Here is a 113,193-nt window from a genome sequence, read left to right as displayed (position 1 = left end):
GAGTCCATGTCCCGGCAGGCCGGTGGCCGCGCGGGCAGCAACGGCGGCGTGGGTCTGCGTGGTCCCGGTGAGACGAAGATCGAAACCGATCGTCGCCGCATCCGCGAGCGGATGGCCAAGCTGCGCCGCGAGATCCGTGAGATGAAGACCGCGCGCGACACCATGCGGGCCCGCCGCAGTTCCAGCGGTATTCCGTCGGTGGCGATCGTCGGCTACACCAACGCGGGCAAGTCCAGCCTGATGAACGCGCTCACCGGCGCCGGTCTGCTGGTGCAGGACGCGCTGTTCGCCACCCTGGACCCGACCACCCGCCGCGCCGATCTCGACGACGGCCGCGAGGTCGTGTTCACCGACACCGTCGGTTTCGTCCGGCACCTGCCGACCCAGCTGGTCGAGGCGTTCCGGTCGACGCTGGAGGAAGTGACCGGCGCCGACCTGCTGCTGCACGTGGTCGACGGTTCCGACGCGCTGCCCGCCGAACAGATCAAGGCGGTCCGCGAGGTGATCACCGACGTGATCAAGGAACAGGGCACCTCGGCCCCGCCGGAACTGCTGGTGGTCAACAAGATCGACGCCCTCGACCCGATGGCGCTCACCCGCCTGCGTGGCCAGCTCCCCGACGCCGCATACGTCTCGGTGCGCGCCGACCTCGGCATCGACGCCCTGCGCGACCGCCTCGCCGAGGTGCTCGGCGGCCTCGACGCCGAAATCAGCATCCTGCTCCCGTACAGCCGCGGCGACCTCCTCGCCCGCATCCACGCCGACGGCCGCATCATCGACTCGACCCACGAGGAAGGTGGCACCCGCGTCCACGCCCGCGTCCCCCACTCCCTCGCCGCGGCCCTGTCCGAATACGCCCACGCCGGCGGCGCGGATTCCCCGGAAACCAACGGCCAAGCCGAGAGCTAGTCGCCGTACGGGACATGACGGCGCGCTAACTCGCACGTCGCCGCCACCATGTCCCGCTCGGCGAACCAGCCGCCGAAGTGTGGCCCGGACGAGGTGCAGCCCGCTCGGACCGCCGCGCAGTTCGGAGCGGCCCTCTACGAATGGCCGCAGTTCCGTGCGAGGCGCTGAGCTGTGCGCGGCGCCATCGCTGGCTGCGTACAGCAGCCACGTCCACTGGGTCAGGTGCAGCCTCGTCTGAGGCTGTGCTCGTTCCTGCGCACGATTTGTGCCGGTGCGCATGGGATTGCTGGCAATTCCATGCGCGGCACGAGAAATGGTGCGCGGTGGCATCAGTATGTCGGCAGCAGGGATGTCGTGGCCGGGCGTTGCCAGCGTCTTTGTGGGCTTGGATCTGTGAACGTTTGGTAGCTGGCTCGCGCATGGTTGTGGTGGCGCACATGCGCCTAGGCCCGCGCAAGTGTTGTGCTGATGCGGATGTAATTGCCAGCAAATCTGTGCGCGGGGCGAGGAGTGGTGCGCGGCAGGCAGGTAGTGGTTTTAGCGGCGGGGGAGAGATCGCTGGCCTCATAGCAGACCAATCGGACTGTGTTGACGCTCACATCCGATGCGGCACAGTGGATTTCGTTACGGTATCGTTCGGGGCGACATCAGGAGGGATGTATGTCGCACGACCGTTCGGGTTCGGCCGATTCCGCAGATAAGGCGTCTGGTGCGCTGGTGCTCGATAAACCGGCGCTCAGTGACGGTGCGCCGTTGGCGGTTTCGCTGACCGACAGCGATCTTCGGGTAATCGAGGCGCTGCTGTCGCCGTTGCGTGCGTGGACGAGTCCGCGGTTCTACGGACTGGAAAACATCCCGACCGAAGGTCCCGTCCTGCTCGTCGGCAACCACAATCTGATGGGCGGCATCGACGCCCCGCTGCTGCTGCCCGAGGTGCTGCGCCGCCGCGGTCGCCTGATTCGCGGGCTCGCCGAACACGTGCTGATCGGCGTCCCCGGCCTGCGCCACTTCCTGCATCGCTACGGTGCGGTCCGCGGCACCCGCGGCAACTGCCTCGCCCTGCTGAAACGCGGCGACGCCGTCATCGTGTTCCCCGGCGGCGGCCGGGAAGCGGTGCGCCGCAAGAACGAGAAGTACGTCCTCAAATGGGAGGGCCGCACCGGTTTCGCCCGCATGGCGATCGAAGCGGGCGCGCCGATCGTGCCGGTCGCGATGATCGGCGTCGACGACGCCTACGACATCGTGATCGACGGCGACCACCCGCTGCTGCGCCCCCTGCGCTGGACCGTCCAGGCGCTCGGCATGAACCCCGAGCTCACACCCCCGCTCCTGCGCGGCCTCGGCCCGACCGTCCTCCCACGCCCGGAACGCTTCTACTTCTCCGCGGGCACCCCGATCGACCCGGCCCCCTGGCGCGACGCCGACGACATCACCACGGCCGCAAAGGAATTGCGCGACGTAGTCCGCAAAGCCCTGGAGGAAGAACTGAAGTTCCTCTTCACCGAACGCGAACACGACTCCGGCCGCACCCTCCTCGGCCGCATGCGCGGCTGGCTCCAGCGTTGACCCGCGAGCATCGAGCGGCTCAACGGGCGAACGGCTAGTTCGGGTGCGGCGTCAGGTCGTACACCGCGATGTTGCCGATGTGCGTCGCGGTGTAGTGGTGGCTCACCCAGTCCGCGATCTCCGGCTTTCCGGTCACCTGCCACGGCTTTTCGGGTGTGGACGGGGTGGTGGCGCCGGGTTGGCCGCCGACTTTCCACGACGCGGGCAGCTGCATCTCCTGCACCAGGTAATAGGTCAACTCATGGTCGGCCACGATCTTCTGGAACTCCTCTAGCGTTGGTACCGGGTCTTCCGCCGCGAAACCACCGATGGCGATCACCGGGGTGCGGCTGGCCAATTCGAGCGCGGCGGCGATCGAGCCTCGATCCACCGCGGCCGACCATTTCGTGGTGCTGCTCATCAGCATCGTGACGAGCTGCGGATTGGTGAACGCGCCACCATCGGCGAAGTTCTGCGTCTGCCGGTGAATCAGGGCCGCGATCCCGGTCTCGACGGGCTTGGCCGGACCGACGACGGGACTGCGACCGACATGAGCCTGCGGCAGCGTGGCCGCCGCATAGGCCGTCGATCCGCCGAGCCCGGCGAGCACTCCGACGACCACCAAGACCGCGGTCACCCTGGTCCGCGCGGTCCGCCACCCGTCCGTAACCGGGATCGCGGTCACCAGCAGCCCGACCGCCGCCACCGCCGCGGGCACCACGATGGCCCACCGCAGCCACGGCATCCAGTCCGAATTGCGTTGCAGCACAACAAAAGCCCACAGCCCCATGAGCAGTATCAGCGCAGCGGCCCCGAGCTTGCCGAACAACTCATCACGCCGCCCCCACAGCTCGTGCACACCAACCGCGACCATCCCAGCCGCGGCGGGTGCGAGGGTCAGCGTGTAGTAGGAGTGCTCGATCGCCTTCATCGCACTGAACGCTCCGCCCATGGTAATCAGCCACAGCCCGAAAATCAGTGCAGCACCGCGTATTTGATCGGTACGCGGCGCACGCCACCTTGATGCCAACACCACCACGAACGCCAACAGCGCGGCCGGAACCAACCATGAGATCTCGAACCCACTCTCGCCGACGAACAATCGGCTGATCCCAGGCGAACCGAAATCGTTGAAGCTCTGCAGAAGTCCGGGCGGCGTCTGATAACCGTCCGGCAGTGCGATCTGCCCAGACGCCGGAGTATGACCGAGGAAGCGCCCGAATCCGTTGTAGCCGAGCATCGAATCCATAAAGCTGTTGTCCGTCGACCCAGCGAGATACGGTCGCGACGAGTCGGGCCACAGAACCGTCAGCAGCACATACCAACCGGACGAAACAACCAACGCCGCAGCAGCACCGACCAAGTGCCACAACCGATTACGAAGCGAGGTGGGCGCCACGATGAGGTAGGTGATCCCCAGCGCGGGCAGCACCATCAACCCTTCGAGCAACTTGGCCAGGAACGCGAACCCGAGCGCGACACCGGCCAGCATCAGCCACCGCCCATTCGCCCGCTCCAACGCCCGGATCGTGCAGTAACCACCCGCGGTCATCAGCAACACCAGCACCGCATCCGGGTTGTTGAACCGAAACATCAACGCCACCACCGGAGTAGCCGCCAACACCACCCCGGCGAGCAGCCCAGCACCCCGACTGCCGGTCGCCCGCGCCACCGCGGCGTAGGTCAGCCCCACCGCGGCGACCGCCATCAACGCCTGCGGAACCAACATGCTCGCACTACTGAACCCGAACAACTGCCCGGACAGCCCCATCACCCACTGCGAGACCGGCGGCTTGTCGACCGTGATGAAGTTGCTCGGATCGAGCGACCCGAACAGCAGCGCCTTCCAGTTCCGCGACCCTGCCCAGGTCGCGCCCGCGTAGAAGTTGTTGCCCATGCCGTTGACGGTGATGTGCCACAGATACGCGATCGCGGTACCGAGCAGCAGCACGGTCAAGCCGAGACGTTCCACCGGCCGCGCCGGTGGTAGCGCTGTCGGATTGGAGGATGAGGCGACGGAACCGGTCGGAGCCGTCGCGATGAGGGTCGCCGCCATCGCCCAACCGTCGCATGCTGATGTTCACCAAGAGTTGTACAGCGGGTTAACACCGCGTCGGAATTCTGTGGTCGAGGACACGGGCCGCTGCGTCGCGGTTTGCGGAGAATCTCGGTCTTCTTCCGCGCCGCCCGACGGCACGCCTGGTTAACCAACGATTCCGCCCCAGAAGTGAACTGAGATTCTCGTTCCGGGTACCGTATGAGGCAACGACGGGTCGGTGTGGACCGGCCGGTGTGGTCACTAGGAGGTTGGTGTGGAGCGCACACTGTTCGAACCCGAGCATGATCTGTTCCGGGAGTCGTTCCGCAAGTTTCTCGATCAGCACGTCGCGCCGAACCACGCCAAGTGGGAAGATCAGGGGATTGTCGACCGCGCGGTCTGGCTCGAGGCGGGCAAGCAGGGCTTCCTCGGCATGGCCATGCCGGAGGAGTACGGCGGCGGCGGGGTCAAGGATTTCCGCTACAACTCGATCGTGGCCGAGGAATCGGTCCGCGGCCAGTACTCCGGCCTCGGTTTCGCCCTGCACAACGACGTGATCGCGCCGTACCTGTCCGAGCTGGCCAACGAGGAGCAGAAGCAGCGCTGGCTGCCCGGTTTCTGTTCCGGCGAGATCATCACCGCGATCGCCATGACCGAGCCCGGCACCGGTTCCGACCTGCAGGGCATCAAGACTCGCGCGGTCCGCGACGGTGACGACTGGGTGCTCAACGGCGCCAAGACCTTCATCACCAACGGCATCAACGCCGACATCGTCATCGTGGTCGCGCAGACCGACCCCGAGAAGGGCGCGATGGGCTTCAGCCTGCTCGTCGTCGAGCGCGGCATGCCCGGCTTCGAGCGCGGCCGCAACCTGGACAAGCTCGGCCTCAAGGCGCAGGACACCGCCGAACTGAGCTTCACCGACGTCCGGGTGCCCGCCGCCAACCTGCTCGGCCAGGAGGGCTCCGGCTTCATCCACCTGATGCAGAACCTGCCGCAGGAGCGTCTGTCCATCGCCGTGATGGCCGCCGCCGCCATGGAGGCGTGCCTGGACATGACCATCCAGTACGTCCGCGACCGCAAGGCGTTCGGCAAGCCGATCGGCACCTTCCAGAACACCCGCTTCGTCCTCGCCGAACTGGCCACCAAGACCACCGCGGTCCGCGTCCTGGTCGACCGCTTCATCGAAGACCTGAACCGCGGCAAGCTCTCCGTCGAAGATGCCGCCATGGCCAAGTGGTGGAGCACCGAGGAACAGGTAGACCTCATCGACCGCTGCCTCCAGTTGCACGGCGGCTACGGCTACATGAAGGAATACCCGATCGCCAAGGCCTACATGGACGCCCGCGTCCAAACCATCTACGGCGGCACCACCGAGATCATGAAGGAAATCATCGGGCGTTCACTGAAACTGTCCTGATACGCACGAGACTTGCGTGCAGCGAGTCCGCTATGCCCGTGTCAGGGGCGCAAGGCGTTGGGTGAGGCGGCGGACGGCTGCCGCGGTGCGCGGGTCGGTCGCCGGGCGGAAGGGCGCGATCTGGCGGGCTTCGGGGCCGATGACAGCGCCGTTCTGGTCCGCGAGAGACGGATCGGTCGCGGCGAAGATCGAGGGTTTGGCGGCCACCGATGCGGGGCCCGAGGTCGAGCGCGCGAACTTCCGTCGGACGAGCGGCCACAGCAGGCGGAGTCCGGGCGAGACGATTTTGGGGTCGCGCATGGTGCCGTTGGTCATATCGGTCGCGGCACCGCCGGGGTCGGCGGCGAAGGCTGAGATGCCGGTGCCGTCGAGTCGCCTGGCCAGCTCCGGCGTGTAGATGAGGTTGGCGAGCTTGGCCCGGCCGTACCAATGGAAACCGTAGTAACCCCCCGGCGGCTCGGCGGTATCGAACGAGCGCTTGGCGGCGCGGACCGCGCCCGAGGTCACGTTCACGATTCGGCTCGGCGCACCGGATTGCATTGTGGGCAGCAGCAATTCGGTCAGCAGGTACGGCGAGAGGTGATTGACCGCGAGGCTGGCCTCGATGCCGTCAACCGAGTTCTGCCGATCCGCGAACATTGCTCCGACATTGTTGACCAGGACGGTCAGCGGACCATCCGCGGCGACCCGGTCGGCGAGTCTGCGGACCGCGTCGAGGGAGGCGAGGTCCGCGCCGATGAAACGGGCGGGATGCGTTGGTGCCGTGGCATTTATCCGCTCGACCGCACGGGCACCCCGGTCGATATTGCGCCCGACCACCGTGACCTCGAACCCGGCCAGATGTGGACGCCGACGACTTCCGACGACTGGTGTGCGGTGTCATCCACGCCGTCCGACTCGGCGATGACAACCCCGGCCCACGCCGACAACTACCTGTCGATCATCCTCGCCGGTCTGCTCGTGCAGCCCGACTCCCGCACCTCTGCCTCGCACGTGGTGTAAGGCCCGCCGACTAGCGTTTGCCGGTATGACGCGTACTCGTCTCTATCGCAACGGTGTTCTGGAATCGGAGAACTTTCCGCTGGCGGAGATCTCGGACTTTCTCGTCGATACGAGCGCGACGGTGTGGCTGGATATGTGTTCGCCGAGTGCTGAGGACCTGGCCAGGATCGGTGAGGAGTTGAGCCTGCATCGGCTTGCGGTGGAGGACGCGGTGAACGAGCACCAACGGCCCAAGCTCGATCGTTATGACACCCACGCGTTCCTGACCGCATATACGGTGCGGCTCGACGCCGCCAGCGGCGTGCTGGAGAAGTCGGAGCTCGCCGCGTTTATCACCGAGCGGGCCTTGGTCACGGTCCGCAAAAGCGAGAACTTCGACATCGACGAGGTGGTGCGGCGATGGGACGCCGCCTCCGAGCTGGCCAAGAGCGGGGTGGGGTTTCTGGTGCACGGGTTGCTCGACTATGTCGTCGACAGCCACTTCGAGGCGGTGCAGTCGTTGGACGAGCAGATCGAAGCGCTCGAGGATCTCGTCTTCGCTGACCGTGCCGACTATCGCGAATTGCAGCGGCGTTCACTGCGGTTGCGTAAGAGTTTGGTCACCTTGCGCCGGGTCGTGCTGCCGATGCGAGAACTGGCGAATGCGCTGATGCGCCCCGACCTCCATGTCGTCGACGACACGATGATGCCCTACTACCAAGATGTCTACGACCACATCCTCCGGGCTGCCGAGTGGACCGAATCCCTACGTGACCTGGTCACGACCATCCGAGAAACGCAGCTGACGTTGCAGGGCAATCGGCTCAACTCGATCATGAAGAAGGTCACCAGCTGGGCCGCGATCATCGCAGTGCCCACCGCGATCACCGGCTTCTACGGCCAGAACGTGCCGTATCCCGGATTCGAACACGCCTGGGGCTTCTGGGCATCCACGATCGCCATCATCGTCATCTCCGGCACCCTGTATGTCTTGTTCAAGAAGCGCGACTGGCTCTGATCACAACGCTGTTCCTACACTCCGGAAAGGGTTTGGCGGTAGGTGACGGAGTCACGGGGGCTGAAGCCTGCTCGTTGGTAGAGGCGGTTGGCGGATTCGCGCGAGGGCCGCGAGGTCAGGTCGACGGTGCGGGCGCCGGCTTTGCGTGCGAGTTCGACTGCGGTGTTGGTGAGTTCGAACGCAACGCCTTTGCCACGGGCGGACTCGTCGACGACGACATCTTCGATTCGGGCTCGGATGCCGGTCGGGATCGCGTAGGTGATGAGGGTGAGCATGCCGACGACGCCGGTCTCGGACGAAGCGAGGAGCAGCGTCGCGGAGTCGGATGCGATGAGCGCGGCGAGCGTGTCGACGGTCAGCGGCACGGCCGTCGAGGAAAGCTGCCGGACTAGTGCATTCACCTCTTGTACGAGGTCTGCCGTGGCGCGGAGCGCCGTTGTGATCTGGATATCACCCATCCGCACAACGTAATCGACGAGTAGCCGGGGTATCAACGCGCGCCGATACGGGTCGTCGATCTGTGGTCGTTCGGGCTGGTCAACTCAGCCGGTGTTTGGCGAGAAGGGCTGTGTCGTCGAGGATTTCGGCGGTGGGGCCGTCGGCGACTATGCGGCCGTCGTCGAGGATTACTACGCGGTCGCAGATGCGTTGGGCGTAGGGGAGGTCGTGGGTGACCATCAGGATCGTGGTGGGGAGGGCGGTCAGGACGTCGGCCAGTTCGCGGCGGGCGACGGGGTCGAGGTTGGCGGCGGGTTCGTCCAGGACGAGGACGTCTGGACGGCAAGCCAATACGGTGGCCAAGGCGGCGCGGCGGCGTTCGCCGACGGAGAGTTGGGTGGGGGAGCGGTCGGCTCGGTCGGACATGCCGACGGCGGCGAGGGCGTCGCGGACGTTCTCGGTGAGTTGGGCGCCGCGGATGCCGAAGTTGGCGGGGCCGAAGGCGACGTCCTGTTCGACCGTTGGCATGAACAGCTGATCGTCGGGGTCTTGGAAGACGAGGCCGACGCGTTGGCGGATGGTGCGAACGGTATTGCGGTTCAACAGGGTTCCGCCGATGTGCACCTCGCCTGATTCCGCGATGAGCACGCCGTTCAGGTGCAGCATCAGAGTGGATTTTCCGGCACCGTTGGGGCCGAGGACGGCGACGCGTTCGCCGGGTCCGATGTCGAGATTCACGCCGTGCAGCGCGCCGGTCCCGTCAGGGTAGGCGAAGGTCAGGTCGACCAAACGTACTGCGGGCGTGGCCAGTTCGGTCATCGGAGCACCCACGCGACCAGGCAGACGCAGATCGCGGCCGCAGCGGGCACGCAACCGAGTAGCCATTGCGTTCGGGTCGCGGGCTTGGTGCCGAAATCAGGTACGGCCCCATCGAACCCGCGCGACAGCATCGCCAGGTGCACGCGCTCGCCGCGTTCGTAGGAACGCAGAAACAAGGTGCCCGCACCGCGCGCGGTCGCACCTGCCTGACGCAGAGTTCTAGGGTCGTCACCACGGGAGATCCGCGCCAGCCGCATCCGCCCCGCCTCCTCCAGCAGCACATCGACGTAACGGAGCATCAGCACGACAATGGTGACGATCATGCCGGGAACCCACAGCCTGGTCAGGCCACCCGGCAACTCGCGCACATTCGTCGTGGCGGCCAACGTCAACGAAACACCCACGCCGATAGTCCCTTTCGCGACGATTCCCCACGCGGCATACAACCCGGTCGTCGACAACGACAACCCGAGAAACGTCGTTCGCGGTTCACCTGAGGCGAACGGCAGCAGCACCGCCAGCACAACGAACGGCAGTTCGATCAGCAGGCGCGGCCCGATCCAGCGCAGCGGAATACCTGCCCACTGCCACAGCGCAAGCAGGCCGAGCGCGTAACAACCGAAGGGCCAGAACAATTCTCGCGGCGTAGCCACGACCGCGAACACCGTGAGCACCGCACAAACGATCTTCACCTCGGCCGGAACCCGATGCGCCGGTGAACTTCCCGGCAGATACAGGCGGTGGCTGGCAACGGTCACTTACGTCGACTCCGACGCGTTGTGGGCGGGATTCTTCCGCCGCCCCGTCCGAATCAGGTTCACCACCGCGAACAACACCGCGAACGCAGCGGCCACCCCGAGAATCCCGGCGAGGCCAGTCAGTTTGTCGTTGCCATCGATCGTGTACCCGGCCAGCGGCGACTTCGCGAGGTGGTGCTCCTGTGCGTTCTTCGCGATGCACTCACCCTGTAGCTGCTCGGCCCCGTCGACCTGAACCGTGGTGCAGCCACGCTGAGTGGTCGCGTCGAGCCCGTCCGGCTGCGAACTCGCCACGTAGGACAGCAGTCCCGCGACCAGCACGGCCATCGCGGCGAACGCGAACAGGAACCCGGTCATCGACAACCTGGGCCGCAGCGGTGTCGCGGTCGTGCGGCGCTGACCCGTCACCCGCAGCAGATACACGAGATCGGGACGCGCGTTGACGACGGCAATGAGCGTGATCGCGGTGATGATCCCTTCCCCGACCCCGATCAACGCATGCGTGACCAGCATGTACCCCGCGACAGCTCCAACGGTCGAGCCCGCCGCCCCACCGATCGCATACTCGACGACGAAACCCGATGAGGCGCCGACAGTTCCGACGAACGCCGCAACGAACCCGACGATCCCGATCCCCGCATCGGCCCGACGACGAGACAGCACCGGCAGCACCAGACGGGCCACCGTATAACCAACGGTGACCCCGATCAACGCCATGTTCGTGATGTTCGTCCCGAGCGCGGTCAACCCACCGTCGGCGAACAAAAGCGCCTGCACGACAAGCACAATCGCCACGCACAGCGCGCCCACATACGGTCCGACCAGAATCGCGGCCAGCGCACCGCCCAGCAGATGCCCGCTCACCCCCGGCAGGATCGGAAAGTTCACCATCTGCACCGCGAAGATGAACGCGGCCACCAGCCCGGCCATCGGCGCGGCCCGTTCATCGAGCTCGGCGCGGGCTCGCCAGGCCGCGAATCCCAGGCCCGCGACCGCGATTACCGCGAAGATCAACGAGGTCGGCGCGTTCACAATGCCGTCGCTCATGTGCATGGCCTGGGTGGTGCTGGAGCTCACCTCTCGAAACGATACTCGCGATACCTGTTCAGGTGAACAGATGTTCCTATATCGGCAAGGACTGGTCGGATCCGCCCAGGACCGGCAGAGTAGGTATGTGGCAGTGAGCATTCCGCTGGACCCCGATCACGCAGGCCGTGCCGCATCGGGTTTGGATATCGCCGGCATCGAGCACTGGGCTGGTCGTTTCGACCTGCTCTCCGACGCCAACCGGCTCCGGCTCCTGGTGTGCCTGCACCACGCTCCCGACATCAGCGTCAGCGATCTCGCCGCCGCGGTCGGCATGTCCGGAACCGCCGTCTCACACGCCTTACGCCTGCTCCGCCATCAAGGCTGGGTCGCCAGTGCCAAGCATGGACGTATCGTCCGATACCGCCTCGCCGACGACACCATCCACGACCTGCTGCATTGGATCGGCGCCACGCACGCGGAGGAAACGATCGAGCAGAAGGCCGTGAGTAGCACCTGATCGCGGGCGGTCCCTGCTCGAACGGTGGCCCGTCACGCCGTTGCCGATCGGTCGCCATGACGATTGAGCAGGTTGTCGAGCGGTTACTCGTCCAGAGACAGGTGTTATCCGGTCGAGTGAAAGTGAAGGAGTCATGGCCGCCAAATTCGAGCTGTACACCGACAAGGCCGCGAAGACCCGTTGGCGCCTCAAAGCACCGAACGGCGAGGTCATCGCCGCTAGCCAGGCGTATGAGAGCAAGGCAGCGGCTAAGAACGGCATCGAGTCGGTGCAGAAGAACGCGTCCGTCGCGACGGTCGACGATCAGACCGGGTAGTCAGTCGGCGGCGCGGATCACCTCGTTGCCGGAGATTATCCAGCTGCCACCCTCGCTGGTCACGCCCCGTAGTCCGTCGAGGACTTCGGGGCCGGCGAGCGTGCCGCATATCGGATCGGCCAGCGACGAAAACGCGAAGGTGCGTCGCGCGGTCCAGTGAGTGGAGTGCACGAGTCGTCGGCTCAGCTGAACGAAACCTTCGACCGCGGCGGCGATTACCCACGCGTCGGGGGCTCCGGCGGTCAGCCGTTGAGCCTGCCGCAGCCAGGAGGCGGCGTCCTCGGGCCAGTCGACTACGGCCGACACGCGATGGCCGCGCTCGCGCCACGCCGAAGCAAATGCCTCCGCCGCGGCGACGGAGTTCGCGTCTCGGCTGTGTCCAATGCTGACGGTCGTGCATGTTTGACGTTGTTGCTGCAAGATCACCAGCAGACGCTCGAGCTCGGCATCGGTGTGCGGTGGGGGAGCCGGACGAGGGGAAAGGTTCGCCAGATTTCGCAGCCGCGGCGAGGGACGGCCGCTATTGCGGCGCACCGGCTCAGCCGTCTGCCAGGAGGGTTCAACCGCGCGTCGGGTCGGTTCAGCCGAACGGGAAGCGTGGTTTCCGGACAACCTCCGTTGCATGCTCACACCGAGAAGACGTCCCCCACACACCATTCGTGAGATACCCATTCCCTCCGCCCCGACAACCAACGCGCGTCGAGCGGGACATGAGGGCGGCGAACGCCGGGTGGACGCGCCCTCATGTCCCGCTCGGCGAGCAGCTCAGGCGGCCGGGCCGAACCAAATGGCCAGCGCTTCGGTCAGGCCGTCGGCGGTGGGCTCGTCGCTGACCCAGGCCGCGTAACCATCGGGGCGGATGAGGATCGCGGCCGGAACCGCGATGTCGCCCACGCCGGGTACGGCCCACCGCTCATCGCGGCTACGTGCGTCGACCACGTCGATCCGGTCGTCCCACCCCGCTACCGATGGAGCCTGGTTTCCATTGAGGCGCAACAGAATCGGTCGACCCGTGCGCAGAAGTTCGTAGACCCGAGTGGCACCGACGGCGGTGCTCAGGTCGCCGTCGGGCACGCGCCGTCCGGCCAACGGATGATTCCCCTTGGTGTGGTAGCGGATATCCAGGGCGGTGATCATCAGCCCGAGTCGTTGCCGCACCACATCCATATCGATGAGATCGCCCATGATGTCGCGCAGCGCGTCCATGTGCGCGCCGGGCCGCTGCAACGCGGTCTGCGCCCGGGTGTTGTTCAGCACGCGGGCACCGACCGGGTGCCGTTCCGACTCATAGGTATCGAGCACCGCGTCGGACCCGTTGCCGCGCAAGGCGATCGCCAGCTTCCAGCCGAGATTGACCGCATCTTGAATACCCAGGTTCTGTCCTTGTCCGCCCGCCGGGTAGTGGATGTGGGCGGCATCTCCGGCGAGGAACACCCGGCCGTCGCGGTAGCGATCGGCCTGGCGGGCCGCGTCGCCGTAGTGCGTCACCCACCGTGGGCTGTGCATGCCGAAATCGGTGCCCGCGATCTCGATGTAGTTCTTCCGGAAGTCCTCGAACGTCAGCGTCGATCCGCGTTCCATGACGAGGTCGTGACGCTGCACAACCAGCCGCCACCAGCCGGGCTCGAACTGCACCGCGGAGTAGTCACCGGCCCCGCGGCGGTGACCGAAGAACTGCCCGGCAGGCGGTTCGGTCAGTTCGACATCGGCCAGCATTCCGGTCGCGGTCGCGTCGGTTCCGGTGAAGCCGATGCCCGCCAGCTTGCGGACCGTGCTGCGCCCGCCGTCGCAGCCGACCAGGTAGGCGGCGCGAATCCGGCGGGTCCCGTCCGGGCCGCCGACCTCGACGTCGATCCCCGTCGCATCCTGCCGGAACCCGACCACGGGCGATCCCCACCGCACCGGCGCGCCCAATTCGGTTGCGCGCCGGTCGAGTTCGCGCTCGACCACCGACTGCAGCACGGCAAGCATGTACGGGTAGCGAGTGTCGAAGTCGCTGAAATCCAAGGGCAACGCACCGAAGTGTCCCGCCTGCATGACCCGACCCTGCGGGAGCAGGTCGTCGAGCAATCCGCGCTGATCGAAGACCTCCAGGGTCCGCGCGTGGATGCCGCCGGCGCGTGATTCGCCCGTGCGCTCGGGCAGCCCGTCGAGCAGGACCACCGCGACTCCGGCGAGCCGCAGTTCGGTCGCCAGCATCAGCCCGGTAGGCCCGCCACCTGCGATAACCACCTCGGTCTTCTCCATGACCATCTCCTTAACAACGTTAAATCCCTTAACGATGTTAAGTAGATAGCGAACGTTGTTAAACTGTCAAGAGGTTCCCGACAGGAGGCGGCAGTGAAGCTCGATACCCAGGTCATCGCCCAGGCGGCGCTGGACCTGCTCGATGACGTCGGCCTCGAGGGGTTGACCATGCGCAAGGTGGCCGCCGCGCTCGACGTGCAGGCGCCCGCGCTCTACTGGCACGTCAAGAACAAGCGCGAGCTACTCGACGCGATGGCGCGCACCGTCTTCGTCGCGGCCGTCGACGGCGTCGAGGCGCCGCGGCAGGGGGAAGACTGGCAGGAGTGGGCGATCGGCCTCGCCATCCGGCTGCGCCGGTCGATGCTGCGCTACCGCGACGGCGCGAACGTGCTTGCGGGCACCTATGTCAACGACGAAGCAATGTGGCGCACAGTGGAATTGACACTGCGCACGCTCGAGGACGCGGGCTTCACCCTCGCCGAGGCCGCCCGCGTCTTCCCGATCTTGTTGCACTACACCGTCGGCTTCGTCATCGAGGAACAGGCGCGCAGTGGTGCGGAATACGACAGCAATCCCTACCATCCCGAGCAAATCGAAACGGTCATCGACACCGTCCGATACCCGCTGACCGCCAAATTGGTAGACATCCTTTTCACTGCCGACTACGACGCCGAGTTCGACCACGGTCTGCGCGTCATTCTCGCCGGAATCGTCGCTACCCGAACAGAAGAGGCGAACTGATTCGGCCACGACGGTGACGGGCGCGGAGGTAGCCTCGAAAGGGGTCCTACTCGATGATCCGAGAACCGCGATGCACGAAATGGCCATTACCCAGAGCGTCATCGACGCCGTGTGTGAGCATGCGGCAGGCCGAACCGTACACAGCGTCACCGTCGAGGTCGGCGCGTTATGTGCGGTGGTGCCCGACGCGATGCAATTCTGTTTCGAACTCGCCGCCGAGGGGACGGTCGCGGAAGGCGCGCGACTCGTCATTCAGCAAATACTCGGCACCGCCGAGTGTCGGTCTTGCGGCGCCGAATTCGGTTTGGTCGATCCGATTGTGCTGTGTCGTTGCGGGAGCGCTGACGTCGAGATCCTTTCCGGGCGCGAACTACGCATCCGGACGATGGAAGTGAGCGAAGCATGTGCGCAACCTGTGGATGTGGCGACGACGCGGCAGCCGTGATCCGCGTCCCGCACGAACACCACCAGCACGGCGATCATGAGCACGACCACGAACACGGCCATGATCATCACCACGAGCACCAGCACGGTCCGGGCGCCGATCATGTGCATCTACCGCGCACCGAGACGGTGAGCCTGGAGATGAAGGTCCTGGCCAAGAACGACCAACTGGCGCAACGCAATCGGGAGTGGCTGGCCGAGCGCGACATCCTCGCGCTCAACATGATGAGCTCGCCAGGCGCCGGCAAGACCACGCTGCTGGAGCGGACCATCCGCGAGCTCGGCGAGCTGCCGGTCGCGGTGATCGAGGGCGACCAGGCCACCCTGCTCGACGCCGAGCGCATCCAGGCGACCGGATGCAAGGTGGTGCAGATCAACACCGGCGCCGGTTGCCACCTGGATGCGGAGATGCTGCATCGCGCGCTGGAGACGCTGGACCCCGCGCCGGGAACTCTGTTGTTCATCGAAAACGTCGGAAATCTGGTCTGTCCGGCGCTGTTCGATCTCGGCGAGCGCAGCAAGGTCGTGGTTATCTCGGTGACCGAGGGCACCGACAAACCGCTGAAGTATCCGCACATGTTCGCCGCGGCCGAGTTGGTGCTGATCAACAAGATCGACTTGTTGCCCTATGTCGACTTCGATCTGGACAAGTGCGGCGAGTTTGCCAGAGCGGTGAATCCCGGTGTCCAGCTCCTCCCGCTGTCGGTAACCACAGGTCATGGCGTGGATCGCTGGTACAGCTGGCTTTTAGAGCAACGGCATCCTCTCAAATCGGCCGCCCTTGAGGATGCTGTCGAGCCGGGCTTAGAATAACGTGATCAGGATCACATTCGGATGATGTGTCTTCAAGCCCAGAGAGACCGCATACCCGATGATCCGCTGTGGAAGGTGGCAGCTAGATGCCAACTCAGGAAGCAGTGCGAGCCGAAGAGACTCTGATCCACGTGCTGTGGATCAACGCGGGTCTAAGTTGCGATGGTGACTCGGTAGCGCTAACCGCCGCCACCCAGCCAAGTATCGAAGAGATCGCCCTAGGCGCCCTGCCCGGGTTGCCTAAAATTGCGGTGCATTGGCCGCTGATCGATTTCGAGTGCGGTCCGAACGGTGGGGCCGACGACTTCCTGGAGTGGTTTTTCAAAGCCGATAGAGGCGAATTAGAACCCTTTGTGCTGGTCGTAGAGGGTTCGATACCCAATGAAAACCTTCATGATGAAGGCTATTGGTGTGGCTTCGGCAATAACCCCGCGACGGGGCAGCCGATGACCACCAGTGAGTGGCTCGACCGCTTGGCGCCGAAAGCGACCGCGATAGTCGCGGTCGGTACCTGCGCCACTTATGGCGGCATCCACGCAATGGCAGGCAATCCGACCGGCGCCATGGGTGTGCCCGACTACCTCGGCTGGGATTGGAAGAGCAAGGCAGGCATTCCGATCGTCTGCGTGCCCGGCTGCCCGATTCAGCCGGACAACCTGTCGGAGACCCTCACCTACCTGCTCTACATGGCCACCGGTCAGGCGCCGATGATCCCGCTCGACGAGGCGTTGCGGCCCAAGTGGCTGTTCGGCGCGACCGTGCACGAAGGTTGCGACCGCGCAGGCTATTACGAGCAGGGTGATTTCGCGACCGAATACGGTTCGCCGAAATGCATTGTGAAACTGGGCTGTTGGGGCCCGGTCGTCAAATGCAATGTGCCCAAACGCGGTTGGATCAACGGCGTCGGTGGCTGCCCGAATGTGGGCGGCATCTGCATCGGCTGCACCATGCCCGGCTTCCCCGACAAGTTCATGCCGTTCATGGACGAACCACCCGGCGGGAAGCTCTCCTCCGCCGCATCAGGGCTCTACGGATCAATGATCCGCAGCCTCCGACACATCACCGGCCGCACGGTCGACAAAGAGCCGCGCTGGCGGCACAAGGGCGAGAAGCTGACAACTGGCGCGACTCGCACCTGGTAGGAGGATCTTCGATGACTGCCATCGTCCCCGAGCCGTCGCACAAGAAGATCGACCCCAACAGCCTCGTCGAGATGGCCTGGGATCCGATCACGCGCATTGTCGGCAGCCTGGGCATCTATACCAAGATCGACTTCGAGAACCGGGAAGTGGTGGAGTGCCATAGCACTTCGTCCATCTTCCGCGGCTACTCGATCTTCATGAAGGGCAAGGACCCGCGCGACGCGCACTTCATCACCAGCCGCATCTGTGGCATCTGCGGTGACAACCACGCGACGTGTTCCTGCTACTGCCAGAACATGGCGTACGGGGTGAAGCCACCGAACCTGGCCGAATGGATCGTCAATCTCGGCGAGGCCGCCGAGTACATGTTCGACCACAACATCTTCCAGGAGAACCTGGTCGGCGTCGATTTCTGCGAGAAGATGGTCTCCGAGACCAATCCCGCGGTGCTGGCCATGGCGGAGAAGACCCTCTCGCCGCACTCCAACGAGCACGGCTACCGCACCATCGCCGACATCATGCGGGCGCTCAACCCGTTCACCGGCGAGTTCTATCGGGAAGCCCTGCAGGTCAGCCGGTACACGCGCGAGATGTTCTGTCTGATGGAAGGCAGGCACGTGCATCCGTCGACGCTGTATCCCGGTGGCGTCGGCACCGTCGCGACCATCCAGCTGATGACCGACTACATGTCCCGGCTGATGCGCTACGTCGAGTTCATGAAGAAGGTCGTGCCGATGCACGACGATCTGTTCGACTTCTTCTATGAGGCGCTGCCCGGTTACGAACAGGTAGGCCTGCGTCGCACCCTGCTCGGCTGCTGGGGATCGTTCCAAGATCCCGAGGTGTGCAACTTCAACTACCAGGATATGGCCGAGTGGGGCCGCAAGATGTTCGTGACCCCCGGCGTCGTCGTCGACGGCAAGCTGGTCACCACGTCCCTGGTGGATATCAACCTTGGCATCCGAATCCTTTTGGGCAGTTCGTATTACGACGACTGGACCGATCAGGAGATGTTCGTCAAGTCCGATCCGCTCGGCAACCCGGTGGACCGGCGCCACCCGTGGAACCAGCACACGAATCCCCGGCCGCAGAAGCGCGACATGGACGACAAGTACAGCTGGGTCATGTCACCGCGCTGGTACGACGGCAAGGACCATCTCGCGTTGGACACCGGCGGCGGCCCGCTCGCCCGCCTGTGGTCGACGGCGTTGGCCCGGCTGGTCGACATCGGTTACGTGAAGTCGACCGGGCACAGTGTGCAGATCAACCTGCCGAAGACCGCGCTGAAGGGCCCGGTCAGTTTCGAATGGCACGTTCCGGTGCACGGCAGCAACACGATCGAACGCAACCGAGCCCGCACCTACTTCCAGGCCTACGCCGCCGCGTGTGCGCTGCACTTCGCGGAGAAGGCCCTCGAAGAGATCCGGGCCGGCCACACCAAGACCTGGGAGAAGTTCGAGGTGCCCGACGAGGGCATCGGCTGTGGCTTCACCGAGGCGGTGCGTGGCGTGCTGTCGCATCACATGGTGATCCGGGACGGCAAGATCGCGAACTACCACCCGTACCCGCCGACGCCGTGGAACGCCAACCCACGCGACAGCTACGGCACGCCGGGCCCATACGAGGACGCGGTGCAGGGTCAGCCGATCTTCGAGGAGAACGACCGCGAGCACTTCAAGGGCATCGACATCATGCGCACCGTGCGCAGCTTCGATCCCTGTCTGCCGTGCGGTGTGCACATGTATCTCGGCAAGGGCAAGACGCTGCAGAAACTGCACTCACCGACACAAACGCTGACCGCGGAGTGAGGCCCGGTCGAGCGGAGGGTCGGAAGAGATGACAGTAGACGATCGCCCGGGAGACCAGCCAGACACCGCACTCGATGAGGAAACCCGTTGGCGCACAGCGGGTGAACGGATCGAGACACTGCTGGACGCGAGTTCGGCAGGCGGGGCCATGGCACGTGAGCGCGCCGAGAATCTGGTGCGTGAGGTCGCGGATCTATACGGCGCGGGGCTGCAGCGGATGCTGCGGCTCCTCGGCAACGACACCGACACGATCGATCGGCTGGTACGCGACGATCTGGTGGCCAGCCTGCTACTGGTGCACGGACTGCATCCGCATGACGTGCACACCAGGGTGCGGACGGCACTCGACACCGTGCGGCCCTACCTCGGGTCGCACGGCGGGGACGTGGCGTTGCTCGGTGTCGCCGATGGTGTTGTCCGGCTGGAACTTTCGGGTAGCTGCAAGACCTGTCCGTCCTCATCGGTGACGTTGGAACTCGCGGTCGAGGACGCGGTGCGAGCCGCCGCGCCCGAGATCGTGTCCATCGAAGTGGCGGAGGCGCAGGCGGCTTCGGCGGGTGTGATCTCCGCCGACTCGCTGTTCTCCCGGGTACACGCCAACGGTCAATCGGGCCAGCCCGCCGGAAACTGGGTGGCGGTACCGGAACTCGACGAGCTGAAGCCGGGCGAGGTGGGCGGATTCTCGATCGCCGGACTCGTCGTGCTGGCCTGCCGGGTGGGCGACAACCTGTTCGCGTATCGGGATCACTGCCCGGCCTGCGACAGCTCACTGGCCGGCGCCGCGCTGCATCGGCGGGTCGGCTATCCGGTCGGTGACGCGGTGCTGCGCTGCCCGAGCTGTCTCGCGCATTTCGACGCCGTGCGGGCCGGCGCGCGGGTGGACGGCGAGGGTCATCTCGAACCGCTGCCCGTGCTGGTGCGTTCCGGTGAGCTGTCGGTGGCCGTGCCGGTGGGGGTGAGTGGGTGACCTCGCCGTTTCGCGCCCTGCAGCGCATCACCGCCGACCGACCGCCCGCGGTGCCGGTCGGCGAGCGGTGCGAGATGTGCGCCGAGCCGATCTCCGACGAACACCAGCATGTGGTGAATGTCGAAGGCAGACAGCTGATGTGCACCTGTCGAGGGTGTTATCTGCTGTTCACCGACCAGGGTGCCCAGTTGCGCTATCGCGCGGTGCCGGACCGGTACCTGCATTTCCCGGACTTCACGATCAGTCAGGGGGAGTGGGACGGGCTGGAAATCCCGGTGGGACTTGCGTTCTTCTTCCGCAACTCCGCCCTCGACCGGACCGTCGCGTTCTATCCGGGACCGGCCGGTGCCACCGAATCCGAACTGCCGCTGGCCGAATGGCAGGTGGTGCTGGATCGGCATCCCGAATTGACCGTGCTGGCACCGGATGTCGAAGCCCTCCTCATCAGGATTCCTGAACGCGGCACCGGCGAGGCTGTGTGTCTGCTGCTGCCCATCGACGCCTGTTACGAGTTCGTCGGTCGAATGCGCACGCTGTGGCGCGGATTCGACGGTGGTCAGGATGTGCACAACTACCTCGACGAGTTCTTCACCACGGTGTCCGCGCGTGCGAAACCGGCGCGATCAGGCGGCGCGTGATGAGCCCGGTCAACTCGATGACCTTCGCGGTACTCGACGTGAAGCCGGAACCCTATGCGGTGGCACCGAATCTGACCGCGCGTATCGGCATCGCCTCGCTGGCCGACGAGCCCGTGCACGCGATGGCATTGCGTGCGCAGGTGCGGATCGAACCGCATCGTCGCCGGTACTCCGAGGAGGAGGGCGAGGGCCTGGCCGATCTGTTCGGCCCGCGGGAACGCTGGCGTGATACTCAGCGGACCTTCCTGTGGATGCACTGCGCCACCATGATTCGCGGATTCTCCGGTGGGTCGGAGGTGGATCTGCCGATGCCGGTCACCTACGACTTCGAGGTCACCGGGTCCAAGTACCTGCACGCGCTGCGTGAGGGCACCGTTCCGTTGCTCTTTCTGTTCAGCGGCACGGTATTCCTCAAAGGGACAACGGGTTTCGGCATTCAGCAGATTCCTTGGGACCGCGAGGACAAGTTCGACATGCCGGTCTCGGTCTGGCATGACGTGATGGCCGCGCACTATCCGAACTCCGGTTGGGTGCGCCTGAGCAGGGAGACGCTCGACGCGCTTGCCGCGTACAAGTCCGACCACGGGATGCTCGGCTTCGATGACGCGGTGACCCAGCTGCTGGCCCGCTGCCCTGAGCAGACTACGGGCGAGGCGCAGTCATGACCGCCGAGACCAGGGCCAGGGCCCGCGCCGTCGCCGACGCGGTGCTGTACGAGGGGTATCTGCTGTATCCCTATCGGGCCAGTTCTCGAAAGAACCAGTCGCGCTGGCAGTTCGGTGTGCTCGGTCCGGTGGGAGCCGCCGCAGCCGGGCTCGGCGAAGAGTCGAGTATGTCGGCGCAATGCTTGATCGATGCGACCGCCGACACGGCGATCACCCTGACGGTCCGATTCCTGCAGTTGCAGCGGCGCTCGGTCGAGGACTTGGACGGGTTGCGGGTCGCGGAGCTGACCGTCGGCGCGCGTTCGTGGATCACTTGGGATGAGGCTGTCGAACGCGAATTCGTCATCGGCCCAATGCCGCTCACTGCGGGAACGTGGCCGGTGCAGGTGGCCGGTGTGACGGACATCGAGGACATCAGCGACGCAGCTGGCGAAGCAGCGGGCCGCTTGGTGCGCACTCGGCTCGCGCTGGACGCGGAACTCGAGCTGTCCGTCGATCAGGACGCGGGCTACGTCCGGCTCTCGGTGCTGGTCCGCAATATCGGCACGGCCGCGCTGGACCAACGTGACGCCATCGCCCGCTCGCTGATCGGTGCCCACGTCATCGCCGAAGTCACTGACGGGCAGTTCATTTCGCTGCTCGAACCACCGGACGAAGCAGCCGACGCCGCCGCCCGCTGCGTACGCGAGCGCTGGTTCCCGGTGCTCGCCGGACCGTCCGGCGACCGGAGCCTGCTGCTGATCTCGCCGATCATCCTCTACGACCACCCGGAGATCGCCGAGCAGAGCGAGGGTCCACTGTTCGACTCGACCGAGATCGACGAGATCCTCACGCTGCGGGTGATGACGATGACGGACGACGAGAAGGCGCAGGCCCGCGCCACCGATTCGCGTGCGGCCCAGATCATCGACCGCTGCGACGCCATGACACCGGAATCGATGCAGCAGCTGCACGGTGTGCTGCGCGACCCGCATCTGCAACAGCCGCAACTGATTCCGGATATCCCCGAGGGAGTCGACTGGTGGGATCCGCTGGCCGACAACGCCGTTCGCCCCGACTCCGACGCGGTGTCGATCGCGGGGGTGCGGGTGCGCAAGGGCAGCAAGGTGCGGCTGCATCCCTCCCGGCGGGCCGATGCGCAGGACCTGTTCTTCGACGGCAAGGTCGCCCGCGTCACCTCGGTCCACGAAGACGTCGACGGCCACGCCCATGTCGGCGTCGTCATCGAGGACGACCCGGCGGCGGACCTGCACGAATGGTACGGCCGTTACCTGTATTTCGCGCCGGACGAGATCGAACCACTCAGCCCCGAAAAGTAAGGAAGGTCCGATATGGAGATCGTCGGAATTGTTGCGACCGCGGTTGTCGCGGTGATCGTCCTCGGCGCCGCGTACCTAGGCGTGCGGTCGGTACCGGACATCCGGAGATACCTGAAGATGCGCCACATGTAGCAGTAAGGAGAGATGTCATGACCGAGCCAGACCAGCGCGAGGAACCTCAGTCGGAACGGGGCGAGCCGGGCGCGCGAGATACCGGTGCCGACACGGCCGCCGCCGGGTCCGCGGATCGTCCGTCGGGCGATATCGGACATCCGGAGATAGCCTCCGCCGACGGCACGGACCCCGATCGGAAGGTCGAGTTCACCAACGCCACCTCAGGTTCCGATGCCGAAGCCCCGGTGCCGCCCTACGAAGGCCGCAAAGAGGAAGCACACGACCCGAACAAGACCGCCACTGGCGAAGTCGGCGGCGCGGAAGTCGGCGGGGCGACCGCGCCGACCGAGGATCAGGGGTGATCTGACGACGACAGTGCTGGTCGCGGGAATCGGCAACATCTTCCTCGGCGACGACGGATTCGGGCCGGAGGTGGTGCGGCGGCTGCCGCGCCACTCCGACCCCGCGGTACGTGTGATCGACTACGGCATCCGCGGCATGCACCTGGCCTACGACCTACTCGACGGGTGGGACGCGCTGGTGTTGATCGACGCGGTGCCGAATCGCGGAGTGCCCGGCCGAGTTCAGGTGTTCCAGGCCGAACCGGACCGCGACGGCGCCGCCAATCTCGATGCGCACGCGATGAACCCGGAAGCGGTGTTCGCCAGCGTCCGCGCGCTCGGCGGCACGCTACCGCCGACCTACGTGATCGGCTGTCAGGTCGAGTCGGTGGACGAGGGGATGGGTCTGTCCGAACCCGTCGCCGCCGCGGTAGATACGGCGGTGGCAGCGGTCGTCCAAGTCCTCGCGGATCTGTCACCGGTCCCGATCGTCGAATCTTCTGGTCCCGCATCGGACGCCAACTCCACGGCTTCGTCGCCCGATCACCTGCCCACGCCCGCTGCAGCTCGACAGGAGGAATGACCTATGTGCCTTGGCATTCCCGGCCGGGTCGTCGAAATCCTCGACGGCTACCACAATCAGATCGCGCTGGTCGATGTCCAGGGCGAGAAGCGGAAGGTGAATATCGGTCTGCTGGAGGATGATCCGGCGCGGCCCGGCGACTGGGTGATCATCCACATGGGCTTCGTGATGGAGAAGACCGATGAGGCGGGCGCGGCGTCGGCGCTGTCCGGACTGCGGATGCTCGGGAGTGGTGAAGAACCATGACCGCGCACCGGTCGCGGCGCAAGGTGGTGGTGCGCGGCGTGGTGCAGGGGGTCGGTTTCCGGCCCTTCGTCTACACCACCGCCGCGGAACTGGCGCTGGCCGGGCGTGTGTCGAACGACAGCTCCGGCGTGATCATCGAAATCGAGGGCGCACCAGCGGATCTGGATGAGTTCGTCCGCCGCCTGCGGGAGAGCCCGCCGCCGCTCGCGGTGGTCGAATCGGTCGAGCAGCAGACCATCGCACTGCGCGGCGGCACCGGCTTCCACATCGCCGACACCACCCGCGACGGCGCGGGACGCACCCTGGCCTCACCCGATGTCGCACTCTGCGCCGACTGCGCCCGCGAACTCGCCGACCCAGCGAACCGCCGCTACCACCACCCCTTCATCAACTGCACCAACTGCGGCCCCCGCTTCACCATCATCGCGACCCTGCCCTACGACCGCAACCGCACCTCCATGGCCGACTTCCCGATGTGCGCCCGATGCGCCCACGAATACGCCGACCCCACCGACCGCCGCTTCCACGCCCAACCCATCGCCTGCCCCGACTGCGGCCCAACCCTCGCCTACACCGGCCCCGGCCCCGGCGACCCACTCACCGCAGCCCGAAACCTGTTGCGCGACGGCGGCATCCTCGCCGTCAAGGGCATCGGCGGCTACCACCTCACCTGCGACGCCACCAACGAAGCCGCCGTCGCCGAACTACGCAAGCGAAAGCGCCGCGGCGACAAGCCTTTCGCGGTCATGGTCCCGGACTTGGACACCGCCCGCTCGATTGCCGAACTCGATGCCGCAGCCGCCGCGCTATTGACAAGCCCCGTGAGACCGATAGTGCTGCTGGCCCGCCGCGATTCCGCCGGAGCCGTGTCCACGGCTGACGACTCGCTGATGGCAGGTCGCTCGTGGGCGGAGGGCGGCTGGCAGACCGCAGGTGGCTCGCAGGCGGCTGGCGGATCCGAGACACCAGAAGGCTTCGGAGGCGGCGAATACACGAGCCCCGTGTTTCTTGCCGGCGTCGCACCGGGCGCGCCCACTGACGATGCGTTGCACACGGAGGGTGCGATGCCCTCCGAGATGATGACTCCTGCCGCCTCGGTAGCGCCACGCAATCCCGACTTGGGTGTGATGATCGCCTACGCGCCGCTGCATATGTTGTTGTTCGGCGTGCCCGGCGACCCGCCTGGCCCGCAGGTGCTCGTCATGACGTCGGGCAATCTCGGCGGCGAGCCGATCTGCTACGACGACAACGATGCCCGCACTCGCCTCGCCGGTCTCGCGGACGGGTGGCTTTCGCACAATCGGCGCATCCTTGTCCCGTGCGATGACTCGGTGGTCCGCCTAGTCGACGGCATCGAGCTCCCCGTGCGCCGTTCTCGCGGCTATGCGCCGCTGCCCCTGGCACTCCCCATACCTATGCCGCCGACGCTGGCAGTCGGCGCTGACCTGAAGAACACCTGCGCGGTGGCCGACGGACGGTACGCGTGGCTCAGCCAGCACATCGGCGACATGGACGACCTCGCTACGTTGCGTGCTTTCGACGACGCCGAACATCATCTCGAGCAACTCACCGGCGTTCAACCGATCCAGATCGTCGCCGACGCACACCCGCGCTATCGGTCTACCGCGTGGGCGCAACGCAATGCGGGCGACCGCCCAGTGCGTCTGGTGCAGCATCATCACGCGCACATCGCCTCGGTGATGGGTGAGCACGGATTGGGCGCTGCGGCAACGGTTCTCGGTGTCGCGTTCGACGGCACCGGATTCGGCCCGGACGGTGCGGTGTGGGGTGGTGAGGTACTTGCGGCCGGTTACAAGGGTTTCCGGCGCCTGGCCCACCTGAAGTACGCACCGCTGGCGGGTGGTGATGTGAGCGTGCACCGGCCGTACCGGATGGCGCTGGCCCACCTGTGGGCGGCGGGCATCGAGTGGTCTGAGTCGATACCGTCGGTCCACGCTTGCCCAGCCGACGAACGTGCCGTGCTGACACACCAATTCGAGACCGGCCTCGGCTGCGTGCCGACCTCCAGCATGGGCAGGTTGTTCGACGCGGTGTCGTCGCTGGCCGGTGTCCGCCACGTGGTGGACTACGAGGCGCAGGCGGCGATCGAACTCGAAGGGCTGGCCCGCGGCGTCTCGGACGACGCGGGATACCGGTTCGCGGTGGATGCCGGGCAATCCGACGAGACCGCCTCCGCACTACTCGACCCGACACCTGTCCTAGCCGCAGTTGTCGCCGATGCGGCACAGGGTGTTCCAGCCGCTGTGATCGGCGCACGCTTCCACGACGCGGTAGCGCACCTGATTCTCGAACTGGCGATGGCTTATTCGACCCCGTCGACCCCGGTCGCCTTGTCCGGCGGCGTCTTCCAGAATGCCCTCCTGCTGACGCGTTCGCGCCGCCTATTGCAGGACAACGGCTTTCACGTCATCTCCCATCGCAGACTGCCACCCAACGACGGTGGACTCGCGTTCGGGCAACTACTCGCCATCAGCGCGGGATGAGGAAAGGAGCGCGACCATGTGCCTGGCAGTACCAGGAAAGGTGCTCAACCTGCAGGAGCGGGACGGCACCCTGATGTCCGTCGTCGACTTCGGCGGCGTGCACAAAGACGTGTGCCTGGAATACATCCCGGACGCCGCGATCGGCGACTACGTCGTCGTCCACGTCGGATTCGCGATCCAGCGACTGGACGAGGAATCCGCGCTCAAGACGTTGGCCGAATTCGAGCGTCTCGGCGTGCTCAACGAGGAATTCGGTGACGGCTTCGCCCTCGCCGCCAAACAAGCCGGCCTCGCCGACCCCACCGCCGCCGAAACAGCCCCGCCACAACCAGATACAGAGGTGACGCCATGAAGTATCTCGACGAGTTCAGTAACCCGGAACTGGCCGCGAAGCTGCTCGACCAGATCCGCGGCGTGACCACGAAACGCTGGGCCATCATGGAAGTCTGTGGCGGACAAACGCATTCGATCATCCGGCACGGCATCGACCAGCTGCTGCCGAACGAGATCGAGATGATCCACGGCCCCGGCTGCCCGGTGTGCGTCACCCCGCTCGAAGTGATCGACAAGGCCTTGGCGATCGCCGCGCGCCCCGGCGTGATCTTCTGTTCGTTCGGCGACATGCTGCGCGTGCCGGGCAGCAAGAAGGACCTCTTCCACGTCAAGAGCGAGGGCGGCGACGTGCGCGTCGTCTACTCCCCGCTGGACGCGCTGAACATCGCCCGCGAGAACCCCGACCGCCAGGTGGTGTTCTTCGGCATCGGCTTCGAAACCACCGCCCCAGCCAACGCGATGACCGTGTATCAGGCGAAACGCCTTGGCATCGAGAACTTCTCGCTACTCGTCTCCCATGTGCTGGTCCCGCCCGCCATCGCGGCGATCATGGAGTCGCCGAGTTGCCGGGTGCAGGCCTTCCTCGCCGCCGGGCACGTTTGCAGCGTGATGGGCACCGAGGAGTACCCGCCGCTGGCCGCGCAGTACAAGGTGCCGATGGTGGTCACCGGCTTCGAGCCGCTCGACATCCTGGAAGGCATCCGCCGCACGGTGATTCAGCTGGAGGCGGGCAAATACGAACTGGAGAACGCGTATCCGCGCGCGGTGCAGGCGGCAGGCAACCCGGCCGCCCGGGCGATGCTGCGTGACGTCTTCGACGTGACCGACCGCGCCTGGCGTGGGATCGGCATGATCCCGCAGAGCGGGTGGAAGCTGTCCGAGCGTTATCAGGACTACGACGCGGAACTGCGCTACTCCGTCAGCGATATGCATACCGACGAGTCGTCGATCTGCCGCAGCGGCGAGGTACTGCAGGGTCTGATCAAACCGCACGAATGCGCCGCGTTCGGCAAGGAGTGCACGCCACGAAACCCGTTGGGCGCCACCATGGTTTCGTCCGAGGGCGCGTGCGCGGCCTACTACCTGTACCGTCGCCTGGACCTGCCTGCGGAGGTGGCTCATGCCTGACGAAACGGTCGTGGCGGGGGCGACCATCGACATGGAGAGCTGGGTCTGCCCGATGCCGCTGCGGGACTCACCCAACATCGTGATGGGCCACGGTGGTGGCGGCGCGATGTCCGGCGAGCTGATCGAGCATCTCTTCCTCCCCGCCTTCGGGGCCGCCGCGGACGCGGGGCTCGGCGATTCCGCGGTGGTCACGCTCGGCGGTGTCCGGCTGGCGTTCTCCACCGACTCGTTCGTGGTGAAGCCGCTGACGTTCCCCGGCGGCTCGATCGGTGATCTCGCGGTGAACGGCACGGTCAACGACCTCGCGATGTCGGGTGCGCGCCCGATGGTGCTGTCCACCGCGTTCATCCTGGAGGAGGGCACCGCGCTGGCCGATATCGCCCAGGTTGCCAAGGCGGTGGGCACGGCGGCGCTCGCGGCCGGTGTCACCCTCGTCACCGGCGACACCAAGGTGGTCGATTCCGGGCACGGCGACGGCATCTTCATCAATACCGCGGGCATCGGCATCGTCGACGACGGTGTCGACATCCGACCGCAGCGAGCGCGAGCCGGTGACGTGGTGATCGTCAGTGGCGATATCGGGGTGCACGGCGTCGCGGTGATGAGCTGCCGTGAGGGCCTCGAATTCGGCACCACCGTGTGCAGCGACACCGCGCCGCTCAACGGCCTGGTCGCCGCGATGCTGGCGACAGGTGCCGATTTGCACGTCTTGCGCGATCCCACACGTGGCGGGGTGTCGGCCACGCTCAACGAGATCGCGCGGGCCGCGAAAGTCGGTGTGTCACTGGATGAACGGAAGCTGCCGGTGCCCGCCGCCGTGCGCGACGCGTGTGGTCTGCTCGGCCTCGACCCGATGTATGTCGCCAACGAAGGCAAGCTCGTCGCCTTCGTCGCGCCGGAGGAGGCGGACATGGTGCTGGCCGCGATGCGTGAGCATCCGCTCGGCTCACGCGCCGCTGCTATCGGCGTCTGCGTCGAGGAACATCCGGGCATGGTGGTCGCGCGGACCGCGCTGGGCGGCACTCGCGTCGTCGATCTCCCGGCGGGGGAGCAGTTGCCCCGGATCTGTTGAGCGTCAACGAGAGTGAGGAGTTCGATATCGAGCAGGTCATCAGCGGGACCGAGTTCTTCGCCAGGTATGCATACGCGCCCAATCGGCTCGGCTTTTGCGGACCGCCGGAAGCCGTCGCGCTGCGCGGCGGCTCCGAGGCCGACGTGCGCGCGGTGGCCCGGCAGTTCTCCGGCGCGTGGCCTTACCTGCAGGTGATGTCCAGGCTGACCGGGATCGCCGACCCGATGGATCACCGCCTGGTCGAGTCGTATTGGCTCGGCGGTGGCATCGGCGCGAAACTCGACCCCGACGCGTTCGCCGCCGAGTTACTCGCCGTCATCGGGCCGTTGGCCGGACACTACTGGACTCATCTGACCGCCGACCTCGCCGCCGAGGCCGCCGCCAACCACTGCTTCCACGTCCTCGGTGTATATCCGTGGACCCGCCTGCTCGGCAAGGGGAAGAGCAACCACCCGGTAGCGGTTCTGGACGGCTGCCGCATCTCCTGGGGAACCGTAATCGACTGCGCGGGAACCGATATCACGCTTAGCCGCAGCGAGCTGGTATGGGACGGCCGTGAGCTGAGCCTGTCGGAACCCGCACCCCAGCACGCGGAGATCTGGACCGACGGCTACTCGGCCGTCCCCGACTTGGCACCCGGCGACCAAGTCGCCGTGCACTGGGGACGGTTGTGCGGCCGCCTGGATTCCCACCAGATGCAGGACCTGGAGGCCAGCACCGCCCGCCAACTGCACGTCACCAACCAGCGACTAGCCGGACCACACTGATCTCAGGTCACAACACCGGAAGGATTGTCGATGACATAGCGCCACCGCCCGTCGGCGCTACGCCGGACAACATCGGTTGCCGTGCCACTCAGGCCGACCTCGCGACCGTCGGGCCCGGTGCCTTCCATAGACCAATCGATCACGAGAAGCGCGATGTCATTCGCGGTATACGCCTGGCGCAGTACGGATTTCATCGGCACGCCCATACCCACGAGGTGGGCAAGGGCAGCGGACTGATCCTCTCCGGTGACCAGATACCCAGGTCGAGTGACCACAACACTGTCTGCTTCATAGAGCTCGGCGAGCCCAGCAAGATCGCGCGCATTGAATAGCTCAACCCAGCGTGCAACGTGCTCAGCCAGGTCGGCGTCTACGGGCACGGAGTCATGGTTAGTCGTCATGATTCAAGTAGCGCATCCCGCCCCGGGATCCGCACCCCTAACCGCCGCCCAATCGATGCGGATCCCCACCGGACACCGACATGTTCCAGGCCCGAGCGGCTCATGATGCGGTCATGGTTGAGGTGGGGGTGCGTCCGCAGAGGGCGACCATCGTGCGGATCATGTGCGCCTGGTCGGCGAAGCCGACTCGAGTGGCGACTTCGGCAGCGGGGAAGAAGGGCAGGAGCAGACCGGCTTCGCGCAGTCGGTGCCATCGGCGCAAGGCGGGGAGTGTTCCACCGAGGACTTCGGCGGACAGCTGCCGCAGCCGCCGCGGTGACAGTCCGACGTGGTCGGCGATTTCGGCGATACCGGTGCTGTGGTCGAGCAGTTCCAGCGCCTGCCGCAAGCGCGGGTCGATGGCGTGTGTTCTGCCGTCGAGCACGTGGTGAACGGTGCGACGCAGACCTTCCGGATCGAGGCCGCCTGCGGTCGCGGCGAGCAGCCGACTTACCTGGCGGCGATCGAGCGGGAGGATGCCTGGCCGCCTGGGGAGCGCAAGACAGTACGGATCGATCCACACCGAGGTGAGGCCGGTCGGCTGGTGCGTCGTATTGCGGGTCCCCGGTGGCACCAGTACCCCCGGCGCGGTGGTGGCTTTGCCGTGCTCGTCGGTGGCGGTGAGCACGCCGTCCCACGACAGCGCGAGTCCCCAAGCGGGGTTGCGGTGGCCGGTCCCAGTTCGCGGTGAATCCTCCGAGTAGCAGGTGAATTCGCCGGAGATGCCGGCGGACACCGTGTAGCCGTTTCGTTCAAGACGCCACCACCGTGGCTCCTCGATCATGACTTCATGATTGCACTCGGTCCGGGCACCGTCGAGGGGTCGGCTGCGCGGCCGCGTGCGTGGCAGAGAGGTCCACACATGAGGATTCCGATTGCTGTCTACACCTGCCGGTCGTGGCGGATTCACGACCTGGCCGACGACTTCGCGGTCGAGGACGTCTGGGCGCTGCCGACACCCGGCGGGCCCGACGACCTCGCGAAGTTCGCGCGGCAGTTCACCTCCGGGGGTGTTTCCGACCCGATCGTCCGCGTGTTGCTCGCGCTCCGGTGGAAGCTCGGGGCATTGTTCGGATTGGACGAGTCCGACGCGGGTGTCGGTGCGCGGGTGGCAACGTTGCGTGACCAGCTGCCGGACGATCTGCGTAACGGGCCGCGCGGGCCGGACTTCCAGTCGGTGCCGTTCCGTTCGGTGTATCAGACCGACACCGAGTGGGTCGCCGAGCTCGCCAACCGGACAGTGCACGCACTGATGCACATCGGCTGGGTATCGGACGGGGCCGACGACTATCACGCCGAGATGACCGTGTTGGTGCAGCCGAACGGCTTGTTCGGTGAGATCTACCTGGCGGCCATCAAGCCGATTCGCTTGTTTCTGGTGTACCCGATGCTGATTCGATCGATCGGGCGAGACTGGGAACGGACGCGGTGATCAGTGCGGGGGAGTGGTCAGGTCGTAGACCGCGACGTTGCCGATGTGGATCGAGTTGTAGTGGGCGGCAACCCAATCGGCGATCTCCTTGTTTCCGGACGGGCGCCAGAGTCCGTTGCTGGTGGGCGGCTGGCCCGGTTCCGAGAGGACGCCGGGCTGGTCCGCGACCTTCCAGGAATCGGGGAGCTGTACCTCCTGGGCCAGGTAATACGTCACCTGGTGGGTGCTGACGAGGTGTTCGAAGTCGGGGAGGGTTGGTACCGGGTCGTCGGAAGTGAAACCGCCGATGGCGATCACGGGGGTACGGCTGGTGAGTTCCAGGCTCGCGGCGGTGGAGGATCGGTCGACCGCTGCCGACCAGGTGGTCGTTGTGTTGCGCAGTAGTTCGGCGACCTGTGGTTCGGTTGAGCCGTCGATGAATGCGGTTACCGCGCGGCGGATTTGGTTTGCGGGGCCGGGCTTTTCGGGTTTGGCGGGGCCTACCGAGGGACCGCCGCCGACGTGTTCCTGCGGCAAGGTTGCCGCCGCGTAGGCGGATGTGCCACCGAGTCCGGCGAGCACGCCCGCGATCACCAACACCGAGGCGGCCCGGGTACGCAGTCGGCTCGATGCGACGGGAAAAGCGGTGGCCAGCAACCCGATTGCAGCGAGCACCGAAACCGCCAGCAAGGTCCAGCGCAGCCACGGCAGCCAGTCGGCATTGCGACTCAGCAGCACGAAGGCCCATCCGCCGGTCGCGAGAATCAATGCGGCAGCACCGATTCGGCCGAACACCTCGTCGCGTCGCAGCCACACTTCGTGCACGCCGAGGGCGAACGTCGCCGCCACCGCCGGTCCGATGGCCAGGGTGTAGTACGCGTGCATGCCGCCCTGCATGGTGGTGAACGCGATGCCGTCGATCACCATCCACAATCCGAAAACCAATGCGGCGCCGAGTACTTGGTCGGTGCGGGGCGCACGCCACCGGGAAATCAGTACCACGGCGAACGCCAGCAGAGCCGCGGGCAGCAGCCAGGAGATCTCGAATCCGATCTCGCCGGTGAACATCTTCCAATGGCCCGATCCGCCGAAACCACCGAATCCGCCGAATCCGCCACCCCCGAGGTTGTGCGGCATCTCGTAACCGGGTGGCAGTTCGAAGCGGTTGCCGCCGCCCCGGTGGTTGTGGCCGAGGAAGCGCGCGAATCCGTTGTAGCCGAGGACGAGATCCATGAAGGTGTTGTTCGTCGACCCGGCCAGGTATGGGCGCGACGAGGCGGGCCACAGGATGGTCAACAGCACGTACCAGCCGGACGAGATGATCAATGCGGCGGCGGCACCGGTCAAGTGCCACAACCGATTCCGCAGTGTGGTGGGCGCGACGATGAGGTAGGCGATGCCCAGGGCGGGCAGCACCATCAACCCCTCGAGCATCTTGGCGAGGAATGCGAATCCGAGGGCGACACCGGCCAGCATCAGCCAGCGCGGGCTCGCGTGGCGCAGCGATCGGATGGTGCAGTAGGCGCCGGCGGTCATCAGGAGCACCATCACGGCGTCGGGGTTGTTGAACCGGAACATCAACGCCACCACCGGGGTTGCCGCCAGCACCGCACCGGCGAGCAGTCCGGCGCCGCGGCTGTCGGTCGCGCGGGTGACCGCGGCGTACGTCAAGCCGACCGCGGCGACGGCCATCAGCGCCTGGGGGATCAGCATGCTCGCGCTGCTGAACCCGAACAGCTGGCCGGACAGTCCCATCACCCACTGGGAGACGGGCGGCTTGTCGACGGTGATGAAGTTGCCGGGGTCGAGGGAGCCGAACAGCAGCGCTTTCCAGTCCCGGGAGCCCGCCCAGGTGGCCGCGGCGTAGAAGTTGTTGCCCATGCCGTTGACCGTGATGTGCCATAGGTACGCGGCGGCCGTGCCGATCAGGAGCGCGGCCAGTCCCGCGCGTTCCCAGCGGCGGGCCGGGGGCAGGCCGTCCGGTTCGGGAGTGTCGGCGGTGTCGGTCGCATCGGGCAGGGCCGGGTCGGCGCTGATCGTGGTCACTGCGGAAGCATGACCGGCGCAGCGGTGAAGGCGCTGGGCGCTCGCTGGCAATGTGCTGTGAACGCCTGCGGCCAGGGCGGATGATCTCCGGGCGTACCGCGAGAACGAAAACGGCCGCACGGATCACCGTGCGGCCGTTCGCGTATCGATCTCGGCGGCTAGATCTTGCGGATCACCGTGACGACCTTGCCGAGTACCTGTGCGTCATTGCCGGGAATCGGTTCGAACACCGGGTTGTGCGGCATCAGCCACACGTCCTTGCCGGTGCGCTTGAACGTCTTCACCGTGGCTTCGCCGTCGATCATCGCGGCGACGATGTCACCGTTGTCGGCGACGTTCTGCTGTCGCACCACCACCCAGTCGCCGTCGCAGATCGCCGCGTCGATCATCGACTGTCCGACGACCTTCAGCAGGAACAGCGATCCCTCGCCGACCAACTCGCGCGGCAACGGGAACACGTCCTCGACCGCTTGCTCGGCCAGGATCGGGCCACCGGCGGCGATCCGGCCGAGTACCGGCACGAACGTCGGCGTCGGCCTGCTCGGATCGACTGTGGCGCTGTCGGATTCGTCGACCGCGGCGGCGTGCAGGCTGGTGACCGCGCGCCCCACCTCGTCGAGGCCGCGAACGTCCACGGCGCGTGGACGATTCGGATCGCGCCGCAGAAAGCCCTTGCGCTCCAGCGCGCGCAGCTGATGCGCCACCGAGGAGGTGGACGTCAGCCCGACGGCGTCGCCGATCTCCCGGATGCTCGGCGGGTAGCCGCGCTCGCTCACCGAAGACCGGATCACGTCCAGCACTTTGCGTTGACGCACGGTGAGATCCGCTTCGGTAACCGCCGTGTCGACGCTGCCTTCGCTCTCTACGCCCGTGTCGTCTGTGTGCCTCACCGCAACCGCCCTTCCTTGCTGTGTCCGGGCTGATCCGCCGCCCGGCATATCTGTGCATGGCCTGTCTTGAATTTCGTCTTTCGAATCTAGTCCGATCGAGCCGATGTTTCAAACATCTGTTCGAGAGTGTCGGGCGTTTCCTGCTGACATTGTCGGTGGCACGTGGTAGAAATCGAACATCAGTTCTTCGAACACCTGAGCGAACAATGCATCGAAAACCGGCACTGAACAGCGGTACCGACCAGCCCGACCGGTCCGCCCAGCTCGAACACCCCAGCTCGAACACAGACGGAGCACCCACCACGGAGGTTTGTCCGATGAGCACTGCGATCAGCGACATCAAGGCGGAGATCGGCGCGACCGGCACGGGTCTCGTACCGCGCGCCGACGCTGTCCTCGACATCGATACTCGCGAGGCCGACCCGCGCGACATCGACGCGGCCGAGATCGATCGCGCCTTCGAAACGGTCCCGCGCGTGCATCGAGGCACCTTGCGTACGCGGTCACTGGATTCGACCCACCGATCCACCATCGATCGCCGCCCACGCGGCGCGCGGCCCGGCGGGGTCGCCGTATACGACCGTGGCACACGAACTTCGACCGTGCGCCGCCCCAGTGGCGCCCACCCGGGCGAGATGGTCGAGCAGGCGCAGGTCGGGTTCGCCGTGCTAGCGGTGGCCGCGCTGCTGAGTGCGTTCGTGGTGGTCGCACTCATCACGCTGGCGCACCTGCGGGCGGGGGACTGGGGTGGCGACACCCCGACCAGCACGGTGCCCGCAGTGGTCGATGGACAGTCGGTACCTGTCGATGCCGTGCCCGGAAGTGTGCTGCCCCAGGGTGTTACCGCAACCCGCTGAGTGAACACAGGCAAGCGCTCCCGATTGTGCCGCGCCTCTACGGATTCGGCTGAGGAGCTGCGAACCGCCCAGCCCTCATCGCGATGACTGGGTGCAACCGTGGCCGCGCCGATTGGGGCGGGTGCGCGAGATTTCGTTTGAAACACGTAGTGATCTCCCGAGTTCGGCGTCGTAATGGAGGGTGCTCTGTGTCGAAGCGTCGTCGTGTCGATTGAGGCGGGTGGTGGGCACTCTCAGCCCACGCGGTCGATCGTTCTGGGGTTTGGTCGAGGAGTGGTGACTGCCCAAGCCGCCAAAGCAGTGACCGGCCGCACCGGTCGCAACCATCCTGGCGCCAGCCGCGTCATACCGATTGAGGTGGATGGCCGGACTGCGCGATATAGGCGGTGCCTCTTGCGGGTTCGGCGTCGCGACGGATGCACCCGTCGTTGAGGGGCAGCGGACCTTCTCGGTCGCCGAAGCAGTGACTGCCGAACCGGTCCCGGCGCGGACCCGCGTCCTTCGGTCATGAAGTGGCCGGATTTGTTGATCGTTGGCTAGAACATGTTGCTAGTGTGCTGAAAACGTGATCTGGCAAAGGTCTTTGCCAGACATGGCCTTGGCCTTCGAACGAGTTCGGGACTAGCAATGACGCACCTCGCCACCGCCGGACGATCGACCCGGCTTCTCGCCCGAATCGTCGGGCTCGCCCTGTGTCTCGTGTTCGGGTTCGGTTCGATACCGGCCGCTCAGGCGGCGCCTGCTTATGCGGCGTATCTGGACCTCCCCTCCGTCAACGGGGACGGTGCCAGTGGGGGCGGGCTGAATCCGGCTCTCCCGCTGGACGAATCGGCGCTGTCGGCGGCGGTCGAGGAGGCGCGGGCGGACGGCGTGTCGCCGCGCCGGTATGCGACGTTGCTGCACCAGTACTGGTTGGTCGTCGCGACCCGGAATGCCGGTATCGACCTCGCGGCGTGGGATCCGCCGCGCGGTGTGCGGGCCAACGAGCGCACCTTCAACCAGGTGTACGTCAACTACCTGCGGCTCACCACGCAGCATCCGGAGTTCTACTGGGCGGGGCTGGCGGGTATCGCGGGCGGTTCGTTCGCCTCTGGATTCTTCGACATGAGCGATGTCGGTGTGGTGCTCGACGTGCCCGGCATCCACCAACTCGGCGACGCGGTGGCCGACCTGTTGCGCAACACGCCGCCGGAACTGGTGCGCGAGTTGCCCGCCGATATCCGACTGCTCGGCCAAGAGGGCTCGCGGCTCAGCGCCGAGGACGTCGCCTGGTACCAGACCCGGCTGATGATCATGCAGCGGCACATCTTCACCGACCTGGTCCCGATGCACGAAGCGTATGTCGCGCTCGGCATGCGGGGCATCGATGAGATGTACGAGGCGGGCGTGCTCGACGCCGACATCCACACCGCGTGGCAGTCCATCGCCTCCGGCAGCAGTGCGGGCAAGATCGACGCGCTGATCCGGATGACCGATCGCGAGCAGAACCGGGTGATCGCCGACCAGTGGGACGCGACCTCGGCGGGCCGTGCCCCGATCGGTCGCGTCCTCACCTACGTGAGCACGATCGCGGGCAAACCCGCCGTGCCCGGCGTCCGCGCCCCGGGCGTGTTCGCCCCGGCCACCGTCCGCGCCGACCTCGGCGGCCGCACCCTGGCCCTGCGCACCCCGCTGCCCGACTTCAACTGGGCCGACCGCGACACCCGCTGGACCTACATCACCGGCGACCTCGTCCCGCGCCATATCGATATGGAACTGAATCCCGCGCTCGCGCCCGTCGTGCTCGGCGAGCCGTTCTGGAACAAACTCGCCCGTGGCCGCCTGATCCCGCGCCTGCCCGAGCTCATCGCCGACCTGACCTCGCAGTGGCAGGTCGTCGAATAGCGCCGCCGCGAACCGCGATCACAGAGGCAACGCCGGTAGGTAAAGGGTGAGTGGGACAACCCGAGTACCCGGACAGGTATCCTCGAAGGGCTATGCAGGTATTCCGCATATCGCCTGAGGTTTACCTGGTGCCGGGGTCTAGGCCCCTGTACACGTGCTCGCCGGGACGGTCACCCAGATCGGTTGCCGGGCCGGCCGCGAGCACGCGCATCGACGAAGGATCTCTCGGATGCATTGCCCGTACTGCCGACACCCCGACTCCCGGGTGGTGGACTCGCGCGAGGCCGACGAAGGCGCGGCCATCCGCCGCCGCCGCGCGTGCCCGCACTGTGGGCGGCGGTTCAGCACGGTAGAAACCGCGATCCTGTCCGTGGTCAAACGCAGCGGTGTCACCGAGCCGTTCAGCCGGGAGAAGGTTATCCGCGGCGTGCGCCGCGCCTGCCAGGGCCGCGAGGTCGACGACGACGCACTGAACCTGCTCGCGCAGAAGGTGGAAGACGCCGTGCGCGCCAAGGGTTCCCCCGAGGTGCCCAGCCACGAGGTCGGGCTGGCCATCCTCGGCCCGCTGCGCGACCTCGACGAGGTCGCCTACCTCCGCTTCGCCTCCGTCTACCGCTCCTTCACCTCCGCAGCCGATTTCGAACGCGAGATCCAGGAGATGCGTACCGCCCGCGAAGCAGCAGCGGTCGCAGCCGAATAGCAACAGCCGCACACACTTTGGTTTGCCGCACACCGAATCGCACGAGATTCCGTGTGCGGCAAGTCAGTAGGTGTGCGGCTGCGTTGTCGTCGCATCCGCGTCGGCACTTTGCGGAGCCCTGGCTAGCGTCTTCGCACACCTGCTTCGCACATTCCGCTGCGGGCTGATGGGTATGCGATGGACGAAGCGGGTGTGCGAGGTCGGTGGCTAGCGGCGGATGGCGGCTGCGGCGCGTTCGATGCGCTTGGCGGAGACGGGGTAGGGGGTGCCGAGCTTCTGGGCGAAGAGGCTGATTCGGAACTCTTCGAGCATCCACCAGATTTCGGTGACGGCGGGGGTGTGGCGGCGGTTTTCCGGGAGGGAGTTGACCAGGCGGTCGTAGGTGGTGAGGGCGCGGTCGAGTTCGATCATGCCCTGACGGTCGCGGACTGCGGAGGCGGGGAGCGACTCCAAGCGGACGACGGCGGCCTTGAGGTAGCGGGGGAGTTCGCGCAGGCGGGTGCTGCCCCATTCGGAGACGAAGCCGGGGAAGACGAGGTTGTCCAGTTGGTCGCGGACGTCGTCGGCGATGTCGCGTTCGGAGGTTTCGGCCAGCGCGGCCGAAACCCGGTGTGCCTCGGCCAGAATCGGCACCACCAGGCGGACCAGTTGGGCTACCGCGGAGACGAAGTCGGGGCGGATCTTGGCGACGAGTGCGGCGAAGTCGTCCGGGTTGTGTACCGGGCCGCCCGCGGCGGCGATGAGCTCGTCGGCGGCTGCGGCGCGGCAGTCTTCGATGAGCGCGTCCAGAGATCCGTACGGATTCTGGGTCAGCGCAAGGCGATCCGTGGGGCGCAGGCTCGACGTGACGGTGCGGACCGAGGTCGGCAGTGCGTTGAGGACGAGCGTGCGGGTGCCCGCGCGCATCGCGGTGGCTTGGGCGGCAGGGGAACTGAGCACGCGGACCGCCACACCGTCGCCCTCGGGGACCAGGGCGGGATAACCGGTGACGGTCTGGCCGGCAACCTCGCGGCGGACCGTCGGTTCCACCGTGCCGAGCGATTCCGACGTCCATGCCGCGGCGGGCGCTCGTTCTGCGCCCGCTGTCGCGCGAGCCACCGAAGCGGCAACCTGTTCGGCCAGTTGAGTTTTCAGCGTCGGCAGACTCTTGCTGCGCGCCAGTACGCGGCCCGCGGTGTCGACTGCCGCGAAGGTCATTCGCAGATGATCCGGTAGCGCGCCGGTGTCGAGGTCTGTCGGGTCGATCGTGATCGAGCCCAAACGTGACAGCTCCCGCGCCAATCCGATGCGCAGCGGCTCCGCGCGCGGGGTGAGTGCGACCAGTGCCGCCGCCGCGAAGTCCGGTGCCGGAACGACGCTGCGCCGCAACGCCTTCGGCAGCGTCTTGATCAGCGCCGCAGCCAACTCGTCGCGCATGCCGGGCACCAGCCAGTCGAAGCCGACGGCACGCACATGGGCCAGCTGCTCGACCGGGATGCGGACGGTGACGCCGTCTTCCTCGTTACCCGGTTCGAACTGATAGGTGAGCGGGAAGCTGAGCTCGCCCTGCCGCCAGGCGTCGGGGAAGGCGGCCGGATCCAGCGCCGCGGTGCCCGCGTTGACGACGGTCGCGGCCGAGAAGTCCAGCAGCGCCGGGTCTTTGCGGCGCGCGGACTTCCACCAGCTGTCGAAATGCCGGACGGACACGATGTCGGCGGGCAGGCGCTTGTCGTAGAACTCGAACAGCACCTCGTCGTCCACCAGGATGTCGCGGCGGCGGGCGCGGTGCTCCAGATCGGCGACGTCGTCGATCAGTTCGCGGTTACGGTGGAAGAAGTCGTGACGGGTCTGCCATTCGCCCTGCACCAGTGCGTGTCTGATGAACAGTTCCCGCGACAGCTCCGGATCGATCCGGCCGTAGTCCACCTGCCTGCCGGTCACCAACGGGATGCCGTACAGCGTGACGCGCTCGTACGCACTGGCCGCGCCGCGCTTGGCCGACCAATGTGGTTCGGAGTAGGTGCGTTTCACCAGATCACCGGCGAGCCGCTCGGCCCACTCCGGCTCCACCTTGGCCGCCATCCGCCCCCACAACCGTGAGGTCTCGACCAGTTCCGCCGCCATCACCCAGCGCGGTGGCTTCTTCGCCAGCGACGAACCGGGGAAGATCATGAACTTCGCGTTCCGCGCGCCGAGGAACTCCCGCGACTCCGCCTCGCGCAGGCCGATATGGGAGAGCATGCCCGCCAGCAGAGCTTGATGGATGCCGGTGGAATCCCAAGGCATGTCATCGGTTTCGAGCGATGAGCTGCCTACAGCCTGTGGTGCGGCGCCGCGAGCGCGCTTCGAGCCCGACTGTCCGCCTGCTCGGCCACCACGAGACGTGTTGGCGTCCTGTCGGTTCGAAGCGGCGGACTCGGTGCGGTCTCCGCTCTGCCGGTTTTGGGCTCCGGTCGCCTTGCCCGACCGCCCCCGGCGTGAACCATTCTCGGTGCCTTCCCGTGAGTCGAGCTGTCCGTCTGGTGAACCGTCGACGCCCTGGCCGCGCGACCGCCCCCGGCGTGAACCACCCTCGGTGCCCCGTTGCGAATCGGGATGCCCGCTTGGCGAACCATCCGCGCCCTGCCCGCCGATACCGTCCGGCTGCCCACGGTGCGAACCAACTTCGGCGCTCAGCGGCGCATTGGGCTTTCCGCCGGGGGTGTGGTCTGCGCCCTCCCCGTCGTTGCCGCCCGGCTGCACAGGGCGCGAATCACTTTCGGCGCGCTGTCGCGTGTCGGGCTGCCCGCCGGGCAAGCTGTCTGCGCCCTGCCCCTTACGGCGGGATCGTCCGCGACGCGAACTACCTCCTGCCTGTGGGAGCTGGTCGCCCCCATCCTCAGCGCGATCCGATGGGCCATCCGCCGACCACCCGAGCCCCCGGGTGATGGTCCGCAACTGCCCGTGCAGGTCCTGCCACTCCCTGATCCGCAGGTAATGCAGGAACTCATCTCGGCACATCCGTCGGAACTGGTTGGACGACAACGACTTCCGCTGCTCGGTCAGGTAGTCCCACAACCGCAGGTAGGCAAGGAAATCCGAGCCTTCGACGACGAACCGCGCATGCTTGAGATCGGCGGCCTGTTGATTGTCGGCGGGTCGCTCGCGTACGTCCTGAATCGACAGTGCCGCAACGATGATCAGCACCTCGGCCAGACATCCGCTACTGTGTGCCTCCACCAACATCCGCGCCATCCGCGGATCGACCGGAAGCTGCGCCATGTCGCGGCCGATCGGGGTCAGGGTGAGTCCGGCATCGGATTCGGTGTCGCTATCCGTCCGTCGCCCCAGCGCGCCGAGCTCCTCCAGCAGCGCGATGCCGTCGCGGATCGCCCGCTTGTCCGGCGCCTCGACGAACGGAAAGTTCTCGATATCGCCGAGCCCGAGCGCGGTCATCTGCAAGATGACAGCGGCCAGGTTGGTGCGCAGGATCTCCGGTTCGGTGAACGCGGGCCGCGAGTCGAAGTCGTCTTCGGAGTACAGCCGGATGCAGATACCGTCGGCGACACGACCACAGCGTCCGGCCCGCTGCCGAGCAGACGCCTGGGACACCGGTTCGATCGGCAGCCGCTGCACCTTGGTGCGCATCGAATAGCGCGAAATGCGCGCTGTCCCAGGGTCGACCACGTACCGGATGCCCGGCACGGTCAGCGAGGTCTCCGCGACATTGGTGGCCAGCACTACGCGACGACCGGTATGCGGCGCGAACACTCGGTGTTGTTCGGCGGTGGACAGTCGCGCGTACAGCGGCACGATCTCGGTGCGCGGCAGCTTCAGATCGCGCAATGAGTCGGCGGTGTCCCGGATTTCGCGTTCGCCGGACAGGAAGACCAGCACGTCCCCGTCGCCCTCGGCGAACAGTTCGGTGACCGCGTCTCCGATGGCGTCCACCGGATCGCGGTCCAGCACCCGGGTGTCCTCGTCGTCTTCGTCGTCGGCGCCGGGCAGTTCCAGCGACAGCGGCCGATAGCGCAGCTCGACCGGATAGGAGCGCCCGGACACCTCGACAATCGGTGCGGGAGCGCCGTTCTCGTCGGCGAAGTGCCGGGCGAACAGTTCCGGGTCGATGGTCGCCGAGGTGATGATCACCTTCAGGTCGGGTCTGCGCGGCAGCAGCTGTTTGAGGTAGCCGAGCAGGAAGTCGATGTTGAGGCTGCGTTCGTGCGCCTCGTCGATGATGATCGTGTCGTAGCGGCGCAGCAGCCGGTCGCGCTGGATTTCGGCGAGCAGGATGCCGTCGGTCATCAGCTTGATCAGCGTGCGATCGGAGGCGTGGTCGGTGAAGCGGACCGTGTAGCCGACGACGTCGCTCAGTTCGGTGCCGAGCTCTTCGGCGATGCGCTCGGCCACGGTGCGCGCGGCCAGCCTGCGCGGTTGGGTGTGGCCGATGGTGCCGCGGATGCCGCGGCCGAGTTCCAGGCAGATCTTCGGGATCTGGGTGGTCTTGCCGGAACCGGTCTCGCCGGCCACGATCACCACCTGATGCGCGGCGATGGCGGCGGCGATGTCTTCGCGGCGTTGAGTGACCGGCAGCTGCTCGGGGTAGCGGATCTCGGGCACGGCGGCTCGGCGCGCGTCGATACGGAGCTCGGCCGCGGCGATCTCGGCCTCGACCTTGTCCAGGTCGTCACCGCGCGCCCGGTCGAGCTGGCGGCGCAGCCGGTATTCGTCGCGGAGGGAGAGATTCGCCAGGCGGGTGCGGAGCTCGCGGGGTCCGGTGTCAGCTGTCCTGGTCATTGCATTCATAAGCGTAGCGAAGGGCGGCAACTGGTATTTCCGTCAGGCGGTGCGCCGCGGTTGCCGACAGTGTGCGGTGTGTCCGGATTTGCCGGGTAAAACGTGGGTTGATATGCGAGGATCGGGCGATGGACGCCGATTCGGGCACGGCTTGGGTGTATCGCGGTCTACGGATCGCCTTCGGTGTGCTCGGCATCGTCGCACTGGCCTGGATACCGCTGCGCAATATGCACGAGACGGCGTTCTCCACGGGAAACTACTTCAGCTACTTCACCATTCAATCGAACGTGCTCGCGGTGCTGGTGTTGCTGATCGGCGGTTTGCGCGACCCGGACAGCCATCGCTGGGAGGTGCTGCGCGGCGCGACCGCGCTGTATCTGCTCATCACCGGCGTGGTCTACGCGGTGCTGCTGGCCAATATCGATGTGATGCTCACCGATCGCTGGATCAACGACATCCTGCATCGGGTGATGCCGATCGTGCTGGTCGCCGACTGGGTGCTGGTCCCGGCTCGCCGACGGGTGGCCCTGTCGCCGCGCCTGGTCTGTCTGTGGTTGATCTATCCGGTGATCTACGGCATCTACACCCTCATTCGCGGGCCGATCGTCGACTGGTACCCCTACCCGTTCCTGGACCCCCGCCGACAGGGTTACGTCTCGCTGACGATCGGTTTGATCATCCTCACCGCCGTCTTCACCCTGCTGGCCGTCGCTATCGCGGCAGTCGGCGGCCGGGCTCGCCTCCGAACACCATGAGCTCCCGTTCGATCCTGGTAGAGACGTGTTGATGGCCATACGCTTACTCGGCCGAAGCGGTGTTTGGCCTGGTGTAGCGGGTACCGAGGTAATTGACGAGCACACGAGCTGTCGCCGCGATTCGGAGGGCGACACCTTCCTCCGGTAAAGGTGGACACATGAACTCGCTATGGCATGGATTTGCCGACATGGGTGCGGTCGAGCGGGACGGCGCTTTCGTCGTCGCCCGTGGCGAGGGTGCCTACATCTACGACGCCGCCGACAACCGCTACCTGGACGCGACGGCCGGGCTCTGGTTCACCAACGTCGGCCACGGCCGCGGCGAGATCGCCGACGCGGTCGCCGCGCAGCTGCGCCAGGTCGCGCACTACTCCAACTTCGGCGACTTCACCGAACCGGCCACCCAGCAGCTCGCCGAGCGGCTGTCCGCGCTGGCGCCGGTGCCCGGCAGCAAGATCTTCTTCACCTCCGGCGGCTCGGACTCGGTGGACACCGCCGCCAAGCTGGCCCGCCGCTACTGGCACGAGCTCGGCAAGCCGGACAAGACGATCGTGGTCGGGCGGCAGAAGGCCTACCACGGCATGCATGTCGCGGGCACCGCGCTGGCGGGCATTCCGGTCAACCGCGAGGGCTACGGCGAGTTCATGGCCGACGCGCGCACCATCGAATGGGATAACGCCAAGTCGCTGCTCGCGTTGATCGAGGAGGTCGGCGCCGACCGTATCGCCGCGTTCTTCTGCGAGCCGATCATCGGCGCGGGCGGCATCTACCTGCCGCCGGACGGCTACCTCGCCGAGGTGCGTCGCATCTGCCGTGAGCACGACATCCTGTTCGTCGTCGACGAGGTCGTCACCGGGTTCGGCCGGATCGGCGGATCGTGGTTCGCCTCGTCCCGGTTCGACCTGCAGCCGGATCTGATGACGACCGCCAAGGGCCTCACCTCCGGCTACATCCCGATGGGTGCCGTTTTCATCGCGCCGCATATCGCGGAACCGTTCTTCGCGGGTGGTGTCTGGTGGCGGCACGGCTACACCTACGGCGGGCATGCGGGTGCCGCCGCGGCGGCGCTGGCCAACCTCGACATCGTCGAGCGGGAGAACCTTCTCGATGAGTCGGCTCGCTTGGAAGTGACGTTGCACGAGAAGCTCGCGCCGCTGGCCGAGCATCCGCGCGTTGCCGAGGTGCGCAGTGGGCTCGGTGCTGTCGCCGCCGTTCAGCTCGTCGATCCCGCCGAGGGGCTGCCGATGGTGAAAACCCTGCGGGCCCATGGTGTTTCGAGCCGGGCAGCGGGTCAGGGTGCGATGCAGATCTCGCCGTCGTTCGTGATGGCCGACGAGCAGGTCGACGAGATGGTCGAAGGTTTCACCCGCGCGCTCGGCTGAGATCAGGAAACGCTCAGAGCGTGCGGGTCATGTAGTGGCTGTACGGGTCGGGTTTGTAGTCGCCGAAGGGTTCGCAGAACTCGAAACCATGTGCGGCGTAGAGCTTTTGAGCCGGGATGAAGAAGTCCGGTGTGCCTGTCTCCAGGCTCACTCGCCGATACCCGCGAGCCGTTGCCTCGGCGAGTAGGTGGCGCAGCAGGATCGAGGCGATGCCGCGGCGTTTGTGTGTCGCGGCGGTGCGCATGGACTTGATCTCGGCGTGCTCGTTGTCGAGTTCCTTGAGCGCGGCGCAGCCGGCCAGGGTGTCGCCGTCCCAACCGCTCCAGAAGGTGATCTCCGGACGGCGCAGCGCGTCGAGGTCGAGGGCGTGCACACTCTCGGCGGGGGAGTGCGTCGCCAATTCGGCCACGTGTTCGGTGAGCAGAGCGGCGATCTCCGGTCCGGAGAGGTCGTCGACGACGATGCGAAGTTCGAGCGTGGTGGACCCGTCGGCGAGAGCGCCCGCTGTAGCAGACTGGTCGGTGTTGCTAGACATTTGTCCATAGTGCATCGATTCGCCGAGTCATGATCACTCGACGGACCCCGATCGAACAGGCTTTACTGAGAGGGCACTTGCCCGCACTTGCTCGGTGGACATCGCTGTCCGGCCAGGGGGTCTAAATCATGAAGCTCGCCAAGGTCGCAACGCTGGCGGCGGGCGCTGCTCGCCGCGCCGCCGACGAAACCTATTACGCCACACTGGCTTTTCGCGCCGGGCTGGTGACTCCCGAACGACCCGATCGGCTCGCCAAGATGGGCGCGGCTGTCTTCCGGTTCGGCATGCTCGGCGCGCTCCCGTCGGTCGCCGCCCTGCGCTACCGGGACCGCACGGCGCTCATCGATGAACTCGGCGCGCTCACGTTCCGGGAGCTCGACGACCGAACGAACGCGCTGGCCAATGCCTGGCGGGCTCGCGGCCTGCGCGACGGTGAGGGTGTCGCGATTCTCGCCCGTAACCACCGTGGCTTCCACTACGCGGTGTTCGCGGCGGCCAAGTGCGGTGCTCGAATCGTCTTGCTCAATACCGATTTCGCGGGCCCGCAGCTGCGCGAGGTGGTGGCCAGGGAGGGCACCGATCTGCTGGTGTTCGACGAGGAGTACGCGGAGGTGCTCGGCGACCTCACCCCGCCGCGCGGCCGCTACCGCGCCTGGGCCGAGCAGCCCGGCGTCGACACCCTGGACAATCTGATCGCGGGCGTGATCCGCTCGACACCGCGGCGCGCCACCACCACCGCGAAGGTCATCCTGCTGACCAGCGGGACGACCGGAACTCCGAAGGGTGCACCGCGGAGCGAACCGACCTCGCTGGCTCCGCTCGGCGCGATCCTGGACAAGGTGCCGTTCCGGGCCCGTGAGATCACCGAATGTCCGGCGCCGCTGTTCCATACGCTCGGTTTCGCGCACCTGTTTATCGCGCTCGGCTTCGGTTCGACGCTGGTGGTCCGCCGCCGCTTCGACCCGCAGGCCGTGCTGGACAGTCTGCACCGGCATCGTGCCACCGCCTTGATCGCGGTGCCGGTGATGCTGCAGCGGTTGGTCGACCTCGGCCCGGAAGCCCGTGCGGGACATGACTTCTCCGCGCTGCGGATCATCTTCGTCGCAGGCTCGCAGCTCGGTGCGGACCTCTGCGTCAGGGTGACGGAGGCCTTCGGGCCGGTGGTGTACAACATGTACGGCTCCACCGAGGTGGCCTACGCGACTGTCGCCACTCCCGCCGATCTGGCGGTCGAGCCGGGGTGTGTGGGCGGGCCGGTGTCGAGTGCGATCGTGAAGATCGTCGACGAGCACGGTGCGGAATTGCCTGCGGGGCAGACTGGTCGGATCTTTGTCGGCAACAGTTTCCAGTTCGAGGGGTACACCGGCGGTGGTGACAAGGTGCGCGTCGGGGACCTGATGTCTACCGGCGATGTCGGCCACTTCGACAGTGCAGGAAGGCTTTTCATCGATGGCCGAGACGACGACATGATCGTCTCCGGTGGCGAGAACGTCTTCCCCAGCGAGGTCGAGGAACTGCTCTCCGCGCATCCGGCAATTGCGGAGGTGAGTGCCTTCGGCGTGGCCGACGACCGGTACGGGCAGCGGCTGCGCGCGGTGATCGTTGTGCGGGAAGGGCATTCGCTCGCCGAGGACGAGGTGCGCGAGCACGTCAAGGTACATCTGGCTCGGTTCAAGGTGCCGCGCGATGTGCTGTTCATCGATGAACTGCCGCGCAACCCGACGGGGAAGGTGCTCAAACGCGTGCTGCGCGAGCTCTGATCGGGCTCACCGGGTCTGCCCGTTCCTCGCGAACACTCGGCGCAGGATTCCGCGCGGCGGTCGCAGCGCGGCGCGCAGGGGGCTGGTGGGCGGCACGCTGATCAGGCCGCCTCGCTGGTGTACGACGCAGTCGACTACGGAGTCGGCTACGGCTTCCGGATCGGCTAGTGATCCGGAAGAGACGGTGCTGACGGTTACGCCCTTGTCCGCGAGTTCCAGGTCGAGTGCCGCGCCGAGGCCGACCACTCCGTGCTTGGTCGCGCAGTACACCGCGACGCCCAGCGCTGCGGTCACCCCGGCCGCCGTGCCTATGTTCACGATCTGGCCGTGTCCTTGGCTGACGAATCGTTCTGCGGCCAGCCGGGTTCCGATGATCACCGCGCGGAGGTTGATATCGATCTGGAGGTCCGACTCGGCCTCGGATTCGGCGAGGAACGGGCCGGATGGCATGACGTCGGCGGCGTTCACCACCACATCCAGCCCGCCGAGTTTGCGTTCGGCACAGGTGAGGAAACTGCCGAATCGAGCGCTGTCGGTGATGTCGAGTGCAAGTCCGATCACCGTGCCGCCGTGGGATCTGGCGAGTTGGTAGGCGACCGCGCGTACCGCGCCTACGTCCATGTCGCCGATGACGACATCGGCTCCCTCCGCGAGGAACGCCAACGCGGTTTCGCGTCCGATGCCGTGCGCACCCCCGGTGATCGCGACCCGTTTGCCAGCGAGTGTCTTCCGAGACATATGTTTTCGCCTGCCTTAGTCTCTTTCAAACGCTAGATGGTCGCTGGACGGTGTTCCATGCGATATCGGGTCAGCACTTTGCGCAATCCGGCCAGGGGTCGGCGCCGCTGCGTGTGGTCGCGGATGTCCATGCGGACTTCGGCCGAGAAGGTTGCGGAGAGCGGCCACGTCGAACCGGTCGGACGGTTTTGTTTATCGATCCGAACGACCTTGGGAGAGCGGAACATACGATCTCCGGCCAAAAACCTTGCGCATATCGGCCATAGCAAGCAACGATGGACGTGTGGCCTCATGGGAGTGGCGGCGGTCGGTGACACACGCGGTGATCCTCGTCGAGCTCGGGGAAGATCACGGTCTCACCCAGTATCAGTGCCTGCGCGGCACGGATCTGGATCCTCGGGTGCTGAAGACACCCGGCGCGGAGATCACGGCCGCGCAAGAACTCGGCATCGTCCGCAACATAGTGACTCTGCTCGATGATAAGCCCGGCCTCGGGCTCGAAGCAGGGACTCGCACTCACATCACCACCCTCGGTGTGTTCGCCTTAGCGGTGCTCAGCAGTCCGACGATGCGCCAGGCGATCGACGTCGCTATGCGCTACTTCAGCCTGATGACCTCGTTCTCCCGCGCCTGGCACGTCTACCGCGGCGAGGAGATCTGGCTCTACGGCGACGACCGCGAGCTGCCCGACGAACTGCGCGGCTTTCTGGCCGAACGCGACGTGTCCGCGCTGCTGACGAACTGGTTCCTGGTCTTCGGCGTGCCGCCCCCGGTGCTACGCGTCGAGGTCGCCGGTGGGCTGCGGCCGCGACTGGCGCCGATCTTCGACCAGTTCGAGATCCCGAGCACCGACTCCGCGGAATTGCAGACCGCGGTCTTCGACGCGACCGGCATCGATGAGCCGATGCCGCAGGCCAGTCCGCTCACCGCGCAGCTGTTCGAGGAGCAGTGCGACGATCTGCTGCAGCGGCGCGGCCTGCGGCAGGGTGTGGCCGGTTCGGTGCGGTCGATGCTGATGCATCAGATGAACGGCAGGCTGAGTCAGGAAGACGTCGCGGCCGGGTTGCACATGAGCCTGCGGACCATGCGCCGTCGGTTGGCCGAAGAGGGCACGTCTTACCGCCAGCTCTGTGCCGAAACCTTCGGCACGCTCGCCGAGGAACTGCTTTCGACCGGACTGACGGTCGAGGACGTTGCCTACCGGATGGGATATTCGGGCGCGCCGAGCTTTTCGAACGCGTTCAAGCAGTGGCGCGGCGTGTCGCCGGGGCGATTTGCCCGTTCCGCCGTCGATCGTTACCGGCAGACGGTGCCGCACTGAGATTGCGAGCCGCGCGAAAAGGGCACCCTTGCCGTTATCGGGTGCGAGCATAGAACGGGCAGGTCCACGGTCGCCGCGACGAGAGGTGGTGGGATGTGGGGCAGTTCGTGCAGGAGCATGCCGCGTTGCGGTGGTCGGTGGTGGCGGCGTTTCTGATCGCGGGGGCGATTGTGCTCGGGAGGTTGGCCGCGCCCGCTCGACTCGTCGCTGGTGAGTCGGCGGGATTCGGTCCTGCTACGGATCATGCTTGGCGGCAAGGGGGTTCAGCTGGCTCGACGGCCGTCGGGTATCACGAATCCGATGCCGCTCACCTGATCATGTGCCTGGTGATGCTCTCGATGCTCGTGTTTCCGACCGGCGCGAGCCCGTCCGCCGTGCGTGGAGTACTCACCGCCATGATCGTGGTGTTCGCGGCGTTGTTGGTGAGTCGAATCTCGGAGTGGCGCAGCGGGGCTCCGGCGGTGCGGCTTGTGCCGCTGGGTTACCACACGGTAACCGCCGCCGCAATGCTGTACGCGATGTCCGGACACTCGATGTCCGGTCACACCGGCGGACCCGCCACGATTCCGGCGCTCGGCCTCGCCGCACTGTTCGCCGCGGACGCGCTGCTGGTCGCGCTCGCGGTCGGCCGTCCATCCGCCAACACGCCGGGCCACCTGGGCATTCTGCTTCGCTCCGGTGGGTGTGTCGCGGCGCTGACCGGGCCGAAACAGCGCTCGGCGATGGTGCCGCATGTGGTCATGGATCTCGGTACCGCCTACATGCTGATCGCAGCCGTTTCGAGTTGACCGGCGCCGCAGACCAATCCGCGCGCCAGGTCATACCGAACCCCTGTCTATGCAGGCAGGGATTCGGCCATGACGGAGCACGGTTTTGCTTCAGCACATCGGTCCGGCGATCCAGCGCTGGACGGGGCAGACGATGACTCGTTACGTCTGTGCGCACCGCCCAGCGAACTCGACCGACACCGATCCGTCCTGGCCGCCCGCCGACTCGCCACGCTGCTCGCGGCGACCGGTACGGGGGACCGCGCCGCATTCACCGAGTTCTACCGGCTCACCAGCCCGCGGGTCTTCGGGCTCGGCGTGCGCATCCTGCGCAGCCACGCCACCGCGGAGGAAGTCACCCAGGAGGTGTACCTCCAGGTGTGGTCGACGGCCGATCGCTACGACGCGAAGCTGGCCAGCCCGGTCGGCTGGCTCATGATGCTCGCACACCGCCGCGCGGTCGACCGGGTGCGCGCGGAAGCCGCCGCCGCGGTCCGGGACCTGACCTACGCGCACTCGCACGCGGGCCGCGATCACGACGTCGTCGCCGAATCGGTGACGCAGCGGATGGAGGAACTGGCGGTCCGCTGTGGCCTGGACGCGCTCACCGCGACGCAGCGTGAGGCGATCGCACTCGCCTACTACACCGGGCGGACGTACCGTGAAGTCGCAGACCATCTATCGGTGCCGTTACCGACCATCAAGACCCGCATCCGTGATGGGCTGAAGAGACTGGAGAAATGCTTGTCCGTAGAAGGCGCCGATGGCTGAGAACCCCCCGCGGTCCGACGCGGAACTGCTCGACCTGGCGTACCCGTGCGCGTTGGACGCCGTCGGCGATATCGAACGCCGGCACATCGAGGAGCGGCTGGCGAAGGCTGATCCGGCTGTGCAGCAAGCGTTCTCGGAAACAGTAGAGCGGATGCACGAGGTGATGGCGCGGGTCGCGGAACTCGACGCACAGGTGCCACCGCCGGAGTTGGAGGCGCGGATTCTGGCGGCCCTGCCCGATGACGAGCGCGCCGAGCTCCCGTCGGCGTGGCAGCGGCGGATGCGGTGGGTGGTGCCGGTGGCCGCGGCAGCCTGCCTGGTGATCGGAGGCAGCGTGATCGCCAACCGAATCGGTGAGCCGCCGCCCGCAGTCCCTGGTGCGGAGCAGGTGCACCGGCAACCGGACGCGCGCACGTTGACCAAGCCGGTCACCGGCGGTGGCGCCGTTGTGGTGGAGGTGTCGCCGCAGCAGCGACTCGCGGTGGTCGCGTTCGACGGCGTGGCTGAACCGCCGTCCGGGCGGGTGTATCAGGTATGGCTGGTGCCCGCTGGCACCGAGCCGACGCCGCGGTCTGCCGGGGTGCTCGATGAATTGCCCTCGGCGTCAAAGCCATTCGTGACGGCCTTCGATTCCGGCGAGACGCTGGCGGTGACCGTCGAGCCGCCGGGCGGATCGCCGGGGCCGACGACTGACCCGATCGCCGGGGTGCCGTTGCCTTGAGTGGTACCGCCTGGCGATCGATGCCCGAGCCTTGTATTCGACTGTGCTGCAACCGGCTTCGGTTGCAGCAGCATCCGCCGCGACCCGGCAGTGCGTGATTCGAGGTGCGCTCAGATCTCCACTGACTGGTCGGCGACTACGCGGCCGCCGAGGCGGACCCAACCGTCGGAGTCCCAGGAGGTGAAGAGTTGGGAGCCTTTGCCCTGGGTGATGACCAGGCCGCGGCGTAGGAGTGCGGTGATGGCGACGGCTGCGGCGCCGGTGGCTTCGTCCTCGGCGATTCCCAAGGTGGGGGCGAACATTCGGGAGCGGAGGGCGCCGCGGTTCTCGTCGGACCAGGCCCAGAAGTAGTGCGGGCCGCCGGTGAAGTCGTCGGGGCGCAGGTTGGTCAGTTCGTCGAGGTCGGCGAGCTGGTGGAAGGTGAAGTCGGGTGCCCATTCGCCGCGGGCGGTGATCCAGGTGAGGCCCTCGGTCAGCTCGACCGCCACGGGTCCAGCTGGGACGGTCAGTCGCCGTATCGGCTTGCCCTGCGCGGCGAACCACCAAGCGATGCCTACCGAGGGGTGTCCGGCGAACGGCAGCTCGACGGCGGGGGTGTAGATCCGCACGCGCGCCACCTCGTCGACCGGCTCTTCGACCACGACGGTTTCGCTGTATCCGGCTTTCGCCGCGAGCGCCTGTCGATCGGCTTCGGCCACGTCCGCGGCCCGCGCGATCCCCAATTCGTTCCCGAACCGCCCGGCGGCATCGGTGAAGACTCGCACCACGTCAAGCTGTGTGCCCATGGTTGCCGAGCCTACTAGCCCGCGCCGACATCGAACTGTCGCGTGGCCCACACCGGGCGTTCATCGAGACGTTGTCGCTGGTCAGCCGGGGCATGAAAGAGGCCGCCGACGGTCCGCTGTGCGGACTGTCGGCGGCCTCGTTTTCGATTGCTCAGACCGAGGTGGCCGCAAGCGTTTCGGTTGACTGCACAGCCTGTCCGACGCCGGCGACGATCGCGGCCGCGCGCAGCGACTCGAAGATCACCTCACGAGACACGCCCGCCTCACGCAGCGTGTGCTCGTGTGCCTCCAGGCAATGCCCGCAGCCGTTGATCGAGGAGACCGCGAACGACCACAGCTCGAAATCGGCCTTGTCGACCCCCGGGGTACCGATGATCTGCATGCGCAGACCGGCCCGCAGGTCGTCGTAGCGCCCGCCGAGAAATGCCTTGCCGCGGTAGAACACATTGTTCATGCCCATGATCGAGGCGGCGCCGAGCGCGGCGTTGTACGCCTCCTCGGACAGCACGTCCGCGGCTTCCTCGGCGATCTCGCGCAGCGTGGTCGCCGACCGGGTCGCGGCTGCCGACGCAAGCAGGGTGCCCCACAGCTGCTGTTCGTTCAGCACGGTGGTGCGCGCGAGCGATGACAGATTGAGCTTGAGGTCCTTGGCGTACTCGGGGAGGGAGTTCTTCAGGTTCTCAATGCTCACGACTGCGCCTCGCTGGCGCTCGGCTCCGTCGTGCCCATGGGCGCTGTGCCCATGATTCGCTCGCTGCGCTCGCTCATGGCTTTGTATCCTCTTCTCGTTCCAAGGTTTTCGTGCTTTGTGGTGCTGGACTCAGACGCTCGCGGCGAGCAGTTCGCCCGCGTTGATGGTCGGGTCGCCCTTCTTCCAGTTGCAGGCGCACAGCTCGTCGGACTGCAGCGCGTCGAGCACCCGCAGCACCTCGTCGACGTTGCGGCCGACCGAACCCGCGGTGACCGAGACGAACTGCACCTCGTTGTTCGGGTCGACGATGAAGGTCGCGCGGTCGGCGACGCCGTCGGCGTTGAGAACGCCACTGGCGGCGGCCAATTCGCGCTTGAGGTCGGACAGGATCGGGAACGGCAGGGTCTTCAGGTCCTCGTGCTGGGCGCGCCACTGGAAGTGCACGAACTCGTTGTCGACCGAGGCGCCGAGCACCTGCGCGTCACGGTCCGCGAATTCCTCGTTGAGCTTGCCGAACGCAGCGATCTCCGTCGGGCACACGAAGGTGAAGTCCTTCGGCCAGAAGAAGACGATCCGCCACTTGCCCGCGTGATCGTCGCTGGTGATCTGGGTGAAGTAATCGTCAGGCTGCTGAGCGTCGACCTTGGACAGATCACCACCGATGACAGCGGTGAGGTTGTATGCCGGGAATTGGTCGCCGATGGTCAGCAAGGCCATGCCTAATCTCCTCGTTCTGGGTGGGTTTGCTAGCACTGTGCAGAAAAGCAGAAAAGCTCCCTTGCGATCTTGCCGAAGGGCTGGTGAAAGGTAAAGGTGATCAGTCGCACTACACTGATAGCCGTGACCGATCAGACTTATCAGCCGACCCTGTCACAGCTGCGTGCGTTCGTGGCGGTCGCGGAATACCGCCACTTCGGCACTGCCGCAGCGCGGCTCAGTGTGAGCCAACCCACGCTATCGCAGGCGCTCGCGGCACTTGAACACGGGCTCGGACTGCAACTGATCGAGCGAAGCACGCGGCGGGTGCTCGTCACCGCCGCGGGGATGCGGTTGCTGCCGAAGGCGATGGCGACGCTCGAGGCGGCTGATCGTTTCGTGGCATCGGCGACCGGTGACGGTCTCGGCGGCACATTGCGGATGGGCATCATTCCGACGGTTGCTCCCTATGTGCTGCCTGCTCTTCTTCCGGAGTTACACAAGAAGTTACCCGCACTCCACCCGCAGGTGATCGAGGATCAGACCGCGCGGCTGCTGGACGGGCTGCGCACCGGCGTGCTCGACGTCGCGTTGCTCGCGTTGCCGACCGAGGTCCCCGGCTTGGTCGAGATCCCGCTCTACACCGAGGAATTCGTGTTGGTGACGCCGCGCGGACACGAGCTGGCGGGGCGCACCGACCTCGTGCCGTCGGTCCTCGATTCTTTGCCGCTGCTGTTGCTCGACGAGGGCCACTGCCTGCGCGACCAAACCCTGGACCTGTGCCGCTCCGCCGAGGTCCACCCGGCCGCGGTCGGTGACACCCGCGCTGCCTCGCTGGCGACCGTAGTGCAGTGTGTCGCAGGCGGTCTCGGCATCACCCTCATCCCGGAAATGGCCGTCGCCTCCGAAACAGCCCGCGGCACACTCGATATCGCCCACTTCGCCGCCCCCGCCCCCGGTCGCACCATCGGCCTCGCCTACCGCACGTCCACCGCTCGGGCGGAGGACTACGAGTACCTCGCCGCGATCATCCGCACTATGCGTCCGGTGTAGAAGATGCTCGGCGCCAGTCTGTTTCGGCGCCGAGGTTGCGATGATGGTCTCGCCGAGGAGGATGATTCGAGCGAACTGGCGGCCGGTGCGCATAGAGCCGGGGCCGAGGTGGGTGAGGCCGTCCCGTGCTCGCGGGCGTCGTGCGAATGCGAGAGGAGCTGCCGAATGGGCTTGCCGCCGTCGAGCGTCAGAAGGTGGGATCGGTGTGCCGCACAGGGGCATTCGTTGTTCGCCTGCGGAACATTGCAATTCCCGGAGGTACTGGAGGTCCTGATCGGCCGCGTACCTTCGCAAGAACCCGCCGCCGCACCCGGCTGCCGGGTCGCAGCCCTACCCGGCCGCATCTACCCCGGCCTCGTCCCGAAATCGAAGGCCTTGACTCGCGGAGTTGTGCTCAAGGGCCTCACCGCAGGGGAGTGGGAGATCCTCGACGCCTTCGAAGACGACGAGTACGACCTCCGCGCAACCCAACTTACCAACCCTCAAGGCCCGGCCTGGACCTACATCTGGACAGCCGCTGTCGCGCAAGATGATTGGTACCCAGACCACTTCGTCACCACTCGCCTCCCACGCTTCGTCACCCACTGCGCCGAATGGCGACGTGGGTTAGAGGTGCGGTCCGATCGACAGGACAGTGATCACTGACACCGATTCGCCGTCGCGTTCGAAGTCCGGTCCGTACATCCAGTAGATACGCCATGCGCCCGGCGTGTGGTTCTCGATGTATGAGTCCCAGATCTTTTCCTTCTCCATGCCAGGAAAGTTCTGGTAGCGATGGGAATTCAAACCGGGGTAGAGCGGGTCTGCCTGCAGTAGGCCCAGTGCTTTGTGGACCTTTCTGAGTTTGGTTGCCGTGTTGGGCCTTTCGGCCAATCTGTGCAAGGCATCGGCGGCGGCCCGGGCGAAGCGCAGTTCGTAGGCCACCGGTCAGGCCTTGTCCTCGGGGTCGGTGGCGAACTGCGTGAAGTCGCCGAGGTCGACCGTGTCGCCGGACTCGGCGTCTTTGACGCCTTGCCGGATCTCCGCGGCCAGGTGCGGGTTTTCCCACACCATCATTTCGCGTTCCAGAATCGAGACCACCGGCACCAAAACCACCACCCCGTCGTTGTCGATGCGTACCTGATATCGGCGGCCCGGCCGCGCGCCCGCGCGCCCCAATGCGACGCGCCCGCGGGAATCGGCCTCGCTTTCGCCGACGATCTCGAAGCGGCTCAGGTCCAAACCAGACATTGTCATCGCATTACCTCCGTATCCATCATGTCACCATGTGTGCATGTGGGCAATACCCACTTGGTGTAGATTCAGCCGAGTTGGCGTTAGTAGACGACCGGTCGTATATTCGGGGGATGGCGCGACCGCGACGGAGTGGGGACACTCGGCAGCTTCTGGTGGAGGAGGGGGCTGCTGGGTTCTTGGCGAGTGGGTATCACGGGACCGGGATCAAGCAGGTGCTGGACAAGGTGGGGGTGCCTAAGGGGTCGTTTTATAACTACTTCGATAGCAAGGAGAGTTTTGGGCGGGCGGTGATCGAGCATCATTCGCTGTGCGTGCAGCGGAATTTGAGTGAGGCGTTCGGGGCGGCACCGGATCCGGTCAGTGGGTTGCGGGCGTTTTTCGGGCGGCTGATGGATGACTTCGTCGAGGCGGAGTTCACCGGAGGGTGCTTGATCGCGAATCTGGGTGGGGAGCTGGAAGGTAGTGAGCTGCTTCGGGAGTCGTTGTCGAGCGCGTGGGGGGCGTGGCGTGATCGGGTGGCCGAGCAACTGCGGGAAGCGCAGGGGCTGGGGATGATTCGGGATGATATCGATGCGATCGATCTGGCTGATCTGTTGCTCGAATCTTGGGAGGGGGCGGTGATCCGGATGAAGATCGATCGGACGTTGGCGCCGCTGAACAAGTGTTTGGATCGTTTGCTGGGGGACTACTTCCTGCCCTGAACTGGGGCTTTCTAGAGGGTCATCTTGCTTGCCTATTCCAAGACGACCGGTCGTATCAATGATAGAAGGAGAGTACATATGACGAAGACGGTGATCGTGACTGGATCTTCCAGTGGGATCGGGCGGGATATCGCGCGGGCTTTTGTGGAGCGCGGGGACAACGTGGTGCTCAACGGTCGCGACTCGGGCAAGCTCGCCGATGTGGCGGCGGAGCTGGGCGCGGCCGAGCGGGTGGCCACGTTCGCGGGTGATATCGGCTCTCCCGCAACGGGTTCCGAGCTGGTTCGGGCTGCGGTCGAGCGGTTCGGTGGCGTTGATGTCCTGGTGAACAACGCCGGTATCTTCGGTGCCAAGCCGTTCGTGGACGTCACCGAGGAGGATCTCGACAGCTATTTGAACGGCAACCTGAAGGGCACGTACTTCACCACGCAGGCGGTGGTGCGGCAGCTGAAGCAACAGGCCGCGGGCGGGAGCATCGTGAACATCGGCACGGTGCTCATCAACCACGCGCTGGCGGGGCTGCCTGCTTCCGCGGCGCTTTGGTCAGCAAGGGCGGCGTGCACGCGCTGACCACCAGCCTCGCCGCGGAACTCGCGGCGGACGGGATCAGGGTCAATGCTGTCGCGCCCGGCATCATCCGCACCCCGCTGTTCGGGGACGGCGACGAAACCGCTTCCGGCCGACTGGCTTTGCTGAATCGAATCGGTGAGGTGTCGGAAACCACCGCCGCGGTGCTGTATCTCGCGGACGCCGAGTTCACCACCGGCCACATCTTCCCCGTCGACGGCGGGTTCATCGCGGGGCGGGCCGCCTGATGCCGTACGCCAACATCAAGGTCACCGACGAAGGCGTGACGCGGGAACAGAAGGCGCGGTTGATCAAAGGCGTCACCGACCTGCTTCAGGACGTCCTCGACAAGGACCCGGCCACCACCTTCGTAGTCATCGACGAGGTCGAACTCACCAACTGGGGCGTCGGCGGCTTGAACGTCGAGGACTACCGCAAGCAATCCTGACCGGCGAAACCAAACAGCACCGGCTCCCAAGTGAAATCACTTGGGAGCCGGTGCGTTGGGTCGTTCTATACGCGCAGTGCGTACGGTTCGATCGCGCCGCGCTCGAGCGCCCGCGCATCGACGGTCTCCGGACGATACGGCAGCGTGACCAGACGATCGGTCATGCTCTGCACCGGGTCGGCGATCCGCTCGTTCAACCCGAACAGGAACGTCCACTCGTGCTCGTCACTGCCGTACTGCACCACGGTGCCGAACTGCTCGTGGAAGCGGCTCCAGGACCGCTTCAACGTCTCGTTGCGCCACATGGTCGCGCACCCTGCCTGCGCGCTCAGCACACCACCGGGGGCGAGCAGAGCCCGACATCGGGACAGGAACTCCGACTCGTAGAGGCGGTTGTGCTGCGCGTCTTCGACCCGCTCGTCGGGCAGGTCGATCACGATGACGTCGTAGCGGGTGCCCGCCTCGGCGGCCTTGGCCAGGAAGTCCCAGCCGTCGGCGTAGTGCACCTTGACCGGGCCCTCGCCGCGAACGGCGGCGGCCAGCTCGTCGCTGGTGTAGCCGTAGGGCAGGTGCTCGGCGCACAGCTCGACCTCGAGTTGATCGATGTCGACGTGATCCACCAGCGACGCGCCGGCGGCGACCGACATCTGACTGGCCACGCCCTCACCGGAACCGATGATGAGCACCTTCTCCAGCTTCTCGGCCAGTGCGAAGGCGGGGACCATCATCGCCTCGTGATAGGTCACCTGGGAGAACTCCGTGGACTGGCGATCGTCGTCGGAGAACAGGCTGATGCCCTGCTCGGTGCGCGCGATCACCATGTGCTGGAACGGGGTATTGGTGTCCACGATGACCTCGTGCAGGTCCCAGATGCGGGTCAGGCCCGCGCCCACCGGTTCCTCGATCCGCTGCGAGCCGTGCCCGCGGCGGATGACCTGCATTCGAACGTCCTTGGGAGACAACTTATCCCGTAGCATCTCGACAGCTTTCGACGCACCGGCGCCGATACTGCCGCAGGTGAAGACGTCGACAAAGATGTCGCCGGACTCCGGATAGGTGTGAATCGAGGCGTGAGACTCCGACAACAGCGCGAGGACAGTCACCCCCTGCGGATCGAACTTCTTGTGTACGACATCGCAGATGGTGACGCCCGCCGCGATCAAAGACTCACGCAACGCCGATTCGAGTCGTTCGAGGTCGTCGCAAAGGGTCGCGTCGACGCCACCGAACTCGGCCAGCACGTGCCAGCCGGTGAAATCCGCCGTCATGGGCAAACTCACTCTCGCTCAGCGCCCGAGACATGAACGGTCAAGGGCGGAAAACCATTGAAGGACACCGACGAATAGCTCGCGGTATAGGCGCCGGTGTCGAGGATCTGGATGCGATCACCGGCTCGCAACGTGGTCGGTAGGAGGACTCGCGTGCGTTGATACAGTACATCGTCTCCGTCGCAGGTCGGACCGGCCACCACCGCCTCATCGACGGGGTCACCGTCCCGGTCCGTGAGGAACCGGTAGGCGATGTACTCGTTCTCTGTCTCGGCCATTCCGTTGTAGCGACCGATGTCGAGATACACCCAGCGCCGGGCGTCCGGCGCAATGCGCACGCCGATGACTTCGGCGTGGATGATGCCCGCGGAACCGACCAGGGCGCGGCCGGGTTCGACCACCAATCCGGCGGTCTCGGGCAGGAATTCGGTCGCGGCGGTGTTGACCACCGCCGCGATCTCGGCGAGGGCGGGCGCGGGATCGGCGTACGCGATCGGCAGTCCGCCACCGATATTCACGGATCTGACGTGAATATCCTTGTCGGCCAACGCTTCCACGATCCGCCCGGCCTGCTCGATGCCGATCCGCCAGGCGTCCGGATCGAGCTGCTGCGACCCGACGTGGAAGTACGGCCCCGTGACGATCAACCCGAGATCACGGGCCCGCACCAGCAGCCGGAACGCCTCGCCCGGCGTGCAGCCGAACTTGGTGCCGAACGGCGTGCGTGACTCGGGAGCCGAAGCGAGGAACCGGCATTCGACCTCCGAGCCCGGCGCGTGCTCCACGATGTGCAGCAGATCGTCCTCGGTGTCGAAGGCGAACCGGCGCACGCCGAGGGCATAAGCGCGGGCGATGTCGGCGGCTTTCTTGATCGGATTGCCGTAGCAGAGTGTGTCGGGTTCGACACCGAGCGCGAGGCACAGCTCGATCTCGCCGATGCTGGCGACATCGAACTCGGCGCCTTCCTCGTCTAGCGCTCGGATGATCTCCGGCACCGGACTTGCCTTGACCGCGAAGCGAATCCTTGCCGCGGGCATGGCGGCATGGAGCGCGTGGAAGTTAGCACGCACTCGCTCGGGATAGATGACAAGAAACGGTGATTCGGGCATAGTTGATCTTTCGCTTGGCAGCAGCGGAGAGAGTAGCAGCGGCCCCCACCCAGAACCGAATCCGTCAAACCTCGTGTCGGTGACACCTCAGCGAAGCACCCGCAAACGGGCGCGAGATAGCCACTGACCTGTATGGATTCTGTAGTGATTCGGGTGGGCCGGGCGGTGCGGTCAGCCCGCGGACACCGTGATTTCGTCGAAGACGACCTCACCCGCGGCGTCGGACTCGGCCAGGTCCACCACGCCGACGATCGACCAGCCGTGGTCGCCCGCCGGGTCGTCGAGGACCTGACGCACCTGCCAGAAACCGGGTCTTCGTTCGATCTGGAACAGTTGCGGACCGCGCGCGTCCTGGCCGATGCCGATGCGCTGGTACTCCTCGAAATACGGGGCCAGCTCGGTCTCCCAATCCGGCCCGGTACCCATGTCAGCCAACAGGTCCCAGCGGCGCAGCGACGCCAGCTCGACCCGGCGGAACATGGTGTTGCGGATCATCACCCGGAACGCGCGCTCGTTGGCGGAGATGGGGCGCACCGTTTCGGCGCCGAAGGCGAGTTGGTCAGCGTCGATCTCCGCGCCGGGGTTGGTGAGTTGCTCCCATTCGTCGAGCAGGCTGGAGTCGACCTGGCGGACCAGTTCGCCGAGCCACTCGGTGATGTCGTCGAGTTCCTCGGTGCGCGCGGCATCCGGCACGGTGCGGCGCAGCGCGCGGTAGGCGTCGGCGAGGTAGCGCAGCACCACGCCCTCGGAGCGGGCCAGCTCGTAGAACGAGATCAGCTCGGCGAAGGTCATCGACCGGTCGATCATGTCGCGCACCACCGACTTGGGTGACGGCGCGAATTCCGACACCCACGGGTGTCCGGCGCGGTAGGTCTCGAAGGCGGGCTCGATCAGCTCGGCCAGGGGTTTGGGCCAGGTGACCTCTTCGAGCAGTTCCATCCGCTCGTCGTACTCGATGCCGTCGGCCTTCATCTCGTTGATCGCCACACCGCGCGCCTTGTGCTGCTGAGCCATCAGCAGCTGGCGCGGATCCTCGAGGGTCGATTCGATGAGGGACACCACATCGAGGGTATAGCCGGGCGCGTCTTTGTCGAGTAGGTCGAACGCGGCCAGCGCGAACGGCGACAGCGGTTGGTCGAGGGCGAAGTCGCGTTGCAGGTCGACGGTGAGGCGGGCGCGGCGGCCCTGCGCGTCGGGTTCGTCGAGCTGCTGGACCACCCCGGCGTCGCGCAGTGCGCGGTAGAGGCGGATGGCGCGCAGGATGTGTTTGCGCTGGGCGGGGCGCGGCTCGTGGTTGTCCTCGAGCAGGTGGCGCATGGCGTCGAAGCAGTTGCCCGGGCGGGCAATCACGTTGAGCAGCATGGAGTTCGTCACGCTGAAGCGCGACACCATCGGCTCCGGCTGGGCAGTGACGAGGCGGTCGAAGGTTTCCTCGCTCCACGAGACGAAACCCTCGGGGGGCTTGCGGCGCACCACCTTTCGCTGCTTCTTCGGGTCGTCGCCCGCCTTGGCGAGCAGGCGGGTGTTCTCCACCTCGTGCTCGGGCGCCTGCACGACGACGGTGCCCATGGTGTCGTAGCCCGCGCGACCTGCCCGGCCCGAGATCTGGTGGAACTCACGGGCTTTCAGTCTGCGGGTGCGCACGCCGTCGTACTTGGTCAGGCCGGTGAGCAGCACGGTGCGGATGGGGACGTTGATGCCGACGCCGAGGGTGTCGGTGCCGCAGACCACCTTCAGCAGACCCTCTTGGGCGAGGCGCTCCACCAGGCGCCGGTACTTCGGCAGCATGCCCGCGTGGTGTACGCCGATGCCGTGGCGGATCAGCCGGGACAGCGTTTTGCCGAAGCCGGAGGCGAACCGGAATTCACCCAATGCCGTGGCGATCGCGTCCTTTTCGGCGCGAGTGGCGAAGTTCACGCTGGTCAGCGCCTGGGCGCGTTCCAGGGCGGCGGCCTGGGTGAAATGCACCACGTAGACCGGGGCCTGGTGGGTGGTGACGAGTTCTTCCAGGGTTTCGGTGATGGGGGTGCGCGCGTAGGAGAACGTCAGCGGCACGGGGCGTTCGGTGCCCGCGACGATCGCGGACGGGCGGCCGGTGCGGCGTTCCATGTCCTCGGCGAAGAAGTCGACCTCGCCGAGGGTGGCGGACATGAGCAGGAACTGGGCGCGGGGGAGTTCCAGCAGCGGGACCTGCCAGGCCCAGCCGCGGTCGGGGTCGGCGTAGAAGTGGAATTCGTCCATCACGACCTGGCCGACGTCGGCGGCCGAGCCCTCGCGCAGGGCGAGGTTCGCGAGGATTTCGGCGGTGGCGCAGATGATCGGCGCGTCTGCGTTCACCGCCGCGTCGCCGGTGACCATGCCGACGCGGTCGGCGCCGAACACCTCGCACAGGGCGAAGAACTTCTCGCTGACCAGCGCCTTGATGGGGGCGGTGTAGTAAGTGCGCTTGCCCTGGGCGAGCGCGATCAGGTGCGCGCCGACCGCGACGAGGGACTTACCGGAACCGGTCGGCGTCGCGAGGATGACGTTGGATCCGGACGCTAGTTCCAGTAGCGCCTCGTCCTGCGCCGGATACAACGGGGTGCCTTGCTCGGCCGCCCACGCCCCGAAGGACTCGTACAGGGCGTCGGCGTCGGTTCCCGGTATCTCCAGCAGCTCGGTCAGATCCACTCCGAACACCCTACGGGCTGGTGCCCGCAGGGTTGTTACCGCTGCTCGCCCGGCTCGGGACCGGCCTCACCCTCGTAGCCGCCCTGCTCGGCAAGGAAGCGTTCGAACTCGGCGCCGAGTTCGTCGCCGCTGGGGAGTTCGCCGTCACCGACGAGCAGGCTCGACTGGCCCTCCTGGGCGCTGACGAAGCTGTCGTACTGGCGTTCCAGCGCGTGCACGACCGTCTCGACCTCGGAGTTTCCGGCGATGTGCTCGTTGACCTGTTCGCGGACCCTGGCCGCCGCCTCGCCGAGCGCGGCGAGTGGGATTTCCAGGCCCGCGTTGTCGGCGACGTTCTCCAGCAGGGTCTGCGCGGCCTCGGGGTACGCGGTCTGTGCCAGGTAGTGCGGCACGTGCACCGAGAAGCCCACCGACTCCTGACCGTGTTGCGCCATCCGGTATTCCAGCAGCGACGACGCGCTGCCGGGCACCTGGAGCTCGCCGGGCCAGCGCTGATGCTCGGAGATCAGGTCGCGATCGGAGGAATGCGCGGTCACGCCCAGCGGGCGGGTGTGCGGGATCGCCATCGGGATGGCGCTGAGGCCGATGCTGCGGCGCACGCCGAGCTGTTCGGCGAGCAGACGCACCGCGGTGGTGAACTTCTCCCAGCGCAGGTCCGGTTCGATGCCCGCGAGCAGCAGGAACGGGGTGCCCGCCGTGTCGCGCAACGCCCAGAGGTTGAGCTCGGGCTCGGCGTACTCGGAGAAGTGATCGGTCTTGAACGTCATCAGCGGGCGGCGCGAGCGGTAGTCGAGCAGCTCGTCCACGTCGAACGAGGCGACCAGTTCGCTTTCCAGGCTCTCGCGCAGGTGCGTCGTGGCCAGCTTCACCGCATGCCCGGCATCGGTGAAGCCTTCCAATCCGTGCACCAGGACCGGACCCGCGCCGTCGTCGGACGACAGCTGTGGAGCGGGAAACTCCAGTTCGTACATTCGCGACTCGTGGTCCATCGCGTGCTCCTTCCTGCGCGGTTCCGCCGGCCCGGTTGATGCTCGGTCTTCGACACCGAAGTCCTTCGAGACGAGCAGCGTCCGAGACGGGGACCATGTCCATTGTCCCCCATGTGGGTGACAGCCACCGCGCTCGGCCGGACACCGACCCATACGACGAGCCAACAGCGTCGGCGGCCCGCGCATTCCCGGTGCGGCGGCGTGGCATCGTGGGCGGGCACGGGGAGTTTGGCACAGTGGGGTGGGTGACTGTGGCGGATTCGGCGCGCAAAGGGGTGGGCTTCGCCATGTCCGCGGCGTGTGTGGTGCTGCTCGCCGGGTGCGGGTCGACCGTGGTCGGGCATCCGGTCGCGGGGGAGCAGACGGTGGTGACGCGGCATGTCGGCGGCGCGTTGTCGGCGTTGCTGGTGGAACCCGCGCAGTTTCCGGCCAGGTATCCGGCGGTGGTGTTGCCGCCCGAGGCGGCGTCGCAGGCGGCGGGGGATTTGACCGGGGTGGGGCGGGGTACGCGGGTGCAGCCGGAGAGTTGTGTGCCGCCGCCGCAGCAGTTCGGGGTGGACAAGACGGCGATCGCGGTGGGTACCGATGATGCGAGTCGGGCGACCATCACCCTGGAATTGACGCGGACCGATCAGGCGCTCGCGGTGTTGCGTAGTCAGCTGAAGCAGTGTGGGTCGGTGCGGGTCAGTCGGGGTGCCGCGATGACGACCGTGACGACTGAGCTCGATCCGGCGCCGCCGATCGATGCGGACGATACGTTGGCGTGGCGGCGGACTGTGACGCCGGATGTCGGCGGGGCGGGGTTGACGCAGAGGATGCGGACGTTGGCGGGACAGGTCGGGGATGTGCGAATCACTGTGACGTATATGTCTTTTTCCGATGGCAAGCCGGATATGGCGGCGGTGGACGAGTTGTTCACTGCGGCGGTGCAGCGGGTCCAGAAGGGGTAGTGGGGGCGGCACGGTAGCAGGTTGTGCTGACAACCGGGTCGTGGTGACGGGTCGATGCGGCCGGTTTGTCCACAGGGGCGGAGAATTCCCCAGGGCGGCTGAATTGCCTGGTCAGCGTGGAGTGCTCGGTGGGGTCGGCGGGCAGTCTCGTCGCCATGACCACTCCCGCGAACCCCAATCCCTCCGGTCGTGCTGAGGCACAGGCCGATTCCGCGTCCGATTCTCAGGACGGACTCTTCTGTGCTCGACCGTCGCTGCTCAGGGGCAAGAGCACGTCCCGCGCTCCGGTGAGCCTTGCCGCCGCTATGCGATCGTGTGAGTTCCTTCGGCGGGGGGATCGCCCGTTGACCGATGGTGTGGGGTCGCATGGTGATGCGGCTCGGGTGGAAGGCGAGGCGTCGTCCGACGACATTGGGCGGTCGGACGACGTGACGCAGCTCGATGAAACGGCGCGGCTGGGCGATACAACGCTGCCGGACAGCGTCGGGCGGTCCGGTGATAGCGAACAGCTGGGTTACTCCGCGTGGCGGTACGGCGCGGGACAGATCGCGGATATCGACGAGTGCGACGCAGCTGAGTTCAGCGACGGCTCAGAGCGAATCGACGAATCGGTGAGCACGGATTTCGACGATGCGGAGGAGCGGGGCGCGTTCAGTGTTGCCGATCACGTGCGCACTCTTGTGTGTGCGGATCAGGCGCCGCCGTTCGATGCGGATGCACCGGATTGTGCTGTGTGCGTGGATGAACCGGGGGAGATCATCGCGGCGGTGCCCGCGATGATCGGGTTTCCGCCGGAGCGGTCGCTGGTTGTGCTGGTGCTGCGGTCCTCGCCGGGGCGCAGTGACGGGGCGATCATCGATGCGGTGGTCCGGTTCGATATGGAGCAGGACGGTGGGCGGCGCAAACTGCGGGCCGGGATGGTGGCGCAGTGTGTGCTGCAGATCTGTGCGCACGACGACGTGGCCGAGGTGCTCGTGGTCGTCGTCGATGATCGGGCCGTGGAACCTGCGCGGCGGCGCTCGGAGATCGGGGAACGGTGCGGCACCGGGAGATTCGAGGCGTTGATCGACGCTTTGGACCGGCGGCTCGCGGCGCAGGACATCACGCTGGCCGGGGCGTGGGCGGTGCGTTCGATCGAGCCCGAGCAGAGCTGGTGGAGTTTGGTGGGCCCGGATCGTCGTGGGGCGCTGCCGGATCCGGCTACCTCGGTGGTGGCGCTGTCGCATGTGCTCGACGGTCGGCAGATTCGCGGTTCGCGTTCGGAGCTGACAGAGCTGGTGGCGGAGGACGTCGAGGTGCGGGATCAGGTGGCGGCGGTACTGGACAGTGCGCTGTCGGTCGCCCGTGATCGTTACGCACGTGCGGTGCGGCGCGGTGATCCGAGCGACTACAGCAGGCAGGCCCTCGACTACGTGCTGTGGCAGATCGCGAACACCGAATCCGGTGTGCAGCTCATGGTCCCCGAACTCGCGGAACTCGCTGCCGCCCTGCGGGACCGAGCCGTCCGCGACGCCATGTTCGCCCTCGCCGTCGGCGACCACGCCGTAGCCGCCGAAGGACTGTGGGCCGCGCTGACCCGAGCCCTGACCGGCCGCGACCGCGCCGAGGCCGCGGCTCTGCTCGGCTACAGCGCCTACGTCCGCGGCGACGGCCCACTCGCAGGCATCGCCCTCGAAGCCGCCTTGGACGCCGACCCGGACCACCCCCTGGCAACGCTGCTCGAAACGTCCTTGATGATCGGCATGCGCCCCGACCAACTGCGCCGCCTGGCCCGCAGCGGCTACGACACCGCCGCCGACCTCGGCATCGACCTGGGCTCACCCACACCGTGAAGCCCAGTCCGAGACCGGGTTACACCCCTCGGCTCCCCACGGTCACTGTGCCCGCAGGCCGGTCCGTATCAGGCAGTGCGGTTCAGCGTGTGGCAGGTTCAGCACGACCGTGTCGCACACCTGCGGGCCGGGCTGGCCGGGCAAGGCGAGCCTGGCAGCCGCGCCAGCCAGGCACCCGGCGAGGCTGCGCCGGACGGCGGCCAATCCTGTTCAGTGCCAACCGAAGTCCGAGGGAGGTGGCTAGGCGGTTTGGGGTGTGGACGCAGCTGTGCTCGTCGGCCAATCCAGGCTAGTGCGAACGGGCCTGCGGAAAGTAGTTGGGGCGGCGCGGCTTGTGGAAAGCCGTGCCGCCCCGGGGAACTACGGGAGGGATTTCAGGGGGCGCTGTGGGCGCGGGGGCCTAGGGATTGGAGGAAATCCCAGGCGTCGGAGACTATTTCGTCGAGGTCGTTGTGTTCTGGGTGCCAGCCGAGGTCGGCGATGGCGCGGGCACTGGAGGCGATGAGGGTGGCCGGGTCGCCGGGGCGGCGGGGGGCGTCCTGGGCGGCGATGGGGAGGCCGGTGACGCGTTCGCAGGCCGAAATCACTTCGCGGACCGAGAATCCGGTGCCACTGCCGAGGTTGTAGACGCGGTGCGTGCCTGCCTCGGAGGTGGCCAGGGCCAGCAGGTGGGCCTGGGCGAGGTCGCGGATGTGGATGTAGTCACGGACCGCGGTGCCGTCCGGGGTGGGCCAGTCAGTGCCGAACACCGAGATCGCCTTGCGGTGCCCGAGCGCGACCTGCAGCACCAGCGGGATGAGATGTGTTTCCACCACCCGGTTTTCGCCGAGCCCACCGTAGGCGCCGGCGACGTTGAAGTAGCGCAGGCTGGTCGCCGCCAGCCCGTGCGCGATCGAGTAGGAGGTGATGGCGTGATCTATGGCGAGTTTCGAGGCACCGTACGGGTTGGTCGGCCGGGTCGGCGCGTCCTCGGTGATCGGCACCTGTTCCGGTTCGCCGTACACGGCCGCGGTGGAGGAGAACACCAGTCGTGGTGTGCCCGCTTTGCGCATCGCCTCGAGCAGCTCGAAGGTCTTCACCACGTTGCCGTGCCAGTACTTCTCCGGCTGCTGCACCGACTCGCCGACCAGCGATTGCGCGGCGAAATGCAGGACGCCGTCGAAGGTTTCGGCGGCCAGCAGCGCGGTCGCGGCCTGCGCGATGTCGCCTTCGACGAAGCGGGCGCCGGACGGGACGCCGTCGGCGTTGCCGGTGGACAGGTCGTCGACGACGACGACCTCATGACCTTCTTCGATGAGCACTTGCGCGCACACACCGCCGACGTATCCGGCGCCACCCGTGACCAGAAGCTTCACGCGTCAGACCAGCTTTACCTGGACGGCGTGGGCCATCTCGTCGGACAGCTCGAAACCGTCGTGACCCGGCACGGTGATGACCACCGTGCCCGGCTTGTTCTCGACCGTCACGCGCGCGTCGGGCACCACGCCCGCTTCCCGCAGCTGCCCGATGACCTCCGGGTCGGTCTGGATGTGCTCGGCCAGCCTGCGCACGACGACGGCGTGCACCTGGCCCTGCGGCAGATCCGAGAGCCGGACCAGGGTTTCCTCGGCGGCGGTCGACGGCACGATGCCCAGCTCGTCCAGGCCGGGGATCGGGTTGCCGTAGGGGGAGGTGGTCGGGTGGTTGAGCACCTCGACCAGGCGCCGCTCGACGTCCTCGCTCATCACGTGTTCCCAGCGGCAGGCCTCGGCGTGCACGTTCTGCCAGTCGAGTCCGATGATGTCGACGAGCAGCCGCTCGGCGAGGCGGTGCTTGCGCATCACCGCGACCGCCATGCCGCGGCCCTTCTCGGTCAGTTCGAGATGCCGGTCTCCGGCGACCAGCAGCAGGCCGTCGCGCTCCATCCGCGCGACGGTTTGGCTCACCGTCGGTCCACTCTGTTCGAGGCGCTCGGCGATGCGAGCGCGCAGGGGCACCACGCCCTCCTCCTCGAGGTCGTAGATGGTACGGAGATACATCTCCGTGGTGTCGACCAGATCTTTCACCTGTTACCCCTTCGTCGGCACGAATTCTACCTACGCACACCGACACGGCCCTGCGCCGGACGGTGTCGCGCCGCGCAACACGCGGCAATGCGGGATTCCTGTCGGCGCACGGCTTGCCGCCGCGATCGCTCTTATCTGTATTTCTACTGCATAGCAACGTTCGACGGGGTCCGTACCTTCCCGCGTAGCGTTGCGACCATGGCCACTGCACCGCGCAGCGAACACCCGGCGCCACCCGGCGTACAGCGCAACCGAGGAACCGTCGTCTGGACCGACCGATTTCTCGACTACGCCTGGACCCCGGAGCATCCGATGAAACCGGCGCGCCTGAAGTTCACCATGGCGCTGGCCGAAAGTCTCGGATTACTCCACGGTGTCGAGCTATTGGCGCCCGCCGCCGCCGATCGGGCCGACCTGCTGCGCATCCACACCCCCGACTACATCGAAGCGGTCGAGCATGCCAGGGCACCGGCCGGATCGCCGCAGGCGCCGCCGTATGGCCTGGGGTCGCCGGACAATCCGGTGTTCCCCGGCATGCATCAGGCGGCCTCGGTGATCGTCGGCGGGACCTTGGCCGCGGCCAAGGAGATCGCGGCGGGCCGGACCCAGCGGGCGGTGAGCATCGGTGGTGGCATGCATCACGCGATGGCGGACTCGGCGTCCGGGTTCTGTGTCTACAACGATGCGGCCGTGGCCATCTCCTGGCTGTTGGACAACGGCTTCGACCGGATCGCTTATCTCGACGTCGACGTGCACCACGGTGACGGCGTGCAGCGGGCGTTCTACGCCGACCCGCGGGTGCTCACCGTCTCGCTGCACCAGCATCCGGCGACGCTCTGGCCGAACACCGGCTGGCCGGAGGAGACCGGCGTGGGCGCCGCCGAGGGCACCGCGATCAATCTGCCCCTGCTGCCCGGCACCCGAGACACGCAGTGGCTGCGTGGTTTTCACGCGGTGGTGCCTGGCGCGTTGGCGGCGTTCCGTCCGCAGATCGTGGTCAGTCAATGCGGGGTGGATACCCATCGCGAGGATCCGCTGGCTGATCTGGAGCTCACGGTGGACGGTCAGCGTGCCGCCTTCCGTGCGATGCGCGACCTCGCCGACGAGTACGCCGAGGGACGCTGGCTCGCCGTCGGGGGCGGCGGTTACGGGCTGGTCCGGGTGGTACCGCGTGCCTGGACGCACCTGCTCGCCACCGCGCTGGATCGCACCATCGCACCGGAGACGGCGATCCCGCAGGACTGGATCGATCGGGTCCGCGCGGAAGCGCCCCGGGTGGATCCGCCGACCACCATGGGTGACGGCGGCGACATCGCCTACCTCCCGTGGGATGGGCCGGGCGGCACGGGGGAGACTGGGGACGCGCGCCTCGACCGCGCCCAACGCGCCATCGACACAGCCGTGCTGGCCACCCGCCGAGCGACTTTCGGATTGCTCGGCCTGGACCCGGAGGACCCTCGTGACTGACCCCGTAGACACTCCGGACACCCCGGCCGTCCCGCCCCCGCCGCCGCAGCACTGGTTCGCCGACGTGCTCGCCTCCGACGGCGGCGTGGTCCGGCTGCGGCCGATCACGCCGGACGACGCGGACGCGCTGCAGGAGTTCCACGCAGCGCTGTCCGACCGCACCCGGTATCTGCGCTATTTCGGTCCGTACCCGCGGATTTCGCCGAAGGACCTGTATCGGACCACACACGTCGACTATCACGACCGGGTCGGGCTGGTACTGGTGCTCGGGACGGCGATCATCGCGGTGGGTCGCTATGAGGGGCTCGACCGGGTCGGCCGGAGGTCTGCGGAGGTCGCGTTCGTGGTGGCCGACGGGCATCAGGGGCGTGGGCTCGGCTCGATCCTGTTGGAGCACTTGGCCGGTGCCGCCGCGGAGAACAAGATCGAGACCTTCGTCGCCGAGGTGCTCGCCGAGAACACCACGATGGTGACGGTTTTCCGGGATGCGGGTTATCAGGTCGAGCGCAGCCGGGACGGGTCGGTGCTGCACCTGGAATTCGCCATCGATCCGTCCGAAGCCTTGCTCTCCGTACGGGATTCGCGGGAACGCGCCTCCGAGGCACGCAGTGTGGGCAATCTGCTCACACCGCGCTCGGTGGCGGTGATCGGTGCGACGCCGAGCGCGGGCCGGGTGGGCGGCGCGGTGCTGAACAACCTGCTGTCCGGGGTGTTCCAGGGCCCGGTGTTCCCGGTGAATCCTAATCGGCGCTCGGTGCGCGGCGTACGTGCCTACGCGACTGTGCGCGAGATCCCGGACGAGGTCGACCTCGCGGTGGTCGCGGTGCCGCCGGAGGCGATCGGCTCAGTGCTCGACGACTGCATGGCCAAGGGCGTCAAGGGACTTGTCGTGCTCACCGCCGGATTCGACACGACCGGCGTCGCGGGCGGGACGGCCGAACGCGAATTGGTCGCCGCCGCACGAGGACACGGGATGCGGGTGGTCGGGCCGAGCGCGCTCGGCATCGCGAACACCGATCCGGCGGTGGCACTGAATGCGACGTTGGCGTCGGTGCTGCCCGGTCGCGGGCGGATCGGGTTCTTCTGTCAGTCCGGGCCGTTGGGTGCGGCGATCCTAGGGGAGGCCGCGGCCAGGAATCTCGGACTGTCGACGTTCGTGTCGGCGGGCGACCGCGCCGACGTGTCCGGCAACGACCTACTCCAGTACTGGGATACCGACCCGGACACCGACGTCGTCCTGCTCTACCTGGAGAGTTTCGGTAACCCGCGCAAGTTCTCCAGGATCGCGCGCCGGGTGGCCAGGACCAAGCCGATCGTCGCGGTGAGTAGCGGCCGCCATGCGGCTCAACCTGCGGGCGATATGGACCGCTCGATCGTGCGAGACCTGTTCGCGCAGGCGGGAATTGTGCAGGTCGACTCGATCTCGGAGTTGTTCGACTGCGCCGCGCTGCTCGGCTATCAACCGCTGCCCGGCGGTTCCCGGTTGGCGGTGGTGGGCAATAGCGCGGCACTGAACTGGCTGGCCATCGATGCGGCGCAGAGTGAGGGACTCGACGTCGGCGACCCAGTGAATCTGGGCCCGCAAGCGACCCCCGGTGCGTACCTCGACGCCACGGTCGCGGCGCTGCGTTCGGACGAAATCGACTCGGTGCTCGTAGTTTTCGCGCCGCCGGTGCCGCTGCCGATGGCGGGCTTTGCCGACGCCATTCGCGCCGCCGCGGCAGAGGTCCCCGACGCGAACAAGCCTATTCTCACTACTTTCGTTGCCGAACAAGGCATTCCGAATCTGCTGTCGGTGCGCGGCGTGGGTGCTTCGGCGGTGCGTGGGTCGATTCCCTCGTATCCCGATCCGGAACGGGCCGCGCGGGCGCTGGCCCGGGTTCGTCGCTACGCGGAATGGCGCACCAGGCCGGTGTCGCAGGTGTTGCGCCCCAACGGGATCGATACCGAACGCGCGAAGCGGTTGGTGGCACAGTGGATAGCAGAGTCGGGTGGGCGCAGGCTTACCGATCTGGAAACCGTCGAACTGCTCGGCTGCTACGGCATCTCGGTGGTGGAGTTCCGTGAGGTGCGCAATGCCGACGAGGCGGTCGCCGCGGCGGAGGAACTCGGCTACCCGGTGGCGGCAAAGGCGACCGGCGAAATGTGGCGCCGCCGACCGGATCTCACCGGAGTCCGCCTGGACCTCTGGCGTCCAGAGGCGGTGCGCCAGGGTTACGCGGACTTGGCCGAGTTGTGTGGCGACCCGGTCCTGCACGTCCAGAAGATGGCAACCAAGGGCGTCGGCTGCGTCCTACGCGTCCAAGACGACCCGTCATTCGGCTCGGTTATCGAATTCGGCCTCTCCGGTCTGATCATCGAACTCCTCGGCGACCGCGCCTACCGAGCCCTACCACTAACCGCAGACGAAGCAACCGCCCTGATCGATGCCCCCCGCGCGGCCCCACTCCTATCCGGCACCCCCGCCAGCCCCCGCGTGGACAAAGCAGCCCTAGCCGAACTGGCCCAACGCATCTCAGCCCTCTTCGACGACCTACCAGAAATGCGCGAACTATCCTTCGACCCAGTACTCGCCTCCACCAACTCAGCGGAAATCCTCTACGCCCGCGGACGAATCGGCCCCGAACCGAGCCGTTTCGATGTCGGTCCGCGCCGACTCGGGTGAGGGTCTCGGCTGCGGCACCGTCTACCGGGCCACGCGACGGTAGTGCGAAATCCACTACGCCCGGTGGACGGATCGGCCCCGAACCGAGCCGCTTCGACGTCGGTCCGCGCCGCCTCGGCTGCGGCACCGTCTGCCGAGCCACGCGACGATAGTGCGGAACCGACTACGCCCGTGGACGAATCGGCCCGCACTGAGCCGCTTCGACGTCGGCCCACGCCGCCTCCGACTCGGCTGAGGTCTCGGCTGCGACACCATCTGCCCGGCCACGCGGGTGGTGCGGAAATCCACTACGCCCGTGGACGGATCGGTCCCGAACCGAGCCGCTTCGACGTCGGCTCACGTCGACTCGGGTGAGGTCTCGGCTTCGGCGCTATCTGCCGGGCCACGTGACGGTGGTGCGGAACCGACTACGCCCGGTGGACGGATCGGCTCCGAACCGAGCCGCTTCGACGTCGGCTCACGTCGACTCGGGTGAGGTCTCGGCTTCGGCGCCATCTGTCGGGCCACGCGATGGTAGTGCGGAATCCGCTATGCCCGTGGACGAATCGGCCCGAACTGAGCCGCTTCGGCCGCCCGGCCGAGTTCGTGGGTTACCAAGCGACAGATAGGGCCTTCTTCGCACGCCTGCTTGCTGGCTCACACTCCGTCAGCTTCTGCGAACACCAAGCGAGTGTGCGAAGCGCTCGAGAAGACCACCACAGCCCGCCGGATCGGAACTCGGCACCGGAGCTGCGCTGAACTGCCTAGCCTTATCGGCGGCAGGTAGTCCTCGTCGACGATCTCGACGAGGACATCGTCAGGGGCGGGGAGAGCCGACCATCGAGGTTGTTGACGCTTCACGGAGCTGTCAGGGCCGTCTAAGGCGTATGCGTGACCCGCTGGGGTCAACGGATCTCGGCAAGATTCACGCCGACCGGCTCGCGAGTCCCGGAGGGGTTGGGAGCGCGGCACCGGCCGGCGTTGGCAGGTGACCCCGAAGGTCACCAGGTCGCACGCCGGACCGTGCTGGGGAGTGGGTCCGGCGTCGTTGGTTGTGCCGGGATCATCCGGCACGGGTTTGAGGGTCAGCTGGCGTAGGCGCGGAGGCGGTCGGCCCGCTCGCCCTTGCGGAGCTTTGCCATGACCTCGCGCTCGATCTGGCGGACGCGCTCGCGGGAGAGCCCGAAGAGCTTGCCGATCTGGTCGAGGGTGCGCGGCTGGCCGTCGTCGAGGCCGAAGCGCAGGCGGATGACCTGCTGTTCGCGCTCGTCGAGGGTGGCGAGGACGCTGCGGACGTCGTGGTGCAGCAGTCCGGCGATCACCGCGGACTCGGCCGAGGTGGCCTCGGAGTCTTCGATGAAGTCGCCGAGCGGCGCCTCTTCGTCGTTGCCGACCGGCATGTCCAGGCTTACCGGGTCGCGGCTGTGATCGAGCAGATCGGAGATCTTCTCGACCGGGATGCCGGACTCGTTGGCCAGTTCCGCGTCGGTGGCTTCGCGGCCGAGCTGCTGGTGCAGTTCACGCTTGATCCTGGCCAGCTTGTTCACCTGTTCGACCAGGTGGACAGGCAGCCGGATGGTGCGGCTCTGATCAGCCATGCCACGGGTGATGGCCTGACGGATCCACCAGGTGGCGTACGTGGAGAACTTGAATCCCTTGGCGTAGTCGAACTTCTCCATAGCGCGGATCAGACCCAGGTTGCCTTCCTGGATCAGGTCCAGCAGCGGCATGCCGCGGCCGGTGTAGCGCTTGGCGAGCGAGACGACGAGGCGGAGGTTGGCTTCCAGCAGGTGCGAACGCGCGGCTTGACCCTCGCGAACGATTTGCGCCAGATCGCGCTTGCGGGTGGCCGACAAGCGTTTGCCGGTCTCCAACAGGTTCTGGGCGTAGAGGCCCGCCTCGATACGCTTGGCCAGCTCGACCTCGTCGGCGGCCGTGAGCAGCGCGGTACGGCCGATTCCGTTCAGGTACACGCGTACCAAATCGGCTGCGGGGCTCTGGGCGTCGAGGTCCTGATCGCTGATGCGCACACGAGTGGTGGCGGGGCTTGTCATGACTTGCCTCCTGTCGGTGGTGTCTCACTCCGAACAACGGACCCGACAGAGAGAAAGTTCCCCGTCTCGGCTCAGATAAACCGCTCTGACGTGCGGTTTTCATCACTCTCGTCTGAGAAGTTCCTGAGAAGGTCTCAGCCGTGGAACGCGCCTGTTGTCCGGTGCCTGCACCGACCTACCCGCGATTGCCGGAATTACACGGGTCGCACCAGTCCGTGGCGGACCAATCCGGCCACCACGGACAACGCGTCGGCCGCAAACTCCGTGGTCACCTCGTCAGATCCTTGGGCAACCGCCAGCAGTTCGATCAACTCGTATAACGGGAGGCCGTCGGCCCGCATTCCCGCGAGCAGCGAGATGGTTGTCTCGTCCACCTCGTGCTGCCAGCGGGGTCCGTCGCCGCGGTGCACGCGTGCTACCTGCTCTGCCCAGCCGTCGGGGCCGGGCAGCGCGACGCGTTCCAGCGCGGTCGCCGGGTCCACCACGAAACGTGAAGTCCAGGCGAGTCTTTCGTTGCCTGCGACGGCGCGCAGCCAGGCCGAACGCTCGAAGTAACGGGTGGCCTCGTCGCCGAGCGGATCGTCGAAACCGTGGGTGAGGTCCTCGGCGAGCAGTTCGGTCGGGCCGTCGATGGCGCGCAGATAAACGAAGCCGAAGCCGATGCCCTCGACGTCGGCCGCGCTGAACGCGTCGAGCCACTGTTCGGCGCGCACTTGCGCGTCCGGGTCGCGCGGGTCGAGGCCGGCGTCACGCAACCAGGTGCCGACGTAGAGGGCAGGGTCGGCGACATCACGCTGCACCACCCAGGCATCGACGCCGTGCGCGGGCAGCCAGGACGACACCCGATGTCGCCAATCCTCGCCGTCGACGTGCACCCAGGCCGCGAGCATCGCGGCGGTGCCGCCGGGGGCGAGCAGATCCGAGGCCTGGCCGATGACCAGTTCGCTGGCGCCGTCGAGGGCGAGCCCGGAATCGCGGTAGGTGTGTTCGATCCTGGCCGGGCCGACCACGAACGGCGGATTGGCCACCACCTGATCGAAGCGGCGGCCCACGACCGGCTTGAACCAGGAGCCCTCGACGAGTTCGATATCCATTCCGTTGAGCGCGGCGGTCGCTTCGGCGAGCCACAACGCGCGGGCGTTGACGTCGGTCGCGGTGACGCGATCGGCGTACGAGGCGGCATGCACGGCCTGTACGCCGCAGCCGGTGCCGAGGTCGAGCACGGAGCCGACCTTGCGAGTCGGGGTGGCGCGCAGCAGCGAAAGGGAGGCGTGGCCGACGCCGAGCACGTGCTCTTCGGTGAGCGTGCGTCGGCGCATCGAATCGTCGAGATCGGACAGGATCCAGCGGGTGCCCGCTCCTGCGTCCAAGGGACGGAGGTCGAGCGTCGCACGGACTGCATCGCCGTCACGGTCGAGCAGGCCAGCCGCCACCGCGCGATCGATATCGACCGGCACGAGCGCGGCCGCCACATCCCGCTCGGGCAATGCGTCCCCGAGCAGCAGCAACCGAATCAGCGTGCCCAGTTCCCCCGCATCGCGCGCGGCCCGCCGCACCGGCACCGGCTCCGATCGCCCCAACGCCGCGTGCACGTCTTCCCCGAGTACCTCCAGCAGCGTGTCGGCGTCGTAGCCGACCCGAGTCAGCGCCGTCCGCAGATCCGGGCACAGCGCGGTGAGCAGAGATCCGGTGGTCGTCGATCGGTTCGTAGGCACATCGGTACTTTGCCACCGCAGGCCCAACCGCCTGGGCAGGTGGTGCTGTCGAGATAACGAGGTGAGCTGAATGTCCCCAAAACGGATCTTCGGCAGCGGCCATATGACCCAAGCGACGGGTGCGGATCCCGAGAGAGTGTGCGGATCTTGGGCAATACGAGCGAGGGTCAGTAGATCCGGGCACAGCGCGGTGAGCAGAGATCCGCGTCGTCGATCGGTTCGTAGGCACATTGGTTCTTTGCCACCGCAGGCTCAGCAGTCACGGCGGGTGGTGCTCTTGGGATACCGAGGCGAGCTGACTGCCCGCAAACAGATCTCCTGCAGCGGCCATATGACCCAAGCGACAGATAGGCCGTCTTCGCACACCTGCTTCTGACTTCGCACACTCCTCGGCACGCCACGAGGTATGTGGAGGGAGAAGCAGGTGTGCGAAGAGGCCTGGCCGCGGCCGTGCCAGCTGATCACGCCGGACCTGCACACCCTTATCAGTTCTGGGAGTGAGCTATCCGGCACACTCCTGGTAGTAGCCGGCCGGTAGGTGAGCACTTTCGCACCCTGGACTTCGAGTCCTGGAGAAAGACCGTGCCCCTGCCGGTAGGCCGGGAGAGTTGATCGCTGCTGGGATGTCGTGCCCGCCCGAATGGGCGTGAGCACTGCTTGATTAGGTCGCTGATGGTTCTCCTGCTGGCTGCTCGACGGTGATCGGCATTAGCAATTGGAGGATTGTTGCGACTGTTCGTAGGAGATGACTGGGCTGAAGACCACCACGACGTGGAGGTGATGGACACCGCCGGGCGCCGCCTGGCCAAAACGCGCGTGCCCGAGGGCGTCGCCGGAATGGCGAGACTGCACGCGATCCTCGGCGGCCTGGTCGACGACGCCGACGAGGTCGAGGTCCTGGTCGGGATCGAGACCGACCGCGGTCCCTGGGTCGGGGCGCTGGTCGCCGCCGGATACACGGTACTGGCGGTGAATCCATTGCAGGCGGCCAGGTTTCGGGACCGGCTGGGAGTCTCGGGTGCCAAAAGCGACGCTGGTGACGCTCACGTGCTGGCGGATATGGTCCGCACCCATTCCCACGAATTGCGACCTGTCGCTGGGGATTCCGCGCGAGCCGAGGCCGTGAAGGTGGTGGCCCGTGCTCACAAGACGATGATCTGGGACCGAACTCGCCACACCCAGCGGTTGCGTCACGCTCTGCGTGACTACTTCCCCGCCGCGCTGGCCGCGTTCGACGACCTCGACGCCGCCGACACCCTGGAACTGCTCGCCAAAGCACCCACCCCAGCTGCGGCGGCCCGGCTCACGATCCCCCAGATCAGTGCCGCGTTGAAGCGGGCGCGCCGCCGCAACGTCGCCGACAAAGCCACCGCTATTGCGGCCGCACTGCGCAGCGAGCAGCTCGGCCAGCCCGAGGTCGTGGCGCAGGCCTACGCAGCCTCGGTCCAGGCGCTGCTGGCGGTCCTGACTGTCCTCAACACCCAGATCAAGACGTTGCAGGGGCAGGTCGAGGCGCATTTTGGGCAGCACCCGGCCGCTGAGATCATCGCGTCCCAGCCCGGTTTGGGACAGGTCCTCGGTGCCCGGGTGCTCGCAGAGTTCGGTGACGACCCCGACCGCTACCGCAGCGCCAAAGCCCGCAAGAACTACGCGGGCACCTCCCCGATCACCCGCGCGTCGGGCAAGAAGAAGGTCGCCCTGGCCCGGTTCGTACACAACGACCGGCTCATCGACGCCCTCACCACCCAGGCGCAATCCGCGCTGATGTGGTCCCGGGGCGCCCGCGACTACTACGACCGTCAGCGAGCCCGCGGTGTCGGTCACTACGCCGCGCTACGCCAGCTCGCCAACCGACTCGTCGGGATCCTGCACGGCTGCCTCAAAACCGGAACCCTCTACAACGAGACCACAGCCTGGCCCGACCCAGCTCAGCAGTCCGCTGCTTGACATTCAAGCTCCTGGGATGTCTTTGTCTGAGCCGCACACCCCGTGTACGCCCGCTGCCAGGATGATCGTGAGACACCTCGTGGTGGTGGGTGTGGGGATCGGAGTGAGAGATGATCGATGTGCCTATCGGGCGGACGGTGTCGGGCGGGCGGACGTTTCCGTTGGCGTTTCGAGTCGAGTTCGTGCGTCAGTACCATGCGGCGATCGAGCGGGGTGAGAAGACGCAGCTGATGCGTGAGCACAACCTGACCCGTGCGACAGTTCGGGAGTGGTTGCGTGCTGATGGGCGCGGTGAGTTCACCGCGGCGATGGTGGCGTCCTCGGAGAGGTCGAAGAACAAGATGAACAATCGTGATCGGGCCGAGATGGCGCGGCTGCGGCGGGAGAACGAGCGGCTGCGTGCAAAGGTCGCGAAATCTGAAGCAGCTCAGGAGATTCTGGGAAAAGGTGTGCCACGAACACGGGAGGCCGCATGAGGTAGGTCAGGCGGAGGATCGTGGTGCTGTGCGAATGATGAAGGGGTTGTGGCCCTTCGGAGTCGCCCGTCGGGTGGGAGGCTTCAAACCACCTCATGCTGCGTTGGCTGAAGACCGTCGTGGTGAGCGATGAGGAAAAGGCGTCGGTAGAGGCGTCAGGTGGGGATCAGGAAGACGAACGCGAGTGAATCGCTGACGACGTGTCGAAATGAATGAGACGACATCGAAACCGGGGCTTCTTTTTGGAACCGGGAAAGAGTCTGGCGGGTGGCCCGATTTCTGGCCAGGCGGTGTCCGGCATGGAGGCGACGTGAGCCTGATCTGCGGCTTTCGCATGGAACGTGGGAAGGCATGTCCCGATACGGATTTCGCTTCGGCGGGTCGAGAGGGAGCACGTCGAGCAGCAGAAACTGTGAGGCGTTGAGTACCGATGCGGGGTGTGCTGGCGGACCGGCTCGTAGTAGTGGTGAAGCACCTGTAATGGGTGTGGAGCGAAGGGGCCGGACCATTCGGGTTGCTGATGTGGTCAACCGGCTGTGGTCGGGAGGAGCTGGATGAGTCAACCAGGGTCGTCGGGCAAGCCGTTCGAAATTTCGAAATGGGCTGTGCGCGAGGCGTATCGCAGAGTCAAGGCGAATAAAGGCGCTGCCGGGGTCGATGGGCAGTCCATCGATGACTTCGACAAGGATTTGAGGAACAACCTCTACAAGATCTGGAACCGGATGTCGTCGGGGACATATTTTCCGCCGCCCGTGCGGGCGGTGGAGATCCCGAAAACCGGTGGTGGGGTTCGTGTTCTGGGTGTGCCGACGGTCGCGGACCGGGTCGCGCAGACGGTGGTGGCCATGGAATTGGAGAAACGGGTGGAGCCGATGTTCCATCCAGACTCCTATGGCTATCGCCCGAAGCGGTCGGCGCTGGATGCGGTTGCGACATGCCGACAACGGTGTCTGAAGAAGGACTGGGTTGTTGATTTGGACATCCGCAAGTTCTTCGACACCGTGAACCACGAATTGATGGTCAGAGCGGTCCGGGCCAACACCGACCAGGAGTGGGTGGTGTTGTATGTGCGGCGGTGGCTTTCGGCTTCGCTGCAACGGCCGGACGGGACGCTGGAGACGCGGGATCGCGGGACCCCGCAGGGGTCTGCGGTGTCGCCGATTCTGGCGAATCTGTTCATGCATTACGCGTTCGACATGTGGATGGTCCGGAAGTTCCCGGATATCGGCTTCGAACGTTACGTGGATGACGCTGTAATCCATTGTGCGAGCGAGCGGCAGGCGCGCATGCTGAAGGCCGCGATTGGGGAACGTTTCACCGAGGTGGGGCTGGAACTGCATCCGGACAAGACGAAGATCGTCTACTGTCGGGACGAGAACAAGAGGACGCTCGACTACGAGCACACCTCGTTCACGTTTCTCGGCTACGAGTTCCGAATGCGTTCGGCGCGTAGCAAGTTCGGGGAGTTGTTCACCTCGTTCCTGCCCGCCATAAGCCGCGACGCGGAGAAACGCATCAACCGGGAGGTCCGCGGTTGGCGTCTGCATCGGCACACGGATTGGACTCTGGGTCAGCTGGCACGGTGGATCAATCCCATCGTGCGGGGCTGGTTGCAGTGAGCCTTTTTCATCCTGCTTGATGCGGGACTGCGGGATCTGTTGCCCTGCAAGGTAGTTCGACTGGACGTATGGCGAAGCCCCTGGTAGATCGGTTGTTTACCGCAACCTCCGAACACCAAGGGCTTCGATGCTTTTCTACCGTGCCGCGCTGCCGTTGTCACGTCAGACCCTCGACTACGTGGCCGGGGTGATCCGGCGACACCGTGGCGCGATCGGGTCGGTGTGGCGGCGGTTGAACCCGGGCCGGCAGGCGTTGCTGGTGCTGGCTTACCTGCGTAAAGGCGAAACTTTCGGTGATCTGGGAGCCGGGTTCGGGGTGTCGACTACGACGGCGTGGCGGTATGTCGAGGAAACCGTGGAACTGCTGGCCGGGCGTGCTGTGGGTCTGCGGAAGGCGTTGCGGCAAGCCAGGACTGACGGACATGCCTACCTGATCCTGGATGGCACGCTGATCGCTATCGACCGAGTGGCCGCGGATCGGCCGTTCTACTCGGGCAAACACCGCCACCACGGCATGAACGTGCAGGTGATCGCGACACCTGACGGTGACATCGCGTGGGTATCGGGCGCGTTGCCCGGCAGCGTGCACGATCTGAAGGCGGCCTGGATCTGGCGGATCTGCCACGAACTCGAGGCCGCTGGCTGGATCACCTTGGCGGACAAGGGATATCAAGGCGCTACCGCGCTGCTGACCCCGTACAAGGGTAAGAACAAGCCGGAATCCCAGAAGGCCGCCAACCGCGCGCACGCACGACTACGCGGCTGCGGCGAACGAGCCAACGCCCAGCTCAAGAGCTGGCGGGTGCTGCGGAAACTCCGCTGCTGCCCCGACAAAGCCGGACAGCTGGTCAAGGCCATCCACGTGCTACAGGATCGCGAAATCCGGACTGCCCGACAAGGATGAAAAAGGCTCAGTATTACGGCCGGTTCTACCGGACGAAATTGTATGCGCTGTGCAAACGCATCAACACCTATCTGGTGCGGTGGGCTCGTAAGAAGTATCGACGGTTGCACGGGTTCAAGAAGGTCAATGCCTGGTGGAAAGCGTTGGGGGAGCGGCATCCCCGAACGTTTTCGCACTGGGAATATACCCGTGGTTTCATGGCGACTGGATGGTAGGAGCCGTGTAACGAGAGATTGTTAAGCACGGTTCTGTGAGGGCCCGGAGGTGCGATTCCTCCGGGCTACTCGACCATTCGAGCTCTTGTCGGGGATCAACGACAGCTCGACCGAGGAAACCGAACAGATCCCGCCGGCGTTGATGAGCGCCGACGAATACAAGCAGTGGCTCGAACGCAACAAACTGTCTTAATCGATACCGTGGCCACGCTGGTCGGGATCGGCATCGCGGTCACGGTGGGGTGCGGGTTGCTCGGGTTGACGCGGTCGACGTTCTATCGGATCAGCCGTGGCTATCGGCACTACCAGCCGGTGGTAGTGCCGGTCCCGCAGGCACAGCGGTATCAGCCAGCGGCGTTGACCACCGACGAGCGCGCGCAGATCCTGTGTGTGCTCACCGATGACGATTACTCGGATCTATCTGTGGTGCAAGCATATTGGCGGGCGTTCGACGCCGGGAGGCTCGCGTGCTCGCAGCGCAGCTTCTACCGTGTCGCCAAGGCGGCAGGTTTGGTCGGTGACCGCCGCCGTGTCCGTGGCCCCGGTCGCCGCGCCAGCCCGTCGCGGCGCACACCGATAGCGGTAGCGGCCGGGGTCGGGGACCTATGGTCCTGGGATGTCACCGAACTGCGGGGGCCCCGGACCCAGGACCGTTACAAGCTTTACTTGGCGATCGATGTGTTCTCCCGCTACCCGGTGGGCTGGCGCATCGAGCACAGCGAAGACCGGCAACTGGCCGTGGAGATGTTCACCGAGGCCATCACCGCCCGCGGGACACCGAAAGTGGTGCACGCAGACAACGGTGGTGTCATGCGGTCGCCGTTGCTGATAGAGGCCCTCACCGCCAGTGGCGTGCTCACCTCCTACTCACGACCGCGAGTCAGCGACGACAACCCGTTCTCCGAATCGCTGTTCAAGACAATCAAATACGACCTGGACTGCCCCGACCGCTTCGAGGGCATTGAGGCCGCCCGCGAATGGACCTGCGGCTTCCTGCACCGCTACGCCACCGAGCACCGCCACAGCGGACTCGGTCGCCACACCCCTGCCGCGGTTCACCACGGCACCGCCGCCACTATCCACCGGCAGCGCCAACAACACTTGGATCGGTACTGGAGCGCACATCCCCAACGGTTCCGGTACCGACCACACCCACCCGCGCTACCAAAACCAACAGGAATCAACACACACCTGTCTCAAGCAGGTTGACAACTTCCGTATACGGGGTGTGCGGGGTGTGGAAAGGGTGTGCACCCCTCAACTGGCCACGCTGACAGCAGAATCCGCACTCTTTCTCGGGATCCGCACCGGCGGGCTGTTGCGAAATGGGTGCTGGTGTTGCGGGCCGCGTAGTGGCCGGCAACACGGGGTTGGTAGATCCTCCCGGTCCTGCTTGTCAGCAGGGCGCCAGGGTGAGGTGGCGGGTTCCGATGGCTTTGAACAGGTTGTGAACGAGGGCGTGGAAGCTGAATTCTGCTGCGGCCCGGCTGGTTCCGCGGCTGGTGAAGCGTCGGAAGCCGAGGTTGTGTTTGGCGTGGCCGAAGGGGTTTCGGCGATGTGGCTGCGTTGTTTGTAGAGGGCGGCGCCTTCTGGTGTGCGCAGCCGGTGATCCATTTGCTCGATCACCGGCGCGTCGGTGGGCGGGGGCCGGTGGTGGGCCGGGTGCGGGCGGCGGTGGCCAGGTCACGGCGTTTGCCGATGGCGATGAGCCGGGCGGGCCCGGCGGCGGTGAGGTTATCGGTGCTCAGGTAGCCGGCGTCGGCGAGCAGCATTCCGATCGGGGCGGGTGAGGTTTCACCAGTGGTGTCGGGACCGGCCGGGGCTGTTACCGCGGCCGTGTAGTCGTTGAGAAGTGTTGCGATAGAAGGGTTTTCGTGTGTGTCTACGGGATGGTGGGCGGTGATGAGGTCGGCGGCGGTAGCGGCCTTGCCCATCATCTCGGCGAAGGCGGGACAGTCGCTGGGATTGTTGGCGACCCCGGTAGCGATGATCAGTCCGTCGCCGCAGGTGACGGCCTGACAGTTGAATCCCTGCAACCATCCCCCGCCGCGCAGCGGCATCGGGCGAGACTCGGGGTCGGTGATATTGCGCTGGGCGTCTTTATCGTTGCCGGCCCGCTCGGCGGCCTTGCGGGCCGCCCCAGCCCGGGTCACCGCCTCGGCCTGCGCGGTTACCGCCTGCGCGGCGACCGCACGATCCAATGCCCGGCGCACGCGTTTGACCGCGTACTCCTCATCCACCGGGGCGGGCCGGCGCCCGCGCCCGCCCGCCGCCAGCCAGCGCTCGATCTTGGCTTGCTGCGCGGCGCGGGCCTGTTCCCAGTTGCGGGTCAGCACCTGCACCCGGATCTCGGCCGGGGGCAACCCGACCCGGGGCCCCCGCTCGTCACGACGGCGCTGATAGTCAGCGACCATCGCATCACGAGCGACCTGCCTGGCCTGCTCACGCTCGCGCCGACGGGCCCCGGCCCCCTCACGCGCCTCGGCGCGAGCGGCGTTTTCAGCCTCCAACTCCGCCAACGCCGCAGCGATCCGCGCCGCCCGAGCCGAGGGCTCGACCAACTCCGTGGACATGCCCCCACCACGCTCATCGGGCCCGAACTGCTCGTCCTCGGCGGCATCGGTGGCCGCATGCTCGGCCGCCGCCGCCCGCGCGGCCGCCCGCGCCGCATCAGCGACGGCTTGCTCGCCAGCAGCCGCCCGCAACCCCTCCTCGGTGCGGTTCGCGCTCAACGACGCGTTCGAGGCGATCTTCACCGAATCCATCGCCACCACCCCCAACCGGCCCATACCCAGACGCGCGCACAACACCAGGACCTGGGTGAACAACTCCTCCACCACATCAGCCAGCTCGCCACGGAACCGGGCAATGGTCACATGATCAGGCACATCCCCGCCACAGATCACCCGGAAGGTGACATCACGCGAGCACAACCACTCGATCTTGCGCGAGGACCGCTGGCCTTGGGCCCACGCCCAAATCAACAACGTCAGCAACATATCCGGGTCATACCCCGCACGCCCCACACCACCAGTGCGGCGTTTGGCATGCAACCGCGAAGTGTCCAACCCCGCCACCGCCTCGATCACCAGCCACACCGGATCGGAATCACTCAACCACTCACGCATATCCGGCGGCATCAAAAACTGCTGATCACGATCCACCCAGCGATAACCCTTGGCCACCAACACATCATCGATCACCAACCCTCGACACACCCAACAACCCACAAATCCTGTTGTCCGGCCGCTACGCGGCCGGACAACACCCACCCACCATTTCGCAACAGCCCGCCGGCTTTAGGGCCCTATTTCCAGTGCGGATCCCGAGAGAGAGTGGAGATGTGGGCAATCCGAGCCGGGTTCGCTCGGCGGGTCTGATCGGCCACCCAACCGCCGCTCGACCACCCACCTCTTGTCCACAGCGCTTGTGACGTCACCACAGCCAGATGACCACCTCGGGAACGCGACATGGTGCGCCTGACGTGCGCCTAAGGCCGGGTACGGCACATGACGCGCCCACACTACTCACGGGAAAACCTGGGTAGGTCTTCAGTTTTCTGGGCTGGTCGCGTTGGGTCGTCCTTAGCTGTACTCACCCGGTAGGTGTACTGATCCGGGGAATGATCGAGTAGTGCTGAGCACGTCGCCTGCCGTACCCGGCTTTCTCTTCCGCGGCTTGGGATGGGCAACGTCTGGGTTCCAGCGTGAGGACTGGCTGTGGTCCCGTTGCGGGAGCTCCGCGAATTGAGGCGAGTCGAATGGTTGCTGGGCGATCGAGGCGAGTCGAATGGTTGCTGTTGAAGATCGTTGAGCGACCATATGACTCGCCTCGATGGGTTAGACGCCTTGGGGGTCGCGGGCGGTGATGCAGTAGGTGGCGTCGGTGGGGTCGCTCATCACGATCCAGTGGTCGAAGCGTTCCATCACTGTGGCGCCGAGGGTTTCGTGCCAGGCGGCGGTGGCTTCGATGTCCGACGAGGACAGGTCGATGTGTGCGCTGGTGGAGCGGTCTTCGTCGAGGCGCTGGAGCAGCAGTTGGATGGGCATCGGCTCGGCGGCGCGCAGGTCGGCGAACTCGGGCCTGCTGCCTTGCCGGAAGTTCCAGCCGGTCAACGACTTCCAGAATTCGGTCTCGGTGGCGTGGTCGGCGGCGCCGATGTCCAGGCAGACCTGGTCGAGGCGGCTGAGGGTGCCGTCGGGGGCGGTCGCGGCGGGGGCGGGGGTGCCCTTGGTGCGGCCGCTCGGTGTGAGACAGAAGGTTTGGCCGCCGGGGGAGCGCAGGACGGCGTAGTCGGGGTGGTTCGCGACCAGGTCGGCGCCGAGGTCGAGGGCGGTGCGCACGGCGGTCGGGATGTGGTCGACGTCGAGGTCGAGATGGACGCCGCCGAGACCGGTGACGGCCTGCATCTTCACACCCGCCGCGGCGAAGAGCGCGGGATCGGGGAGGAGCGTGAGGAATTCGTCGTGTTCGCCCCGGCGTGCGGAGAGTTCGGTCCCGGTGATGGTGGACCAGAACTTCGCGCAGTCGTCGAATCGCTGTGCGGGGGGGTCCAGGAACGCCCAGATCCACCGAATCATGTTCACTCCTGTCTTGTATCCCGAGACACCCTATGGAAAGCCACGCGCGGTGTCGAGCGGATTGGCGTGTCGCCCGCGCTGGCACGATCTTGGTGCTTTGTGGCATTCCGGCCACTCGTTGGGTGGGTGGTTTTCCGGCACGCTCAGCGGGTGACCGAACTGCAGACGCCGCCGACCGTACCGCCGAACGACGCCGTCATCCGGCACCGTCTGCATCCCGCGTGGATCGTCGCGGGGGTCGGGTTCATCGCGTTGCTCGGTGCCGCGGCGTTCCGGTCGGTGCCCAGTGTGCTGATGGATCCGCTGCACGAGGAGTTCGGTTGGTCGCACGGCACGATCGGTGCGGCGGTATCACTGAATCTGCTGTTGTACGGGTTGATTTCGCCGTTTGCCGCGGCATTGATGGACCGGTTCGGCATCCGCAAGGTGGTGTCGGGTGCGCTGGTGTTGGTTGCGGCGGGTGCCGGGCTGACCGTGTTCATGACGCAGCCGTGGCATCTGATGCTGACCTGGGGGCTGCTGGTCGGCGTCGGAGTGGGCTCGATGTCGATGCCGTTCGTGGCGACGATCACCGGCCGCTGGTTCGTCAGGCAGCGCGGACTGGTCACCGGGGTGCTCACCGCGGCGGGGGCGACCGGTCAGCTGGTTTTCCTGCCGCTGGTGTCGATGCTGGCGCACGAGCACGGTTGGCGGCTGCCGTCGCTGATCGTCGCCGGGACGGCGCTGGCTGTGGTGCCGCTGGTGTTGCTGTTCATCCGGGACTTCCCGAGTGACGTCGGTGTCACCGCGTATGGCGCGGAGCCGGGCAGTGTGGTCGGCGTCCGCACAACCGCGGGCGTCGGCGCCATGCGAGCACTCACCGTGCTGGGCAAGATCGCGCGTACGCCCGGATTCTGGCTGCTGGCAGGCGGATTCGCAGTCTGCGGCGCGTCGACCAACGGTCTGGTCGGTACCCACTTCGTCAGCGCCGCGCACGACCACGGCATGCCGCCGACCGCCGCGGCGAGCCTGCTGGCCGTCGTCGGCATCTTCGATGTGGCGGGCACCATCGCGTCCGGCTGGCTGACCGACCGCATCGACCCGCGTTACCTGCTGGTCGGCTATTACGTGCTGCGCGGCCTGTCGCTGCTGATCCTGCCGTCGCTGCTCGGCCCGCACACCCAGCCCAGCCTGTGGGTGTTCATCATCTTCTACGGCCTGGACTGGGTCGCCACCGTCCCGCCGACCGTCGTGCTCTGCCGCGAACTCTTCGGCAACGACGGCCCCGTCGCCTTCGGCTGGGTCTTCGCCTCCCACCAGATCGGCTCCGCCATCGCCGCCACCGGCGCAGGCGTCATCCGCGACGTGCAGGGCAGCTACAACCTGGCCTGGTACTTGGCGGGCGGCCTATGCGCCACGGCCGCGGTGATGTCGGCCTTCATCCGCCGGAAAGCCTGAGCGAACGGATCAGCCGTCGATGGACTTGTGCGAGCGCGCCTCGATGGCGGTGCGGCGTTCGTCCCAGCGGCTGGGTTCGTCCTTGCGGCGGGGTGGGCGGTCGTTGGCGATGAGGACGGCGATCCAGGGGAGGGGGATGGAGACCGCGATGATGAGGATGGCGAGCAAGGCGCTGTTGAAGGTGCTGTAGGCGATCGCGGCCAGCACCAAGCAGGGGATGCGGAACGCCATGATGATGGTGTAGCGGCGGACCCGGGAGCGGTGCTGATCTTCCAGCGAGGGTTGGGCCTCGGTGATCAGGACCGGATGCTTGTCGTCGGTGCCGGGGAAGTATCCAGGGGAGGCTGGCGGCATCGTCACGTCCGGGCGCTCACCACGGTCGATGTCGTCGGCGTTGGGAGAGTCGCCGTGCTGCTGCATAACTCTGAGTCTTCCACTGTCGGAGCACCAGCGCACACAGCGTGGTCAGGCGGACACAGGACCGTGATCAGTCATCGCATCTTGGAATGCGGCATCATGGAATCCGTGAGCACCGACACCAAGGTTCGCCCCGATTCGACCACCGACGAGTCGACGAGCGACGACACCCCCAAGTTCTTCCACTACGTCAAGAAGGACCGGATCGCGGAGAGCGCCGTGATGGGCACCCATGTCGTCGCCCTGTGCGGTGAGGTCTTTCCGGTGACGCGGTCGCCCAAGCCCGGTTCGCCGGTCTGCCCGGACTGCAAGAAGGTCTACGACGGGCTGAAAAAGGGCGAGTGAGGCTGTTGCGGTGGCGTCTGCGAGGGCGCCGCACGCGGCTGATCGGGTGCGTCGACAGGTGACGGCGGAGACTTCTCCGTCGTCTCGGTACTTTCTGTCTTCGGATCGTCCTCGTCGGACGAATCCCCGGTGAGCTGATTGGCGAGCCACTCCTTCACCTGCTCCATCCGGGTCGCCCGGGCAGGCCAGAACTCCTGCACGGCGGCGTTGAACTCCGCGCCGAGGATCACCGCGAACCCGAGGAAGTATGTGAACAGCAGAAACGCGATCGGCGTCGCCAATGCGCCGTAACTCACACCGGTCGCGGTGACCCACGACAGATACCGCCGCAGCACCTCGCTCGCTGCGATGAAGAACACGGCCGCGACCAGCGCCCCGCCGAACAATCGGTGCCAGGGCAGCGACGTGTGCAGTGCCAGCTTGTACAACGTGGTCAGCACGATGATCAGCAGCAACCCGACACCGGGGTAGTAGAAGAAGTCCAGCAGCTGCAACCCGGTCGCCCGCCAAGGCTCGGGCAGCACCCGCCCGATCAACGCGGGCCCGAGCGCCACCAGCGGCAGGATGAACACCGAGGCCACCAGGAACGCCACATACAGCAGCAACGCGAAGATCCGCTGCCACACCGGATGTCGCAGGTCCTGCTGATCGTGCGCCTCGACGATCGAGTCGACGAACGTCGCCATCGCCGACGACCCGGCCCACAGCGACAGCACGAAACCCACCGAAACGACCGCGCCGCGCCCCTTCCCGAGCACGTCCTTGACGGTCGGCTCGATCAGATCCGACACCACGCTGGAACTGAACAGATCCCGGCTGAACGCAATGATCTTGGATTCCACGATCTGCACGGTGTCCGGCCCGAACCAGGTGCCGACATAGCCGAGGCTGCCGAGCACGCCGAGCAGCAGCGGCGCCAGCGACAGCGTCTGCCAGAACGCGGCGGCCGCGGACTTGGCGAAGATCGAATCGTTCCAGGCCTTCACCGCGACCCGCACCACGAGCTTGGTGGTGTTCCTGCGGGCGCGCCGCGCCCGGATGGTCACCCGCTGGCCGAACGTCAGCTTGCGCGCGGAGATTCCACCGCTGAGCGACGGAATGTCGGTCCGCGGCGGGTCGCTCAGCATGGCGTTTTCGTCGGTCATCGTGACTACAGCATCGCGCACCTGGCGTCCCCGCACCGGATTCCGGGGGCGACGTGTCGTCGGGCAATCGGTGAACTTCGGCGTGTCGGTAGTTGAACATGTGATGCCCATCGCCCATGCCGCGTCGGTTTAGCAACACGCCGTGCCGGGCCAGTAGGGTCGACTGCGTGACTGGGTCGGGTGGCGCCGCTGTGGCGGGAAAAGCGGAGACACCGGGCGATTCGGCGAGAACCGACGCGTCGGGGACGCCGAACAGCTCCGGTACGACGAGCAGCGGATCGCTGCGCGCCTGGCAGCGCCGGGCCTTGACCAAGTACCTCGCGTCCAAGCCACGCGACTTCCTCGCGGTGGCCACGCCGGGCGCCGGTAAGACCACGTTCGCGCTGCGGGTGGCCGCGGAACTGCTCGCCGACCGCACCGTCGATCAGATCACCGTCGTCGCACCCACCGAACACCTCAAGCATCAGTGGGCGCACTCCGCGGCCCGCGCCGGGATCCAGCTGGATTCGCGGTTCTCCAACGCGACCGGCGGCACGTCCGGCGACTATCACGGTGTCGTGGTCACTTATGCCCAGGTCGCCTCGCATCCGTCGCGGCATCGGGTGCGCACCGAAAACCGCAGGACCCTGGTGATTCTCGACGAGATCCACCACGCGGGTGACGCGAAGAGCTGGGGTGAGGCGACCGCCGAGGCGTTCGGTGACGCGACCCGCCGACTCGCGCTGACCGGAACCCCGTTTCGCAGTGACGACAGTCAGATCCCGTTCATCACGTACGAGCCCGACGAGTCGGGCTTCCCGCGTTCGCGCGCCGACCACGCCTACGGGTACTCCGAGGCCCTCGCCGACGGCGTCGTCCGGCCCGTGGTGTTCCTCGCGTACTCCGGCGAGGCGCACTGGCGCGACAGTGCGGGCGAGGAGCACACCGCGCGTCTCGGCGAGCCGCTCAACCCCGAACAGACCGCCCGCGCCTGGCGCACCGCGCTCGACCCCGCGGGCGACTGGATCTCGGCCGTGCTGCGTGCCGCCGACATGCGGTTGCGTCAGTTGCGCAGCACGGGCATGCCCGACGCGGGTGGCCTGGTGATCGCCACCGACCAGGATCGCGCCCGCGACTACGCCGAACTGCTGGAACACATTTCGGGCACCAAGCCCGCGCTGGTGCTGTCCGACGAACCGACCTCCTCGGATCGGATCGCCCAGTTCGGCGCGAGCACCGAACCGTGGATGGTCGCGGTGCGCATGGTGTCCGAGGGCGTCGACGTGCCGCGCCTCGCGGTCGGCGTGTACGCGACCAGCGCCTCGACGCCGCTGTACTTCGCGCAGGCCATCGGCCGGTTCGTGCGTGCCCGCAAGCCCGGCGAGACCGCGAGCGTGTTCCTACCCTCGGTGCCGGTGCTGCTCGATCTGGCCGCGCAGCTGGAATTGCAGCGCGACCACGTCATCGGCAAGCCGCACCGGGAGAAGGACGGGCTCGACGACGAGCTGCTGATCGACGCGAACAAGCAGCAGGACGAGCCGGGCGAGGAGGAGAAGTCCTTCGTCGCGCTGGCCGCCGACGCCGAGCTCGACCAGGTGATCTACGACGGATCCTCCTTCGGCACCGCCACTTTCGCGGGTAGCGACGAGGAGGCCGACTATCTCGGCATCCCCGGTTTGCTCGACGCCGACCAGATGCGCGCGTTGCTCCGCGAGCGGCAGACCAAGCAGATCGCCGACCGTGGTGAGTCCGCTGCCGCCGATCCCGGGCCGCAGGTCGCGAGCGCGGCCGAACGGGTCGCTACCGCTGACCGATTGGGTGAGCTGCGGCGCGAGCTCAACAGTCTGGTCGCCATGCACCACCATCGGACCAACAAGCCGCACGGCGTGATCCACGGTGAGCTTCGTCGTGAATGTGGTGGGCCGCCAACGGCATTGGCGTCGGCGGATCAGCTGGTCGAGCGGATCGCGGCGCTGCGCCGGATGTAGGGCGTCAGGCAGGAGCTGGCCAGGCTGCCATTGCGCAGTCGATCGACAGCGTCAGATCGGCCAGCGAGGCGCCGTCTCGGGCTTGAATCGACAAGCCGTACAGCACCGTGGTGTAGAAGTGGGCCAGGCTGCGGGTGTCGGTTGTTGCGGGTAGGTCGCCTTCGGTGACGCCGCGATCCAACCGGCGGCGGATGTCTTCCGTTGTCCCCCGGCGCTTTTCGACCAGGAAATCGCGGATGCTCTCGCTGCGGGTGGTGTAGGTCGAGCCTGCGAGGACGACCATGCAGCCGTGTGGTTTGTCCTCGACGGTGTAGGCAATCGCGTTGTCCCGCAACATCGCATCGATGGCGGCCCGTGCCGTCGGCTCCTCCCGCAACGCGCGCTCGGTGTAGCCGCCGTCGGTCTTTCCGTACAGGCCGATGGCTTCGCGGAACAGCGCCTCCTTGCCGCCGAACGCGGCGTACAGGCTCGGTGAGTTGATGCCCATCGCGGCGGTGAGATCGCTCATCGACGAGCCCTCGTAGCCGTGTTCCCAGAACACCTCCATGGCGCGGCGCAGCGCGTCGGTGCGATCGAAGGCGCGTGGTCGTCCGCGTTCCGCCATGGCCGGTCCTTTCTGTGTCGATCGTTAAATATACCCCTTGACGCCACCGCGCTCCATGCGCTTAGCTATTTATGTATTGATCGACACAGAATTTGAAGGAGGACCGATGTCGGGTCTCAATGGCAGGGTGGCACTCGTGACCGGCGGCAGCCGAGGGATCGGCGCGGCGATCGCCCGGAAGCTCGCCGCCGACGGCGCGGACGTCGCGATCACCTACCAGAGCGCCGAGGTGCAGGCGAAATCCGTTGTCGCGGAGATCGAATCACTCGGTCGTCGTGCGGTGGCGATTCGCGCGGACAGCGCCGACGCCGGAGACGTGGTGCGTGCGGTGAACCAGGCCGCCGCCGACCTGGGCCGGTTGGACATCCTGGTGAACAACGCGGGCATCTTCCCGGCCAAGCCGTTCGAAGAGTTCACTCTCGAGGAGATCGACCGGGCGCTGAACATCCACGCGCGGGCCGCATTCGTCGGCGCGCAGGCCGCGGTGGCGCACATGACCGCTGGCGGCCGGATCATCAGCGTCGGCAGCAACCTGTCCGAGAAGGCCTCCTTCGCCGGACTCTCGCTCTACAACCTGAGCAAGTCGGCGCTGAACGGATTCACCAAGGCCCTCGCCCGCGAACTCGGCCCGCGCGCGATCACGGTGAACCTGCTGCAGCCGGGATCCACAGTGACCGATATGAATCCGGTCGACGGCGGCCACTACGACTACCAGGTCGGATTGACCGCACTCGGCCACTTCGCGCAGCCCGAAGACATGGCCGCAATGGTCGCGTTCCTCGCGGGCGAGACCGGCCGCAGCATCACCGGCTCGATCTTCACCGTCGACGGCGGCACGAACGCCTAGTCAGCCGGTGAAGTACTTGCCGGGGGAGACGCCTACTGCGCGGCGGAAGGCGGCGACGTAGGCGCTGGGGGTGGCGTAGCCGACTCGGCCTGCGATGCGGGCGATGGGTAGGCCTGCGGCCAGTAAAGGGAGGGAGGCGGTCAGGCGGATCTGGGTTCGCCACTGGCCGAAGCTGATTCCGGTTTCCGCGATGAAGAGGCGGGCCAGGGTGCGGGGGCTGGTGGCTACGGCGGTGGCGAACTCGGCGAGAGTGCGGTTGTCGGCGGGGTCGGCGGTGAGGGCGTCGGCGACCTGCTTGGCTCGGGAGTCGGTGGGGGAGTGGGCGCCGATGGGGATCACGTCGACTGGTTCGACCAGGTCGAAGACGACGGATTCCGCGCGTTCGCGGCGGTCGAGGGTGGTGCCGGGGGCGCCGAGGTGGTCGAACAGCTCGTGGAGCAATCGGGTGACGCGGACCATCGTCGGCGCGGTGAAGATGACCGGGCAGCGCTGGGGTTCGACGTAGATGCCGCGCATTTCGGCGCCGTCGGCGGTGCCCGTCCGGTGCGGGATGCCGGAGGGGATCCACAGTGCCCGGGTCGGCGGCAATACCCAGCGGTTCTCGCCGACCTCGACGGCGATGACTCCCCTTGCCGCCCAGGCGATCTGGTGTTGCGGGTGCTCGTGGGTGTCGAACCAGTAGCCGGCGGGCAGCACCCCGGCGCCGAGGACCATCGCGGTGGAACCGGGCGGGTCGGGCTGCACCGAAGGATGGCCGTTTCGCGACACAATGTGTCACCGTAGCTCGTCGCGGTCACGGCTGTCTGCTCTTAGCGTTGGCGGCATGGCGATGAACCTCTTCCACCGACTCTGCTGCCGCTCTTCGATGTGGGAGCGGACCAGCGCGACAAAGATCGTGCCGTGGGCGCTGTCCGGTCTCGACCTCGGCGGTGCTGCGCTCGAGATCGGGCCCGGCTACGGTGCGAACGTGGGTGCGTTGCTGGACCGCGCCAGCACACTCACCGGCGTCGAGATCGACCCCGACCTGGCCGCCCGGCTGCGCACCCGGCACGGGTCGGTGATGACGGTGGTGGAGGGCGACGGCACCGAAATGCCCTTTCCAGTACAGGAATTCGACTCGGTGGTGTGCTTCACGATGTTGCACCACGTGCCGTCGCCCGGTGCGCAGGACGCGCTGTTCGCCGAAGCGCTGCGCGTGCTGCGCCCCGGCGGTGTGTTCGCGGGGAGCGATGGTCTAGACAGCCGTATCTTCCGTCTGATGCACATCGGCGACACCTGCGTCCCCGTCCCACCGGAAAACGCCGCCGACCGCCTCACTCGCATCGGCTTCACGGATGTCGAAATCGAAACCAGCGCAACCAGCTTCCGCTTCCGCGCCCGCCGTCCGGACTGACGTCGCAACCAGCCACGTCGACAGAGTTACCGGGCACGGGGTTTGCGAACTCCGCGCACGCGCTCGATTCTTCGCACACCGTTTGCACAGTTGGTAGGTGTGCGAAGAATCAAGCTGCCGTGCGAAGAGCTACCGGTATGCGAGTCAGGCCGACGCCGCCTCGCCGAAGTAGTTCGCCGGATCGAAGGTATTGATCGGCACCCATCGCGGCACTTCTACGTGCACAGGCGAATCATCCTGTGCGGCTAGGAAATACCCCTGCACCTCCAACGCCAGCCGCGGATTCTCATCCACCCGCCGCGCCATATCGTAGAAGACGGCCAGCACATGCAGACACCGCGCGATCCGCGCCTTGCATGAGCAGTCGGTACCGGCCAGCACCGGTGCGACGGTGAGATCGGCCGCGACCACCGCCCGATGCATGTCGTCGGTGAGCACGGCGGTGTCCGGGATGACCTCGCCGATCGCGGTGATCGCGGCGCGGGCGAGCGGTGCCACCTCCACGTGGATCACCGATGCCTCACTGCCGCGATGGATCGTGGCGCGCACGATACGGCCATCGACCGTGGCTTGCACGCCGTGGTTGCGGGCAACGGAGCGAGCCCTGGGGAGCAGGGGCTCAGGGCGCGTCTGACGGATCGGCTCGGCAAGCCGAACCCAGTCCATGCCCCACTTGGTGTAGCCGAATTCGTTGTCCGCCATCAGTTCTCCCTCTTACGACGTAGAACCTCGACGAGTTGGTCGTCGTCCAGGCGGGCGAGTGCGGCGATACCTGCCGAGTCACCGAGGTCCGAGAGCGCGGACTTGCGGTCGTGCATGCGTGCGATGTGTTCCTCGACTGAAGTGGTCGAGGTGAGAGTAGTGACGGTGACCGTGCGCGTTTGGCCGATACGGTGCGCCCGGTCCGAGGCCTGCGCCTCAACCGCCGGGTTCCACCACCGATCGAAGTGGATGACATCGGCGGCACGAGTCAGCGTGAGTCCGGTACCCGCAGCACGCAGGCTGAGGATGAGCACGGGCGGTCCGTCCTCGGCCTGGAATCCGCTCACGATGGCGGCACGCTCGGCCTGGTTCAACCCACCGTGGAAGAACGGCGCCGTCACCCCGAACTGCTCGGCGAGGTGCCGAGCCAGCAGCTCACCGGTTTGCCGATACTGCGTGAAAATCAGTGTCGGAGCATCCATTTCGAGGTTGTTGGCCAGGATGTCGGTGCACAGGTCCAGTTTCCCGGAGCGCCCCGCCAGCTCGGTGAGCTCGCCGGTGACCAGCCCGGGATGGTTGCAGACCTGTTTGAGTGCGGTCAGCGCCGCGAGCACCCGGCTCTGCCGGTCGATGCCGGTACCGAATCCGTCATCGATGGCGCGATCGAGCAGCTTGTCGTAGAGGTCTTCCTGTTCGCCGGTGAGGTCGCAGAGCAGATCGGTGTGGATCTTCGCGGGTAGCGAGGCGGCGACCTGCGCCTTCTTGCGGGCGAGCACGACGGGTTCGATGGCGTCCTGCAGCCGCGCCGCCGCGGCCGCGGAACCCTCCTGGATCGGCCGGACGAACCGCCGCCGGAACTGCGTCTTGTGCCCGAACAGCTTGGGCGTCACCAGATTCAGCAGCGCCCACAGTTCCTCGAGATGGTTCTCCACCGGCGTGCCGGTCAACGCGACGCGCACCTCGGCGTCCAGCGCCCGCGCGGCCTTGGCGAGCTGCGTGCTCGGATTCTTCAAAGCCTGCGCCTCGTCGAAAACCGCCGTCGCCCACCGCAGCTGGCTGAGCCATTCCCCGTGTAGTCGCACCGTGGGATACCCGGCGACGACGACAGTCCCTGCCCCGGGATCGATTTCGCCACCGCGCCACACCACCACGCGCAGCCCGGGCGCGAACCGATCGATCTCATGCGCCCAGTTGCCCACCAGCGAGGTCGGGCACACGACGATCTGCGGCCCACCGGCTGCCCGTCCGAGCAGAAAGCCGATGGTCTGCACCGTCTTTCCGAGCCCCATCTCGTCGGCCAGCACGGCCCCGCCGTGCGCCGCGGTCGTTTCTCGCAGCCAACTGACCCCACGCACCTGATACGGCCGCAGATCGGCTTTCAGCGCCGATCGCAATTCCGTTGTCACGGCCTGGGTCTCGCGCAGCACCCGGACCGCACGCTCGGCGGACACGATCGAGGTGCGCGCGGCATTGGGTACCGCGTGCGCAGCGACCGGCAGCTGTTCCGGATCTTCTTGCGGGGCAGCCGAGCCCGCGGACCGATCCGACTCCTCCCGGAGCGCCGTACGCCAAAGGCGAACGGACGCCCCCGCATCGGCGAGTTCGACCGCGGCGAAGGCCGCCGGATCGATCAACGCGCAGTCGACCTCGCCGACCTCGATCGCCCCGTCGAAACCGGTCGGCACGGCGAGGGCGAGGGTCTCCCGATCGCCGAGCGCGGCGGGTGCGGACCCGGTGTTCTCCCCGGTCCATGTCCACAGCGCGAACATGTGACGGGCGGGCAGATAAGTGGCCTGTGTGCTGGGCAGAGCGAACCCCTCCATCGGCGTATGGTGTACGAAGTATCCTGAATAACGTACAGAGTACCGAGTTTGTTCCGAGGAGTCTCTTGCCCGACGAATCCGCCGCCGAGCAGGCCAAACAGTTGGTGAGCCTACTGTGGCGACACGAACTCCCGCTGCGGCCGGGCGCCCGCGGACCGAAACCGACGCTCAGTGTGGACGCGGTGGTCGACGCGGCGGTGGCACTCGCGGATCGGGACGGCTACGCGAAGGTGTCCATTCGCGCGGTAGCCGCCGAGCTGGGCCTGCGCCCGATGAGCCTGTACACCTACGTCCCGAGCAAGGACGCGCTGACCGTGCTGATGGTCGACGCGGTCGCCGACGAGGACCCGCCGATCCCCTCGGACCTACCGGTGCGCGCCCGGATGGCCGCCCTGGCCCGCCAGGCGCGCGCTGAGCTGATCGCCCATCCGTGGCTGCTGGAAGTATCGCCGTGGCGCCAGGTGATCGGCCCTGGTCGAATGCGCCGCTACGAACGGCAGCTGGCGGCGATCGACGGCATCGGGCTGTCGGAGGTCGAGATGGATCGGGTGATCGCCGTTTTGTCGGAATTCGCCACCGGCAACGCGCGTGTCGCGGTCGGCGCGTTGCGCGACACGCAGGTGATGACCGACGCCGAGTGGTGGGAGGTGCACGGCCCCTTGCTCACTCAAGCCATGCCGTCCAGTCTGTTTCCGCTGTCGGCTCGGGTCGGTCAGGCGGTCGGCGAGCTGTACCAGGCCCCCGCGGACCCGGACGGCGCCTTCGACTACGGCCTGGACCGCCTGCTGGACGGCATTCTCAACGACCGGAAATCCCCCGAACACACCAACAGCGGGCGATCCGAAGATCGCCCGCTGCGGTAAACGGTTTTCTGTTGTCGGATGCTGTTATCTCAGGACGCGAGGAGTGGTCAGATAGCGGGAGCGGATTCCGTGTCGATCACGGCTTCCAACTCACGCAGTCGATCCATGTGTTCGTTCGCGTGGTGCTGGCAGAAGAGCAACTCGCCACCTGCAGGAAGAACGGCGCGCACTCGTGCTGCCGCCCCGCAGCGGTCGCAACGATCGACCGCGGTCAGTGGGGTGCTAGTCAGGGTTCCTGGCATGACTCCTCCGTCCTGGCTCCCGGTTCACAGACCGTTCGCCTGGTGTGGGGCCCGTGGTCACTCCGCGGGCTCGCTACCGCTACTTCCCAGCAGTGGTATGACTACTCTGTCAGACGTTCGGGACGGGGGCTTTGTTCCCGTGAGTGATTCGGTGTGTTTTCGATAACACGACCAGGGATTTCGCTACTGGCGAACATCCCAGGTCACGCTACGAACTACGTTTGGTCACCACCTCGAACAGGCCGATCCAGTTGTCTACCGGGAGATTACCCGTGACCCATGACACTCACACGCTTGTTCACATATGCACTTTGGGCGAGTGGCTTTCCGCTCGGCAAACGGGCGAGTACCGCGCGCCGTCGCTGGACGAGGTGGGGTTCATCCACCTGTCCGCGCCGCAGCAGGCCCACCTGCCCGCCAACCGGCTCTTCGCGGGGCGCCGCGACCTGGTGCTGCTCCGGCTCGATCCGGCCCGTCTCGGCGCGCCGGTGAAGTGGGAGCCGGGCGTGCCGACCGACCCGGAGTCGATGCTCTTCCCGCACCTGTACGGGCCGCTGCAGACGGGTGCGGTGATCGCCGTGGAGGAGTTCCAGCCCGGTCCGGACGGCGTGTTCGCCCAACTCGGCAAGTGAGCTAGCGGTCGCGGACCTCGCGCGCCACGATGGCCGCCTGAACCCGCGACCGCACACCGAGTTTCGTCAACACCCGGGACACGTGTGTCTTCACCGTGGTCTCGCCGATGAACAGGCGACCGGCGATCTGCGCGTTGGACAGCCCGTCGCCGAGGCAGTCGAGCACCTCGCGTTCACGCTCGGTGAGCTCGGCGAATCCGGTCGGCTCCGGTTCGGCCGCATCGGTATTCGTCGCCGCGAAGGCGGTGATCACCGCCCGGGTCACCTCGGGGGCGAGCACGCCGTCACCCGCCGCGACCGTGCGGACGGCATCGATCAGTGCCTGTCCCGACGACGACTTCAGCACGAAACCCGACGCGCCGGCCCGCAGTGTCCGGAAGACGTACTCGTCCAGATCGAACGTCGTCAGGATCAACACCTTGGCCAGCCCGTCGGCGGTGACCCGCTCGGTCGCGGTGATCCCGTCCACGCCGGGCATCCGCACATCCATCAGCACCACGTGCGGCCGCAGCGCCTTGGCCTGCGCGACCGCGACATCACCGTCGGCCGCCTCGCCGACCACCTCGATGTCGTCCTCGGCGTCCAGGATCATCCGCAGTCCCGCGCGAATCGCGGCGTGATCGTCGGCGATCAGCACGCGGATCGTCATGATGCGCTCGCCGCGGAAAGGGGCAGTTGGGCAAGCACTTCCCACCGTCCGGAATCCGGTCCGGCGGTGAAGTTCCCGCCGAGGGCGGCCGTGCGCTCCCGCATGTTTATCAAACCGCGATGCGGGTCGCCGTTCTCGGCGTGTCGCAGGGTGACCGCCGCCATCGGGTTGCGCACCAGCACCCGTAGCTCCCCGTCCCGCGCGCCGACCTCGATCTCGACCTCTTGTCCCGGTGCGTGTTTCATGGCGTTGGTCAATGCCTCCTGAACGATGCGGTACGCGGCCTGATCGACCGCGCTGGGGAGTTCGGTGCCGTCGAGGGTTTCGCGCACCAGCACGGAGATCCCGGCCGCGCGGGCGGCGTCGACCAGGATGGGCAGCTGGGCCAGCCGGCGCGGCGCGGCCACCTCGTCCGCCGCGTCGCCGTCGCTGCGCAGCAGCCCGATCATGGTGCGCATCTCCTGCAACGCGCTGACGCTGTTGGTTCGGATCGACTGCATGATCCCGGTGACCGCGGGGTCGGAGTTCTTGCGGCCCAGCACCCCCAGTGCGGCCTCGGACTGGATCGCGATGGCCGACAGGTGCCCGGCGATCACGTCGTGCAGGTCGCGCGCCATGGTGGTGCGCTCGTCGGCGATGGCGGCGCGCCGGTCGAGCTCGGCGACCAGGGTGAGCGCTTGGGCGCGGGCACGTTCGGCGCCGGCGATCTCCTTGTGCGTGCGCACCGAGTTGGCCCACCACAGCGGCGTGGCGATGAACGCGAACACGACGACGAGGGCGATCGACACCGCGCGCAGGTCGTAGGTGCGCACCAGCGTCAGGATCACCACCAACCCCGAGAACGCCGACCAGACCACCATGGTGATCCGCGACGCTCGCCGCGCCGAATACAGCACGGACGCGTAGATCAGGTCGCCGTAGAGGATCCATACCGGCACCGACGGGCCGAGGTGCATGTCGATCAGCAGCGGCACCAGCCCGACGATCATGGCCGACACCGGCATTCGACGACGGCACATCGTCAACAGGCACAGCGGGGCGAACACCACGAGCCGCGTCGACATCGGCACGTCCGTCCCGCGATCGATCAGGGCATACAGATTCGCCGCATAGAGCCCGGCGCCCGCGCCGAACGAGAGCAGCGCGCCCAGCGCGTCACGCGCCGTCCCGGGAATCTCCGACCACTGCCTCACGCCTCCATCTCAGCACAGCCCTGACCAGGCGCCATCCGCCGAAGTGATGACCGCGCGGCGGAGTGAATTGGACATCGGTCTAACCTGAACACGTGAATGTCGACGTGACTGCCCTACCCGGGATCGGAGTCCGCAAAGACTTCGAGGTGCGCTCCGGCCGCCGGATCGGCGTGGTCGCGCATCGCGACGGGGACATCGACCTCATCGTCTCCAAAATGGACGATCCCGACGCCTGCGCCGCGCAGATCCCGCTGAGCACCGACGAGGCGGCCGTGCTGGCCAACCTGCTCGGCGCGCCGCAGCTGGTCGCGAAGCTGAACGACGAACACAGTGACCTCCCCGGCATCACCACCCGGCAGCTGCCGATCGCCGACGGATCACCCTACGAGGGACGCACACTCGGCGAGACCGCGATGCGCACCCGCACCAAGGTGTCCATCGTCGCGGTCATGCGCGCCGGGCAGCTGCATCCCTCACCTGGCCCGGATTTCACCTTCACCTCAGGCGATGTGCTCGTCGTCGTCGGTACCCCGGACGGCTTGGATGCCGCCGCGAAGATTCTCACGCACGGCTGAAACCAGTGACTGAAACCGCGCTCGCCCTGATCGAGCTCGGAGCGATTCTGTTTGTCCTCGGCACCTTCGGGCGAGTGGCTGGTCGCTTCGGGATGTCTCCCATTCCGCTCTACCTGATCGGCGGCCTCGCCTTCGGCCAGGGCGGCTTCATCCAACTCAGCGCCGCCAACGAATTCGGCCATGTGGCAGGCGAAATCGGTGTGGTGCTGCTGTTGCTGCTGCTCGGCCTGGAGTACACGGCGCCGGAACTGATGACCGGTCTGCGCCGGTCGTGGGCGGCCGGCCTGGTCGACATCGTGGCGAACGCGACGCCCGGTGTGATCGTCGCGCTGATCCTGGGCTGGGGCGCGGTCGGCGCGGTCACCATGGGCGGTGTCACCTACATCTCGTCCTCGGGCATCGTCGCGAAGGTGCTCAACGACCTCGGGCGACTCGGCAACCGCGAGACACCGGTGATCCTGTCGATCCTGGTGTTCGAGGACCTGGCGATGGCGGTCTATCTGCCGATCCTCACCACCATTTTGGCCGGGCTGAGTTTCGCCAGCGGTGCGAAGTCCCTGGCCATCGCGCTGACCGCGATCACGGTCGTGCTGGTGGTCGCGTTGCGTTACGGCCGATACGTCTCGGCGATCGTGGACAGCTCCGACAACGAAGTGTTTCTGCTGAAGCTGCTCGGCGCGGCGCTGCTGGTCGCCGGTGTGGCCTCGGCGCTGAACGTGTCCGCGGCGGTCGGGGCGTTCCTGCTCGGCATCGCCATCTCCGGTTCCACCGCGCACGAGGCCGCGAAACTCCTGGAACCGCTGCGTGATCTGTTCGCGGCGATCTTCTTCGTGGCCTTCGGGCTGACCACCGATCCGCAGGCCATTCCGCCGGTGCTCGGCTGGGCGATCGCGCTGGCGGTGATCACCATGTTGACCAAGATCGGCACCGGCTGGTGGGCGGCGAGCAGGCAGGGCATCCGGCCGATGGGCCGGGCGCGGGCCGGTGCGGCACTGGTCGCGCGTGGCGAATTCTCCATCGTCATCGCGGGATTGGCGGTGACCATGGGCGGCGTCGACAAGGAATTGGCGGCGCTCGCCTCGGCCTATGTGTTGCTGATGGCGATCCTCGGCCCGGTCGCGGCGCGCGTCGTCGAGCCGGTCGTCGGGTTGGTGCAGCGCAAGCTGAGGCCCACCCCCGTCACTCCGTGACCGCCGCCGCGGGCTCCGCTTTCGCCGCGGTCTTCTTCTCGACCCAACGCCCGACCGCGGTCGCGATCGCGCCGACCACGAGGCCGATCGCGCACGCGCACAGGTGCCCGTAGTCGGTGAAGGTCGGGCCGATCCACAGCGCCCCGACGAGCACCACGATCAACGTGCCCGCCCACAACAGCCGAACCAGCCCGCGGAACCGGAACGCCATCGCGGCCAGCACCGCCGAAAAGCCGTAACTGGTGCCGACATCCGCGGCGACGGCCACCTTCAGCGGGATGACGCCGCGATCGATGGCATGCGAGATGCCGGTGACGGTGAGCAGCGTCGCGCCGATGTGCCCGGTGGCGAACAGGATGATCCAGCGGGTGGTGCCCAGCCAGCGTTCCGCGTAGGCCATCACGATCAGGAAGCCCGCGATGGTGGACCACGGGAACCCGCCGTCGGTCCAGAACGCCGAGGCGACCAGCACCTGCACCGGGTTGTGCCGCATGTTGTAGAGGTTGGTCGACGCGGAGAAGATCAACCGGCGCTCCACCGAGTCGCCGACCCCGCGCAGCGTCCACCAGGTGACGAACACGGTGAAGGCGTAGGCGGTACTGGCCGGGGCCGCGCCGAGATGCTCGCGGATCGCGGGCAGTACGCGATGCACCAGCCCGGGCCGGCGTAGCCAGTCCCACACGATGCGTGCTTCGGTCCGGAGGTCGATGGTGTTAGTCCAGGGTGACCGAAACCGGATCGGGGCGGAGGCAATCACCGGCCAAGTGTGCCGTGTCTTGCTGAGAGCGGCCTCGCGACCCGCCCGGTGTGTGCGCTGTGTCACCAGCGATGACACCGCGTCCGTAACGTCGCTTCACACCCGGGCAACAAACACTCCCAAGAATTGGTCCACCGACCAATCGGTATGTAGACGAGGAGTGCGTAGCGCCTATGACGATCGAGGACGTGAAGGTGACCGACACCGCCGGTGCGGCGTATCTGGCCAAGCGGACGTTGCGCTCGGGCTCGGCCGGGTGGGTGTTGCTGGCCGGGCTCGGCGTCAGCTATGTGATCTCCGGTGACTACGCGGGCTGGAACAGCGGCATCGCGCAGGGTGGTTTCGGTGGTCTGCTCATCGCGACCGTGTTGATCGCGGGGATGTATCTGGCGATGGTCCTCGGGATGGCCGAGTTGTCGGCGGCGTTGCCCGCGGCGGGTGGCGGCTACACCTTCGCCAGGCGCGCGCTCGGGCCGTGGGGCGGATTCGCCACGGGCACAGCGGTATTGCTCGAATACGCGATCGCGCCTGCCGCTATCGCCACGTTCATCGGCGGGTATGTCGAATCGTTGAACCTGTTCGGGATCACCGACGGCTGGTGGGTGTATCTGGCCGTGTACGCGCTGTTCATCGGGGTGCATCTGACCGGGGCGGGGGAGGCGCTCAAGGCGATGTTCGTGATCACCGCGATCGCGCTGGTCGGCCTGTTGGTGTTCGCGGTCTCGGCGTGGGGTTTGTTCGAGACGGGCAACCTGACCGACATCCCGGCAGACCCGAATGCTGTTGGTAGCTCGTCGTTCCTGCCGTTCGGGGTGTTCGGGATCTGGGCGGCGGTGCCGTTCGCCATCTGGTTCTTCCTGGCCGTGGAGGGGGTGCCGCTGGCCGCCGAGGAGGCGCGCGAACCGGAGAAGAACGTACCCAAGGGGATCATCAGCGCGATGCTCGTGCTGATCGTCACCGGTGCGGCTGTGCTGTTCCTGGCCACCGGAGCACTTGGCGCGCAGGCTATTTCGACGTCGGGCAATCCCCTGGTCGAGGCGCTCGGTGACAGCGGGGCCGCGAAACTGGTGAACTACATCGGCCTGGCCGGTTTGGTCGCGAGCTTCTTCTCCATTGTCTACGCCTACTCCCGGCAGACATTCGCGCTGTCGCGGGCGGGTTACCTGCCGACGCGGTTATCGGTGACCAACGCGCGTAAGGCGCCCGTGCTGGCGCTGATCGTGCCTGGTGTGATCGGTTTCGCATTGTCACTGACCGGCAAGGGTGCGATGCTCTTGAATATGGCCGTGTTCGGTGCGGCCCTGAGTTACGTCCTGATGATGGTCAGCCACATCGTGTTGCGGGTACGCGAACCGGACATGTCGCGTCCGTACCGCACCCCTGGCGGCGTCTACACCGCCGCTTTCGCGCTCGTAATCGCCTGTGCCGCCGTAATTGCCACGTTCTTGGTCGACCCGATCGCGGCAACCTGGGCCCTCGTCGCGTTCGGCGCCTGCATGGCGTACTTCGGCCTGTACAGCAGGCATCGGCTGGTAGCCAACTCGCCGGACGAGGAATTCGCGCTCCTTGCCAGGGCCGAGGAGGAACTCGAATGACCAGCTACACACAGCATCTCGGCGGAACCAACTACACGTTCGACGGCTTGGTGGAATTGCTCGCCAAGGCCACTCCGCTGCGCAGCGGCGACGAATTGGCTGGCTGCGCCGCGCATTCGGATGCCGAGCGGGCCGCCGCCCAGTGGGCGCTTGCGGAGGTGCCGCTGACCCGGTTCCTCGACGAGCCGGTGGTGCCGTACGAGACCGACGAGGTCACCCGGCTGATCATAGATACTCACGATCGCGTTGCGTTCCAACCGATTTCGCATCTCACAGTGGGTGGGCTGCGAGACTGGCTGCTCGCCGTCGCGGCCGGTGCCGGTGCTGCGGCGATCTTGCGCGCAGTGGGCCCCGGCCTCACCCCGGAGATGGTGGCCGCGGTCAGCAAGATCATGCGCAATCAGGATCTCATCGCGGTCGCCCGCGCCGCCGTGGTCACCGCCGGTTTCCGCACCACCGTCGGGCTGCCGGGCACGCTGGCCACTCGGTTGCAGCCGAACCATCCCACCGATGACCCGCGCGGCATCGCCGCCGCCACGCTCGACGGGCTGCTGCTCGGCTGTGGCGACGCGGTGATCGGGATCAACCCGGCGACCGATTCGCCGCAGGCGACCGCCGACCTGCTGAGCCTGCTGGACGAGGTGCGGGTCCGTTTCGACATCCCCACGCAGTCCTGTGTGCTCTCGCACGTGACCACGACCATCGGCCTGATCGAGGCGGGCGCTCCGGTGGATCTGGTGTTCCAGTCGGTCGCGGGTACCGAGGGCGCCAATACCGGTTTCGGCGTGAACATTTCGCTGCTGCGCGAGGGCAACGAGGCGGGCAGGTCGCTGCGGCGTGGCACCGTCGGCGACAACGTCATGTACCTGGAAACCGGGCAGGGCTCGGCGTTGTCGGCGGGCGCGCACCTGGGCACCGGCGGCAAGCCGGTCGACCAGCAGACCCTGGAGACCCGCGCCTACGCGGTAGCTCGCGATCTGGATCCGTTGCTGGTCAACACCGTCGTCGGCTTCATCGGCCCGGAGTACCTCTACGACGGCAAGCAGATCATCCGCGCCGGACTGGAAGACCACTTCTGCGGCAAGCTGCTCGGCCTGCCGATGGGTGTGGACGTTTGCTACACCAATCACGCCGAAGCCGACCAGGACGACATGGACACGCTGCTGACGTTGTTGGGTGCGGCGGGCTGCGCCTTCGTCATCGCCGTCCCCGGCGCCGACGACGTCATGCTCGGGTACCAAAGCCTCAGCTTCCACGACGCGCTGTATGCCCGGCGCGTGCTGAACCTGCGTCCCGCACCGGAATTCGAGTCCTGGCTGTCCGGGCTCGGCATGATCGATGCGGCGGGGCGGGTGCTCCCGGTGAAGCCTCTCGCATCGCCGCTAAGAGCGTTGGCGGGTGCCTGATGAAGCGTCGGAACTCGAATGCCAGGCTCGAAGTCGTTGCGTCGCAGGAGGAGCCGCCAGCCGAGGCTCGACCATCGTCAGCGCGCTCGGAAAGTGCTGCGGAGCACCTGTTCTGGCAGGACCTCCGGCGCAGCACCCAATCCAGGATCGGCCTGGGTCGTACCGGTGACGCGCTGCCCACCGCGCGGGTACTGGAATTCCGCGCGGCCCACTCGGCGGCACGCGATGCCGTGCACCTGCCGTTGGACGTGGCTGCCTTGGGGGAGCGGGTCGCCGCGCTCGGTGTAGGCGAACCCGTGCACGTGCGCAGCCGAGCCAGTGACCGCGCGGAGTATCTACGCAGACCGGACCTCGGCCGGTTACCCGCAACCGAGTCCGTATTGTCCGAAATGCCGCACAGCGGCGCCGAAATCGGATTCGTCCTGGCCGACGGACTGTCCCCGCGCGCCCTCACCGACCACGGCCCCGCAACACTCGCCGCACTGATCGAGGAACTCGCACCGCGCTACTCGATCGCCGCTCCCGTGATAGCCACCCAGGCTCGGGTCGCACTCGGCGACCACATCGCCGCGGCCATGGGCGTATCGACGGTCGTGGTGCTGATCGGGGAGCGCCCCGGCCTCTCCGTCGCCGACAGCCTCGGCATCTACCTGACCCATTTACCCCACCCAGGCCGCACGGACGCGGACCGGAACTGCATTTCCAACATCCACCCACCGGAAGGCCTCGGCTACGCGCAGGCGGCAAAGGTGGTGGCGGGCTTGGTTTCCGGCGCCCGCGTCCTCGGCCGGTCGGGCGTCGACCTCAAGGACACCTCGCGCGCCGACGCGCTCGGCGACGGCGAGATCATCTCGATCGACAGCGGTCGCGTCTGACCCGATTCGCTACGCCCCGTGGGTGCGCGTGGCCTTCATGGCGGCGTCGGCCCGTGCCGCGGCGCTCTTCGCGCGCGCGGCGGCCTGTTTGACCAGCCGCTCTTCGGAATCGGTGACCAGAACCTCTTCGATTCCGGCTGTCGGAGCAGGCGCGGCCTGGGCGCGTACGACAAAACCGACCACCGCTAGGACCGCGGTGATCGCAACGGCGACGAACAGGGAACGCAGAACACGCACTTTGTCCTCCAAGAATGATCAGGGTAGAGCCGGACCAAGCGAGAGACACCAGCGACGAAACAACGTGGTACCGCCACAATAGCGGCAGTCACGTCGGCTACCTGCGCGGACCCCGCCGAAGATCAACTCGGGGCGCCGGTGCCATGGAACGACAAAGCCCGCATCCGTCGGCCGCTGAAAAGGGCAGCGGCCCAACGAATGCGGGCGTCGAAACGAACCTAATCCAGGTAGTCGCGCAGGACCTGCGAGCGGCTGGGGTGGCGCAGCTTGCTCATGGTCTTGGACTCGATCTGCCGGATGCGTTCACGGGTGACCCCGTAGACCTGGCCGATCTCGTCGAGGGTGCGCGGCTGGCCGTCGGTGAGGCCGAAGCGCAGCCGGACCACGCCCGCCTCACGCTCGGACAGCGTCTCCAGCACCGACTGCAGCTGATCCTGCAGCAGCGTGAAGCTCACCGCGTCCACGGCGACAACGGCTTCGGAGTCCTCGATGAAGTCACCGAGCTGGCTGTCACCCTCGTCGCCGATGGTCTGGTCCAGCGAGATGGGCTCACGCGCGTACTGCTGGATCTCCAGCACCTTCTCCGGCGTGATGTCCATTTCCTTGGCGAGCTCCTCCGGGGTGGGCTCGCGGCCCAGATCCTGGAGCAGTTCGCGCTGGATGCGACCGAGCTTGTTGATGACCTCGACCATGTGCACCGGGATGCGGATGGTGCGGGCCTGGTCGGCCATGGCGCGGGTGATCGCCTGCCGGATCCACCAGGTGGCGTACGTGGAGAACTTGTAGCCCTTGGTGTAGTCGAACTTCTCGACGGCGCGGATCAGACCCAGGTTGCCCTCCTGGATCAGATCGAGGAACGCCATGCCGCGGCCGGTGTAGCGCTTGGCCAGCGAGACGACCAGTCGCAGGTTGGCTTCCAGCAGATGGTTCTTGGCGCGGTTGCCGTCGCGGACGATCCAGGTGTAGTCGCGGCGCATCGCGACCGGCAGCTTCTCGCCCTGCTCGGTGAACTCGCGCACCTTCTCCGCCGCGTAGAGGCCGGCCTCGATCCGCTTGGCGAGCTCGACCTCCTCTTCGGCGTTGAGGAGCGCGACCTTGCCGATCTGCTTGAGGTAGGCACGCACCGAGTCGGCGGAGGCGGTGAGCTCCGCGTCCTTGCGGGCCTGCCGTAGCGCCTCGGATTCCTCTTCGTCCCAGACGAAGTCGCCCGATGCTTTGTCGGCGGCGGTCGGCTCGACCTCCTCCTCGGCGGCTTCGGCGACCTCCTCGACGACCAAGTCCTCGGCCTCTTCGGTGAGGTCGTCCTCGGAGACTTCGAGATCGCCGAGATCGGCGACGTCGAGCGACTCCTCGTCGCCTGCGTCGTCGGGGCCTGGCTCGCCGTCGGCTCCCACCTTCTTGGTGGCAGCCTTCTTGGCGGGCGCCTTGGCACCGGCCTTCTTCGCAGGCGCCTTCTTGGCAGCGGCCTTCTTCGCCGGGGCCTTCTTCGCGGCAGCCGCCTTATGGACCGGCCGTGCTTCGGTTACATCTGCGGAATCGGCCTCGGCCGATTCGGCGGTCTGACGGGTATTCGTGGCTACCACGTACGCCCTTTCGTGACGGTCTCGTGCGGCGTCACGCCAGAGTGGTCTTCCGGCGGAGCGGTCTGTCGGGTTTCACCGGCGAAAGCCGGTCGGGTTTCTCCGGCTCACGACTTCGTCGTACGCCGGGGGCGCTGCACCTTTGGTTCACTCGCTGTCGCTCGCGAACTGACCGGGCACGTTCCATTGTAACGATCTAACCAGGGTACCTATGGCCACCATGCATTAGGCGGCGCTTCGCAAGCTCAGCTTCACCCATTGTCAGCAACGGTAAAGCGTTCGTTCGCTGCGCTACACCCAAGGTATACCGTCCGCAGACACCACGTCGGACGCTTGCCGCAGCTGGTTTACGGCGCGATACCTGCGTCGATGGCCATGGCCGCGCCGACGATGCCCGCGGTGTTCTTCAAATGCGCCGGAATCACCTGAGTTCGGTTGGTGAGCAACGGAATCCATTGATCGGCGTCGCGGCTGATGCCGCCGCCCGCGACGAACACCTTCGGCCAGAAAAGGTTCTCCAGACCGATCAGTACGGTGCTCACCTCGGCGGCCCACTGCTCGAAGGTCAACCCGTCACGGTCCTTGATCGAGGCCGCGGCGCGATGCTCGGTCTCCATGCCGCCGATCTCGAGATGACCGAGTTCGCTGTTGGCCACCAGCGTGCCCTGGTACAGCAGGGCCGAGCCGATGCCGGTGCCGAAGGTCAGCAGCAGCACCAGTCCGTCGAAATCCTTTGCCGCGCCGTAGCGGTCCTCGGCCAGGCCCGCCGCATCCGCGTCGTTGAGCACGGTCACCTCGCGCCCGTCGAGGGTGTTGGAGAACAGCGCGCGGGCATCGGTGCCGACCCAGGCCTTGTCGATGTTGGCCGCGGTGCGCGCGACCCCGTCGAGAATGACCGAGGGCAGGGTGATGCCGACGGGTCCGTCCCAATCGGCTTGTGCGACCAGCTTTGCCACCGCGTCGGCGACGGCCTGCGGGGTCGACGGCTGCGGTGTCGCGATCTTGATGCGTTCGTGGACCAGCTCACCGGTGGCCAGATCGACCGCGCCACCCTTGACGCCGCTGCCGCCGATATCGATGCCGAATGCGTGCCCCCGAGCGGACATGACTGAGCCCTCGTTCCTGTGCTGGCCGGTGTGGAGCACAACACCGATGCACAAGGCTTCACCCCGGCCGCGAGCGGCGATGCGGTGGTGTGCCCGACGACGGCGTTGTGTCGTGCACGACAAGAGTAATGCGCGATCGATGCTGCGCGTTCCCGAGGATCTGTGATGCGATGGGGAGCGTGCCGGAAACCTCATCGCCCGTGTCCGACTACACCTCCGAGATCATTGTCGCCCGCGGCGACGAGGCTGAACTGCGCAGAGTCGCCGTCGACCTCGCCGAAACCGCCGCGGCACACGTCCGTGCCCGCCGCCCAGAGGTCTTCGGTCAGGCCGGTGGACCCGCCGAAGGGGCGGTGCAGGCCAAGGCCCATCCGACCGACCCGGTGACCATCGTGGACACCGAAACCGAACAGCTGATCCGCGGCCTGCTCGCCGAGCAGCGCCCCGGTGATCCGATCCTCGGCGAGGAGGGCGGCGGCAGCCTCGCCGACTCCGCCGCCGACGTCGTGCACTGGGTAGTAGACCCAATCGACGGAACGGTGAATTTCCTGTATGGCATCCCCGGCTACGCGGTCTCGGTGGCCGCGATGCGCGGCGGCCGACCGGTGGCCGGTGCGGTGGTCGACGTCGCCAGGCGGGCCACCTACAGCGCCGGGCTCGGGCTCGGCGCGATCCGGGTCGACGCCGAGGGCGCGGTGGAACACCTGAGCTGCACGCCGGTCGAGACGGTCGCGATGTCGTTGGTGGCCACCGGCTTTGCCTACGGCAAGCACCGGCGGACCAGGCAGGCCCAGCTGATCGGCGAGATCCTGCCGCAGGTGCGTGACATTCGTCGCTTCGGCGCGGCCGCGCTGGACCTGTGCCACGTCGCGGCGGGCCGAGTGGACGCCTACTTCGAGCACGGCCTCAACGCGTGGGATTGGGGCGCGGGCGCGCTCATCGCGGCCGAGGCGGGTGCCCGGCTCACCCTGCCGCCCGCCACCGCACCGGGCGAGGCAGGCGACCTGGTGATCGCCGCCGCCCCAGGCATCGCCGACGAGTTGTTCGATCTGCTCGACCGAGTGGGCGCTACGGAGCCGATTCCGGACCGCTGAGAGCACGAAAAAGCCCGATCGGTGCACAGCAGCCGATCGGGCTTTCAGCTTCTAGCTAACAGCGAGCTTGCCTGGCAGCTTCGAGCAGCTTGATGTCGATCGAGGTGCTGTTGCCGGGCGCCGGGTTCTTCAGCGACCGCAGCACCTCCTCGGCGTCGTTGCTCGGCCGGATGTCGCGGAACAGCGAACCGAGCACCATGTCGACCGTCTCGTCGGCCCGCTGGTCCTCGATCAGCTCGGCGCACGGGACGACCAGCTGGACCGACGCGGCGGCCGGTCGGCCGTTCACGCCGAACCGGATCTGGCCGGTGCACTCCAGGTCACCGTTGACGTATACCGAATCGTTGCCATATTGCGTTCCCGGCGCACTGGCGAACCCGAGGTCACCGAACTGCGCCGCGACGTGCGCGGCCTGGCCACGCTGGTTGTTCGCGTTCAGCACGCGCACTCTGCTCGCCGCCAGCGGCGCGGGTTCCACGTCCTGGAGTCGGCCCGCGCCGACCCGCTGACCGAGCGTCGCCGCCGGTTGCGCGCCCGGCTCGGTGGCCGGGCTAGGCGAGTTGCAGGCCATCGCGCTGGTGTCGTGCTCGGTCGTCGTCAACGCCTTGACCCACACAATCGTGCAGATCAGCGCTATGACGCCGAGCATGATGAGCCATGGCTGCGGGCGCCGTCGGAGGAAGGGCCTGCCCTGGGAATCCACGGGGCGGCCTTCGGTGATCAGTGAAACCACGAGCACACTCTACGAAAAGGTCACGGGTCGAGGGGACGGCAGGCCGACGGAGTGGGCCCGGGGTAGGCGAATATGTTGCACAAGGTCTCGGCGAGTTCGACGGATGGTGTCGATTACCCGTCAGTTTCGAATCGTCTGTGTTTTGATTGCGACTTTTGTGCTGGGGTCCGCTATTGTCTGGCGGCCCAGATCGAATCGCCGGTGGCGAAATTGGTGGTCGGTCGCGGGAACAAGTAGGGCATGTCCTGCGTTTACCGAGCGCTATCCGGAGTGGATCAGCCCGATCCGACCTGATGGGTGACCGGTGTACGTGTGACGTGCACCACCGGCGGGACGGTGCGAGTCGCGGCGGTTCCAGCAGGAATCGGCGTGAGCAAGCCGGTCCGGGATATACGAAGTAAGGACGAGGGGAAGACGACATGGCAACCGACTATGACGCACCGAGGCGCACCGAAACCGACGATGTGTCGGAAGATTCGCTGGAGGAGCTGAAGGCTCGTCGTAACGAGGCACAGTCCGCCGTCGTGGATATCGACGAATCCGATACCGCGGAGTCGTTCGAGCTTCCCGGCGCGGACCTGTCCGACGAAGTGCTGAGCGTTCGGGTGATCCCGAAGCAGGCCGACGAGTTCACCTGTTCCAGCTGCTTCCTTGTGCACCACCGGAGCAGGCTGGCCAGTGAGAAGGGTGGACAGCTGATCTGCATGGACTGCGGCGCTTGAGCTAGCTCGAGGTGATCAGCCCGCGCTGGGCAGCCCCAGCGCGGCTAGGACCCGGTCCGGGTGACGTGTACTGACCAGCCAGTACGGCGTCGGATCGTCCGGGTCGTCGAGAACGAGGAGCACCATCGGTCCGATCCATGGCCGATGCTGCACATAGGCGGCGGGGTCGAGCTGGCGACCTAGCGCCGCACTCTTCGCCGTGCGGGCGACGACGGCCGCACGGGCGACGAAATTCACCGGCAGGTGGGCACGGTCGGCACGGAGTTCCAGCGTGCCCGACGCGTCCGTCGCGACTTCCACGCGGTGACGGCTGAGCCACACCAGCACCCACACCGGAATCGGGAACAGCAGCACATAGGGCAGCCACGCCCGCAATCCTGGTGCGCCCATGTGGATTTCGGCGGCCAACAGCCCGGTGATGGCGAACGCCACCGGCCACCACCACAGCGGCACCCAGAGGCGCTCGCGGTACGGCTGGGGGGTTTGCTGTTTCTGGTCCATCGTCACGGGGTTGGGCTGGTCCGACACGACTCAACACTAATTCACGGCTGCGGCAGGTCAACGCGTAGGCTCGACCAACGTGAGGGAGCGAAGCGAGCGAACAATGGACACAGCAGCCACGCTCATGACGGAGCCGAGCGCCAGCGAGGCGGAGTCGTGAGCGCACTTTCACCCATACCTCTGCTGCGGCTGGATCCCGGCATCCCCATGCCCGCGCGTGCCCATCAGGGCGACGCCGGCGTGGACCTGTGCACCACGGAAGACGTCATCCTGGAACCGGGGGAGCGGGTGCTGGTCGGCACCGGTGTCGCGGTCGCGCTACCGGTCGGCACGGTCGGCCTGATCCATCCGCGTTCGGGGCTGGCGGCCAAAACCGGACTGTCGGTGGTGAACACCCCCGGCACGGTCGACGCGGGCTACCGGGGTGAGATCAAGGTGTGCCTGATCAATCACGACCTGCGCACGCCCATCGAGTTGCGTCGCGGTGACCGGATCGCGCAGCTGCTGGT

The 113,193-nt window shown here is 66.7% G+C and carries 108 protein-coding genes and 3 pseudogenes (2 of these 111 cut by a window edge); 65 read left to right on the top strand and 46 right to left on the bottom strand.

Features of this window, described 5'->3' with window-relative positions; genetic code table 11:
- Together hflX and ACQPW1_RS35055 are read left to right on the top strand one after the other, a co-directional pair.
- Positions 1 to 909, top strand: partial view of a GTPase HflX gene (hflX, locus tag ACQPW1_RS35060; RefSeq protein WP_433665418.1) — the 3' portion only. Its footprint begins 546 nt before the window's first position; 909 of the gene's 1,455 nt are visible here — the last part of the coding sequence; the start codon falls outside the window, past its left edge; its stop codon occupies positions 907 to 909.
- A 660-nt stretch (positions 910 to 1,569) separates the two neighbouring features.
- Complete coding sequence (locus ACQPW1_RS35055) at positions 1,570 to 2,475, top strand: lysophospholipid acyltransferase family protein (protein WP_433656483.1); 906 nt, start codon at positions 1,570 to 1,572, stop codon at positions 2,473 to 2,475.
- A 34-nt stretch (positions 2,476 to 2,509) separates the two neighbouring features.
- Here the strand turns inward: ACQPW1_RS35055 and ACQPW1_RS35050 are convergent, their stop codons facing one another.
- Positions 2,510 to 4,510 carry an ArnT family glycosyltransferase gene (locus ACQPW1_RS35050; RefSeq protein WP_433656481.1) on the bottom strand — a complete coding sequence of 667 codons (2,001 nt, stop codon included), beginning with the start codon at positions 4,508 to 4,510 and terminating at the stop codon, positions 2,510 to 2,512.
- A gap of 256 nt (positions 4,511 to 4,766) precedes the next feature.
- Between ACQPW1_RS35050 and ACQPW1_RS35045 the strand changes: the two genes are divergently transcribed.
- Positions 4,767 to 5,912 (top strand): acyl-CoA dehydrogenase family protein, encoded by a 1,146-nt coding sequence (locus ACQPW1_RS35045; RefSeq protein ID WP_433656479.1) that lies wholly within the window; start codon positions 4,767 to 4,769, stop codon positions 5,910 to 5,912.
- Between the two features lie 30 nt (positions 5,913 to 5,942).
- Here the strand turns inward: ACQPW1_RS35045 and ACQPW1_RS35040 are convergent, their stop codons facing one another.
- On the bottom strand, positions 5,943 to 6,752 hold the full coding sequence (locus ACQPW1_RS35040; protein ID WP_433665417.1) for an SDR family NAD(P)-dependent oxidoreductase: 810 nt from the start codon (positions 6,750 to 6,752) through the stop codon (positions 5,943 to 5,945).
- Between the two features lie 187 nt (positions 6,753 to 6,939).
- Between ACQPW1_RS35040 and ACQPW1_RS35035 the strand changes: the two genes are divergently transcribed.
- Complete coding sequence (locus ACQPW1_RS35035; RefSeq protein WP_433656477.1) at positions 6,940 to 7,911, top strand: magnesium transporter CorA family protein; 972 nt, start codon at positions 6,940 to 6,942, stop codon at positions 7,909 to 7,911.
- 14 nt (positions 7,912 to 7,925) lie between these two features.
- Here ACQPW1_RS35035 and ACQPW1_RS35030 read toward each other — a convergent pair whose 3' ends face one another.
- The 5 genes and pseudogenes from ACQPW1_RS35030 to ACQPW1_RS35010 form a co-directional block, all read right to left on the bottom strand.
- On the bottom strand, positions 7,926 to 8,369 hold the full coding sequence (locus tag ACQPW1_RS35030; protein WP_433656475.1) for a GNAT family N-acetyltransferase: 444 nt from the start codon (positions 8,367 to 8,369) through the stop codon (positions 7,926 to 7,928).
- A gap of 79 nt (positions 8,370 to 8,448) precedes the next feature.
- A complete protein-coding gene (locus tag ACQPW1_RS35025; protein WP_433656474.1) occupies positions 8,449 to 9,168 on the bottom strand; it encodes an energy-coupling factor ABC transporter ATP-binding protein in 720 nt (239 codons plus the stop codon).
- On the bottom strand, positions 9,165 to 9,926 hold the full coding sequence (gene cbiQ / locus ACQPW1_RS35020) for a cobalt ECF transporter T component CbiQ (protein ID WP_433656472.1): 762 nt from the start codon (positions 9,924 to 9,926) through the stop codon (positions 9,165 to 9,167). The genes ACQPW1_RS35025 and cbiQ overlap by 4 nt, the downstream gene beginning before the upstream one ends.
- A complete protein-coding gene (locus ACQPW1_RS35015) occupies positions 9,927 to 10,283 on the bottom strand; it encodes a PDGLE domain-containing protein (RefSeq protein WP_433665416.1) in 357 nt (118 codons plus the stop codon).
- Between the two features lie 30 nt (positions 10,284 to 10,313).
- A pseudogene (locus tag ACQPW1_RS35010) lies at positions 10,314 to 10,979 on the bottom strand (energy-coupling factor ABC transporter permease); the annotation flags it as partial.
- 64 nt (positions 10,980 to 11,043) lie between these two features.
- Between ACQPW1_RS35010 and ACQPW1_RS35005 the strand changes: the two are divergent.
- Positions 11,044 to 11,472, top strand: a complete 429-nt coding sequence (locus tag ACQPW1_RS35005; RefSeq protein ID WP_433656470.1) for an ArsR/SmtB family transcription factor — start codon at positions 11,044 to 11,046, stop codon at positions 11,470 to 11,472.
- Between the two features lie 133 nt (positions 11,473 to 11,605).
- Complete coding sequence (locus ACQPW1_RS35000) at positions 11,606 to 11,788, top strand: YegP family protein (RefSeq protein WP_433656468.1); 183 nt, start codon at positions 11,606 to 11,608, stop codon at positions 11,786 to 11,788.
- On the opposite strand, the gene ACQPW1_RS34995 is transcribed toward ACQPW1_RS35000, so the two are convergent.
- The gene (locus ACQPW1_RS34995) at positions 11,789 to 12,214 is read right to left on the bottom strand and encodes a hypothetical protein (protein ID WP_433656466.1); all 426 of its coding nucleotides are present in this window, start codon (positions 12,212 to 12,214) and stop codon (positions 11,789 to 11,791) included. It abuts the gene before it with no gap.
- 339 nt (positions 12,215 to 12,553) lie between these two features.
- A complete protein-coding gene (locus ACQPW1_RS34990; RefSeq protein ID WP_433656464.1) occupies positions 12,554 to 14,035 on the bottom strand; it encodes an FAD-dependent monooxygenase in 1,482 nt (493 codons plus the stop codon).
- Between the two features lie 93 nt (positions 14,036 to 14,128).
- Here ACQPW1_RS34990 and ACQPW1_RS34985 point away from each other — a divergent pair, with 93 nt between their 5' ends.
- The 18 genes and pseudogenes from ACQPW1_RS34985 to ACQPW1_RS34900 all read left to right on the top strand — a co-directional run bounded on the left by ACQPW1_RS34985 (position 14,129) and on the right by ACQPW1_RS34900 (position 29,660).
- Positions 14,129 to 14,776, top strand: coding sequence for a TetR/AcrR family transcriptional regulator C-terminal domain-containing protein (locus tag ACQPW1_RS34985; RefSeq protein WP_433656462.1), 648 nt, complete (start codon positions 14,129 to 14,131; stop codon positions 14,774 to 14,776).
- A gap of 70 nt (positions 14,777 to 14,846) precedes the next feature.
- On the top strand, positions 14,847 to 15,221 hold the full coding sequence (locus ACQPW1_RS34980) for a hydrogenase maturation nickel metallochaperone HypA (protein ID WP_433656460.1): 375 nt from the start codon (positions 14,847 to 14,849) through the stop codon (positions 15,219 to 15,221).
- The gene (gene hypB / locus ACQPW1_RS34975; protein ID WP_433656458.1) at positions 15,179 to 16,033 is read left to right on the top strand and encodes a hydrogenase nickel incorporation protein HypB; all 855 of its coding nucleotides are present in this window, start codon (positions 15,179 to 15,181) and stop codon (positions 16,031 to 16,033) included. Before ACQPW1_RS34980 ends, hypB begins: the two co-directional genes overlap by 43 nt.
- A gap of 86 nt (positions 16,034 to 16,119) precedes the next feature.
- Complete coding sequence (locus tag ACQPW1_RS34970; RefSeq protein ID WP_379283782.1) at positions 16,120 to 17,175, top strand: hydrogenase expression protein HypE; 1,056 nt, start codon at positions 16,120 to 16,122, stop codon at positions 17,173 to 17,175.
- An 11-nt stretch (positions 17,176 to 17,186) separates the two neighbouring features.
- Positions 17,187 to 18,983 (top strand): nickel-dependent hydrogenase large subunit, encoded by a 1,797-nt coding sequence (locus ACQPW1_RS34965; protein WP_433656456.1) that lies wholly within the window; start codon positions 17,187 to 17,189, stop codon positions 18,981 to 18,983.
- Positions 18,984 to 19,011: 28 nt separating this feature from the next.
- Entirely contained in the window at positions 19,012 to 19,950 is a 939-nt protein-coding gene (locus ACQPW1_RS34960; protein WP_433656454.1) for a NifU family protein, read from the top strand.
- Entirely contained in the window at positions 19,947 to 20,588 is a 642-nt protein-coding gene (locus ACQPW1_RS34955) for a DUF5947 family protein (protein ID WP_433656452.1), read from the top strand. The genes ACQPW1_RS34960 and ACQPW1_RS34955 overlap by 4 nt, the downstream gene beginning before the upstream one ends.
- Positions 20,588 to 21,253 carry a DUF6084 family protein gene (locus tag ACQPW1_RS34950; protein WP_433656451.1) on the top strand — a complete coding sequence of 222 codons (666 nt, stop codon included), beginning with the start codon at positions 20,588 to 20,590 and terminating at the stop codon, positions 21,251 to 21,253. Before ACQPW1_RS34955 ends, ACQPW1_RS34950 begins: the two co-directional genes overlap by 1 nt.
- A complete protein-coding gene (locus ACQPW1_RS34945) occupies positions 21,250 to 22,572 on the top strand; it encodes a hypothetical protein (protein ID WP_433656449.1) in 1,323 nt (440 codons plus the stop codon). Before ACQPW1_RS34950 ends, ACQPW1_RS34945 begins: the two co-directional genes overlap by 4 nt.
- 12 nt (positions 22,573 to 22,584) lie before the next feature.
- A complete protein-coding gene (gene bcsF, locus ACQPW1_RS34940; protein ID WP_433656447.1) occupies positions 22,585 to 22,704 on the top strand; it encodes a cellulose biosynthesis protein BcsF in 120 nt (39 codons plus the stop codon).
- A gap of 17 nt (positions 22,705 to 22,721) precedes the next feature.
- Positions 22,722 to 23,048, top strand: a complete 327-nt coding sequence (locus tag ACQPW1_RS34935) for a hypothetical protein (RefSeq protein ID WP_433656445.1) — start codon at positions 22,722 to 22,724, stop codon at positions 23,046 to 23,048.
- A 1-nt stretch (position 23,049) separates the two neighbouring features.
- Positions 23,050 to 23,502 (top strand): annotated as a pseudogene (locus tag ACQPW1_RS34930) (hydrogenase maturation protease); the annotation flags it as partial.
- Between the two features lie 111 nt (positions 23,503 to 23,613).
- Entirely contained in the window at positions 23,614 to 23,856 is a 243-nt protein-coding gene (locus tag ACQPW1_RS34925) for a HypC/HybG/HupF family hydrogenase formation chaperone (protein ID WP_433656444.1), read from the top strand.
- Complete coding sequence (locus ACQPW1_RS34920) at positions 23,853 to 26,360, top strand: carbamoyltransferase HypF (RefSeq protein WP_433656442.1); 2,508 nt, start codon at positions 23,853 to 23,855, stop codon at positions 26,358 to 26,360. The genes ACQPW1_RS34925 and ACQPW1_RS34920 overlap by 4 nt, the downstream gene beginning before the upstream one ends.
- A gap of 16 nt (positions 26,361 to 26,376) precedes the next feature.
- Positions 26,377 to 26,712 carry a HypC/HybG/HupF family hydrogenase formation chaperone gene (locus tag ACQPW1_RS34915; RefSeq protein ID WP_433656440.1) on the top strand — a complete coding sequence of 112 codons (336 nt, stop codon included), beginning with the start codon at positions 26,377 to 26,379 and terminating at the stop codon, positions 26,710 to 26,712.
- Entirely contained in the window at positions 26,709 to 27,821 is a 1,113-nt protein-coding gene (gene hypD / locus ACQPW1_RS34910) for a hydrogenase formation protein HypD (RefSeq protein ID WP_433656438.1), read from the top strand. The genes ACQPW1_RS34915 and hypD overlap by 4 nt, the downstream gene beginning before the upstream one ends.
- The gene (hypE, locus tag ACQPW1_RS34905) at positions 27,814 to 28,893 is read left to right on the top strand and encodes a hydrogenase expression/formation protein HypE (protein WP_433656437.1); all 1,080 of its coding nucleotides are present in this window, start codon (positions 27,814 to 27,816) and stop codon (positions 28,891 to 28,893) included. Before hypD ends, hypE begins: the two co-directional genes overlap by 8 nt.
- The gene (locus ACQPW1_RS34900; protein WP_433656435.1) at positions 28,890 to 29,660 is read left to right on the top strand and encodes a DUF6390 family protein; all 771 of its coding nucleotides are present in this window, start codon (positions 28,890 to 28,892) and stop codon (positions 29,658 to 29,660) included. Before hypE ends, ACQPW1_RS34900 begins: the two co-directional genes overlap by 4 nt.
- A gap of 2 nt (positions 29,661 to 29,662) precedes the next feature.
- On the opposite strand, the gene ACQPW1_RS34895 is transcribed toward ACQPW1_RS34900, so the two are convergent.
- Both ACQPW1_RS34895 and ACQPW1_RS34890 read right to left on the bottom strand, forming a co-directional pair.
- On the bottom strand, positions 29,663 to 30,040 hold the full coding sequence (locus ACQPW1_RS34895) for a YybH family protein (RefSeq protein ID WP_433656433.1): 378 nt from the start codon (positions 30,038 to 30,040) through the stop codon (positions 29,663 to 29,665).
- A 121-nt stretch (positions 30,041 to 30,161) separates the two neighbouring features.
- The gene (locus ACQPW1_RS34890) at positions 30,162 to 30,884 is read right to left on the bottom strand and encodes a helix-turn-helix domain-containing protein (RefSeq protein WP_433656431.1); all 723 of its coding nucleotides are present in this window, start codon (positions 30,882 to 30,884) and stop codon (positions 30,162 to 30,164) included.
- 78 nt (positions 30,885 to 30,962) lie between these two features.
- Here ACQPW1_RS34890 and ACQPW1_RS34885 point away from each other — a divergent pair, with 78 nt between their 5' ends.
- Positions 30,963 to 31,532: a DUF2867 domain-containing protein gene (locus ACQPW1_RS34885; RefSeq protein ID WP_433656430.1), complete on the top strand. Its 570-nt coding sequence runs from the start codon at positions 30,963 to 30,965 to the stop codon at positions 31,530 to 31,532.
- Here ACQPW1_RS34885 and ACQPW1_RS34880 read toward each other — a convergent pair whose 3' ends face one another.
- Both ACQPW1_RS34880 and lexA read right to left on the bottom strand, forming a co-directional pair.
- Positions 31,533 to 33,557, bottom strand: coding sequence for an ArnT family glycosyltransferase (locus tag ACQPW1_RS34880; protein ID WP_433656429.1), 2,025 nt, complete (start codon positions 33,555 to 33,557; stop codon positions 31,533 to 31,535).
- Positions 33,558 to 33,715: 158 nt separating this feature from the next.
- Positions 33,716 to 34,447, bottom strand: coding sequence for a transcriptional repressor LexA (gene lexA, locus ACQPW1_RS34875; RefSeq protein ID WP_433656428.1), 732 nt, complete (start codon positions 34,445 to 34,447; stop codon positions 33,716 to 33,718).
- A gap of 317 nt (positions 34,448 to 34,764) precedes the next feature.
- Here lexA and ACQPW1_RS34870 point away from each other — a divergent pair, with 317 nt between their 5' ends.
- The 3 genes from ACQPW1_RS34870 to nrdR all read left to right on the top strand — a co-directional run bounded on the left by ACQPW1_RS34870 (position 34,765) and on the right by nrdR (position 37,888).
- A complete protein-coding gene (locus ACQPW1_RS34870) occupies positions 34,765 to 35,304 on the top strand; it encodes a hypothetical protein (protein WP_433656426.1) in 540 nt (179 codons plus the stop codon).
- Between the two features lie 627 nt (positions 35,305 to 35,931).
- Complete coding sequence (locus tag ACQPW1_RS34865) at positions 35,932 to 37,188, top strand: hypothetical protein (RefSeq protein WP_433656424.1); 1,257 nt, start codon at positions 35,932 to 35,934, stop codon at positions 37,186 to 37,188.
- Between the two features lie 229 nt (positions 37,189 to 37,417).
- Entirely contained in the window at positions 37,418 to 37,888 is a 471-nt protein-coding gene (gene nrdR / locus ACQPW1_RS34860; RefSeq protein WP_357378891.1) for a transcriptional regulator NrdR, read from the top strand.
- Between the two features lie 207 nt (positions 37,889 to 38,095).
- On the opposite strand, the gene hrpA is transcribed toward nrdR, so the two are convergent.
- The gene (hrpA, locus tag ACQPW1_RS34855; protein ID WP_433656422.1) at positions 38,096 to 42,643 is read right to left on the bottom strand and encodes an ATP-dependent RNA helicase HrpA; all 4,548 of its coding nucleotides are present in this window, start codon (positions 42,641 to 42,643) and stop codon (positions 38,096 to 38,098) included.
- Positions 42,644 to 42,771: 128 nt separating this feature from the next.
- Between hrpA and ACQPW1_RS34850 the strand changes: the two genes are divergently transcribed.
- Entirely contained in the window at positions 42,772 to 43,398 is a 627-nt protein-coding gene (locus ACQPW1_RS34850) for a Pr6Pr family membrane protein (protein WP_433656421.1), read from the top strand.
- Between the two features lie 158 nt (positions 43,399 to 43,556).
- Positions 43,557 to 44,780: an aspartate aminotransferase family protein gene (locus tag ACQPW1_RS34845; RefSeq protein ID WP_433656419.1), complete on the top strand. Its 1,224-nt coding sequence runs from the start codon at positions 43,557 to 43,559 to the stop codon at positions 44,778 to 44,780.
- Between the two features lie 13 nt (positions 44,781 to 44,793).
- Here the strand turns inward: ACQPW1_RS34845 and ACQPW1_RS34840 are convergent, their stop codons facing one another.
- Positions 44,794 to 45,315 carry a GNAT family N-acetyltransferase gene (locus ACQPW1_RS34840; RefSeq protein WP_433656417.1) on the bottom strand — a complete coding sequence of 174 codons (522 nt, stop codon included), beginning with the start codon at positions 45,313 to 45,315 and terminating at the stop codon, positions 44,794 to 44,796.
- 128 nt (positions 45,316 to 45,443) lie between these two features.
- Between ACQPW1_RS34840 and ACQPW1_RS34835 the strand changes: the two genes are divergently transcribed.
- Positions 45,444 to 47,075, top strand: a complete 1,632-nt coding sequence (locus tag ACQPW1_RS34835) for an acyl-CoA synthetase (protein WP_433656415.1) — start codon at positions 45,444 to 45,446, stop codon at positions 47,073 to 47,075.
- A gap of 6 nt (positions 47,076 to 47,081) precedes the next feature.
- Here ACQPW1_RS34835 and ACQPW1_RS34830 read toward each other — a convergent pair whose 3' ends face one another.
- Positions 47,082 to 47,813 (bottom strand): SDR family NAD(P)-dependent oxidoreductase, encoded by a 732-nt coding sequence (locus tag ACQPW1_RS34830; RefSeq protein ID WP_433656413.1) that lies wholly within the window; start codon positions 47,811 to 47,813, stop codon positions 47,082 to 47,084.
- Positions 47,814 to 48,096: 283 nt separating this feature from the next.
- On the opposite strand from ACQPW1_RS34830, the gene ACQPW1_RS34825 reads away from it, so the two are divergent.
- The 4 genes from ACQPW1_RS34825 (at position 48,097) to ACQPW1_RS34810 (ending at position 51,393) form a co-directional block, all read left to right on the top strand.
- Positions 48,097 to 49,134 carry an AraC family transcriptional regulator ligand-binding domain-containing protein gene (locus tag ACQPW1_RS34825; RefSeq protein ID WP_433656411.1) on the top strand — a complete coding sequence of 346 codons (1,038 nt, stop codon included), beginning with the start codon at positions 48,097 to 48,099 and terminating at the stop codon, positions 49,132 to 49,134.
- A gap of 95 nt (positions 49,135 to 49,229) precedes the next feature.
- The gene (locus ACQPW1_RS34820) at positions 49,230 to 49,922 is read left to right on the top strand and encodes a DUF5134 domain-containing protein (RefSeq protein WP_433656409.1); all 693 of its coding nucleotides are present in this window, start codon (positions 49,230 to 49,232) and stop codon (positions 49,920 to 49,922) included.
- A 69-nt stretch (positions 49,923 to 49,991) separates the two neighbouring features.
- The gene (gene sigK, locus ACQPW1_RS34815; RefSeq protein ID WP_433656407.1) at positions 49,992 to 50,672 is read left to right on the top strand and encodes an ECF RNA polymerase sigma factor SigK; all 681 of its coding nucleotides are present in this window, start codon (positions 49,992 to 49,994) and stop codon (positions 50,670 to 50,672) included.
- On the top strand, positions 50,665 to 51,393 hold the full coding sequence (locus ACQPW1_RS34810; protein ID WP_433656405.1) for an anti-sigma factor: 729 nt from the start codon (positions 50,665 to 50,667) through the stop codon (positions 51,391 to 51,393). The genes sigK and ACQPW1_RS34810 overlap by 8 nt, the downstream gene beginning before the upstream one ends.
- Positions 51,394 to 51,503: 110 nt before the next feature.
- Here the strand turns inward: ACQPW1_RS34810 and ACQPW1_RS34805 are convergent, their stop codons facing one another.
- From ACQPW1_RS34805 to ACQPW1_RS34795, 3 genes are all read right to left on the bottom strand, one after another.
- Positions 51,504 to 52,178 (bottom strand): PhzF family phenazine biosynthesis protein, encoded by a 675-nt coding sequence (locus ACQPW1_RS34805; RefSeq protein WP_433656403.1) that lies wholly within the window; start codon positions 52,176 to 52,178, stop codon positions 51,504 to 51,506.
- Between the two features lie 151 nt (positions 52,179 to 52,329).
- Positions 52,330 to 52,869, bottom strand: a complete 540-nt coding sequence (locus tag ACQPW1_RS34800) for a carboxymuconolactone decarboxylase family protein (protein WP_433656401.1) — start codon at positions 52,867 to 52,869, stop codon at positions 52,330 to 52,332.
- Positions 52,870 to 52,998: 129 nt separating this feature from the next.
- Positions 52,999 to 53,586 carry a peroxiredoxin gene (locus ACQPW1_RS34795; RefSeq protein ID WP_433656400.1) on the bottom strand — a complete coding sequence of 196 codons (588 nt, stop codon included), beginning with the start codon at positions 53,584 to 53,586 and terminating at the stop codon, positions 52,999 to 53,001.
- A 123-nt stretch (positions 53,587 to 53,709) separates the two neighbouring features.
- On the opposite strand from ACQPW1_RS34795, the gene ACQPW1_RS34790 reads away from it, so the two are divergent.
- On the top strand, positions 53,710 to 54,618 hold the full coding sequence (locus ACQPW1_RS34790) for a hydrogen peroxide-inducible genes activator (RefSeq protein ID WP_433656398.1): 909 nt from the start codon (positions 53,710 to 53,712) through the stop codon (positions 54,616 to 54,618).
- 165 nt (positions 54,619 to 54,783) lie between these two features.
- Entirely contained in the window at positions 54,784 to 55,263 is a 480-nt protein-coding gene (locus ACQPW1_RS34785; protein WP_433656396.1) for a gamma-glutamylcyclotransferase family protein, read from the top strand.
- On the opposite strand, the gene ACQPW1_RS34780 is transcribed toward ACQPW1_RS34785, so the two are convergent.
- Entirely contained in the window at positions 55,225 to 55,542 is a 318-nt protein-coding gene (locus ACQPW1_RS34780) for a hypothetical protein (protein ID WP_433656394.1), read from the bottom strand. The two genes, ACQPW1_RS34785 and ACQPW1_RS34780, sit on opposite strands and share 39 nt — an antisense overlap.
- Positions 55,543 to 55,545: 3 nt before the next feature.
- A complete protein-coding gene (locus tag ACQPW1_RS34775; RefSeq protein ID WP_433656392.1) occupies positions 55,546 to 55,854 on the bottom strand; it encodes a hypothetical protein in 309 nt (102 codons plus the stop codon).
- A 110-nt stretch (positions 55,855 to 55,964) separates the two neighbouring features.
- Between ACQPW1_RS34775 and ACQPW1_RS34770 the strand changes: the two genes are divergently transcribed.
- The 4 genes from ACQPW1_RS34770 to ACQPW1_RS34755 all read left to right on the top strand — a co-directional run bounded on the left by ACQPW1_RS34770 (position 55,965) and on the right by ACQPW1_RS34755 (position 57,570).
- Complete coding sequence (locus ACQPW1_RS34770) at positions 55,965 to 56,555, top strand: TetR family transcriptional regulator C-terminal domain-containing protein (RefSeq protein ID WP_433656391.1); 591 nt, start codon at positions 55,965 to 55,967, stop codon at positions 56,553 to 56,555.
- Positions 56,556 to 56,633: 78 nt separating this feature from the next.
- Entirely contained in the window at positions 56,634 to 57,125 is a 492-nt protein-coding gene (locus ACQPW1_RS34765; RefSeq protein ID WP_433656389.1) for an SDR family NAD(P)-dependent oxidoreductase, read from the top strand.
- Positions 57,113 to 57,370, top strand: a complete 258-nt coding sequence (locus ACQPW1_RS34760; protein ID WP_433656387.1) for an SDR family oxidoreductase — start codon at positions 57,113 to 57,115, stop codon at positions 57,368 to 57,370. The genes ACQPW1_RS34765 and ACQPW1_RS34760 overlap by 13 nt, the downstream gene beginning before the upstream one ends.
- On the top strand, positions 57,370 to 57,570 hold the full coding sequence (locus tag ACQPW1_RS34755) for a tautomerase family protein (RefSeq protein ID WP_433656386.1): 201 nt from the start codon (positions 57,370 to 57,372) through the stop codon (positions 57,568 to 57,570). The genes ACQPW1_RS34760 and ACQPW1_RS34755 overlap by 1 nt, the downstream gene beginning before the upstream one ends.
- 65 nt (positions 57,571 to 57,635) lie before the next feature.
- Here the strand turns inward: ACQPW1_RS34755 and speD are convergent, their stop codons facing one another.
- From speD to ACQPW1_RS34735, 4 genes are all read right to left on the bottom strand, one after another.
- Positions 57,636 to 58,838: an adenosylmethionine decarboxylase gene (gene speD / locus ACQPW1_RS34750; protein WP_433656384.1), complete on the bottom strand. Its 1,203-nt coding sequence runs from the start codon at positions 58,836 to 58,838 to the stop codon at positions 57,636 to 57,638.
- A gap of 8 nt (positions 58,839 to 58,846) precedes the next feature.
- A complete protein-coding gene (locus tag ACQPW1_RS34745; protein WP_433656383.1) occupies positions 58,847 to 59,947 on the bottom strand; it encodes a type III PLP-dependent enzyme in 1,101 nt (366 codons plus the stop codon).
- A gap of 171 nt (positions 59,948 to 60,118) precedes the next feature.
- Positions 60,119 to 62,617 (bottom strand): DEAD/DEAH box helicase, encoded by a 2,499-nt coding sequence (locus ACQPW1_RS34740; RefSeq protein WP_433656380.1) that lies wholly within the window; start codon positions 62,615 to 62,617, stop codon positions 60,119 to 60,121.
- A gap of 35 nt (positions 62,618 to 62,652) precedes the next feature.
- A complete protein-coding gene (locus ACQPW1_RS34735) occupies positions 62,653 to 63,606 on the bottom strand; it encodes a PAC2 family protein (protein ID WP_433656379.1) in 954 nt (317 codons plus the stop codon).
- Between the two features lie 287 nt (positions 63,607 to 63,893).
- Between ACQPW1_RS34735 and ACQPW1_RS34730 the strand changes: the two genes are divergently transcribed.
- On the top strand, positions 63,894 to 64,556 hold the full coding sequence (locus tag ACQPW1_RS34730; protein WP_433665415.1) for a sensor domain-containing protein: 663 nt from the start codon (positions 63,894 to 63,896) through the stop codon (positions 64,554 to 64,556).
- Positions 64,557 to 64,900: 344 nt separating this feature from the next.
- Positions 64,901 to 66,388: a DUF4192 domain-containing protein gene (locus ACQPW1_RS34725; RefSeq protein ID WP_433656377.1), complete on the top strand. Its 1,488-nt coding sequence runs from the start codon at positions 64,901 to 64,903 to the stop codon at positions 66,386 to 66,388.
- Positions 66,389 to 66,762: 374 nt separating this feature from the next.
- Here the strand turns inward: ACQPW1_RS34725 and galE are convergent, their stop codons facing one another.
- Positions 66,763 to 67,743: a UDP-glucose 4-epimerase GalE gene (galE, locus tag ACQPW1_RS34720; protein WP_433656376.1), complete on the bottom strand. Its 981-nt coding sequence runs from the start codon at positions 67,741 to 67,743 to the stop codon at positions 66,763 to 66,765.
- A 3-nt stretch (positions 67,744 to 67,746) separates the two neighbouring features.
- A complete protein-coding gene (locus tag ACQPW1_RS34715) occupies positions 67,747 to 68,433 on the bottom strand; it encodes an iron dependent repressor, metal binding and dimerization domain protein (RefSeq protein ID WP_433656375.1) in 687 nt (228 codons plus the stop codon).
- A 198-nt stretch (positions 68,434 to 68,631) separates the two neighbouring features.
- On the opposite strand from ACQPW1_RS34715, the gene ACQPW1_RS34710 reads away from it, so the two are divergent.
- Together ACQPW1_RS34710 and ACQPW1_RS34705 are read left to right on the top strand one after the other, a co-directional pair.
- Positions 68,632 to 69,900 (top strand): acetoin utilization protein AcuC, encoded by a 1,269-nt coding sequence (locus ACQPW1_RS34710; protein ID WP_433656373.1) that lies wholly within the window; start codon positions 68,632 to 68,634, stop codon positions 69,898 to 69,900.
- On the top strand, positions 69,893 to 72,565 hold the full coding sequence (locus ACQPW1_RS34705) for a GNAT family N-acetyltransferase (RefSeq protein ID WP_433656371.1): 2,673 nt from the start codon (positions 69,893 to 69,895) through the stop codon (positions 72,563 to 72,565). Before ACQPW1_RS34710 ends, ACQPW1_RS34705 begins: the two co-directional genes overlap by 8 nt.
- A 1,064-nt stretch (positions 72,566 to 73,629) precedes the next feature.
- On the opposite strand, the gene ACQPW1_RS34700 is transcribed toward ACQPW1_RS34705, so the two are convergent.
- Both ACQPW1_RS34700 and ACQPW1_RS34695 read right to left on the bottom strand, forming a co-directional pair.
- The gene (locus ACQPW1_RS34700) at positions 73,630 to 74,598 is read right to left on the bottom strand and encodes a sigma-70 family RNA polymerase sigma factor (RefSeq protein ID WP_357378948.1); all 969 of its coding nucleotides are present in this window, start codon (positions 74,596 to 74,598) and stop codon (positions 73,630 to 73,632) included.
- Between the two features lie 194 nt (positions 74,599 to 74,792).
- Positions 74,793 to 76,313, bottom strand: a complete 1,521-nt coding sequence (locus tag ACQPW1_RS34695; RefSeq protein ID WP_433656369.1) for a DUF7059 domain-containing protein — start codon at positions 76,311 to 76,313, stop codon at positions 74,793 to 74,795.
- A 723-nt stretch (positions 76,314 to 77,036) separates the two neighbouring features.
- Here ACQPW1_RS34695 and ACQPW1_RS34690 point away from each other — a divergent pair.
- The 5 genes from ACQPW1_RS34690 (at position 77,037) to ACQPW1_RS34670 (ending at position 82,683) form a co-directional block, all read left to right on the top strand.
- A complete protein-coding gene (locus ACQPW1_RS34690; protein ID WP_433654210.1) occupies positions 77,037 to 78,260 on the top strand; it encodes an IS110 family transposase in 1,224 nt (407 codons plus the stop codon).
- 110 nt (positions 78,261 to 78,370) lie between these two features.
- Positions 78,371 to 78,736 carry a hypothetical protein gene (locus ACQPW1_RS34685; protein ID WP_433656367.1) on the top strand — a complete coding sequence of 122 codons (366 nt, stop codon included), beginning with the start codon at positions 78,371 to 78,373 and terminating at the stop codon, positions 78,734 to 78,736.
- 554 nt (positions 78,737 to 79,290) lie between these two features.
- Positions 79,291 to 80,355, top strand: coding sequence for a group II intron reverse transcriptase/maturase (gene ltrA / locus ACQPW1_RS34680; protein ID WP_433656365.1), 1,065 nt, complete (start codon positions 79,291 to 79,293; stop codon positions 80,353 to 80,355).
- A gap of 127 nt (positions 80,356 to 80,482) precedes the next feature.
- A complete protein-coding gene (locus tag ACQPW1_RS34675; protein ID WP_433656363.1) occupies positions 80,483 to 81,259 on the top strand; it encodes a transposase family protein in 777 nt (258 codons plus the stop codon).
- Positions 81,260 to 81,675: 416 nt separating this feature from the next.
- Positions 81,676 to 82,683: a transposase gene (locus tag ACQPW1_RS34670; RefSeq protein WP_433656361.1), complete on the top strand. Its 1,008-nt coding sequence runs from the start codon at positions 81,676 to 81,678 to the stop codon at positions 82,681 to 82,683.
- A 187-nt stretch (positions 82,684 to 82,870) separates the two neighbouring features.
- Here ACQPW1_RS34670 and ACQPW1_RS34665 read toward each other — a convergent pair.
- Positions 82,871 to 84,665, bottom strand: a pseudogene (locus ACQPW1_RS34665) (transposase).
- Between the two features lie 648 nt (positions 84,666 to 85,313).
- Entirely contained in the window at positions 85,314 to 86,054 is a 741-nt protein-coding gene (locus ACQPW1_RS34660; protein ID WP_433656359.1) for a VOC family protein, read from the bottom strand.
- A gap of 150 nt (positions 86,055 to 86,204) precedes the next feature.
- Here ACQPW1_RS34660 and ACQPW1_RS34655 point away from each other — a divergent pair, with 150 nt between their 5' ends.
- Complete coding sequence (locus ACQPW1_RS34655; RefSeq protein WP_433656357.1) at positions 86,205 to 87,491, top strand: MFS transporter; 1,287 nt, start codon at positions 86,205 to 86,207, stop codon at positions 87,489 to 87,491.
- Positions 87,492 to 87,500: 9 nt separating this feature from the next.
- On the opposite strand, the gene ACQPW1_RS34650 is transcribed toward ACQPW1_RS34655, so the two are convergent.
- On the bottom strand, positions 87,501 to 87,911 hold the full coding sequence (locus ACQPW1_RS34650) for a DUF3099 domain-containing protein (protein WP_433656356.1): 411 nt from the start codon (positions 87,909 to 87,911) through the stop codon (positions 87,501 to 87,503).
- Positions 87,912 to 88,007: 96 nt separating this feature from the next.
- Between ACQPW1_RS34650 and ACQPW1_RS34645 the strand changes: the two genes are divergently transcribed.
- Positions 88,008 to 88,253 carry a DUF3039 domain-containing protein gene (locus ACQPW1_RS34645; protein WP_433656354.1) on the top strand — a complete coding sequence of 82 codons (246 nt, stop codon included), beginning with the start codon at positions 88,008 to 88,010 and terminating at the stop codon, positions 88,251 to 88,253.
- On the opposite strand, the gene ACQPW1_RS34640 is transcribed toward ACQPW1_RS34645, so the two are convergent.
- Positions 88,226 to 89,398: a YihY/virulence factor BrkB family protein gene (locus ACQPW1_RS34640; protein WP_433656353.1), complete on the bottom strand. Its 1,173-nt coding sequence runs from the start codon at positions 89,396 to 89,398 to the stop codon at positions 88,226 to 88,228. The genes ACQPW1_RS34645 and ACQPW1_RS34640 overlap by 28 nt on opposite strands.
- A 281-nt stretch (positions 89,399 to 89,679) precedes the next feature.
- On the opposite strand from ACQPW1_RS34640, the gene ACQPW1_RS34635 reads away from it, so the two are divergent.
- Entirely contained in the window at positions 89,680 to 91,365 is a 1,686-nt protein-coding gene (locus ACQPW1_RS34635; protein ID WP_433665414.1) for a DEAD/DEAH box helicase, read from the top strand.
- A gap of 4 nt (positions 91,366 to 91,369) precedes the next feature.
- Here ACQPW1_RS34635 and ACQPW1_RS34630 read toward each other — a convergent pair whose 3' ends face one another.
- A complete protein-coding gene (locus ACQPW1_RS34630) occupies positions 91,370 to 91,969 on the bottom strand; it encodes a TetR/AcrR family transcriptional regulator (protein ID WP_433656352.1) in 600 nt (199 codons plus the stop codon).
- 106 nt (positions 91,970 to 92,075) lie between these two features.
- On the opposite strand from ACQPW1_RS34630, the gene ACQPW1_RS34625 reads away from it, so the two are divergent.
- A complete protein-coding gene (locus ACQPW1_RS34625; protein ID WP_433656350.1) occupies positions 92,076 to 92,816 on the top strand; it encodes an SDR family NAD(P)-dependent oxidoreductase in 741 nt (246 codons plus the stop codon).
- Here the strand turns inward: ACQPW1_RS34625 and ACQPW1_RS34620 are convergent, their stop codons facing one another.
- Positions 92,817 to 93,584 carry an AraC family transcriptional regulator gene (locus tag ACQPW1_RS34620; protein WP_433656349.1) on the bottom strand — a complete coding sequence of 256 codons (768 nt, stop codon included), beginning with the start codon at positions 93,582 to 93,584 and terminating at the stop codon, positions 92,817 to 92,819.
- Positions 93,585 to 93,639: 55 nt separating this feature from the next.
- Here ACQPW1_RS34620 and ACQPW1_RS34615 point away from each other — a divergent pair, with 55 nt between their 5' ends.
- The gene (locus tag ACQPW1_RS34615; RefSeq protein ID WP_433656347.1) at positions 93,640 to 94,209 is read left to right on the top strand and encodes a methyltransferase domain-containing protein; all 570 of its coding nucleotides are present in this window, start codon (positions 93,640 to 93,642) and stop codon (positions 94,207 to 94,209) included.
- Between the two features lie 144 nt (positions 94,210 to 94,353).
- Here ACQPW1_RS34615 and ACQPW1_RS34610 read toward each other — a convergent pair whose 3' ends face one another.
- Together ACQPW1_RS34610 and ACQPW1_RS34605 are read right to left on the bottom strand one after the other, a co-directional pair.
- Positions 94,354 to 94,911, bottom strand: coding sequence for a hypothetical protein (locus ACQPW1_RS34610; protein WP_433656345.1), 558 nt, complete (start codon positions 94,909 to 94,911; stop codon positions 94,354 to 94,356).
- Positions 94,911 to 96,680, bottom strand: a complete 1,770-nt coding sequence (locus ACQPW1_RS34605; RefSeq protein ID WP_433665413.1) for a DEAD/DEAH box helicase — start codon at positions 96,678 to 96,680, stop codon at positions 94,911 to 94,913. Before ACQPW1_RS34605 ends, ACQPW1_RS34610 begins: the two co-directional genes overlap by 1 nt.
- Positions 96,681 to 96,799: 119 nt before the next feature.
- On the opposite strand from ACQPW1_RS34605, the gene ACQPW1_RS34600 reads away from it, so the two are divergent.
- Complete coding sequence (locus ACQPW1_RS34600; protein WP_433656344.1) at positions 96,800 to 97,597, top strand: TetR/AcrR family transcriptional regulator C-terminal domain-containing protein; 798 nt, start codon at positions 96,800 to 96,802, stop codon at positions 97,595 to 97,597.
- Between the two features lie 47 nt (positions 97,598 to 97,644).
- Here ACQPW1_RS34600 and ACQPW1_RS34595 read toward each other — a convergent pair whose 3' ends face one another.
- A complete protein-coding gene (locus tag ACQPW1_RS34595; RefSeq protein ID WP_150405918.1) occupies positions 97,645 to 97,839 on the bottom strand; it encodes a DUF7455 domain-containing protein in 195 nt (64 codons plus the stop codon).
- Between the two features lie 311 nt (positions 97,840 to 98,150).
- Here ACQPW1_RS34595 and ACQPW1_RS34590 point away from each other — a divergent pair, with 311 nt between their 5' ends.
- On the top strand, positions 98,151 to 98,471 hold the full coding sequence (locus ACQPW1_RS34590) for a DUF952 domain-containing protein (protein WP_433656341.1): 321 nt from the start codon (positions 98,151 to 98,153) through the stop codon (positions 98,469 to 98,471).
- Position 98,472: 1 nt separating this feature from the next.
- Here ACQPW1_RS34590 and ACQPW1_RS34585 read toward each other — a convergent pair whose 3' ends face one another.
- Together ACQPW1_RS34585 and ACQPW1_RS34580 are read right to left on the bottom strand one after the other, a co-directional pair.
- The gene (locus tag ACQPW1_RS34585; RefSeq protein ID WP_433656340.1) at positions 98,473 to 99,120 is read right to left on the bottom strand and encodes a response regulator; all 648 of its coding nucleotides are present in this window, start codon (positions 99,118 to 99,120) and stop codon (positions 98,473 to 98,475) included.
- Positions 99,117 to 100,313: a sensor histidine kinase gene (locus ACQPW1_RS34580; protein WP_433656338.1), complete on the bottom strand. Its 1,197-nt coding sequence runs from the start codon at positions 100,311 to 100,313 to the stop codon at positions 99,117 to 99,119. The genes ACQPW1_RS34585 and ACQPW1_RS34580 overlap by 4 nt, the downstream gene beginning before the upstream one ends.
- A gap of 92 nt (positions 100,314 to 100,405) precedes the next feature.
- On the opposite strand from ACQPW1_RS34580, the gene ACQPW1_RS34575 reads away from it, so the two are divergent.
- Both ACQPW1_RS34575 and ACQPW1_RS34570 read left to right on the top strand, forming a co-directional pair.
- Positions 100,406 to 100,888: a cation:proton antiporter regulatory subunit gene (locus ACQPW1_RS34575; RefSeq protein WP_433656336.1), complete on the top strand. Its 483-nt coding sequence runs from the start codon at positions 100,406 to 100,408 to the stop codon at positions 100,886 to 100,888.
- 5 nt (positions 100,889 to 100,893) lie between these two features.
- Complete coding sequence (locus tag ACQPW1_RS34570) at positions 100,894 to 102,078, top strand: cation:proton antiporter (protein WP_433656334.1); 1,185 nt, start codon at positions 100,894 to 100,896, stop codon at positions 102,076 to 102,078.
- Here ACQPW1_RS34570 and ACQPW1_RS34565 read toward each other — a convergent pair.
- Entirely contained in the window at positions 102,068 to 102,835 is a 768-nt protein-coding gene (locus ACQPW1_RS34565) for a rhomboid-like protein (RefSeq protein WP_433656332.1), read from the bottom strand. The genes ACQPW1_RS34570 and ACQPW1_RS34565 overlap by 11 nt on opposite strands.
- 173 nt (positions 102,836 to 103,008) lie before the next feature.
- Here ACQPW1_RS34565 and eat point away from each other — a divergent pair, with 173 nt between their 5' ends.
- Genes eat through eutC form a run of 3 tightly spaced genes read left to right on the top strand, consistent with a single transcriptional unit; the run spans position 103,009 to position 106,711 of the window.
- Complete coding sequence (eat, locus tag ACQPW1_RS34560; RefSeq protein ID WP_433656330.1) at positions 103,009 to 104,430, top strand: ethanolamine permease; 1,422 nt, start codon at positions 103,009 to 103,011, stop codon at positions 104,428 to 104,430.
- Positions 104,427 to 105,836 carry an ethanolamine ammonia-lyase subunit EutB gene (locus ACQPW1_RS34555; protein WP_433656328.1) on the top strand — a complete coding sequence of 470 codons (1,410 nt, stop codon included), beginning with the start codon at positions 104,427 to 104,429 and terminating at the stop codon, positions 105,834 to 105,836. Before eat ends, ACQPW1_RS34555 begins: the two co-directional genes overlap by 4 nt.
- Complete coding sequence (gene eutC / locus ACQPW1_RS34550; RefSeq protein ID WP_433656326.1) at positions 105,836 to 106,711, top strand: ethanolamine ammonia-lyase subunit EutC; 876 nt, start codon at positions 105,836 to 105,838, stop codon at positions 106,709 to 106,711. The genes ACQPW1_RS34555 and eutC overlap by 1 nt, the downstream gene beginning before the upstream one ends.
- 9 nt (positions 106,712 to 106,720) lie before the next feature.
- Here the strand turns inward: eutC and ACQPW1_RS34545 are convergent, their stop codons facing one another.
- The 3 genes from ACQPW1_RS34545 to ppgK all read right to left on the bottom strand — a co-directional run bounded on the left by ACQPW1_RS34545 (position 106,721) and on the right by ppgK (position 109,634).
- On the bottom strand, positions 106,721 to 106,960 hold the full coding sequence (locus tag ACQPW1_RS34545) for a hypothetical protein (protein WP_433656324.1): 240 nt from the start codon (positions 106,958 to 106,960) through the stop codon (positions 106,721 to 106,723).
- A gap of 206 nt (positions 106,961 to 107,166) precedes the next feature.
- Entirely contained in the window at positions 107,167 to 108,531 is a 1,365-nt protein-coding gene (locus ACQPW1_RS34540) for an RNA polymerase sigma factor (RefSeq protein ID WP_433656322.1), read from the bottom strand.
- A 344-nt stretch (positions 108,532 to 108,875) separates the two neighbouring features.
- Positions 108,876 to 109,634 (bottom strand): polyphosphate--glucose phosphotransferase, encoded by a 759-nt coding sequence (ppgK, locus tag ACQPW1_RS34535; RefSeq protein WP_433656320.1) that lies wholly within the window; start codon positions 109,632 to 109,634, stop codon positions 108,876 to 108,878.
- A 170-nt stretch (positions 109,635 to 109,804) separates the two neighbouring features.
- Here ppgK and ACQPW1_RS34530 point away from each other — a divergent pair, with 170 nt between their 5' ends.
- A complete protein-coding gene (locus ACQPW1_RS34530; protein WP_433656318.1) occupies positions 109,805 to 110,728 on the top strand; it encodes an inositol monophosphatase family protein in 924 nt (307 codons plus the stop codon).
- A 55-nt stretch (positions 110,729 to 110,783) separates the two neighbouring features.
- On the opposite strand, the gene cei is transcribed toward ACQPW1_RS34530, so the two are convergent.
- Positions 110,784 to 111,461, bottom strand: a complete 678-nt coding sequence (cei, locus tag ACQPW1_RS34525; RefSeq protein ID WP_433656316.1) for an envelope integrity protein Cei — start codon at positions 111,459 to 111,461, stop codon at positions 110,784 to 110,786.
- A 419-nt stretch (positions 111,462 to 111,880) separates the two neighbouring features.
- Here cei and ACQPW1_RS34520 point away from each other — a divergent pair, with 419 nt between their 5' ends.
- Complete coding sequence (locus tag ACQPW1_RS34520; protein ID WP_364721347.1) at positions 111,881 to 112,183, top strand: DUF4193 domain-containing protein; 303 nt, start codon at positions 111,881 to 111,883, stop codon at positions 112,181 to 112,183.
- Positions 112,184 to 112,198: 15 nt separating this feature from the next.
- On the opposite strand, the gene ACQPW1_RS34515 is transcribed toward ACQPW1_RS34520, so the two are convergent.
- Complete coding sequence (locus ACQPW1_RS34515; RefSeq protein ID WP_433665412.1) at positions 112,199 to 112,684, bottom strand: DUF3093 domain-containing protein; 486 nt, start codon at positions 112,682 to 112,684, stop codon at positions 112,199 to 112,201.
- 156 nt (positions 112,685 to 112,840) lie between these two features.
- Between ACQPW1_RS34515 and dut the strand changes: the two genes are divergently transcribed.
- Positions 112,841 to 113,193, top strand: the 5' portion of a protein-coding gene (dut, locus tag ACQPW1_RS34510) for a dUTP diphosphatase (protein WP_433656313.1). Its footprint extends 136 nt past the window's final position; only the first 353 of its 489 coding nucleotides appear in the window; its start codon is at positions 112,841 to 112,843; its stop codon lies beyond the right edge, outside the window.

Origin of the sequence: Nocardia sp. CA-128927 (assembly GCF_050955855.1) — a bacterium.
GTDB lineage: Bacteria > Actinomycetota > Actinomycetes > Mycobacteriales > Mycobacteriaceae > Nocardia.
The sequence above is the reverse complement of the archived record's forward strand: the minus strand, read 5'-3'. Positions and strand labels throughout refer to the sequence as shown.

Bases quoted from the DNA above. Each gene is read 5' to 3' on its own strand.
- ACQPW1_RS34640 (WP_433656353.1), bottom strand. From the start codon at position 89,398: ATGACCGACGAAAACGCCATGCTGAGCGACCCGCCGCGGACCGACATT.
- hrpA (WP_433656422.1), bottom strand. From the start codon at position 42,643: ATGACCAGGACAGCTGACACCGGACCCCGCGAGCTCCGCACCCGCCTG.
- ACQPW1_RS35055 (WP_433656483.1), top strand. From the start codon at position 1,570: ATGTCGCACGACCGTTCGGGTTCGGCCGATTCCGCAGATAAGGCGTCT.
- ACQPW1_RS35035 (WP_433656477.1), top strand. From the start codon at position 6,940: ATGACGCGTACTCGTCTCTATCGCAACGGTGTTCTGGAATCGGAGAAC.
- ACQPW1_RS34950 (WP_433656451.1), top strand. From the start codon at position 20,588: ATGAGCCCGGTCAACTCGATGACCTTCGCGGTACTCGACGTGAAGCCG.
- ACQPW1_RS34865 (WP_433656424.1), top strand. From the start codon at position 35,932: ATGACGCACCTCGCCACCGCCGGACGATCGACCCGGCTTCTCGCCCGA.
- ACQPW1_RS34765 (WP_433656389.1), top strand. From the start codon at position 56,634: ATGACGAAGACGGTGATCGTGACTGGATCTTCCAGTGGGATCGGGCGG.
- ACQPW1_RS34835 (WP_433656415.1), top strand. From the start codon at position 45,444: ATGAAGCTCGCCAAGGTCGCAACGCTGGCGGCGGGCGCTGCTCGCCGC.
- ACQPW1_RS34605 (WP_433665413.1), bottom strand. From the start codon at position 96,680: ATGTTCGCGCTGTGGACATGGACCGGGGAGAACACCGGGTCCGCACCC.
- ACQPW1_RS34990 (WP_433656464.1), bottom strand. From the start codon at position 14,035: ATGGAGAAGACCGAGGTGGTTATCGCAGGTGGCGGGCCTACCGGGCTG.
- ACQPW1_RS35050 (WP_433656481.1), bottom strand. From the start codon at position 4,510: ATGGCGGCGACCCTCATCGCGACGGCTCCGACCGGTTCCGTCGCCTCA.
- ltrA (WP_433656365.1), top strand. From the start codon at position 79,291: ATGAGTCAACCAGGGTCGTCGGGCAAGCCGTTCGAAATTTCGAAATGG.
- ACQPW1_RS34650 (WP_433656356.1), bottom strand. From the start codon at position 87,911: ATGCAGCAGCACGGCGACTCTCCCAACGCCGACGACATCGACCGTGGT.
- ACQPW1_RS34660 (WP_433656359.1), bottom strand. From the start codon at position 86,054: ATGATTCGGTGGATCTGGGCGTTCCTGGACCCCCCCGCACAGCGATTC.
- ACQPW1_RS34890 (WP_433656431.1), bottom strand. From the start codon at position 30,884: ATGATCGAGGAGCCACGGTGGTGGCGTCTTGAACGAAACGGCTACACG.
- ACQPW1_RS34805 (WP_433656403.1), bottom strand. From the start codon at position 52,178: ATGGGCACACAGCTTGACGTGGTGCGAGTCTTCACCGATGCCGCCGGG.
- ACQPW1_RS34755 (WP_433656386.1), top strand. From the start codon at position 57,370: ATGCCGTACGCCAACATCAAGGTCACCGACGAAGGCGTGACGCGGGAA.
- ACQPW1_RS34850 (WP_433656421.1), top strand. From the start codon at position 42,772: ATGGACGCCGATTCGGGCACGGCTTGGGTGTATCGCGGTCTACGGATC.
- bcsF (WP_433656447.1), top strand. From the start codon at position 22,585: ATGGAGATCGTCGGAATTGTTGCGACCGCGGTTGTCGCGGTGATCGTC.
- ACQPW1_RS34915 (WP_433656440.1), top strand. From the start codon at position 26,377: ATGTGCCTGGCAGTACCAGGAAAGGTGCTCAACCTGCAGGAGCGGGAC.
- ACQPW1_RS35000 (WP_433656468.1), top strand. From the start codon at position 11,606: ATGGCCGCCAAATTCGAGCTGTACACCGACAAGGCCGCGAAGACCCGT.
- ACQPW1_RS35030 (WP_433656475.1), bottom strand. From the start codon at position 8,369: ATGGGTGATATCCAGATCACAACGGCGCTCCGCGCCACGGCAGACCTC.
- ACQPW1_RS34610 (WP_433656345.1), bottom strand. From the start codon at position 94,911: ATGGCGGACAACGAATTCGGCTACACCAAGTGGGGCATGGACTGGGTT.
- ACQPW1_RS34625 (WP_433656350.1), top strand. From the start codon at position 92,076: ATGTCGGGTCTCAATGGCAGGGTGGCACTCGTGACCGGCGGCAGCCGA.
- sigK (WP_433656407.1), top strand. From the start codon at position 49,992: ATGACGGAGCACGGTTTTGCTTCAGCACATCGGTCCGGCGATCCAGCG.
- ACQPW1_RS35005 (WP_433656470.1), top strand. From the start codon at position 11,044: ATGTTCCTATATCGGCAAGGACTGGTCGGATCCGCCCAGGACCGGCAG.
- eutC (WP_433656326.1), top strand. From the start codon at position 105,836: ATGAAGCGTCGGAACTCGAATGCCAGGCTCGAAGTCGTTGCGTCGCAG.
- ACQPW1_RS34845 (WP_433656419.1), top strand. From the start codon at position 43,557: ATGAACTCGCTATGGCATGGATTTGCCGACATGGGTGCGGTCGAGCGG.
- hypE (WP_433656437.1), top strand. From the start codon at position 27,814: ATGCCTGACGAAACGGTCGTGGCGGGGGCGACCATCGACATGGAGAGC.
- ACQPW1_RS34595 (WP_150405918.1), bottom strand. From the start codon at position 97,839: ATGCCAGGAACCCTGACTAGCACCCCACTGACCGCGGTCGATCGTTGC.
- ACQPW1_RS34745 (WP_433656383.1), bottom strand. From the start codon at position 59,947: ATGCCCGAATCACCGTTTCTTGTCATCTATCCCGAGCGAGTGCGTGCT.
- ACQPW1_RS34630 (WP_433656352.1), bottom strand. From the start codon at position 91,969: ATGGCGGAACGCGGACGACCACGCGCCTTCGATCGCACCGACGCGCTG.
- ACQPW1_RS34685 (WP_433656367.1), top strand. From the start codon at position 78,371: ATGATCGATGTGCCTATCGGGCGGACGGTGTCGGGCGGGCGGACGTTT.
- speD (WP_433656384.1), bottom strand. From the start codon at position 58,838: ATGACGGCGGATTTCACCGGCTGGCACGTGCTGGCCGAGTTCGGTGGC.
- hypD (WP_433656438.1), top strand. From the start codon at position 26,709: ATGAAGTATCTCGACGAGTTCAGTAACCCGGAACTGGCCGCGAAGCTG.
- ACQPW1_RS34730 (WP_433665415.1), top strand. From the start codon at position 63,894: ATGTCCGCGGCGTGTGTGGTGCTGCTCGCCGGGTGCGGGTCGACCGTG.
- ACQPW1_RS34735 (WP_433656379.1), bottom strand. From the start codon at position 63,606: ATGGACCACGAGTCGCGAATGTACGAACTGGAGTTTCCCGCTCCACAG.
- ACQPW1_RS34870 (WP_433656426.1), top strand. From the start codon at position 34,765: ATGAGCACTGCGATCAGCGACATCAAGGCGGAGATCGGCGCGACCGGC.
- ppgK (WP_433656320.1), bottom strand. From the start codon at position 109,634: ATGTCCGCTCGGGGGCACGCATTCGGCATCGATATCGGCGGCAGCGGC.
- ACQPW1_RS34945 (WP_433656449.1), top strand. From the start codon at position 21,250: ATGACCGCCGAGACCAGGGCCAGGGCCCGCGCCGTCGCCGACGCGGTG.
- ACQPW1_RS34970 (WP_379283782.1), top strand. From the start codon at position 16,120: ATGCCAACTCAGGAAGCAGTGCGAGCCGAAGAGACTCTGATCCACGTG.
- ACQPW1_RS34785 (WP_433656396.1), top strand. From the start codon at position 54,784: ATGGGCTTGCCGCCGTCGAGCGTCAGAAGGTGGGATCGGTGTGCCGCA.
- hypB (WP_433656458.1), top strand. From the start codon at position 15,179: ATGTGCGCAACCTGTGGATGTGGCGACGACGCGGCAGCCGTGATCCGC.
- ACQPW1_RS34700 (WP_357378948.1), bottom strand. From the start codon at position 74,598: ATGACAAGCCCCGCCACCACTCGTGTGCGCATCAGCGATCAGGACCTC.
- ACQPW1_RS34515 (WP_433665412.1), bottom strand. From the start codon at position 112,684: ATGGACCAGAAACAGCAAACCCCCCAGCCGTACCGCGAGCGCCTCTGG.
- ACQPW1_RS34980 (WP_433656460.1), top strand. From the start codon at position 14,847: ATGCACGAAATGGCCATTACCCAGAGCGTCATCGACGCCGTGTGTGAG.
- ACQPW1_RS34530 (WP_433656318.1), top strand. From the start codon at position 109,805: ATGGGGAGCGTGCCGGAAACCTCATCGCCCGTGTCCGACTACACCTCC.
- ACQPW1_RS34645 (WP_433656354.1), top strand. From the start codon at position 88,008: ATGGAATCCGTGAGCACCGACACCAAGGTTCGCCCCGATTCGACCACC.
- ACQPW1_RS34615 (WP_433656347.1), top strand. From the start codon at position 93,640: ATGGCGATGAACCTCTTCCACCGACTCTGCTGCCGCTCTTCGATGTGG.
- ACQPW1_RS34840 (WP_433656417.1), bottom strand. From the start codon at position 45,315: ATGTCTAGCAACACCGACCAGTCTGCTACAGCGGGCGCTCTCGCCGAC.
- ACQPW1_RS34925 (WP_433656444.1), top strand. From the start codon at position 23,614: ATGTGCCTTGGCATTCCCGGCCGGGTCGTCGAAATCCTCGACGGCTAC.
- ACQPW1_RS34675 (WP_433656363.1), top strand. From the start codon at position 80,483: ATGCTTTTCTACCGTGCCGCGCTGCCGTTGTCACGTCAGACCCTCGAC.
- ACQPW1_RS34935 (WP_433656445.1), top strand. From the start codon at position 22,722: ATGACCGAGCCAGACCAGCGCGAGGAACCTCAGTCGGAACGGGGCGAG.
- ACQPW1_RS34810 (WP_433656405.1), top strand. From the start codon at position 50,665: ATGGCTGAGAACCCCCCGCGGTCCGACGCGGAACTGCTCGACCTGGCG.
- ACQPW1_RS34775 (WP_433656392.1), bottom strand. From the start codon at position 55,854: ATGACAATGTCTGGTTTGGACCTGAGCCGCTTCGAGATCGTCGGCGAA.
- ACQPW1_RS34710 (WP_433656373.1), top strand. From the start codon at position 68,632: ATGGCCACTGCACCGCGCAGCGAACACCCGGCGCCACCCGGCGTACAG.
- eat (WP_433656330.1), top strand. From the start codon at position 103,009: ATGACGATCGAGGACGTGAAGGTGACCGACACCGCCGGTGCGGCGTAT.
- ACQPW1_RS35025 (WP_433656474.1), bottom strand. From the start codon at position 9,168: ATGACCGAACTGGCCACGCCCGCAGTACGTTTGGTCGACCTGACCTTC.
- ACQPW1_RS35015 (WP_433665416.1), bottom strand. From the start codon at position 10,283: ATGACCGGGTTCCTGTTCGCGTTCGCCGCGATGGCCGTGCTGGTCGCG.
- ACQPW1_RS34795 (WP_433656400.1), bottom strand. From the start codon at position 53,586: ATGGCCTTGCTGACCATCGGCGACCAATTCCCGGCATACAACCTCACC.
- ACQPW1_RS34830 (WP_433656413.1), bottom strand. From the start codon at position 47,813: ATGTCTCGGAAGACACTCGCTGGCAAACGGGTCGCGATCACCGGGGGT.
- nrdR (WP_357378891.1), top strand. From the start codon at position 37,418: ATGCATTGCCCGTACTGCCGACACCCCGACTCCCGGGTGGTGGACTCG.
- ACQPW1_RS34920 (WP_433656442.1), top strand. From the start codon at position 23,853: ATGACCGCGCACCGGTCGCGGCGCAAGGTGGTGGTGCGCGGCGTGGTG.
- ACQPW1_RS34555 (WP_433656328.1), top strand. From the start codon at position 104,427: ATGACCAGCTACACACAGCATCTCGGCGGAACCAACTACACGTTCGAC.
- ACQPW1_RS34960 (WP_433656454.1), top strand. From the start codon at position 19,012: ATGACAGTAGACGATCGCCCGGGAGACCAGCCAGACACCGCACTCGAT.
- ACQPW1_RS34770 (WP_433656391.1), top strand. From the start codon at position 55,965: ATGGCGCGACCGCGACGGAGTGGGGACACTCGGCAGCTTCTGGTGGAG.
- ACQPW1_RS34585 (WP_433656340.1), bottom strand. From the start codon at position 99,120: ATGACGATCCGCGTGCTGATCGCCGACGATCACGCCGCGATTCGCGCG.
- ACQPW1_RS34885 (WP_433656430.1), top strand. From the start codon at position 30,963: ATGAGGATTCCGATTGCTGTCTACACCTGCCGGTCGTGGCGGATTCAC.
- ACQPW1_RS34520 (WP_364721347.1), top strand. From the start codon at position 111,881: ATGGCAACCGACTATGACGCACCGAGGCGCACCGAAACCGACGATGTG.
- ACQPW1_RS34965 (WP_433656456.1), top strand. From the start codon at position 17,187: ATGACTGCCATCGTCCCCGAGCCGTCGCACAAGAAGATCGACCCCAAC.